The organism is Kribbella sp. NPDC050281 (genome assembly GCF_040655855.1).
Lineage (GTDB): Bacteria > Actinomycetota > Actinomycetes > Propionibacteriales > Kribbellaceae > Kribbella.
In genome coordinates this window covers 1-111,482 of record NZ_JBFAKS010000023.1, presented here as the reverse complement: position 1 = coordinate 111,482, position 111,482 = coordinate 1, and the positions used below count along the sequence as shown (strand labels likewise).

The window sequence follows — 111,482 nt, the reverse complement described above, 5'->3', positions numbered from 1 at the left end:
CCCGATGAAGCCGAGCAGCAGCCCGTCCTCACCCTTGAGCAGCCGCTGGCATCGCACACCACCAGTGCCGCGACCCTTGCCTGGGTACTCGCTGAACGGCGTCACCTTCACCGCGCCGACCTCGGTCCCCGGCAGCGCCGACGACGAGCCCGCGATGGTGACGACCTGCGCGTCGCGACCAGCGTTCACAGCACCGAAGAAGACCACCTTTGCGCCGGCGGCCAAGCGGACGCCCGCCATGCCACCCGCCGTCCGTCCCTGCGGCCGAACCGCGGACGCCGGGAAGTGCAGCAACTGCGCGTCCGACGTGATGAAGCACAGCTCCTCGTCGCCGGTGGTCAGCTCGACCGCGCCGATCACCTCGTCGCCCTCCTTGAGGCCGACGATCTCCCACGAGTCGCGGTTGCTCAGGTGGTCCGGGACGACCCGCTTGACCACGCCACCCGTCGTACCCAGGGCGACGCCGATCGAGTCCGGGTCCATCGTCGTGAGGGCGAGCGCCTTCTCGCCGGGCTCGAGCGACACGAACTCGGCCACCGGCGCGCCACCCTGCAGGTTCGGCGCGTTCGCGGTCGTCGGTACGGCGGGCAGGTCGAGCGACTCGAGCCGGATCAACCGGCCCGCGCTGGTGATCAGGCCGTACTGACCGCGCGCCGTACTCTTCACCGCGGACACGATCGCGTCGTGCTTCGCCCTGGTGTCGCCGGTCCCGAACGGCTCCACGCCGTTCGTCCGGGCGAGCAGGCCGGTCGAGCTCATCAGGACCCAGCACGGGTCGTCGCGGACCTCGAGCGGCACGGCCGCGGTCTTGGTCGCACCCGACGACTCCAGCAGCACAGTCCGCCGCGGCGTGCCGTACGTCTTCGCGACCTCGGCCAACTCGTCGGAGACCGTCTTCTTCAGCAGCGCCTGGTCCTCGAGGATCGCGGTCAGCCGCTCGATCTCGCGCTCCAGTTCGCCCTTCTCGGTCTCGAGCTCGATCTTGGAGAACTTCGTCAGCCGGCGCAGCGGCATGTCCAGGATGTAGTTGGTCTGTACCTCGGTGAGGTCGTAGATCTCCATCAGCCGGGTCCGGGCGGCGGCCGCGTCGTCGCTGGTCCGGATGATCTGGATGACCTCGTCGATGTCCAGGATCGCGATCAGCAGGCCGTCGACGATGTGCAGCCGGTCCTGCGCCTTCTTGCGGCGGAACTCGCTGCGCCGCCGCGTCACGTCGTACCGGTGGTCGAGGTAGACCTCGAGCAGGGTCTTCAGACCGAGGGTGCGCGGCTGGCCGTCGACCAGGCAGACGTTGTTGACGTGGAACGCGTCCTCGAGCGGGGTCAGCTTGTAGAGCTGCTCCAGCAGCGCCTCGGGCACGAAGCCGTTCTTGACCTCGATCACCAGCTGGGTGCCGTGGGTGCGGTCGGTCAGGTCCTTGACGTCGGCGATGCCCTGCAGCTTCTTGGACTGGACCAGGGTCTTGATCTTCTCGATCACCTTCTCCGGGCCGACGGAGTACGGCAGCTCGGTGACGACGATGCCCTTGCGCCGCGGGGTGACGTTCTCGACCCGGGCGGTGGCGCGCATCTTGAAGCTGCCGCGACCGGTCGCGTACGCGTCCTTGATGCCCTCCAGGCCGACGATCTTGCCGCCGGTCGGCAGGTCCGGGCCGGGGATGAACCGCATCAGGTCGTCGAGGTCGGCGGCCGGGGTCTTGATCAGGTGCCGCAGGGCCTGGATCACCTCGACCAGGTTGTGCGGGGCCATGTTGGTCGCCATCCCGACCGCGATGCCGGAGGCGCCGTTGACCACCAGGTTCGGGAAGGCGGCCGGCAGCACCGACGGCTCTTCCTCCTGGCCGTCGTAGTTCGGCTTGAAGTCGACGACGTCCTCGTCCAGGCCGGTCGTCATCGCCATCGCCGGCGGCGCCATCCGGCACTCGGTGTACCGCATCGCGGCGGGGCCGTCGTCGAGGGACCCGAAGTTCCCGTGGCCGTCGATCAGCGGGACCCGCATCGACCACGGCTGCGCGGTCCGGACCAGCGCGTCGTAGATCGCACCGTCGCCGTGCGGGTGGTACTTACCCATGACCTCACCGACGACGCGGGCCGACTTCACGTGTCCGCGGTCGGGGCGGATGTTGTTCTCCGCCATTGAGAACAGGATCCGCCGCTGGACCGGTTTCAGTCCGTCCCGTGCGTCCGGCAGCGCCCGGGCGTAGATCACCGAGTAGGCGTACTCCAGGTAGCTCGCGCGCATCTCGTCGGAGACATCGACGTCGAGGATGCGCTCCTCGAAGTCCTCGGGCTCGGCGGTGGTGCTGGAACGGCGTGCCATGCGGGTTTTACTGCTCCTCGATCGAACCGGTACGGCGCCGCGACGGTCCGGCGCCGTGCCCATTGTCGCTGGTGAACGGACTTTTGCCCGGCCACGACCCACCGTTGCGTCGGTCGATCCGCCCGATACCGGTCTATTCCACCGCAGCGGACGGCTGCGACCGGCGCAGGATGTACGTCGTCGGGGCCAGAGCGGACCCTACCGCCAGCGTCAGACAAAGTCCGGCGATACCCAGCAGCACACCCCACGGCACCGTCACCGGTACGTCGGTCATCCCCGACGTCATGGCGTGCCGGGTCAGTATCCCGACGGTGACCGTGATCGCCGTACCGAGGCTGAGCGCGACCACGCCGACCAGCGAGGACTCCCACAGGACCATCCGGCGGATCTGCGCCGGCGTGGCACCCAGCAGCCGCGAGGTGATGAACTCGTGTCGCCGCTGCAGACTGCCCATCAGGAGCGTGTTGGCGATCGCGATGGCGCTGTACAGCGCGGCTGGGCCGAGCAGCAGGATCAGCCCGAACTGGTTGCCCTTCCGCACTCCTTCGGCCTGCTCCGCTTCCCATTCGGCCGCCGGTACGGCGTGGTCGATCGTGCCGAGCAGATCGACACCGGGAGCGGGCAGAACGAAGCTCCGGTCGGGTACGGCGGACGGAGCGTGCTTGCGGGCGAGGTCGAGCGGGATCAGGAAGGACGGGCTGACTCCGAAGGCGTCCGGGACGATCGCGACGACCCGGAGCCTGGCGGCGGTCTTGTCCAGGAACGTCACCGGCACCTCGTCGCCGACGTCGTAGTGCTCGAGACCGGAGGTTTGCTTGCTGACGGCAACAGTGTTCCCGGTGAGCTTGTCCAGATCACCGGACAGCGGGGTGAGATTCCGGGTCTGCGTCGCGATCGCCGGGTCGATCCCCTCGGCGTCCTCCAGTTCGGCAGAGTCCTGGTCGATCCGGACGAATTGAAGCGGCAACCCGGCGTCCACCGTGCCCACACTGGCGTCGAGCTCGGCGGCACCGGTCACCACGATCGGTGCGCGAACGGAATCGCGGATCGTCGCCTCGGCGCTGTCGGCGGCGAAGCTGAGGCTGAGCACCATCGACCCGGCGACCGCTGAGATGGCGAGGATCGGCGCGGCCAGCGATGCGCTGCGCCTCGGTGAGGCGACGACGTTGCTGCGGGCCAGACTCCCGGACACCCGGGTCCAGGCGGTCAGCGGCAGCGCCCACAGGCGGCTGATCCACGGGACTACCAGGGGTGCGAGCAGCGTCAGCGCGATGACCAGGAGCATCGGCGTGAACATCGCCAGCGGCATCACGCCCTCGCCAGTCGACGGCCGGATCAGCGTCAGCAGCGTGATCGACCCGGCCATGAAGAGCAGCCCGAGGACGATCCGGACCGGCCCGATCCGCGGAGGCTCCAGTGCGGCCTCCCGCAGTGCGTCGATCGGCCCGACCCGTCCAGCCCGCCGGGCCGCGGACCGGGCGCCGAGCATCGCGACGAGCAGCCCGGCACCGACCGCGATCGCCAGCGGCACCCACGGCGAGGCCGGCTCCAGTTTCACGGGCGCCAGCTCGGTGTACGACGCTTTGCGCAGCAGCAGGGGAGTCGCCACCTGCGCCAGCACCGCACCGCTCAGCGCGGCCACCAGCGCGACCGCGAACGCTTCGCCGAGGATCATCCGCCGTACCTGCCTCGGTGTCGCGCCGATGAGCCGGAGCAGACCGATCTCGCGGCGCCTGGACGCCACCGCGAAGGCGAAGGTGCTGGCGATGACGAAGATCGTGATGAACCCGCTGATCGCCCCGACCATGCTGAGGACGACCTGCAGCCCGGACGTGTCCGCTGCCGAGGTCGGCACCCGGACCTGCGTCGGTGGGGTGTCGTGGCCGCCCAGCGTCGTCACGGTGATGCTGTCGGCGAGCGGGCCGTGGTAGGCGATCGTGGCGGCCGTCGCGGTGGCTGCGAGTCCGAGGAGGAAGACCCCGACGGCCAAGGCCACGAACGAACCGGCGTACAGGGAGCGGTGACGGCTGACCGTCTGTCGGCTGAGGTAGAACATCAGCGTTCCAGGTCACTCATGGCGGCGGCGATCTGGCCCGGCGTACCGCGGTCGAGGTGACCCGCGATCAGCCCGTCGGACAGGAACAGCACCCGTTCGGCGTACGCCGCGGCCACCGGATCGTGAGTGACGATCACCACCGTCTGCCCGGCCCGGTCGGTTGCCTCGCGCAACAGCCCGAGGATCTGCCGGCTCGTCCCGCTGTCCAGCGCACCGGTCGGCTCATCGGCGAAGAACACCGATGGCCGGGTGATCAGCGCCCGCGCGATCGCGACCCGCTGCTGCTGCCCACCGGACAACTCGGCGGGCCGGCGCTTGGCCTTCCCCTCCAACCCGACCTGCTCGAGCACCCGATGGACGTCGCCCCGGCGCGGGCGGCGACCGGTCAACCGCAGTGGCAGTGCCACGTTGTCGTACACGGTCAGCGAAGGGAGCAGGTTGTACGCCTGGAAGACGAACCCCATCTCCTCCCGCCGCAGCTTGGTGAGCGCGACCTCGTTGAGCCCGTTCAGCTTGGTTCCGCCCAAGACGACGGTCCCGCTGGTGGGCTGGTCGAGTCCCGCGGCGCATTGCAGCAGCGTCGACTTGCCAGAGCCCGACGGACCCATCACGGCCGTGAACGAACCGCGGGCGAAGTGATGCGTCACGCCTCGCAGCGCATCGACCGCCCCGGCTTTGGACCAATAGGTCTTCGTGATTCCGTCCAGCAGCAAGGCTGGCGCTTCATTGGGTACGACGCTCGGGTACGTCGGCGCGGTAGCGGTCATGGATCCAGCGAACCGCCGGTACGGCGTTTCCACCCTGGCCTGTGGAGGAGACCTGTAGTAGCGCGCACGCTACCGTCCGGCGGGCCGCCCCGGACCTAGGGTTGGCAGGGTGGACAGATCCGTGACGACCAGGCCGATGACGCCGTGGGCAGCCCTCGCGTCACCGCGCTACGTGGTGTCGTCCTGGCCGTGGCGCAGCTACGCCTATCTGTTCACCTCGGTGCCGGTCGGTGTACTGACCTTCGCCATCCTCATCGTCGCGGCCGCGGCCAGCATCGCCCTGAGCCCGATCCTGATCGGGGTCCTGCTGCTGACCGCGTTCCCGCTGATCGGCGTCGCGATCGGCCGGGTCGAGCGGTGGCGTGCCGGCCTGGTGCTGGTCGGCGGCATCAAGACTCCGCACGCGGACATGCCCGCGTCGCTGTCGGCGCGGGAGAAGCTGAAGTTCCGCCGTCGCGAGCAGGCGTCGCTGCGGTCCGTCGGGTACGGGTTCGTCCTCGGCGTCTTCGTCTGGCCGCTCAGTGCCGCCGTGGCTGGGCTGAGTGCGGCCACCCTGCTCACCACGCTGGCCGCGCCGATCATCGCCGGCATCGACGAGATGGGGATGGGGCCGTGGATCCTGGACTCGACCCGGGAAGGGCTCATCTTCCTGGTCGCGTTCGGGCCGCCGTTCTTCGTCGTCAGCTCCTACCTGGTCGGTGTGGTCGCCGGAGCAGAAGCGTCGCTGGCGAGGGCGATGCTCGGCCCGCGGCACGACGAACTGCAGCGGAACCTGGCCGAGTTGCGGCGGTCGCGGCTGGATCTGGTGGACGCGTTCGAGACCGAGCGGGCCCGGATCGAGCGGCATCTGCACGACGGCGTACAGCAGCGGCTCGTCGGGCTCACGATGACGCTCGGACTGGCGGAGCTGGATATGCCCGAGGGGGAGGGCCGGCGGCTGGTGGTGAAGGCGCATGCCGAGGCGGAGGCGGCGCTGGCCGATCTGCGCGAGGCGGTCCGCGGGATCCACCCGCGGGTGCTGGTCGACCACGGGCTGGAGGCCGCCGTACGGGAGGTGGCGGACCGCAGTCCGCTGCCGGTGACCGTGCAGATGGCGTTGCCGTCGCGGTTGCCGTCGCCGATCGAGGCGGCGGCGTACTTCGTGGTCAGTGAGGCGCTCGCGAACGTCGCGAAGCACGCGCGGGCCACCCACTGCGAGGTGGCCGGTTGGGTCGATCGGCAGCAGTTGGTCATCACGATCACCGACGACGGGATCGGCGGCGCGCGGGCCGGTACCGGGACCGGACTGACCGGGTTGGTGACCCGATTGGACGCGTTGGGAGGCACACTCGTCATCGACAGCCCACTCGGTGGGCCGACACGACTGAGGATGGAGTGCCCGTGCCGACTCGGCGACTGAGCATCGTGCTGGCCGAAGACTCGCTGCTGTTGCGGGAGGGGCTGGCGAGCATCCTGGATCGCGCCGGGCACGAGGTACGGGACACCGTCGGAGACGCGGAGACACTGCTGGCCGTCGTCCGCAAGGACCCTCCGGATGTGGTGATCACCGATGTCCGGATGCCGCCGGGGCACAGCGACGAGGGGCTACGGGCGGCTGCTGCGATCCGGGCCGAGCTGCCGTCGATCGGGATCCTCGTGCTGTCGCAGTACGTCGCGGATGCGTACCTGTCATCGTTGCTGGAGACAACGACCGGCGGGATCGGGTACCTGCTGAAGGACCGGGTCGGGCATGTCGCGGAGTTCCTCGAGTCGCTCGACCGGGTCGCCGACGGCGGGATGGTGGTCGACCCTGAGGTGGTGCGTCAGCTGCTGGCCCGGCGCCGCAACGACGGGCCGCTGTCGGCGCTCACGCCGCGGGAGCTGGAGGTGCTCGCGCTGATGGCCGAGGGCCGGGTGAACGCGTCGATCGCGGAGCAGTTGGTCGTCAGCGAGGCCGCCGTACGCAAGCACGTCGGCAACATCTTCGCGAAGCTCCAGCTCGACGAAGGACTGGACCGGCGCGTCTCCGCCGTCCTCACCTATCTGCGGGGTTGAAGCTCGCGAGAGGATCTAGGTATGGACAGTGATATCCGGAAGATCCTGGCGGACTGCCAGACCTGGGCCGTGGTGGGGTTGTCGAACAACACGAGCCGGGCGGCGTACGGCGTGGCGCGGTTCCTGCAGGGGCACGGCAAGCGGATCGTGCCGGTCCACCCCGCGGCCGAGACCGTGCACGGCGAGCAGGGGTACGCGACGCTGGCGGACATCCCGTTCCCGGTGGACTGCGTGGATGTGTTCGTCCGGTCCGAGCTGGCCGGCGACATCGCGGACCAGGCGGTGGGAATCAACGCCAAGGCGGTGTGGTTCCAACTCGATGTAGTGGACGATGACGCCTACGCCCGGACGACGGCCGCGGGACTCACGATGGTGATGAACCACTGCCCGGCCATCGAGTGGGGGCGCCTCGGTCCGTCCTGACCAACCCAAGGGGCCTGATGTTCACGATCGACACTTCCACCGACTTCGGCAAGCGGATCACGCGGCAGCTGGGCGAAGAAATCGTGGTGTGGCTGACCACGGTCGGCAAGTCCGGTACGCCGGCGCCGAATCCGGTCTGGTTCCTCTGGCACAACGGCGAGGTGCTGATCAGCAGCCAGCGGGACAAGGCCAAGCTGCACAACATCGCCACTCACCCGCAGGTGACCCTGAACTTCAACGCCACCCACAGCGGGGGAGACGTCGGCGTCATCTCCGGTACGGCGGTGATCGACGAGCAGCCGATCTCCGGCGACGCCCTGGCCGCCTACAACGCGAAATACGCCGACGACATCGCCGGCCTGGGGATGACCACCGACGGCTTCCACCAGGACTACTCGGTCCTGATCCGCATCACCCCGGAGAAACTCCGCGGTTTCTGAGTTGCCGATGCCCTCCCGGCCGGAGCCAGGAGGGCATCGCAGTGCTCAGTTCAGGTAGCCCTCGACGGTGTCGGCGGAGCGGGGCTGGGCGCTGTCCGGGTTCTCGCCGAACTCGCGCTTGGCGCGGCGCTGCCGGAGCAGGTCCCAGCACTGGTCGAGCTCGACCTCGAGGGACCGCAGGCGGGCGTGCTCGTCGGCGTCGTTGATCTTCCCACCGGCGTGCTTGGTGCGGAGGTCGTGCTCTTCGGCGACCAGCTCGTCGATCCGGCTGAAGAGGCTCTTGTCATCGGTCATGAGGAAACCGTACGCCCGTCCGGAAGCCGGGCGCGGGCGAGGAGTTCGGTGATGACCAGGATCGCGATCGACTCGGACGCGATCAGGCCGAGCAGGACCACGAGCTGCAACGCGGCGGCCTCGGTGGGCGACGCGCCGCCGAGCACCATCCCGACGAACGCCCCGGGCAGGGACACCAGCCCCACGGTCCGGGTCTGGTCGAGGGCGGGCAGCAGCGCGTCGCCCGCGACCGGGCCGACCACCAGCTTGAACGCGTCCGGCGGGAGCAGCCCGATCGACAGCCCGGCCTCGAACTCGCCGAACCGGGTCCCGTACTCGCTCAGCATCCGCCGTCCGGCCAGCGTGGTGGCGGTCATCGTGCCGCCGATGATGATGCCGCCCATCGGCAGGATCGTCGCCGGGTTGCGCGGTACGACGCCCGGCCCGATCAGCAGCAGGAGCACGACGAACGCACCGAGACCGATCGCGGTCCCGCAGTACATCCACTGCTGTGGGATGACAGCGGTCTGATGGAGACGCCGCGTGCTGGTGAAGGTCGCGACCACGAACATCACCAGCACGAAGGCGATCGCCCCGAGTGTGTGCTGCAGGGCGACCCCGACGACCGCGCCGACGGCGGCCAGCTGCACGACGGCGCGCAGGGCCGCGGTGACGATCCCCTTGTCGTGCCGCGTTCCGGCGTACCGGGACGCGGCCACGCCGATGACGATCAGCAGCGGCAGGACGACAACCGCGGCGAGGCCGAGGCCGGTGTCGAGGGACATCCGCCCATTTCAGCACGCACCGCCTCGTCCGGGGTGCGCTGACTCACCCCTGCTTGAAGTCGGCCTCGTCGTACGTGTGCTCGCCGCCGGAGCCGCTCTCCACCTTCGACGCCTCGTCCGCGCGCAGCTCGACCCGCCGGATCTTGCCCGAGATCGTCTTCGGCAGCTCGGCGAACTCGATCCGCCGGATCCGCTTGTACGGCGCCAGGTGCTCGCGGCAGAACCGCAGGATCTCGCCGGCCAGCTCCCGCGACGGCTGGTGCCCGGCGGCCAGTACGACGTACGCCTTGGGCACCGCGAGCCGGACCGGGTCCGGCGACGGTACGACGGCCGCCTCGGCCACGGCCGGATGCTCGATCAGCACGGACTCCAGCTCGAACGGCGAGATCCGGTAGTCACTGGCCTTGAACACGTCGTCGGAGCGCCCGACGTACGTGATGTAGCCGTCCTCGTCCCGGCTCGCGACGTCGCCGGTGTGGTAGTAACCGCCGCGCATCACCTCGTCGGTCAGCTCCCGGGCGTCGCGGTAGCCGCGCATCAGCGGGACCGGCGCCGGTGCCAGTTCGATCGAGATCTCGCCGTCGTCGCCGATCTCGTCGGTAGTCGGGTCGATCAGCGCGATGCTGTAGCCGGGCAGCGGGCGGCCCATCGAACCGAGCTTGACCGGCTGGCCGGGCGGGTTGCCGATCTGGGCGGTCGTCTCGGTCTGGCCGTACCCGTCCCGGATGGTGATGTCCCAGGCGGTGCGGACCTGCTCGATCACCTCGGGGTTGAGCGGCTCGCCCGCCGAGATGCACTCGCGGATCTGCACCTTCACCGCGGACAGGTCGGCCTGGATCAGCATCCGCCACACTGTCGGCGGCGCGCAGAAGGTGGTCACGCCGTACGTCTGCAGGACCCGCAGCATCTTCTCGGCGTCGAAGCGGGTGTAGTTGTACAGGAACACGGTCGCGCCGGCGTTCCAGGGCGCGAAGACGTTGCTCCAGGAGTGCTTCGCCCAGCCGGGGGAGGAGACGTTGAGGTGGACGTCGCCGGGCTGGAGACCGATCCAGTACATCGTCGACAGGTGACCGACCGGGTAGCTGACCTGCGTGTGCTCGACCAGCTTCGGCTGGCTCGTCGTACCCGAGGTGAAGTAGAGCAGCAGCGAGTCGTCGGCCGCGGTGTCGACTTCGGGGACCGGTCCGTCGTACGTCGCCGCGTCGTCGTACTGCAGCCAGCCCTCGACCGGTGCGCCGACGGCGACGCGGATGCAGTCGTCGGCGATACCGGCGTACCGGCCGGCCTCCGCGCTGCTGGTGACGACTGCACGAACACTGCCGCGGGTGATCCGGTCCGCCAGGTCGGCGTCGGTGAGCAGCGTGGTGGCGGGGATCATCACCGCACCGGCCCGGATGCAGCCGAGCATGGTCTCCCAGAGCGGGACGGTGTTGCCGAGCACGATCAGCACCCGATCGCCTGGCCTCAGACCGGCCTCAGTGAGCCAGCCGGCGACCTTGCGCGACTGCTCGGCCATCTCGGCGTACGTCCGCGAGTTGACCTCACCGTCCTCCTCGACGATGGTCAGCGCGGCCACCTCGGGCTGCTCGACCGCCAGCGCGTCGAACCAGTCCCGGGCCCAGTTGAACCGCTCGAACCGCGGCCAACTGAAGTCCCGGTACGCCGTCTCGTAGTCCTCCCGATGCGCCACCAGGAAGTCCCGGGCCGCCCGGAACTCCCGCGTCACGTCCGCCGTGCTCTGCTCACCGCTGTCCGCTGGGCTCATGACCGCACTATTGCCCAACCACTACCGCTCGGTAAACCGTGCCACTCCGACGGACGGAGGGTGTGCCGCGGCACCGTCTCGTGGGTAGACCCACGAGGTCGTGGGTTGGCTACCCGCCTGCCGCTGGCCAACCCACGATCTGATGGGTCAGCCCACCACACTCGTGCGGTCTGATCGCGCCGTTTGGTGGGTCAGCCCACTAGACGGGGTCTGATCGCGGTGGGGGTCACGCCGAGGCCAAGGGGCGTCAGCCGAGCGCCAGCACTGCGCCCGTGACTACCAGTGGGGTGAGGATGAGGCCGCGCCACAGGAACGACCACCAGGTGATGTCGACGCGGGCGGCGTCGCAGCGGGCTCGCCACAGCAGAGTGGCCAGGGATCCCCAGAGGGTCAGCAGGCAGCCGCAGTTGACGCCGATGAGCAGCGCCATCATCCGGTGGGCGTCGCTCGACGCGACCGGCTCCATCGCCAGGTACGCCGGGAGGTTGTCGACCAGGTTCGCCCCGACGGCCGCGGTCGCGCTCAACCGGAGCTCGGACGTGGTCCCGGCGACCCGGTTCAGCAGGTCCTCCAGGCCGTGGTCGGTGAGGAATCCGACGACGGTGAACAACACCACCACGGTGATCACAAGCTTCGCCGGGATCAGCGACCACCTGAGCGTCGACCGCCGCCGTACCGCGAACAGCACGACGAGCACCACCGCTCCGGTACTCGCAGGCACCGCGACCTCGATCCCGGACACGAACGCCGGTCCGAGCAGCACGCACACTCCGGCCGCACCCCAGAACAGCACCTTGTCGTCCACCTGAGGAGTCGGCGGTACGACGTACGTCCGGCCGAGGTCCCGGTGGAACAGGACCGCGAGCACGGTGACCGTGATCACGATCGCCGCGATCGCCGGCCGCCAGCTCACCGAGAGGTACTCGACGTCGAGCTTGCGGAACTGATGGAGCGCGAGCAGGTTGGTCAGGTTCGACACCGGGAGTAACAACGAGGCGGTCCCGGCCAGCCAGACGGTGGTGAACGCGAACACCTTCGGCGGGACGTCCAGCTGCCGGGCCATCGCGAGCACGACCGGGGTCAGCAGGACCGCGCACGTGTCGAGGGACAGCACGATCGTCAGCCCGGTGGCGAGCACGACCACAAGCAGCCACAACCGCCAGACCTTGCCCCGGGCCAGGTGGGCCGCCTCCCGGGCGGCGACGTCGAACACCTTGGCTTCGTCGGCCAGCTCGGCGATCACGGTCACCGCGATCAGGAACACCAGCACAGGCGCGATTCGCGCGATCAAAATGCACGACCTCCCGCCGGGCTGGTTGAGTAGGCTGGGCCGGGTGACCCCGCCGGAGCAGGACCTCCACCACCCGGCCGGATACCCGGACGGCTACGAGGCGGACGTCGTACTCCGGGACGGCGCTACCGCGCATCTTCGGCCGATCACTCCGGGTGACGCCGACCTGCTGGTGGCGTTCTACGCGCGCGTCTCCGAACAATCGAAGTATTACCGCTTCTTCGCCCCGTACCCCCAGCTGTCGGACCGGGATGTGGCGCGATTCACGCAGGTCGACTACCACGACCGGCTGGCGCTGATCGTCACTGTCGGTAGCGAGATGATCGGCGTCGGGCGGTACGAGCGGACCGGTCGGCAGACCGCGGAGGTCGCGTTCCTGATCGAGGACGCCCACCAGGGCCGCGGCCTCGGGCAGTTGTTCCTCGAGCACCTGGCCCAGGCGGCCCGGGAGAACGGCATCCACCGGTTCGTCGCCGAGGTGCTGCCGGACAACCGGAAGATGATCACCGTCTTCGCCGAGGCCGGCTACAAGGTGGCCCGGGAGTTCGAGGACGGCGTGATCGTGGTCGAGTTCGACATCGCGCCGACCGACACCTCGTTCGGCGTGATGCAGGCCCGGGAACAGCGCTCGGAGGCCTTGTCGATCGCGCGGCTGCTGACGCCCAACGCGGTCGCGGTGATCGGAGCGAGCCGGCGCGAGGGCACGATCGGGAACGCGCTGCTGCGCAATCTGCGCGACGGCGGATTCCCCGGCCGCCTGTACGCCGTCAACACCGACACGAAGGCCACCGAGATCGAGGGCGTTCCGGCGTACCCGACGATCCGGGACGTGGACGACACGGTCGACCTCGCGGTGGTCGCCGTACGCGCCGAGTTGGTGGCGGACGTCGTCCTGGACTGTGCCGCGAAGGGTGTGCGCGGGCTGGTCGTGGTGTCGAGCGGGTTCGCCGAGATCGGTGCCGAAGGCCGGAAGCTTCAGCGGTACCTGGTCGGTCTGGCCCGGTCCTACGGGATGCGGGTGATCGGGCCGAACGCGCTCGGTCTGATCAACACCGCGCCCGGGGTGTCGCTGAACGCGACGTTGTCACCGTTGATGCCGAGCAAGGGCCGGGTCGCGTTCTTCTGCCAGTCGGGTGCGCTGGGCGTGCCGATCCTGGCCGACATGGTCGGCCGTGGCCTGGGGCTGTCGACCTTCGTCTCGGCCGGCAACCGGGCCGATGTGTCGGGCAACGACCTGATGCAGTTCTGGTACTCCGACGAGGCGACCGAGGTCGTGCTGCTGTACCTGGAGTCGCTGGGCAACCCGCGCAAGTTCAGCCGGGTCGCGCGCCGGCTCGCCCGCCGCAAGCCGGTGATCGCGCTGAAGTCCGGTCGCGCCACCCAAGGAGTGCCGCTGGGCCAGATGGTCCGGCGCAGTCAGTTGCCTGCCGCCACTATCGAATCACTGTTCCGGCAGAGCGGGCTGATCGGCGTCGACACCACCGGCGAGCTGTTCGACGTCGCCCAGCTGCTGGCCCACCAGCCGTTGCCGAAGGGCCGCCGGGTTGCGATCGTCAGCAATTCCGACGCCCTGACTCTGCTCGCGCTCGACACGATGGCGGGCTGTGGCCTGGACGTGGCGGGAGAGCCGTACAACCTCAGCGCGGACGCGACGGCCGAGGACTTCGGACTGGCGCTGTCGGAGGTGTTCGAGGACGAGCGGGTGGACTCGATCGTGGTGATCTACACCCCGCCGGTGCAGTCGAACGGCGCCGCGGTCGCCCAGGTTCTCGCGGCTGCCGCGGCCGGGTCGGACAAGCCCGTCGTCTCCACGTTCCTCGCCTCGCGCAGCGTGCCCGAGGAACTCCGCGTCCCGGACGACCACGGCGGTGCGGCCCGCGGTTCGATCCCGTCGTTCCTCAATCCGCAGTACGCCGTGGGTGCCCTGGCGAAGGCGACGCAGTACGGCGAATGGCGGCGGCGGTCGGACAGTCGGATCCCGGACCTGGCGGACGTTGACACTCCTGGGGCCGAGGACTTCGTCGCCGAGTTCCTGCAGCGGCATCCGAGTGGCGCCGACCTCGACGATGCGGACCGGCAGCGCCTGCTCAGTTTCTACGGGATCAACGTGCTGCCCGCGTTCCCGGTGCTGAGCGCGGACGAGGCCGTGGCGCGCGCGGCGGATCTCGGGTTCGAGGTGATCCTCAAAGCGACCGCGGAGCAGTGGCGGATGCGGCCGGATCTGGCCGACATCTGGCGGCACATCCACGACGAGGACGACATGCGCGCGGCCTGGGCGGAGATGACGCAGATGTTCGGGGTCGCCGCCGATCCGGCCCGGGCCCAGTTCGTCGTACAGAAGATGGCGCCGCCCGGCGTACCCGTGGTCATCTCCGCGCTCGAGGACGTGTCGTTCGGACCGGTCGTGACATTCGGCCTGTCCGGGGTCGCGACCGACCTGCTCGGCGACCGTTCGTACCGGATGCCGCCGCTGACGACACGGGACGCCGCGGAGATGGTCCGCGAGGTTCGCGCGGCGCCGCTGCTGTACGGCTACCGCGGCTCCGACCCGGTCGACATCGCCGCGATCGAGAGCCTCCTGCACCGGGTGTCCCGGCTGACCCTCGACCTGGAGGAGGTCGTGCGCCTGGACCTGCGGTCGGTCCTGGCCGCCGCCGAGGGCGCCACGGTCCTGGACACCACGATCCGCATCGCCCCGAACGAGAAGCCCCGCCAGGACGCCCCGGCCCGCCGCCTGACCTGATCAGGTCCGCGTGTAGATGCTGTCGGTGCGGCTGAGGAGGCGCGCGTCGACCAGTTCGCGTCGAAGCGCCGCGTGGTCCGGGTGCCAGCGGTTCAGGATCTCGTTGACCTCGGACTCCGGGTAGCTGCGGCCGGGTTCGAAGCTCGTCACCAGATGCTCCAGCACGATCCGGAACTTCTCCGGGAACGTCGGGAAGTGGGTCAGCCGGCCGTCGCGGATGAAGGACCTCAGTACGGCGTCCCGCTCCGGATCGGGATCGAGCGGCACCCACTCCGGACGGCTCTCGCGGACCGCGTCCTTGAACGCCGACTCGTCCGCCTGCAGACGATCACCGTCGGCTGTCACCAGACCACCCTTGAACAACCGCTGCAGGGCTTTGACGACGACAGGCTGGGCCAGTCCGGTGCTCCCGGCAACCTCATCCGCGGTGGTGGCGCCGAGGACGACGGCGGAGTACGTCCGCAGCCTCGACGGTTCGGCCAGGAGTCCACAGAGCTGGTCGGCGTTCATGCCTTCCACGCTAATGTCGGCCGCAACCCGATTTCGCCGCCGTGTCGACCGGCACCGTGACAGGATCTGGGTCATGCAGCCTGGTCCGCACAATGCGATCACCGATGTCCCTGGAGTTCTCGTCGGCCAGGTCGAACGGGTCGACCCGCCGTACCTCACCGGTACGACAGTCGTCCATGTGCCCGGTACGGCGGTCGCCGGTGTCGACGTCCGTGGTGGCGCACCCGGCACCCGCGAGACTGACCTGCTCGACCCGGTGAACTCGAACGCCGGGGTGAACGCGATCGTCCTGACCGGCGGCAGCGCCTACGGTCTCGACACGGCCGGCAGCGTGATGCGCTGGCTGGAGGAACGCGGCGAGGGAGTGCGGGTCGGGCTGGGCGACAACGAGGTGGTCCCGATCGTCCCGACCGCGGTGATCTTCGATCTCGGTCGCGGTGGCGAGTTCCGGGCCCGGCCCGAACCGTCCTGGGGTGCCGATGCGATCGCCGCCGCCACCGACGGACCGGTTGCCCTGGGCAACCATGGCGCCGGCGCGGGCGCACGAGCCAGGTCGTTGAAGGGCGGCGTCGGCTCGGCCAGCGTCCGGCTCGACGACGGCTCGACGGTCGGTGCACTGGTGATCGTGAACGCGGCCGGCTCGACGGTCGACGGCGACGGCAACCTGTATGGCGCTCGCTACGGCATCGGCGACGAGTTCACCCACCTGCGGACGCCGACCGAGGCACCACCGCCGGCCGCGCCCGGACGCAACCTGATCCCCGGTCCGCCGATGAACACGGTGATCGCTGTCGTGGCGACCGACGTACCGCTCGACAAGGCGGCGGCGAAGCGGATGGCGATGGTGGCACACGACGGACTGGCTCGGGCGCTCGATCCGATCCATACGCTGGTCGACGGCGACAGCATCTTCGCCCTGTCGACCCGCCTATCTGACGACGACCGGCCGCGGTTGAGCGTCACCGATCCAACCGCACTCGGGCAGCTGGAGACGGTCTTCGCGGCCGGGGCCCGCACGCTGTCTCGTGCGATCGTGCACGCGATGCTCAACGCCCAGACCGTCGAGACCTCGGCCGGCGCCATCCCCAGCTACCGCGACGCCTACCCGTCAGCCTTCCGGACCGAGTGACGTACGACCCCAGTACTACGCCGGGCTGACGAAGGACGCCTGAAGGCGACGGCAAGACCGGTCCGCGGGCCGACGAACTGCGCCGCCGTCCGCGACAGGCTCTCGGGTATGAGCTTCCAGAGTCCCCAACCCACGCAGCCGCAGATCGTCCTCAGCGGCCATGGCCTGGTCAAGTACTACGGAGAGGTCGTCGGACTGGCCGGCGTGGACGTCGCCGTACGGTCCGGCGAAGCCCTCGCCGTCATGGGCCCCAGCGGCAACGGCAAGACCACACTGCTGCACGTGCTGGCCGGCATCCTCACACCCGACCAGGGCGAGGTGTGGCTGGGCGGCGAACGGGTCGACCAGCTGAACGACGCCGCACGGACCGTGCTCCGCCGCCGTCGGCTCGGGTTCGTCTTCCAGGACAACCAGTTGCTGGCCGAGCTGCCCGCCGACGAGAACGTGGCGCTGCCCTTGATGGTGGACGGCATGAGCCGGCGCGACGCCGTCGGCCGAGCGCGGATGATGCTCGCCCAGGTCGGTCTGGCCGCGGAGGCAGGCCGCCGTCCGGGTGAACTCTCCGGCGGTCAGGCGCAGCGGGTCGCCATCGCGCGGGCGCTGGTCGGCGAGCCGCAGGCGGTGTTCGCCGACGAGCCCACCGGCGCGCTGGACGCGACGACCGGTGCGCAAGTCATCGACCTGCTGGTCGGCGCGGCCACCTATCGCGGTGCCGCGGTGGTCGTCGTCACGCACGACAACGCCGTCGCCGCCCGCTGCCACCGCGTCCTGCGGATCGTCGACGGCCGGGTGAGCGAGTCGCTGGGGGCGAACCGATGAACCCGATGACCGATCTCGGCCTGCGGTTCGTCCGCCGACCAGGTCCCGGCGGACGGGCAGCCAACCTCGCGGCGCTCGGCGCGACCGCCATCGTCGCGCTGCTGGTCACCTTCCTGATCGCCGGCTCGCTCGGCCTGGCCCACCGCTCCGACCGGATCGGCTGGCGGAGCGCGGACCACGCGGACCGGGCGACCGCGATCGGCGCCATCGACCAGACCGACCGCGAGCGGGTCGATGGCCACCCGATGATCCATCTCGACCTCGCCACGCTGCACCAGAACGAACTCCCGCCGCCTCCAGGCCTCGACCACACGCCCAAACCGGGCGAGGTCTTCGTCTCACCCGAGGTCGCCAAGCACTGGTCCAGCCTCAGCAAGCAGTACGGCGTCGCGCAGCCGACCGGAGTGATCAGCGACAAGGGGCTGTCCTCGCCGGAGGAGTTCATCGTCATCCGTGGCGTCGACTCGATCAGTCCGGACGAGCACCCGCAGTACGTGAGCAGCTGGAACGACGACGTGATGGACAGCCGGATGGTCGGACTACTGATCGCCGTGGCGTTCGGCATCGTTCTGGTGCTGTTCCCGATCCTCAGCCTGGTCGGCCAGGCGGCCGGCGTCGCAGCCAAGCGCCGAGAGCACCGGCTGGCCGCACTGCGCCTGGCCGGAGCCACCAGGACCCAGGTGCTCTGGCTGAGCGCTGTCGAGCAGGCTGTGCTCGGTCTGGCCGGTGCTGTCGTCGGTCTGCTCGGCTACACCGTGCTGACTCCGCTCATCGCGCGCATTCCGCTGGGCGGCGGGCGCTGGTTCGTGCACGACATCACCGCGAGCTGGTGGAACGTGCTGATCGTGCTGGCCGCCGTACCTGTCCTGTCGGTCATCAGCGCGCTGATCGGTCTCGGCCGGGTCAGCATCACGCCGCTGGGCGTCGTACGGGGTCAGACGCGTAAGGCGACCAGTACGCTGCGGCTGGGGCTGCTGGCCATCGGTCCGATCATCCTGGCTGCCTACGGCATGCGGGCGGCCGTCGTACCGCTGCTGATCGGGATCGGGTTCGCCGCGCTCGCCGTACGAGTGATGGGGCCGTGGGCGGTGCAGTTGATCGGCAAGACGTTGGCGAACCTCGCCAACGGCCCGGTGGCGCTACTGGCCGGCCGACGGCTCGTGGACGACCCGAAGGGAGCGTTCCGCCCGGTGGCTGCGCTCGTGCTGAGCGGCTTCGTCACCGGCTTCATCTCAGTGTTCATGCCGTCCGGGGACGACGACCCGTCCTTTCAGGACATGCGGATCGGCGTGGCGCTCCTGCTGGCGCTGGTGTTCCTGACTGTGGCCGCCTCGACGGCGGCTGGTGCGGTCGGTACGGCGCTCGACCAAGCGACCCCGGCACGCGCGCTGCGCCGGTCCGGAGTGCCGCTGCGAGTCATCGAGCGGTCATCGCGGTTGGCAGCCCTCATACCGGTGATCGGAGTCGGGCTGCCGGTGGTCGGCTTCGGTGCACTGTGCGGACTGGCGCTCAGCGGCGGCAAGGTCATCACCGAGGGCAGCTCAGGCCTCTTCCTGCTGATCGGGCAGGTCGTGGTCGGGCTCGTCCTGGTAGCGGTCGCCGGAACCGCCGGGGCACCGGTCCTGCGGAAGGCAAGTGCGAACTGATCGCGGTTGTCCACAAGGGGCGATCGGGCCGCGGCGTGTCCGTGCAAGGATGAGGGCATGCGTGACCTGAATGTTCCGGAGCTCGCGGATGTCTCGGCGGACCTGCGCGAGGCGATCGACCGCTGTGGCTACTACCCGGACGTGGTGACGGACTCGCTCGCGGTGGCGATCGCGGGCGAGCCGATCCGTGCGTTCGTGCTGCAGCACGAACCGACGTTCGATCGGGACGAGGTCCGGCGGCACATCACGATCCTGGCGCTGACCCCGTCCCGGCTGATCGTCGGGCACACCGACGAGCATGCCGCCGACGAGCTGATCCGGGCGCCGTACGCGTCGACGTCGACCGAGGCCATCCCGCTGCCGCGGGTGAACGCGGTGGTCGTGAACCGGGTGGTTCCCAATCCGGCCGGCTACGCCTCGGGCAAGGGCGACCCGGCCTCTGGCGGCGGCGAGGTGGTGCTGACCATCGGGTGGGGCATGGTGAACCGGATCGACCTCGAGCCGGCCGTCTGCGCCGACCCGAACTGCGAGGCCGACCACGGCTATACCGGCTCCGTTGCCGCCGACGACATCTCGCTGCGGATCAGTGCCGCCGCGGACGGCCCGGCGGGCATTCAGCAAGTGCTCGACTTCGCCCAAGCGCTGTCGTTCGCCACCAGTCGGTAGCGCCGTGATCGCGCCCGTGACCCCGCAATACGGCGGTGGTTCGCTTGCCGACGTACTGCCCTCGGTGGCGGGTGCGCTGTCGGTCCCCAACGAGCACAACCTCCTCGGCCTGCCGCCTGCCTCGCGGTACGCCGTACTGCTGCTCGACGGACTGGGGTGGAATCTGCTGCGACGGAACGCGGACGCGGCGCCGTACCTGTCGTCGTTGCTGCCGACCGGGCGCAGTCTGACGGCTGGTGTGCCGTCGACGACTGCGGTGAGCCTGACCAGCCTCGGGACCGGGCTGCCACCGGGTGCACACGGGATCGTCGGCTATACGTCGATCGTGCCCGAGTCCGGTGCCTTGCTGAACGCGCTCTCGTGGGATGCGCCGGTGGACCCGCGGCGGTGGCAGCCGCACGGGACGGTCTTCGACCGGATCGCGGCCGCCGGAGTTGCCACGCGCAACGTGAGCAAGGCGCGCTTCGACACGTCCGGGCTGACGGCGGCAGCGTTCCGGGGGAGTGCGCACCGGGGCGCGGACACCGTCGAGGACCGGCTGGACGCGACCCGGTTCGCCAGCCGGGAAGGCAGCTCGTCACTGGTCTATGTGTACGACTCGCAGCTGGACTACACGGGTCACAACCAGGGCTCGGAGTCGTGGCAGTGGCGCAAGGAGCTGGGAGCCGCGGACCTGTTCGCCCAGCGGGTCCGGTCCGCCTTGCCGCGGGACGCCGTTCTCGTCGTCGTCGCCGATCACGGCATGATGGACGTCGCGCCAGAGGACCGCGTCGACCTGGATGCCGAGCCCGCGCTCACCGACGGCCTGCGCCTGATCGGTGGCGAGTCGCGCTTCCGTCATCTCTACTGCTTCGACGGCGCCGAGGCCGACGTACTGGCGGCGTACCGGGAGCGGCTGGGGGACGACGCGATCGTGCTCAGCCGTGCGGAGGCGGTCGCGCGTGGGTGGTTCGGCAGCGTGGAAGACCGCGTGTCACCGCGCCTGGGTGACGTGATCGTCGCCGCCCTGGGTCAGATCTCGCTGGTCGCGAGCCGGCGCTATCCGCACGAGGCCGGGCTGATCGGCCTGCACGGCTCGCTGACCGAGGACGAGATGGCGATCCCGCTGCTCGTCGACGCCGGCTAGAAGCTCCAGACGTCCCAGAAGAAGCTGGTCTGCGCGGTCTTCGCCTCGCCGTCGCGGGCGACCACAGTCACCTTGTAGCGCCCGGCTCCGGGCGTCAGGACGCCGGTGATCCAGCCGCGCTCGGGGTCGATGCTCAGGCCCGGCGGCAGACCGTGGGCGGTGTAGCTGATGTCGCCGGTGCCGCCCGTACCCTTCATCAGCAGTGGAACGGCCGGCACACCGCCGAACCCGATCTGCTCCGACGGTTCGGTGATCGCGATCGCGCCCTGCGGCTGCGCGGCGGCCTCCCCGACGGCCTCGGCCGCGTCGACCATGCCCTCGCCGTAGTAGGAGTTGTTCGCCTGGGTGCCGATGCACTCACCGGACGAGCCCGCCGGGCAGGCCAGGTCGTTCGCCTGCTCGGCCAGCTTCCCTCGCACCTGCGCGGCCGTGAGCTTGGGATCGACACTGCGCAGCAGTGCGGCGACACCGGCGACGTGTGGCGATGCCATCGACGTACCACTGATCTGCTGGTAGCCGCCGCCCGGGATGGTGGAGTACACGTTCTCGCCGGGGGCGGCGAGGTTGATCTTGTTCTCACCGAAGTTGGAGAACCGGGACTTGGTGCCGGTGGCGTCGACGGAGGCTACCGTCACCATGTTCGGCAGCTCGCCCGGAAGGTTCAGGCAGTCGGTCGTCACCTGGCGCGGGGCCGGCTCGGAGTCGTTCGGGCTCGCGTCGTCACCGGACTTGTCGGCCAGGTTGTAGTCCTCGTTGCCGGCCGCGCTGACGTTCACCACGCCTTTGGTGTCCGAGTACGCGACAGCCCGTCGTACGCCCTCGGCGATCGCGTCCTGGTCCGGGTCGTTCGGGCACAGGAACAGCCAGGGGTCGGTGTAGTAGCTGTTGTTCGTCACCGAAACGCCCTTGTCGGCGGCGAACATGAACGCGCAGACGGTGGCCTCGGGGAAGAACAGTTGACTGCCGGCCTCGGCGACCCGGATCGACGACACCTTCACACCCGGCGCGACGCCGATCATGCCGATGCCGTTCTTCGCGGCGGCGATCGTGCCGGCGACGTGGGTGCCGTGTTCTCCGACCGGGCGCCAGGCACCGGGCCGGGTGTCGACCTTGCCGTAGGCGCAGGAAGCAGACTTGGTGGCGTCGAAGTTCGCCTTGAGGTCCGGGTGCTGGTCGTCCACACCGGTGTCGAGCACGCCGACCGTGACGGTCTTCGCGCCGAGGGTCTTGGTCCAGGCGCGGTCCGCGCCGATCTGCATCATGTCGGCGCGGTCGGTCTCCGGCGCGTTGGTCGGTACCTCGGTCACGGCCGGCGGGATCGCCGGGTTGTTGACATCGCCCGGCAGGTCCGAGGTGCGGGTCGCCCCGGCTTTCTGTACGCCGCTGACGCTGCGCATCTTGCCGATGAACTCCGGGGAGGTCGAGTGCGCCACGATCACGCCGATGGCGTCGTACGTCGCATAGACCGTGCCGCCGTTCGAGGTGATCGCGCCGGTGACCTTGGCGGTCTGCCGCGGCTCGGTGATCACGAAGTACGCGCGCAGCCCTGCCTCGGCCCGCATCGGCGTCGCGGCGGCCGGCAATCCGGCGGTGACGGCCGTCAGACACGCCGTGAGGAAGAGGATCAGAGCTTTGCGCACGATCCATTCAAACCGGCCGGAGGCACAGAACCCAAGCCGAGGCCCGGAATTGTTCCCCGAACCGACACACCCCGGCGTGCGAGCCGGACCGTTGACTTGGCAGGATGAGCGCCCGTGGCTGAGCTGACCTACTTCACGGGGACCATGGACTGCGGAAAGTCCACGCTGGCGCTACAGATGGATCACAACCACAAGGCGCGCGGACGGATCGGCCGGATCTTCACCAGCCACGACCGGGCCGGCGAGTCGGTGCTCTCGTCCCGGCTCGGGCTGTCGGCCGACGCGATCGAGGTGCGGCCCGAGTTCGACTTCTGGGACTACGTCGTCAGCGAACTGACGCACGGCGGCCGGATCGACTACGCCGTGTGCGACGAGGCGCAGTTCTACAGCTCGCTGCAGATCGAGCAGCTGGCCCGGCTGGTCGACGAACTGCAGATCGACGTGTTCTGCTTCGGCATCCTGACCGACTTCCGGGCGTCGCTGTTCCCCGGATCGGCGCGGTTGGTCGAGCTCGCCGACCGGCTGGAGGTGCTGCAGGTCGAGGCGCTGTGCTGGTGCGGTGAACGCGCCACCCACAACGCCCGTACGATCGGTGGGGAGATGGTGACGGAAGGCGAGCAGCTGGTGGTGGGCGACATCGTGTCCCACGACCACGAGGTCTCGTACGAAGTGCTCTGCCGCCGGCACCACCGGCGCCGGCTCACCCAGGCGCGCGCCCGCGCCACCCTGTCACCCGAAGTCCTGCCGTTCGGAGGAGCCGCGTCATGAGTCCCTTGATCACCGTCGACGAGTTGCGCGCCCTGGCTGAGCGGCCCGTGCTGATCGACTCCACGTGGAATCTCGCCGGCCCGCCCGGCAAGGAGGCGTACGACGCCGGCCACCTCCCCGGCGCGTACTTCGTCGACCTGGACACCGAGCTGGCCGGCCCACCCGGTCCCGGGCGCCACCCGTTGCCCGCAGCAACGACCGTGACGGCGACCTTCCGGCGTACCGGGATCTCCGCGGACACTCCCGTCGTGGTGTACGACGCGTCGAACTCGACGGCTGCCGCGCGGGCCTGGTGGATCTTCCGGTACTTCGGTGTCCGCGACGTCCGTGTGCTTGACGGGGGACTGGCTGCCTGGCAGGCGGCTGGGGGAGAGGTCACGACCGACGTCCCTGCCGACAGTGTCAGCACCTTCACCGCCACGCCCGGCCACATCCCGATGCTCGACGCCGACGGCGCCGCCGCGGTCGCCGCCTCGGGTGTGCTCCTGGACGCCCGTGCTCCCGAACGCTTCGCGGGTGAGGTGGAGCCGATGGACCCGGTCGCCGGGCACATCCCCGGCGCGGTCAACGCCCCCACCACCGCCAACGTCGACTCCACCGGTCACTTCCTCCCGACCGCTGACCTCCAGGCCCGCTTCACCGACCTCGGCGTCGGCAACACCTCCGAGGTGGCCGTCTACTGCGGCTCCGGCGTCACCGCGGCCCACGAAGCACTGGCCCTCGGGGTAGCCGGCATCCCTTCCACGGTGTACATCGGCTCCTGGTCCGAATGGATCACCGATCCCACCCGCCCCACAGCCAAGGGCAACGACTGATCTCAGGCCCCGGCAGAGTGTTCTGACCCACGGGAACTGCCGGTGTCGCCGTCATGGTGGCGGCGCCACACGGGGGTTGCGATGCCCTCCAGTACTGACATCACCGTGCGCTCGGCGACCTCGCGCGTGCTGGGCTGGTGGGAGCGGTGATCGCCCACTCGGGTAGGACGTCCTCGGCGTTCCTGCTCCTGTTCGCCCTGGACCGCCGTCCTCGGTCTCGCCGGTACGGCCCTGAGCCACCGGACCAACCATCCGTCACGCGACCGGGAGCCGCGGACAGGACGTGGAGCCGCGGACAAGTCGTGGGGACCTCGGACACGTCGTGACTTGTTCGAGGTCCCCGGATGGTGTCCGAGCCGCGGTGTGGCGGACGTGGATCGGCGAGCGAACCCTTGACTTCGTGGGGCGCGTTCGGGACAGTGAGGCAGAAATCGATTTCCCACACCGCCCCGAATTGCCCTGGGAGTAGTCGATGCGGCTCAAGCGATCCACTTTCCTGCGTGCGGCCCTCGGCGCCGGCGCCCTCGCCACAGTCCCTGGTACGGCGGCTTTCGCAAGCAGTCAGGCGGTGACCACGAACAAGGTGGCCGACCTGAGCGGGCCCGGGCTGACGGACCGGTTCCGGATGGCGGCGACGGACCTCGGGATCCCGGCGCGTACGCCGGACGGGCGGTTGCTGTTCATGTTCGGAGACACGTTCGAGCAGCCGATGGTCGGTGGCGGGTGGTGGCGATCGCCGGTCGCCCTCTGGTCCACGACGACGAACCTGCCCGGGGGAGTGCAGTGGTCCGGCGCAGTCGGCGGAGCAGCAGCCCAGCAGCTGTGGGATTACCCGCACGACAACCCGACGTTCTCGACCGTGCTCCCGTCGGACGTGATCACGATCGGCGGGTCCATGTACCTGCACGCGATGGTGAACAAGGGCCTAGGCAACGTGGTGTGGACCGAGATCTGGCGCAGCGACGACTCCGGTGCGAGCTGGTACCACACCGGCGCGAAGTTCGACCCGAACATCGACGGCGGGCTCTTCCAGTGCCTGACGTGGGGTGAGGGCAACGACGGCTATGTGTACGTGTACTCGACCGGCTTCCAGCGGAACAAGCCGATCATCCTCAAGCGGGTCCGAAGCGACCAGATCGCGAACCCGGCGGCGTACGAGCCGTGGGGCTTCCGCGACGGCGTATGGGCCTGGGGCAGCCCGGCCACGCCGATCCTGACCGGCAGCTTCGGCGAGCTCTGCCTGCGTCCGCTGGGCGGCAAGTGGGTGCTGACCTGGTTCAACGCCGGCGACTACCGGATCGACGGCATCATCATGGACACCCCGACCTCGAACCTGTTCACGGCGTACCGCCAGACCCTGATCTACGGCGGCGCCTGGGGCCAGGAGGACGACAACCACGTCGCTCAGTTGTACGGCGGCTACGTCATCCCGGGCTCCACTCTCAGCGACCTGCACCTCTCGGTCAGCCAGTGGAAGACCGACGCCGGCTGGCCCTACCGAGTCATGCAGTTCCGCGTCCGAGGCTTTGGCTAGACGTCAAGCACCATCGTGTCCGAGGTGCCGTTGACTGCGACCTTCCGGAACCCGAGCGACCGGTAGAGGCTGGCCGCCGGGTTGCCCGGATCAACACTCAAGGCCAGCCGCTGGTACGACGCTTTGCCGGCCAGGGCGATGAGCTCCGTGAGCAATGCGCGGGCGATACCCTGGCGGCGAAAGGCCGGCGCGACACCGAGAGTGAGTTCGGGGATGTCGTCGGCGATGTAGCCGTACCCGGGACGATCCGCCGTCAACTGGCGCGCCCAGGTCGCGCCGGCCAGGGCGCCGTCGACCTCGGCCACGACGCCGAAGTCGGTGGCCCGCGGCCAGCCGGCGACGTACTGCCAGGCACTGTCCTCGGCCCGGAGCTTGTCCAGCGTGAACCAGGGCTCCCCGTCCCAGTTGTATGCCTCCAGCAACATCTCGGTCAGGAACGTGAAGTCGTCGGCCGTCGCCGGTCGGAGGATCATGCCGCCATCCTCGCCGACCGGCGAACCGGCCGCGACGCTATTTCGGCCCGGCCACCCCGACGAGGTTGCCCTCCGGATCGGTGAACTGCCCGACCACGAGCTTCCCCGGTACGCCGTCAGGCCCGAACACCCGGCGGCCACCCAGTTCCTCGGCCCGGTCGAGCGCCGCCCCGACATCGTCCACACCGACGTAGAACAGCGACTTCGGCTGGAGACCAGGCCCGCCTCCGATCCCGCCGTTCAGCCCGGGCGCGCCCGTCGTACTGCCGTCCACGAAGCCGTAGTTGCCAGGCTCGGAAACCTGCCCGGACACGGTGTCGCCGACCTCGTACTCCCAGCCGAACAACTCGCCGTAGTACTCCCGGAGCCGGACCGGATCGGTCCCGATGATCTCGAAGTGCACGACCGCATCAGTCATGGGTCCTCCTCGTCGAATCTGTATCACTGGGAACGTCGGAAGCCCGCTGCTACGTTCGACATTATGGAGATCGACGCGGGGGGAATCCGGATCTACTACGAGACACAGGGGACCGGTGAGCCGGTGATCCTGATCCACGGTGGTGCGACGACCGGGGAGAGCTGGAAGGCTCAGGCGCCGGCGCTTGCTGAGCGGTATCAGCTGTTCATCCCCGACCGCCGCGGGCACGGCCGGAGCCCGGATGTCGAGGGACCGGCGACAATGGACGGCTACGCCGAGGACATGATCGCGTTCATGGCGGCGCTCGGACTCGAGTCGGCGTACGTGATCGGCTGGAGCGACGGCGGCAAGGTCGCCGTACGCATGGCGTTGAGCCGTCCGGAGCTGGTCCGGAAACTGGTCATGATCGGCACCGAGCTCACCAGGGCCGGCGGAACGCCCGCCAACGACCGCCTGATGACGACACCCGAGGGCCTCGAGTCACTCGCGTCGTTCGCCCGCGAGGACTACGAGCGGGTGTCGCCCGACGGGCCCGAACACTTCGACGTCGTCTTCGCCAAGTGGACCGAGATGTGGAGCTCGATCCCCGACATCCAGCCCGCCGGCGTCCAGCACCTGCCGATGCCGGTCCTGCTCATGCAAGGCGACGACGACTGCGTACGGATCGAGCACAACGTCGCCGTCGCGAGGGCGATCCCGGACGCGCAACTCGCCGTCATTCCGGGTGCCTCCCACGCTCTGCCGCTGGAGAAGCCCGCCCTGGTGAACGGCCTCCTGCTCGACTTCCCCGGCGACACGCCGTCGCCGAAGTACATGCCGATGGGCGATCTGGGCGGCTGATCGAAACCGTTGCAGGAATCGGTAGCTTGCAGGCATTGAATTAGTAACACGCTTGGTTTAACTTACTCGGGACCTGGCCGGTGTGCGGCTCAGAGCACATCGGCGGCATGCGGAAACCCGAGGAGTTCCGATGACGAGAGTGAGCAGGTGGAGCGCCGGCCTGGGCGTGGCGGGGCTGGTGCTCGCGGTGGCGGGCTGCGCCGACGGTACGACGCCGTCCTCCGGCCCGGCGGCCGGTGCGATCGACGAGAACGCGCCGGTCACCATCACGATCGGGGACCGTCCGACCCCCGACAAGCCGAACGACATCAAGGCGTTCGAGAAGAAGATCAAGGACTTCACCACCGCCCACCCGAACATCACGGTGAAGTCGACCGAGACGAAGTGGGACGCGCAGACCTTCCAGGCGCAGGTCGCGGGCGGCTCGCTGCCGACGGTGATGAACATCAGCTTCACCGAGCCGGCCAACATGATCCCGAACAAGCAGCTCCCGGACATCACCGACGAGCTCAAACTGGTCGACCTGACCAAGGACCTGAACCCGAACGTGCTGAAGATCGTCCAGGACGACAAGGGCCGGATCTACGGTGTCCCGATCGACGTCTTCTCGGTCGGTCTGGCCTACAACCGGGCGCTGTTCACGCAGGCCGGCCTGGACCCGGACAAGCCGCCGACGTCCTGGGACGAGGTCCGCCAGTACGCCAAGCAGATCACCGAGAAGACCGGCAAGGCCGGCTACGCCCAGCTGACCAAGGACAACACCGGCGGCTGGATGCTGACCACGATGACCTACAGCATGGGCGGCACGGTCGAGAGCCAGGACGGCAAGAAGTCCACCTTCAACGACGCGCCGACCAAGAAGGCGCTGCAGTTGCTGAAGGACATGCGCTGGACCGACAACTCGATGGGCAGCAACTTCCTCTACAACCAGGAGGAGATCCGGCAGGACTTCGCGGCCGGGAAGATCGGCATGGTCCTGCAGGCGCCGGACGCCTATGACATGGCGGTGAAGAACTTCGGCATGAAGCCGGCCGACTACGGTCACGCCGCCCTCCCGCAGGATGGCGGCCCGCACGGCACACTGACCGGCGGCTCGCTGAAGATGATCAACCCGAAGGCGTCCAAGAACGAGATCGTCGCGGCGCTGAAGTGGATCAAGTTCGACCAGTTCGACAAGTACACGACCGAGTCGGTCGCGGTCGCGGACGCCAAGACCACGATCGCCGACAAGGGTTTCGTCGGCCGCCCGGGGATCTCGCCGCTGAGCCAGGAGACCTACGACCAGTTCAACAAGTGGCGTGAGCCGTACGTGAACGTCCCGGTGAACCAGTTCCAGGGCTACATCGACTCGACCAAGTCGCTGAAGCTGCTGCCGGAGCCGTCCAACAAGGGCCAGGAGGTCTACGCCCTGCTCGACCCGGTGGTCCAGCAGGTGCTGACGAAGAAGGACGCGGACATCGACAAACTGCTGACTGACGCCGCTTCGAAGATCGACGCGCGCCTGGCCCGGTAGTCACATGCTCCGTCAACGTACGCCGAAGTCCGACCGGAGCAGTGCCAGGTCGTTGGCCACCTGGTACCGCTCCGGCGGACTGAGCAGCGTCATCTTCGCCGTGCCCCTGGTGCTGACGTTCCTGTACTTCTCCTGGGGCCCGATCGTCCGCGGCCTGGTGCTGAGCTTCCAGAAGAACAACCTGGTCACCGCGCCGGAGTGGGTCGGGATGGCCAACTTCAGCTATGTGCTGACCGACCCGCAGCTCCCGCAGGCGGCGCTCAACACGCTGTACTTCTGCCTGCTGGCGCTGATCTTCGGCTTCCCGGTCCCGTTGTTCCTGGCCGTCTTCATCAGCGAACTGCGCAAGACCGGCTGGCTCTACAACGTGATCTCCTACCTGCCGGCGGTGGTTCCGCCGGTGGCGGCGATCCTGTTGTGGAAGTTCTTCTACGACCCCAGCGGCGCGGGCGTCTTCAACTCCATCCTCGGCTGGTTCGGTCTCGGGCCGTTCGCCTGGCTGAACTCGCAGAGCCTGGCGATGCCGGCGATCGTGCTCGAGGCCACCTGGGCCGGGGCCGGCGCCACGTCGATCATCTATCTGGCCGCACTGACCGGCGTACGGACCGAACTGTACGAGGCGGCCGAGCTGGACGGGGCCGGGATCTGGAAGCGGGTCTGGCACGTCACGCTGCCGCAGATCCGCGGAATCATCCTGATCATGATGCTGCTGCAGCTGATCGGGACGTTCCAGGTGTTCACCGAGCCGTTCCTGTTCACCGGCGGTGGCCCGAACAACGCGACCACCACGATCCTGCTGCTCATCTACCGGTACGCCTTCATCAACGGCGACTTCGGTGCCGCGACCGCGCTCAGCGTGCTGCTGGCCGGGGTGCTGTGCGTGCTGTCGGTCGTCTACCACCTCCTGACCCGTCGCTGGAGTACCACATGAGCCACGAACGCGGCATCATCTCGACCGCGGACCGGAAGCGGTCGGTGGTCCAGTACGGCCTTCCCACGATCCAGGTGCTGCTGTTCATCGGCGTCGTGATCGCCGGGATCGGCCCGCTGCTGTGGCTGCTCAAGTCCGGCCTGTCCACCAGCCAGGACATCCTGCGCGGCCCGATGCAGCTGTGGCCGTCCGGGATCCAGTGGCAGAACATCCCGAACGCCTGGAACCGGGTCCAGATCGGCTCGTACCTGGGCAACACCGCGATCATCGCGATCGGCTCGATGATCTCCACCCTCTTCGTCTGTACGACGGGTGCCTTCGTGCTCAGCGTGCTCCGGCCGAAGTGGGGACCGGTCATCACCGGTGCGGTGCTGGCCACGCTGTTCCTGCCCGGCGTCATCTCGCTGGTCCCGCTGTACATGACGATCCTCAAGATGCCCCTGCTCGGGGTGAACCTGCAGAACACCTTCTGGGCGGTCTGGCTGCCGCAGGCGGCCGGGGCCTTCAACATCCTGGTGATGAAGCGGTACTTCGACGCGATCCCGCGCGAGCTGATCGAGGCGGCCCGGATCGACGGGGCGAGCAACCTGCGGCTGTTCACCTCGCTGGTGCTGCCGTTGTCGAAACCGATCGTCGGGGTGGTCGCCCTGCTGACCGTGATCGGCTCCTGGAAGGATTACCTGTGGCCGCTGCTCGTGCTGCCGGATCCGCGCCTGCAACCGATCTCGGTGGCGCTGCCCCGGGTGGCCGAGACCACGGAGATCTCACTGCAGATGAGCGCGCTCTTCCTGGCGGTGCTGATCCCGGTGGTGCTGTTCTTGGTGTTCCAGAAGCAGTTCCTGAGAGGTGTGGGGATGTCGGGAGGGATCAAGGAGTGAATGCACTCAATGGCCGGCGGGTGGCGGTCACGGGGGCCACCGGCCGCATCGGGTTGGTCACGGTCGAGCACCTGACGGCGCTCGGCGCGGTGGTGACCACCTTGTCGAACGGCGAACATCCGGAGCTGAAGGCCGATCGGGTCCTGGTAGGTGACACCCGTTCCGAGACCGATGTGGCCCAGGCGCTGGAGGACGCAGAGCTGGTCGTGCACCTCGCGGCGCTGGCTCACCCGTCGGCAGGTACGCCGTACGACGTGTACAGCGTCAACGTGGTGTCGACGTTCAACGTGCTCGCCCAGGCGGGGGCCCGGGGCATCAAGCGGGCGGTGGTCGCAAGCAGCATCAACGCGACCGGGCTGCCGTTCAACCCGCACGACATCAAGCCGGCGTACTTCCCGTGGGACGAGAAGATGGCGACCGACGTCGCCGATCCCTACTCGCTGTCGAAGCAGAACGACGAGAACACCGCGCGGATGGCGTGGCGGCGGTGGGGGATCGACGTGGTCGCGTTCCGGTTCCCGCATGTGAACTCGGGCGAACTGCTGCAGCGGCAGGCCGATCGGGCCCGCGAGGACCCGGCCGGCGGATTCCGGGAGGCCTGGAGCTACCTGGACACCCGCGACGCGGCGTACTCGATCGAGCTGGGGCTGACGGCTCCACTGTCCGGTGCGCACACGTTCTTCGTCGCCGCCGGCACCACGAACGCGCCGTACGAGACCGAAGCCCTGCTGGACGCCTTCGCGTCGGATGTGCCGCGGCTGCGGCGGTTCATCGGGCGTGAGGTGCCGATCGACCTGACTGCTGCGCGGACCGTGCTCGGCTTCCAGGCCCAGCACGAACTCGACCTACCGACACTTGCATTGGAGCTCTGAATGCCCTCGACCTTCGACCAGCCCTGGCCCGTACGCGACGACGTCCGGATCAGCGCGGTCCAGGCGATCGTCACCGCACCGCAAGGCATCCCGCTGGTGGTGGTCAAGATCGACACCACCGAGCCCGGCCTGTACGGCCTCGGCTGCGCGACGTTCACCCAGCGGTGGAAGGCGGTGCAGACGTTCGTCGACGAGCACCTGGCCCGGCTGCTGGTCGGCCGTTACCCGGGTGACATCGGCGACCTGACCCGGCTGGCCGGGTTCAGTGGCTACTGGCGCGGCGGTCCGGTGACGAACAACGCGATCTCCGGCATCGACCAGGCCCTGTGGGACATCGCCGGCAAGCGCGCCGGGATGCCGGTCTACGAACTGCTCGGCGGCAAGGTGCGGGCGGCAGCCGACACCTATATCCACGCCAGTGGCCACACCATCGACGAGACGCTCGAGCACGCGCACAAGCTGGTCGCTCAGGGCTGGCGGCACATCCGGCTGCAGATGTCGACGCCGGGTGGCGGCGGGTACGGCGCTCCGCGGGTGCCGACGCTGTACCCGGACGCGCCGTACCACAACGGCTGGTCGGCGCGGGACTACCTGCGCGCGACTCCGGAGCTGTTCGCCGAGGCGAGGCAGGCGCTGCCGGACAACATCGAACTGCTGCACGACGTCCACTCCCGGCTGACGCCCAAGGAGGCCGTGCTGCTGGCGAGGTCGCTCGAGCCGTACGGTCTGTTCTTCCTCGAGGACGTGCTGCCGCCCGAGCACTGGGATCGGCTGCCGGAGGTCCGCGCCGCCTCTCCGGTGCCGCTGGCGGTCGGTGAGCTGACGACGTCGATGGGTGACGCGGTCCGGCTGGTCCGCGACCTGGGCGTGGACTTCATCCGCTCGCACGTCTCCGACATCGGCGGACTGACCCCGGCCCGGAAGCTTGCTGACCTGGCCGAGCTGTGTGGTGTCCGTACGGCGTGGCACGGCCCGGGCGACACCTCGCCGATCGGCGCCGCCGCGAACGTCGCCCTCGACGTCAGCTCTGTTGCCTTCGGCATCCAAGAGGGTCACCTGTACAACGAGGCGACGCACGAGGTGTTCCCCGGCACGCTGCGGATCGAGGACGGCTGGCTGCGGCCGAACGAGGCGCCCGGCTGGGGGATCGACATCGATCTGGAGGCGGCGGCACGTTATCCCGCGCAACTGTCCGGACACGACGAGTGGGCGGCCGGCGTACGGCGCCCCGACGGTGCGCTGGAAGCACCGTGACAGCTGCTCACGCGCAGTACGATCGCGGCTAATCGGGACAGACGGGGAGGTGGGCGATGAGCACGGACGACCAATCAGGCCAGAAAGCGGTGCTGACGGAGTTGCGGCGCGCCGGCGCGAACCAGTACGACCTGGGCTCCTTCAACGAGGCCGTGATCATCGAGACGATCCGGCTGGCCGGCACCATCAGCCGGACCGAGATCTCCCGCCGGACCGGCCTGACCCAGCAGTCGGTGTCGCGGATCCTGCGCATCCTGCTGCACCAGGGACTGCTGGTGGAGGAGGCGCAGGAGCGCGCCGAACGGCTCGGCAAGCCGCGGACGCCGGTCCGGATGCGCTCGAACGCGGCCCACGCGGTCGGCATCCACATCGATCCTGAGCTGCTCACGGTCGCGGTGGTCGACCTCGACGGCACGATCGTGCGGCGCGAGACTGTCGACCTCGCCGACGATCTCGACGCCGGCCGGCTGGTCGATCTGACCGCGGCGACCGTGACCGCGGCGCTGAGCATCAGCCAGGTCGACCTCGACTCGATGCTCGGCGTGGGCGTCGCCGTACCCGGGCCGATCGACGCGGACGGCTCCCTGCTCGCGCTGCCGCTGCAGCCGGCCTGGCGCGGGCTGAAGATCCGCCAGTTGCTGCAGGAGAAGCTCAACCACCCGGTCCTGGTCGAGAAGGACGGTACGGCGGCCGCCATCGGTGAACGCTGGATCGGCCGCTCGGCCAGGGCCCGCGACTTCGCCTACCTCTATCTCGGTACCGGCGTCGGCAGCGGCCTGATCCTGAACGGCTCGATCTATCGCGGCGGTACGGCGAACGCTGGGGAGTTCGGCCAGATCGCGGCGCTGCGGATGGGGGAGTGGGACGCGGAGAACGGGCCGCGGATGGTGCCCGAGTGCAACCCGACCGCCTCACTGCCGGTGATCGCGGCGGAGTACGGGTACGTCGAGACCGACCCGAGCGCGACCGACGAGGCCAAGCGGTACAAGGCGGTGTGCAAGGCGGCGGCCGACGGTGACGAGGCGGCACGGAAGGCAGTCACCCAGGTCGCGCGGGTGGTCGGTCAGGGCGCGGTCGGGCTGGTCGACCTGCTCGACATCGACCTGATCGTGCTCGGCGGGCCGGCGTTCGGCAAGGAGATCTCGGAGATCTTCCTGGCCGAGATCGGCCGCGCGGTGAACGCGCATCCGGTCGCGCGGGAGACCCGTCCCGTCGAGGTGGAGGAGTCGATGCTGCAGACCGACGCGGCCGCGGTCGGCGCCGCGTCGACGATCTTCCACGACGCGTTCACCCCTCGGGTCAGCGGATCCAGTCAGGCACGTAGGCTGCCGAAGTGATTTCACCCCGCCAACTCACCCCGGAAGTCGAACTCCGGATCGCCTCCCTGGACGACGCTCCCGCCCTCGCCGACGCCTACACCCGCAGCTGGGACCACCTCAGCCCCTGGGAGCCCAAGCGTCCGGCCAACTGGCTCACCCCTGCAGGTCAGCTGGAACGGCTCACGATGACGCTCGAGCGCTACAAGAACGGCGTGGTCGTGCCGTGGCTGCTGTTCGAGGACGACCGAGTTGTCGGAAGTTTCACCTTGCAGGATGTGGTGCCCGGCCCGTTCCGCAGCGCGAGCATCGGATATTGGCTCGCCCTCGAGGCGGTCGGTCGTGGGCTCGCCACGCGGGCAGTCAACCTGGTCGCGGAGATCGCCGACACCGAGCTGAAGATGCACCGGATCGCGGCCAGCACGATGACGCGCAATGTCGCGTCCCAACGGGTCCTCGAGCGCACCGGCTTCGTCCAGATCGGCGTCGCCCCGACGTACCTGCACATCAATGGCGCCTGGCAGGACTCCAACCTCTACCAGCGCATCCTCAACGACCGCGAACCCGGCGCGTGATCACTGGCAGGTTGTGTCACCGCTGACGCGTTGATTTCGCGCCGGCGGTGAAACAACCCGCTATCGACGGCCGGTCAGTTGGGTGGGAGGCGGATGCCTCGGGAGACCTCGACGTCGTCGTAGCGGCCTTCGAGGACGTCGAGGAACTTGACCGGCCGTTGCAGGGTCGACGCGATGTAGACCGCACGGACCGTGGCGAGTGCCTCGATCCCGTCCCGGACACTGAGCCCGGGCTGTCCGCCCTCCGCGATCGCCGTCAGGATGTCCTCGTACTGCGCCTCGTGACCGCCGGGCGGACCGGCGTCCACGGGCGCCTCGTCCTTGACGCCGTCGACGTTCAGGCGCCGCAGCAGGTCGTCCTCCACCTCGGCACCGCCCTCGGTGCCGTGCACCGACACCCGTGTGCGGCCACCGGGGAAGGCCGCGGTCGTCGCGTGCAGGGTACCGACGGCACCGGACTCGAAGGTCAGCGTCGCGACCAAGGTGTCCTCGACCTCGATCGCGTGGTGCGTCGACCGCACCGCCTGCGCCTGGATCTGCACCGGCCGGCCCATGAACCACAGCATCAGGTCGACCGTGTGCACACCCTGGTTCATCAGCGCGCCGCCACCGTCCTGGGCCCACGTCCCACGCCAGTCCGCTGAGGCGTAGTACTCGTCGCTGCGCCACCAGGCAACCGTCGCGACGCACGACGTGAGCTGACCGAACCGGCCGGAGTCGATCGCCTCCTTGACCACCAGGCTGCCCGCATCGAAGCGGTGCTGGCTGATCACGGACACGACCACACCCTGGCTCGCCGCCCGGGCGGCCGCCGCGCCGAAGCGGCGGGCCCGGGCCGGGTCGACGTCGAGCGGCTTCTCGACCACGACATGCTTCTTGTCGTTCAGCGCCTGCTCGGCCAGGTCGGCGTGCGTACCGCTCGGTGTGCAGATCGCGACCAGCGAGACCTCCGATCCGCTGAGCGCCGCGGGCAGGTCGTCGTACACCTTGGGCTCCGGCTGGCCCGCCTCCTTCAGCCGGGCCGCCAGCGCCTCACGGGCACCCTCGTCGACGTCGACGAGGGCGGTCACGGTCGCGTCGGGCCGTGCCGCGATGGTGTCCGCGTGGGTGCGGCCGATGATGCCGCAGCCCACGATCGCGACCTGATGTTGTGCGTCAGCCATCTCGCTCCTACTTGGCCTGGAAATTCGCGGTCAGTACCTGGTCGGTGGCGACGGTGAAGGTGTACGACGCGTCGGTCGAGACCACCACGCCGTCGACGGTCCAGTTCTGGAAAACGCTATCCGATGTCGGCGCCGCCGTCACTGTGACCTGCGCGCCGACCTCGTAGGTGCCCGGTTCGGACTCGTTTCCGGCGATTGTCGCGGTGCCCGGACCGCTGGTCTGGACCTTGATGCTGCGCTGGACGACGTTGATCACCATCACGTTGCGTAGCGTGGCCGGACCGGACAGGGTCGCGCCGTTGTAGCGGGCCAGGTTGGTGGCCTCGACGTCGCCGCTCACCACCTTGACGGTGTGACCGTCGGTGCCGAGGTTGTCGGTGCCCAGGTTGAACGCGTCCACCTGGCCGCTGTTCACCACGAGCCCGTCGTGGAAGCCGTACGCGAACACGTTCAGCAGCGTCAGGCCGCGGGCACCGTCGACGGTGACGATCTTGGCGGTCTTGCGCATGTACTTGTCGATGACGAGTTCGAAGATGCTGCCCTCGTTCATCCAGTACGGCTGCTGGTAGCCGACCCGGGTGACCGCGTTCCCGTTCGACAGCACGCCCTCGATCCGGCCGTTGTCGCCCGGGCCGATCGCGATCGCGTGGTCGAAGAACGCCCCGGCGACCTTGCGGACGACGACGTCGTCACCACTGAGGTCGATCCCGTTCCAGGCGTTCGGGAAGCCGGCGTTGATCACGTAGTTCCCGCCGGCGTGACCGCGGATCGCGTACGGGTAGGGCACGACGCCTTCGGCCCTGCCGGGGTTGTTGTCGGGGTAGAAGACCCGCAGCCCGCGCACACCCGCGCGGTTCTGCAACGTGATCAGCGCAGTCTCGGTGTCCTTCTCGAAGGCCTGCAGAACGGTCCCGCCGCTGGCGCCGCCCTGATCCCGGTTCGGTACCGCGGACGCTCCGCGCAACTCGACCTTCGCGGGGACCTGGAGGTGTGTGCTGATCCGGTACCACCCGGCGGGCAGGTAGACGATGCCGCCGCCGTCCCGCCCAGCCTTGTCGAGCACCTTCTGTACGGCGCTTGTCGCGTCGGCGGCCGGCAGATACCCGACCCCGTGCGGGGCGTCGACGACGTACAGGGACTGCCTCGGTTTTGGCAGTGGTTCCTGCGAGTACGTCGGCGCCGTGCCGGACATCCTGTGCACGATGCCGTCGACCGCGCCGGTGAGCGTGGTCCCGGTGACCTTCACGTAGCCGCGCGAGTTGTTCTGGATCGCGTGGTCACTGCCCTCGATCCTGCCTGCCGCGAGCGTCATACCCCAGCGGTCGTCCATCACGTCGACCAGCACGCCGATGTCGGTACGGCGTACGTCCGGCTGGAGGAAGCTGCCGGTGAACTGGGCCCGTTGACCGGCGACCACGTGGATGCCGACGTGGTAGTCGGTGATCGAGATCCGGTGGAACTGGTCCCACTCGAGGTCGCCGAGGACGAGACCGGTGCCGTGGGCCCTCGTCCAGGCGTCGAGTGCGGTCCGCGCCGGCGGGTGGTAGGCGGCCGGCGCGTCCGCCCAGAAGGAGTTGCTGAACGCAACGTTCTCCCAGGTGCCGACGTCGGCGCCGTTGTACGCGCGGGCTCCCTCGAAGAGTGCGGTGCCGCGGATGTTGCGGATCGTGCTGGACTCGTGCACCTGGCCGGAGCTCGGTGCGTTGCCGTGGTCGTTCGGCATCGTGCTGATGCCGATACCGCGGTACGAGTTGAGCATGGTGACGTCGGCGACGGTCGCCATCATGTAGTTCTCGTTGCCGATCCAGGCGCCGCCGGGGATCTCGAAGGTGTAGTTGTACGGGACCGGGTCGGTGGCGTTCTGGTTCGGGTAGTACGTGGTGACGCCGAGGACGCCGGCGCTGCCGCCGATCCGGAACAGGCTCGGCCCGTCGTTGCCGGAGGCAAGATCCGCGACGATCACAGTCCCGGTCCCGAGCTTCTCGCCATGGTCACCGCGGAGGGTGCAGAACGCGTGCACCTCGATGGTGTCCGTGACCTTGTACCTGCCGGCCGGCAGCCAGACGGTCCCGCCGCCCGCGTCCTGGCACGCGTAGATGGCCTGCTGGATCGCCTTGGTCGAATCGCTTCGGCCGGAGCGGTCGGCGCCGTACTGGGTGGCGTCGAAGTCGGCGATCACGCCGTCCTCGGTCGGGTTGGTCGTCTGCACGAGCCGCGGCTTCGCGGCGACGACCGGGCTCAGCCGGAGCTGGAGCTCCTTGACGGTGAACGAGTCTGCGCCGGTCATCGCGACCCGGACGTACCGGGCCGTGGTGGTCGCGAAGCGGGTCCGGCTGATCTGGTTGCCACCGGGTGACCCGATGCGTCCGACGGCAGTGAACGTCCGGCCGTCCGTCGACACCTGGACGGTGTAGTCGGGGGAGTACGCCTCCGCCCATTCGACCCGTACGTCGTTCACCGATCGCGGCTTGCCCAGGTCGAGTTGGAGCCACGAGTCGCCCTGGCCGCTGGTCCAGGCGGTGTCGTGGTTGCCGTCGTTGACGTTCGTGACACCGGTGCCTCCGCTGGCGGACGCCGTACCGCTGGCTGCGAAGTTGGTGTCGACAGCGGACGCCGTGAAGGCGTCGAGCTTCACCTGCAGCGTCTGCAAGGCCGCCTTCACCTGTACGTCGGTCACCCCTGGAGTGGCTGCGATCGCGCGGGCGTCGTCGATCGCCGCTCGCAAAATGGCGCGGCTGCCGGCTGGGAACTGACCGTCGCGGGTGCCTTCGCGGGAAGCCTTCTCGACCCTGGCGGCCTCGTCGATCAGGTCGAGCAGGCCCTCGGTGACATCGAGAGTCGTCGCGACTTTGGCGACGCGGACGGCGGCGACCTTGAGGTCGACCGAGCCGTCGCCGTTGTGGATGCGGAAGTCGCCGCCGTTCGAGCGGTTCGTCATCACGGCGTCGGGGAGCGCGAACGTGTGCGTCTTCCAGGTGTTGGTGCCGCCGTACTGGACCACCTCGGAGTTCTTGAACTTCTCCGGGATCGTCTCGCCGGGGGAGTCGTAGTGCAGGCCGAACTGCCCGCTGCCCGCGTCGAAGTAGTCGACGCTGATCAGCACCAGGCTCTGGTTGTCGTACAGGTAGGTGTCGGCGACGTTCATGTAGAAGAAGTTCGTGCCCGGCGACGGCGCGGAGTGGTCGGTCTGCCAGTACGGGCGGCCGTCCTGCACGCCGGTGATCAGGTTCTCGGGCCGGTCGCCGGCGCGAGGGCTGATGCCGGACTGGATCGGCGACGCCCCGAGCTGGACCGAGGCTCCCGCCGTACTGATCCGGAGGCTCGAGATGGTGATGTCGGCGCTGCCGAACAGGCGGACGTCGGCGTCGCCGAGGCGGTCGGTGAAGCCGATGCCGGTGAGCTCGAACGTGCCGGTCCGCCACTGACCCGTGTTGGTCAGTTGGACGTCGGTCGCGTCGGCCTGCGGGTTCGTGGCGGCGTCGTACTGGAGCTCGAGGGTGCCGGATCCGCTGTCGAGATAGGTCACCGTCACCAGGACGTCGTCGGTGCCGATCTCGTCGACATAGTCACGGTCGACGTCGAACTCCAGGTAGCCGGTGCCGGCAGCCTGGTTGGTCTGCCAGTACGTGCGGCCCTGCTCGGTGCCGGTACGCAACCCGGCGGGGTCGTCGCCGGCGGCGGGCTTCACGCCGAGCGTGGTCGGGGTCGGTCCGAGGTCGGCGCCCACGCCGCTCGGATACATGGTGGCGGCCTGAGCCGCCGGTACGGCGATGACGCTGGCGAGCAGCACGGCGGGAAGAACCCGCGCGAGCAGGCGTCTGGACATGCTGAAACCTCCAGGTGGCGGGCCGGAAGTACACGCGAGAGCAGCTGCGCGGATAAGTTAAACCAAGCGTGTTACTTATTCAAGGGCCCAGCATCCAGCTCCGGAAAGGGGCCTCCGGTAGCGTTGCGCGAGTGGGGACGGATCAGCGTGGAGGCGCGGCGCGCAGCCGCCGGCAGACCGAACTCCGTGAGTACCTGCGCAGTCGCCGGGAGCGGTTGACCCCGTCACAGGTCGGACTGCCCGCGGCCGGGAACCGCCGTACGCCGGGCCTGCGCCGCGAGGAGGTCGCCGTCCTCGCCGGGGTCGGGGTGTCCTGGTACACCTGGCTGGAGCAGGGTCGCGACATCAAGGTCTCCGAAGAAGTCCTCGACTCGGTGGCTCGGGTGCTGCTGCTGGACTATGCCGAACGCGCCCATCTCTACCGCCTGGCCGGGCTGAACCCCCCACAGCGGGACGCAGCGCCAACGGTGCCCGCCTCGCCCGAGATGCAGCGGCTGCTCGACGCCTGGTCACCACGCCCCGCCTACATCCGCGACCGGCACTGGAACTTCACCGCAGTGAACGACGTCGCCCGCCGAGTCTTCGGGTACGGCGAGACCGACCACAACTGCCTGGTCTCGTACTTCACCAACGCGCGCTTCCGCGGACTGCACGAGCACTGGGACGAGGCGGCGCCGGACGTAGCCGCCGGCTTCCGGGCCGACGCGGCTCGCTATCCCGACGACCCGGAGTTCGACCGGATCGCGACCGACCTCGCGGCGGTCAGCCCGGAGTTCGCCGAACTGTGGGCGCGGCACGACGCGGCTGAGCATCTCAACGCTGTGAAGGCCGTGGCACATCCCGAGGCGGGGCTGCTCGTGTTCGACGCGACGATGTTCCCGGTGCTCGAACACCCGGGTCATCACCTGATCCTGCACAACCCGCGTCCGGGCACCGACACCGAGGAGCGGCTCGAGCGCCTGATGGCGTCGCAGCCTGGTGGTGACACACCCACCATGAACTGACACTGCCTGTTCGTCCGCCCGGCTCGCAGGATCGTTGCCATGAGCGAGAACACGCAGATGACCGCAGTCACCATCCCCTCCTTCGGCCCAGCCGACGTACTGCGCCTCGACACCGTCCCGATCCCTGTCCCGGCGGCCGGACAGGTGGCGATCGACGTCGCCTACGCGGGTGCCAACTTCGCGGAGGTCCTCTACCGGCAGGGCGTCGTGGACGTCCCGCTGCCGTTCGTGCCCGGCATCGAGGTGTCGGGCCGGATCCGGGCTCTCGGCCCCGGTGTCGAGGGCCTCTCGGTCGGGCAGCCGGTCGCGGCGCTGACGATTGTCGACAGCGGCGGGTACGCCGAGGTCGTCACCACCGCCGCCGAGCTCGTCGTACCGCTGGACGACTATGGACTCGCCCTGGAGCTGGCGGCCGCGTTGCCGTCGAACAGTACGACGGCGTTCCTGGTGCTTGACCGGGTGGCGCGGATCGAGCCGGGCGAGAGCGTGCTGGTGCACGCCGCCGCTGGTGGTGTGGGCAGCCAGCTCGGTCAGGCGGCCCGTCTGCTCGGTGCCGGCCGGATCGTCGGGACCGTCGGTCGGCCGGAGAAGATCGCGGCCGCCAAGGCGTTCGGCTACGACGAGGTGATCCTGCGCGATGACGTGGTCGATGCGGGGGAGTTCGACGTCGTCGTCGACATGGTCGGCGGTGCGAGTCGGCGGACGAGTCTGGATCGGTTGGCGCCCATGGGGCGCCTGGTCGTGATGGGCAATGCCTCCGGCGCCGAGGACGTCGGCATCTCGGCCAACGAGCTGTGGTTCACGAACAAGACGGTGTCCGGGTTCAACCTCGCCGCGTTCGCCGCCGCAAACCCCGCCGCGGCAGGCGCGGGGTTGCGCCGGGCCGTCGAAGCGGCCGCCCGCGGTCAGCTCGAGGTCCGGACCGAGACCCTCTCCCTGCAAGAGGCCGCCGACGCGCATCGGCGGATCGAGTCCGGCGTCACCACTGGCAAGCTTCTGCTCCGGGTCACCGCCTGACAGCCGGTAGGAAGAGGGCAGGTACCGCGGCGACAGCGGTGAAGGCGATGGCCCACCAGAAGCTGGTCGCATAGGCGGTCGACGCCGGGTGCCCGATGAGGTTGCTCTGCAGGACCACGGCCAACGTCGCGGCACCGAAGGCACCACCCAACTGCTGCATGATCCGGGTCGTGCTGCTTCCGTCCGGGATCTGCTGCGGCTCCAGATCGCGGAAGGCGCCGACCATCACCGACAAGCTGACGGCGCTCAGTCCGGCACCGCGCACGACGAGCGCGACCGCCAGCACCCAGTACGCCGTACCCGCGAAGGCGAACGGGATCGTCCCGGCGACAGTGAGGAGAATGCCCGCGAACACCACCGGTCGAGGGCCGAACCGGTCGGTGAGGCCGCCGGCCGTGCGGGCGAGGAGACTGCCGATGCCCTGCGGCACGAGCAGGAGTCCGGCCGCGACCACGCTCTCGCCGCGGGCCTGTTGGTAGAACAGCGGCAGCAGGAGCATCGCGCCGTACAGGGCGAAACCGGTCAGGAAGAGCAGGGTGGTCGACGCGGCGAATGATCGCGTTCGGAACAGGCCGAGGTCGATGAGCGGCCCATCGGTACGCCGGAGCGCGAAGGCGATCAGGAGGACGATGCCGAGGCCGATCGGCAGCAGGACATCGGCGTGGCCGAAGCCGCCATGGGTGCCGACCTGGGTGAGGCCGTAGATGATGCCTGCGAGCGCGGGGGAGACGAGCAGGAGCCCGGTCACGTCGAGCGCGGCCGCCGTCGGTTGCGGGTCCGGCTTGAGTACGCGGACGGCGAGGGTGATCGCGGCGAGGCAGATCGGGACGTTGACGTAGAAGATCCAGCGCCAGTCGAGGTGGGCGATCATCAGGCCGCCGATCACCGGGCCGAGGATCGGTCCGATCAGTGCGGGCAGGGTGACGACGGCCATCAGGCGGCCCATCCGCTCGCGGCCCGCCGCTCGGAACAGCAGGGTCTGCAGGATCGGGAGCATCAGCCCGCCGCCGAGGCCCTGGATCACCCGGAACGCGATCAGCGACTCGATGTTCCACGCGACTCCGCACAGCATCGAGCCGGCCAGGAACAGAGCCAGCGCGACGACCCACATCCGCTTGGCGCCGAACCGGTTGGCCGACCATCCGGTGATCGGAATCGCGATCGCCAGCGCCAGCAGGTACGCCGTACTGACCCATTGGCCGGTAGACACGCCCGTGTGCAGTTCGGCGCCGAGGGTGTGGATCGCGACGTTGACGATCGTGCTGTCGAGCAGTGGGGCGAGCGCGCCGAGCACGAGGACGCCGGCGAGTTTCAGGACCGCGCGATCCAGGCGGTCGGGAGTGGTTGTGGTGGTCATCTGAGAATCCCCTTAGAGACGGTTCGTCTCTTACGAGTTTCAGAGTAGACTCGGGTCGTTAGGAGACGCAAGGTCTCTTGTTGGGAGGCGAGCAATGGAGCAGACGCAGCGCCGGCGGGGTGCCGAACTCGAGGCTGTGCTGCTCGATGCTGCGTGGGACGAGCTGCTGGAGTCCGGCTACGCAGGGTTGACGATGGAGAGGGTCGCGGCGCGGGCCCACACCGGCAAGCAGGTGCTGTACCGGCGATGGAGGAACCGGGCCGAGTTGGTGATCGCCGCGATGCGGTATCGCGCCGGCTCGATCGTCGAGGACATCCCCGACACCGGGAGTCTGCGCGACGATGTGCTCGCCGTCCTGCAGCGGATGGCCGACCGCTTCGCCTCACTCGGGCCTGACATTGTCCATGGGCTGCTCGCCGAGGCGCCGGATCTGGATCCGGAGGTCTCCAGCCGGATGACCGGCGTGATGGCGACCATCGTGCGGCGGGCCGCGGCGCGCGGCGAGATCCCGACCGCGGACGTTCCGGACCGGGTGCTCACCGCGCCCACCAATCTGCTGCGCCACGAGATGCTCTTCACCAGCGAGCCGGTCGCCGCGTCGACGCTGACCTCGCTCGTCGACGACGTCTTCCTGCCGCTCGTGCGAGCTACCTGAAGGCCCCGACGTTGCGGGTGGCCCAGTCCGCGAAGGTCCGTGCGGGCCTGCCGAGCACCTTCTCGACGTCCGGGCTGACCTCCTGCTCCTCCGCCGACGGCGACCCCAGGACGTCCAGTGTCGCGTCGACCACCGGCCTGGGCATGAAGCGCACCATCCGGTCCCGGGCCTCGGTGCGGGTCAGCTCGACGAACCGCACCGGCTCGTTCAGCGCCAGCGCGATCTCGTGAGCCTGCTGCCGCGGCGAGATCGGAGCCGGCCCGGTGAGCGTGTAGGTGTTGCTCGCGTGGGCGGGGTCCGTGAGCGTCACCGCGGCAACCTCGGCGATATCGGCCGGATCGATCGCGGGCAGCGCGACCTCGGCGAACGGCGCCTCCAGCACTCGCTGAGCCCGGACCGCCGGCGCCCACTGCAGCGCGTTGGAGTCGAAGTTGCCGGGCCGCAGGATCACCCAGTCGAGACCTGACCGGGTCAGCGCATCCTCGTGGTCTGACGGGTGCCGCTTGGTGCCGACGCCCTGCGAGGACAGCAGCACGACCCGCTCGACCCCGGCAGCCCGGACCACATTCATGACGTCGTTCAGGTTCCCGCCGGCCAGGAACTCGGCGCCGGTCAGGAGGAAGACCGCCTCGGCTCCGTCCAGGGCGGGCTCGAGGGTCTCGGGTCGGGACAGGTCGGCCCGGTGGTGTCGAACCCCCTCCGGCACCTCGGCGGCCCGCCGGGACACCGCCGTCACCTCCTCGCCCGCGGCGGTCAGCGCCTGGACGAGTGGACGGCCGACGTTGCCGGTGGCTCCGGTGATCACGATCATGTTCGCTCCTCGTTCGTTGACTGACGAGGACGCTACTTGCCGTGGAATAGTAGGTACCTAGAGGAAAGTATTGGCCGGGAGGCGATTTGTGAGCGAGCGCACAGAGGTGGAGCCGGTGCAGGCGTGTCCGATCGCGCCGGTGGTCGATCTGGTCTTCAGCCGGTGGACGACGCCGATCCTGTGGACGCTGAACGAGTACGGGCGTCAGCGGTTCGTCGAGCTCGAGCGGCGGATCGGGGTGATCACGCCGAAGGTCCTCACCCAGCGGCTCCGTCAGCTCGAACGCGACGGGCTGGTGCAGCGCACGTACTACCCGGAGGTGCCGCCACGGGTCGAGTACGAGATCACCGACCTCGGCCGCAGCCTCGCCCCACTCTTCCACTCCCTCGCCGAATGGTCCCCGAACCTCGCGAAGGTCGAGGAGGCCCGCACTCACTACGACACCCACGAGCCCGCCCACCGCCGCCCCTGACCCGCACCGCGCCGCCTCCTGACCCAGCGGCAAGGTGATGGCCAGGACAATGTGCGGGTCATCGACCGGCGGTGTGCAGAGCGACAGGTAGTGCACCTGCGATACACCGTACATAGGAAGCACGCGCGCTCAACCGCACTACCTGTCGGCCCGACACCTCCTGTCCATCTGCACGCCGCCACCTCGGCCGAAACCGACCACCCATCAGACAGAAGGCCTGATATCCACTCGGATGGTGGTGAAGGGTCAGGCGACGCCGACGAGTTCTCGGGTGGGGGTGTCGGCTTGGTCGAGGAGGGTGAAGAAGTGGGTGGCGGCGACGGGTAGACGGAGGAGGCCGGCTTCGTGGTTCTGCCAGCCGAAGTGGAGTTCGCCGTCGAGGGTGTGCTCGTCGAGCGGTACGGCGTACCTGCTGAGGGTGACGCGGGCCGGGCCGGACTGCGGGTGGTGGTCACCGCAACCGCACTCGGCGGCGATCGTGATCGCGGTGAGCGCGTCGGGGGAGAAGCGGCGCAGGCGGAGCGTCGTACCGCGTGCGGTGAACTGGGCGAGCGTTGCGTCAGGCAACTGAACGAGCAGCTCGACCGGTACGGCGTGGGAGCCGGGCAGCAGCCGGAGGCCACGGGACGCGAGCAGGTCGGCGAGAGCCGGGAGATTCATGGGGAAAGATCCTGTGAGTGCTGGTGTCGGCGGGCGGGCCACGGAAAGGGGCAGGGCCTCGTGCGCCGGAGACGGCGCGCGTCAGCGACAACAGCAACAACACAGCAGGAACATGCCGAAGATCATGGCAGAGCCCGAAGACCCTGCCAAACACGGTCCGCCATCTGGGACGACAGTCCGTGATGGGTCAGGCAACGCGGGATCAGTCGGCTTTCTTGCCGAACATGATCTCGTCCCAGCTCGGGACGCTCGCGCGCTTGGCGTTGCGGCGGGCCGGCTTCTTCTTCGGCTCCGCCGGAGCTTCTTCCTTCGCCGCAGGCACGGCGTCGGCGTCGGCGTCGGAAGCGACCGCGGGCGCGGCAGGCGGCTCGGTAGTGGCCGGCTGCTTGGGCGCGGGTGCCTCGACCGGAGCCGGCGTCGACTCGGCAGGTGCCGGAGTGGTCGGCGCAGAGCGGTGATCGGCCGGAGCGGGACGCTCCACCGGAGTAGTGCGACCAGCCGGGCGCTCGGCAGGGCGGGACTCGGGTGCCTGGCGCACAGGAGCTGCGGGAGTGCGATCCGGAGTGGCGCGGCGCTCGGTGAACGGGTTCTCGCGCGCGGCAGCACGCTCCTCGGGCGGAGCCATCGAGGCAGCCTCGGCCGGCAGCTGAGTGGGACGCTCGACGGCACGAACGGCCGGACGCAGCGTCGGCGGCTGCTCGACCGGTACGTCGATCAGCGTCGGCTCCTCGTCCGGGTCCGGCACCGAGTGCACCCGGCGCGGACCACGCTCGGCGTCGCGCGTGGTGTGGCCGTCATGGCCGGCCTCTCGGGAAACCGGCTGGTTTCGCCGTGGCAGGCTGACGGTGTCCTCGAAGCCGGCCTCGTAGCTGTCGGCCCCATGGTCGGGCGCGATGGACAGGTCGATGTCGGCCACCGCGCTCAGCCGGCGCTCGCCCGGCTGGTGCGCGGGCTGGACCGGCGGCGGCAGCACCTGCGCCTGCTCACCCACCAGCCACCGGGCCTCGTCGTCGTCGGGGACCGCGTACCGACCAGGAGCGTCGTACGCGAACATAGCGATCTTCTCTTCCTTCTGCTCCTCCGCGTCCTCGGCCGCGACGAAGTAGGAGACCCGGACCGCCCAGCGGCCGTCGTCACGCCGCCAGGCATCCCACTCGGCCGATGTCGGGTCGACCTGACGGGTGCGGAGCCGCTCGGTGACCCAGGCATCGAGGTTGCGGGTCGGGGCGTCGGCACCGCCACGACGGCGGACAGAGGCGCGCTGCGCGAGGCTCGCGATGTGGTCCCGCTCGGCCAGGACCGGACCGGCGAACGCCATCACGCGTTCCATCGGCATCTGGGCGACGGCCGCGACCGCCTCGGGACTTTCGCCGGCGCGGATACGAGCCTGGATGTCTCGTGGGCGCAGCGCGCTCTCCATTTGAATCTCCAGCTGGCCGAGTCGGGCACGGTCGCCGCGCAGGGCCGCACGCAACCGGTCGTCGACCGGAACGGCGAACTCCTCACCCGTCTCTGCCAGCGCCAGGATGAGTTGCCTGCCATCCTGGCTCAGACCGACGAGCCTCGCCTCGCGCATTGCCTTTGTTCTCCTGTGCGGTTCTCGACAGTCTCTCCCGTGACGTGCTGCCTGACCAAGACCGGCGCGCCGTGCCGCCCGGTCATTGTGGAGGTTCTGTCACGAAATCACATCTTGCCTGCTCACAAGGGTCCTTGTGATCACACCAGTCACAGTAGTCACAACACGGTGTGACCGCGACTCAGGACTCAGTCACCGAACGCCGAACGGACCGCCAGAGCACGCTTGATGTCGTCGGTGTCGTCGCCGACTGCACGCTGGATTCCGGCCGCGACCGAATCGTCGGCAGCCAGTTCACCGGCCAGCCGGACCACACGCTCGTCGATCGCGTACCGCGGGAACGACGTGTGCGCGCTGGTCCCGATGACCCAGCCGGAACGGAACTTGGCGGTGCCCCCGATCTCGGCGAAGAACCGGTCGACGTACGGCGCGGTGAGCTCGGCCTGCGCCGGGTGCCAGAAGCCCGTGCCGGCGGCGTACAGCTCGTAGTTCGCGACGTCGGCGTCGGCCATGATGATCGCCCAGGCCCGCTCCTTGGCCTCCGGCGTCGGCAGCGCGGCCCGGCACTCGGTGGCGTGCACGACACCCTCGGAGGTGTTGTCGCGGGCGAGCTCGGCGTCGATGTCGGCATCGCCGATCGCGCCGAGGCGAGCCAGCTGCAGTGTCACCATCCAGCGCAGCTCGGCGTCGACCGGGAGTCCTTCGGGTACGTCGCTGCCGCTCAGCCAGCCCTGCAGCAGGTCCACGTCGTCGGTCAGCTTGACCAGGCCGCGGGCCACGGCGAGCTGCAGGCTGCTGCCCGCCGGCGCCGACCGGAGCCGCTCGGCCAGTACGTCGGCCAGCCGGCCGCGGTACGGCTCGTAGGGCAGGTAGATGCCGAGCAGCCGGCTCTGCGCCCATCCGACAATCGACGAGACCGCGATGTCGCTGGTCTCGCCGGGCAGCATGCTGAGCAGCACCTCGAAGCCGAGCTTCGGGTCGAGCTCGGCGTCCGCGACCGCGTCCCGGATGCTGTTCAATACGACGGCCCGGGTCACCCCACTCTCGATCTTCGGCAGCACCGTCGCGAGGTTCGCCAGGCTGTCGGCGTCGAGCCGGATCTTCGCCCAGGTGTCGTCTCCCGCGTCCGGGATCACCACCGCGACCGACGAGTCGAGCGGCACGTCGACCTCGTCCGCGTCCAGCAGTACGTCGACCGTGGTCGCGCGGCCGTCGGCGTCGTACCCACCGACGGTCAGCTTGTGCGGTCGTGTCGCCGGGTGTGCGACCGGCGACACGCGGCGCAGCTTGATGCCGGTCTCGGTGCGGACGGCGCTGATCGTGTCGACGCCCGGGGTGCGGAGCCAGTTCTGCGCCCAGGTGTCGAGGTTGACGGCACCGGCCTCGGTCCACTTCGCGAGCAGGTCGGCGAACGTCGCGTTGGCGAACTCGTGCGCGACGATGTGCGCCTTGACGCCGGCCAGGAAGATGTCGTCACCGAGGTAGGCGGCGAGCTGCTTCAGCACTGCCGCGCCCTTGGCGTAGGAGATGCCGTCGAAGTCGTCGAGGGAGGCCTGCGCGTCCTTGACCGCGTCGGCCGCGACCGGGTGCGTCGACGAACGCTGGTCGGCCTGCAGACCCCACCACTTCCGGATGAAGGCGAAGTCGATCCAGTTGTCCTGGTAGTCGGTCGCGGCGGTCGACACCCGGTGCGCCATGTACTCGGCGAACGACTCGTTCAGCCACAGGTCGTTCCACCACTGCATCGTGACGGTGTCGCCGAACCACTGGTGCGCCATCTCGTGCACGATCGTCCGGGCCCGTTGGCCGCGCTCGGCGTCGGTCGCCGCGGACCGGAACACCATCGAGTCGCGGAACGTCACGCAACCCGGGTTCTCCATCGCGCCTGCGTTGAACTCCGGCACGAACGCCTGGTGGTACTCGCCGAACGGGTACCGGTAGCCGAACATCCGGTGGTACTCGTCGAAGGCCTGCTTGGTGACCCGGAAGATGTCCTCGGCCTCGCGGTCCAGCGCTTCCTTCAGGGACTGCCGCGACACCACGCTCAGCGCGATCCCGTCGTGGGAATCGGTCAGCTGGTGGTATGGCCCGGCCACGACGGTGACGAAGTACGTCGACAGCGGCAGCGTCTCGGTCAGCTCCCAGCGACCGGGGGAGACCTGGGTCGCGGCTCCGTTGCCGAGCACCAGCCACTCCGGCGGCGCGGTCACCTTCAGCCGGTACGGCGCCTTGAGATCGGGCTGGTCGAAGCACGCGAAGATGCGCGGCGCGGCGTCCAGGAACGACATCGCGTAGGTGTAGACGAGACCGTCGGCTGCGTCGACCGCGCGGTGCAGTCCCTCACCGTCGTGGGAGTACGCCATCGAGGCGCCGACCACGAGCACGTTGTCCGGCTGGAGGCCGGTGAGCTCGAGCCGTCCGTCGTTCAGCCCGGCGACGTCGACCGGTGCGCCGTTCAGCGTCACCGACAACAGCTCGTCGGGTTGCACGTCCAACCAAGTCGTCTGATCCGACGCGTTGAACCTGATGGTGGTGGTGGATCCGAACGTGCGCTCGCCCTGGGTGAGGTCGAGATCGACGTCGTACGACTGGACGGAGAGTGCGGCGGCCCGAGTGCGGGCGCCGTCCACGGTGAGACTCGGCATGAGGGCCACTGTATGCCGTGATTAGGCTGAGCACATGAGTGAGATGGAGTACCGGCAACTGGGTGACTCAGGGCTGACTGTGAGCGTGGTCGGACTCGGCTGCAACAACTTCGGGCGGCGGCTCGATGCGACCCGTACGGACGTGGTGGTGAACGCCGCGGTGGACGCGGGCATCACCTTGTTCGACACCGCGGACGTCTACCAGGGCGAGCACGGGTTCAGTGAAGAGCTGCTCGGCAAAGCCCTCGGTGGCCGGCGTGACGAGGTGGTGATCGCGACCAAGTTCGGCGGCGACATGCACGGGGTGAACGGGCCGGACTGGGGTGCCCGCGCCTCCCGCCGGTACATCCGCAAGGCGGTCGAATCGAGTCTGCAGCGGCTGGGCACCGACTGGATCGACCTCTACCAGCTGCACCTGCCGGACCAGGTCACGCCGATCGAGGAGACCCTTGCGGCGCTGTCCGAGCTCGTTGCCGAGGGCAAGGTTCGGTACATCGGCAGTTCCCAGTTCGCCGGCTGGCAGGTGGTGGACGCCGACTGGGCCGCCCGGACCGCCGGCCTCGAGCACTTCATCAGCGCCCAGAACCGCTACTCGCTGCTCGAGCGCGACGTCGAGGACGAACTGGTGCCCGCGTGCGAGCACCTCGGCATCGGCGTACTGCCGTTCTTCCCGCTCTCCTCCGGCCTGCTCACCGGCAAGTACAAGCGCGGCGCGGAGGCACCTGCCGGGACGCGGCTGGCGACCCAGCCGGACCGTCTGGCCGGCGCCGACTTCGACAAGATCGAGGCGCTGGAGACGTTCGCGGCCGAGCGCGACCTGACCATGATCGACGTCGCGATCGGCGGCCTCGCGGCCCAGCCCGCGGTCGCTTCGGTGATCGCCGGCGCCACCACACCGGAGCAGATCGCGCAGAACGTCGCGGCCGGGATGTGGGACCCCACCGCCGCCGACCTGGCCGCCCTGGACGAGCTCACCTGATGCTGATTCTGCTGCCGCCGTCCGAGGGCAAAACCGGACGGTCTCGCGGTCGCGCCGTCGACTTCTCGACGCTCTCGTTCCCGGAGCTGAACCCCGTTCGCGAGCAGGTCCTGGAGACGCTGGCGAAGGTGTCTGCGTCGTCCGACGCGTACGACGTTCTGGACGTCGGCGCCTCGCTGCAAGGTGAGGTCGACCGCAACACCCGGTGGCGCACCGAGCCCGCGGTGCCGGTGTCCGAGCTGTACTCCGGCGTCCTGTACGACGCGCTCGGCTACGCCAGCATGTCCGCGGGCACCAAGCGCCGCGCGGGCAGCCGCCTGCTCGTGGTGTCCGCGGCGTGGGGCGCGTTGCGGCCGGCCGACCGCGTACCGCCGTACCGGCTCTCGATGGGTACGACGCTGCCCGGTCATGGACCGCTGGCGTCGGTCTGGCGTGATCCGCTGGCGGCCGCGCTGTCGGAGAGCAGAGGTGTGATCGTCGACTGCCGCTCCTCGACGTACGTCGCCGCGTGGCGCCCGAGCGGTGACCAGGCGGCCAAGTGGGTCTCGGTCAACGTCGTCCGTGAACGCGACGGTGTTCGGACGGTCGTGTCGCACATGGCCAAGCACACCCGCGGCCTGGTCGCGCGGCACCTGCTCGAGTCCGGAAAGGACCCCGGGACCCCGAAATCCCTGCACAAACTGGTTAGCGAACGCTGGAACGCCGAACTCGACCGCACCGGCCCTGGCTGGACACTCACCGTCGTCGAGCACGACTGACCGGACCGTTCACACGTCCTTCACCGGTGAGTGGTTTCTTACCGCCTGTGATCGGGGAAGGCTGAGGGCAGTACGTCAGGGGGAATCCGCCCCACCCTCGGAGGCCTGACCAATGCGACGTTCGATCACCGCTGCACTGACAGCAGTCGCCGCGACCGCGGCGTTCACCCTGAGCGCCGGACCGGCGCTCGCCTACCCACCGGACCCGCCGTCGGCCGGTACGGCGGCCACCCAGCTGGCGAGCCTCACCGTGAAGACGGAGGGCTCGACGAGCGGGTACAGCCGGGACCTGTTCCCGCACTGGATCACCCAGTCCGGTAGCTGCGACACCCGTGAACAAGTGCTCAAGCGCGACGGCACCGGCGTCACCGTCGACAGCAGCTGCCAGCCGACCACCGGTCGCTGGTACAGCGTGTACGACGCCACCTACGTGAACGACTCCTCGGGCGTCGACATCGACCACATCGTCCCGCTCGCCGAAGCCTGGAAGTCCGGTGCGAACGGCTGGACCACGGCGCGCCGCCAGCAGTTCGCGAACGACCTGAGCATCGCGCAGCTGATCGCGGTGTCGGCGTCGAGCAACCGGTCCAAGGGCGACAAGGACCCGTCCGAGTGGAAGCCGACCAACGCCTCGGTGCACTGCATCTACGCCCGCGAGTGGATCTGGGTGAAGTACACCTACGGCCTGTCGCTGCAGTCGGCCGAGAAGACCGCGCTGCAGCAGATGCTGGCGGCCTGCTGACTCAGTCCTCGAGGAGATGGCGACGCTGGGCGTGGATGCCGGCCTGGAACCGGGTCCGCGCACCCAGCGTCTCCATCAGCTCGGCGACCCGGCGGCCGACCGTGCGACTGCTCAGCCCGAGCTGCCTGGCGATGGCGTCGTCCTTGAGGCCCGCGCCGAGCAGCGTCATCAACCGCGCGTCGAGCGGGTCGGTCTTGACCACGGGCACTACCGGAACTGCCTGGTCCCACAACAGCGTGAACATCTCGACCAGTGCATCGAGCAATGCGCACGGATGGACGACGAGAGCGCTGTCGACCAGTTGGTCAACGTCCAGCGGCATCAACGCGGCCCGGCGGTCGAACACAGCGAGCTTCATCGGCAGCTGCGGATGGATCCGCGATGTCTCACCGGCGTCCGCCGCGCTGTAGGCCTGGTCGACACCGCCGGGACGGTCGAGTGAGTCGGGGGAGTAGATGCCCCGGACAACCACACCGTCGCTGAGCAGCCTGTGCACCCGCGGCTCCGACTCCCCGGTCTTCGACGCGTACGGCGGCCGGTCGAGCACCAGCAACTCTTCGAGGGTCCCGTTGAGCAACTGCGCGAATCGTGCCGCGATCGCCTCCTGACCGACGATGACCTCGACCAGGTTCTCCGGCCGGTGCTGCTCCTGCGCTCGCAGCTCCGTCAGCAACACCCTTGCCTCGGCGCGAACCCGGTCCAGCTCGGCGCGACGTACGGCGACCAGGGCGTCGACGGCCACGTCGGGACGGGTCGGCAGCAGCCGCATCGGATGGTCCGACGTGGTGGTCAGCAGTCCGAGGGTCTCCAGCCGCTCGACAGTCGCGGCGACCTCGCGCTCGTCGCGGTCGAGGAGCTTGGCCAGCTCTGCGATCCCGCACCCGGACGCGGTCAGCAGGGCGCGGTACGCCTCCTCGTCAGGCGGATCGACCCCCACCGTCTCCAGCATCCGTCCCTCCCATCGCCCGGATCCCGGACAGGCTATCCCGTCTCCTGGATGCAGGTGGAATCGTTTTCCCGTTAATGGCGACTTCGCGCCATGTCCGGCATACGTCAGGCGATCCGCAGGTGCGAATCCACCCCGAGTGGGGTACGACTGTGTCTGCCGGGCGCGCGCGGATCGGACAGGGGACGTCCGGTCAAGCCTCAACGCGCGCGCCCGCCTGACCTCGCCCCTTCACCCGCAGATAGATCCGCCAGACCACGCGCTGCACGAGCAGGGTGACGACACCGGCCACCGTCATGCCGGCCAGATTGATACCGAGCTGCGCTGCTGCGCCGCCGATGTGGCTCGGCACCCACAGCGCGAGCGACAGGGCCAGATCGCCGGCCGCCGGCACCGTGGTGACCGAAATGAAGACGCCGACCAGCGCGTTCGACCGTCCGGCGGTCTGTGAGAGCACCCCAGCACAGCCGGCCAGAACAGCGACGACCGCCGACCACTTGTCCGGCCGCCAGATGAACCCGGTGAGTGGACGGTCCGCAGTGACGGACCCGGCGTCGATCCACCCGACGGCACGGGCCAGCAGGGCAGCCGCTGTCGCCAGTGCGATGGCCACCACGAATCCGAGCACCAGCAGACGCAGGGACCGCCAGGTCAGGGCCCGGTTGCGCATGGCCAGCCCGACGGCGAGGGCGGCCACGACACCGAACTCGGGGCCGACGACCATCGCGCCGACGACCAGGATGGACGAATCGGTGACCACGGCAACCGACGCGATCATGGTCGCCAGGGTGAGGAAGGCGTAATAGACCCAGGAGCCGCTGGCCTCGTTGTAGGCCTGGTCGACGACCGCGTCCCAGATGACCGCGTCGTCCGGCGCACCGGGGGCGGCCTTCTCGGTCTCGCGAGCGTTCCGCGACGGCGCGGCGTCGACGTCGGCGACCGCCACCGAACCCTCGTCGTACAGGCCCTCAGCCTTGAGGTAGGCGAGGATGTCCGAGGTCGCCTCCCGGGTCACGTCGCACTCGAGCACGTCGCCGGCCGGTCGCTGCGCGGCGCCGGGCAGCCGGACCACGCTCGTCACCCGTGGATCGTCGACGAGCGCGTCCAGGACGCGGCCGGTGCGATCCGGTGGGACGATGAGACGAAGGTGCATCACGGGCCTATGCTCCCAGGCCGCCGGTCACCTTCCGGCCACGGCCTTGGTCGCAGGCTGTGGCGAATGCACCCCGGAATGTGGTCGACTGACGCACCGAATTCCAGGGAGGACGACGATGAGCGAAAGCCCCAGCGCCGCCGCACCTCAGACCGGCGAGCGTCCTGAACTCAAACGGGTCATGGGACCCGGCCTACTACTCTTGTTCGTGGTCGGGGACATTCTCGGTACCGGCGTGTACGCGCTGACCGGGAAGGTGGCCGGCGAGGTCGGCGGGGCGGTCTGGCTGCCGTTCCTGTGTGCGTTCGTGGTCGCGCTGCTGACCGCGACCAGCTATCTGGAACTCGTCACGAAGTACCCGAAGGCCGGCGGCGCCGCCGTCTACACGCACAAGGCGTTCGGGATCCACTTGCTCACCTTCCTGCTCACGTTCGCGGTGATGTGTTCCGGTCTCACCTCGGCGTCGAGCGCGTCGAAGGCGTTCGCCGCGAACTTCTTCTCGGCCGCCGACATCGATCCGGACCGCGGGTCGCTGCTGATGATCACCGCGCTCGCGTTCATGACGCTGATCGCGCTGGTCAACCTGCGCGGCGTCGGCGAGAGCGTGAAGGCGAACGTCGTACTGACCTGCGTCGAACTGAGCGGTCTGCTGATCGTGATCGGCATCGGCGCGTGGGCGCTGGCCGGCGGCGACGGCGACACCTCGCGGCTGACCGAGTTCAACGTCCCATCCGGCGAGTCGCCGTTCGGCGCGGTCACCGCGGCGACCGCGCTCGCGTTCTTCGCGATGGTGGGCTTCGAGGACTCGGTGAACATGGCCGAGGAGACGAAGGACCCGGTCCGGATCTTCCCGAAGGTGATGCTGACCGGCCTGTGCATCACCGGCGTCATCTACGTGCTGGTCGCGATCTCCGCGGTCGCCCTGGTCTCACCGGAAGACCTGAACGAGGGCGCCACGCCGCTGCTGAAGGTCGTCCAGGCCGGTGCGCCGGGCTTCCCGCTCGAGGTGTTCGCCTGGATAACCATGTTCGCGGTGGCGAACTCGGCGTTGATCAACATGCTGATGGCGAGCCGCCTGCTGTACGGCATGTCGCACGAGCAGGTCCTGCCGGGTCCGCTCGGCCGGGTGCTGCGGCGGCGCCGGACGCCGTGGATCGCGATCCTGTTCACGACGCTGCTCGCGTTCGTCCTGATCGGGTACGCCGACCTGGCCGCGCTCGGTGGGACGACGGCGCTCCTGCTGCTGTGCGTGTTCGCGATCGTGAACGTGGCCGTCCTGGTGCTGCGCCGGGACCGGGTCGAGCACAAGCACTTCCACGCCCCGACCGCGCTCCCGCTGCTCGGTGTGATCCTGTGCGTGTACCTGGCCAGCCCGCTGTCAGGGCGCGCCTCGGCGGACTACAAGATCGCCGGGTGGCTGATGCTGATCGGCGTCGCGTTGTGGGCGATCACCTGGCTGTTGAACAAGTACGTGTTCAAGCGGCACGCCGAGTTCGATCCGAGCCATATCGACCCGAGTGGTCCGGTGAACTGACCGGCAGGAAAGCTGCGACCACCACCGTCGCCAGGGCCGCGAGCCCGGTGGCCACCGCGATCCAGCCGAGTGCCGGGTAGCCGGCGCCGGCGCCGATCGCGAGGCCACCGAGCCACGGCCCGGCGGTGATGCCGACGTTGAACGCGGAGAAGTTGGTCGCGGTCGCCAGGGTCGGGGCGTCGCCGGCCAGGCTGAAGACGCGGGCGTTGAGCGCCGGGTTGGTCGCGAAGCCGAAGGCGCCGAGCAGGACGACCACGGCGAGGGTGACGACGGGATTCGTCGCGGTGAGGGCGAGGACCGCGGACAGGATGCCCAGACCGGTGATGCCCACGAAGAGGGTGTGGAACGGCAGGGCGTCCGCGGTCCGCCCGCCGAGCGTGATGCCGATGAACGAGCCGAGACCATAGAGGGCGAGGACTCCCGGTACGGCGCTCGGCGTCAGCCCGGTGGTGTTGATCAGCAGGGGAGCGAGGTAGCTGAAGACCACCAGGATGGTGGCAGTGACCAGTGCGGTCGTGCCGAAGGCCAGCCAGAGTCTGGCGTGGCGGAGCGCACGAAGCTCCTCGCGCAGCCGCGGCGCGCTCTCCGGGTCCGGCCTGCCATCGGGAATGGTCGCGAACACACCGGCCATCGCGAGGACACACAAACCGGCGACCGTCCAGAACGCCGATCGCCAGCCGAGGTGCTGCCCGAGCACCGTGCCGATCGGGAGACCGACGATGGTGGCGATGGTCAGGCCGCCGGTGACGACGCTCATCGCGCGAGCCCGCCGGTCGATCGGCACCAGCGCGACCACCGTGACGGCCGCGACCGACCAGAAACCGGCGTACACGAAGGCGCCCACGACGCGGGTGGCCAGGAGGATCGCGTAGTTCGGGGTCAACGCCCCAGCGACATGGGTGGCGGCGAAGATTCCGAGGAACACCAGCAACGCCGTACGCCGGGACCACTTGAGCGTGACCACCGCCAGGATCGGTGCACCGAGCAGCATGCCGACCGCGAACGCGGAGATCAGCAGGCCCGCGGCCGGGATGGAGATCCGCAGATCGCCCGACAATTCGGGCAGCAGACCGGCGAGCATCAACTCCGACGTTCCCTGCGCGAAGATGCTCAAGCCCAGCACATAGACGGCAACCGGCATCGCGTTCCCCCACCTCACCTCGATAGCCACCGGGAGTATCGCAGAGATCACTGTGTGCTGTCGCCGCGCCTGTCAAGGACTGAGACTTGGCCGGATACGGCATCGTTGTTGCATGAGCTCCCAGATACCTGCGAAGCGGACCGGCGGGGCGGTCGACGCTGCCCGGATCGGGAGTGGGCTGAAGCTGCTCGGTGTGCTGGTCGGGCTGATGTGGCTCAGCGAGATCATCGACGCGGCGACGAACGGCGCGCTGGATCAGTACGGGATCATCGCGCGTGATCCGCAGGGTTTGGTCGGCATCATCACCGCGCCGTTCCTGCACCTCGGCTTCGGCCATCTGATCTCCAACACGCTGCCGCTGGTGACACTCGGCCTGTTGATCGCCGTCGGCGGTGCGGCCCGGCTGTTCGCGGTGACCGCCATCGTGACCGTGATCGGCGGCTTCGGCACCTGGCTGATCTCACCGCCGAACACGGTCACCATCGGCGCCAGCGGTCTGGTCTTCGGGTACGCCGCCTACCTGATCATGCGCGGACTGTTCAACCGCCGGATCAGCCAGGTGCTGGTCGGCGTAGTGGTCGTCCTGGTCTGGGGGAGCGCGCTGCTCGGCGGGCTGCTTCCGCAGGACGGGATCTCCTGGCAGGGCCACCTGTTCGGCGCGATCGCCGGTGTCCTGGCCGCCTGGATCCTGGCCGACGACCGGCCGAAGCGCGGGCCGGCCAGACCGGTCAGGTGAGCGTCGCGGGGTCCGTGTTGGCTCCGCAGACCACCAGGACCACCCGCTCGCCGGCGGCCGGGCGATAGGCGCCCGACTTCAGCGCGGCGTACGTGACGGCGGCGCCGTGTTCGACGGCCAGGTGGTACTCGTGCCAGAGCTCGTTGCGAGCAGCAACGATGGCTTCCTCGTCAACGAGCAGCGACCGTACGTCGTGCTCCCGAGCGGCCGCGAATGCGAGATCACCGAGCCGCCGGGCACCGAGCGAGTCCGCCGCCACGCCGCCGACCGGCCCGTCGACCGGCTCGCCGGCCCCCAGCGCGCGGTGCAGGGTCGCCGACAACTCCGGCTCCACACCGATCACCTGCGCGTTGTCGCCGATCGCCGTCGCGATCCCCGCGATCAGTCCGCCACCACCGACCGCGACCAGGACGGTGTTGAAGGATCCGGCCTGCTCGAGCAGTTCCAGCCCGATGGTGCCCTGACCTGCCACGACTTCGGGCTGGTCGTAGGCGTGCAGCAGCAGCGCGTCTCCCTCGTCCCGCGCTTCCACCGCCGCCTGATACGCCTCGGCGTACTCGTTCCCGACCTGGACCACCTCGGCGTCGAGCGTGCGCAGCTTGGCGACCTTCGGGGCGGGCGCGTTGACCGGAACGAAGATTCGCGCCGGTACGCCGAGTTCGCGGGCGGCGTAGGCCGCGGCCAGACCCGCGTTGCCGCCGGACGCCGCGACGATGCCCTGTCCGGTCAGCTCGCCGCGTTCCTTCGCGACCAGGAGCCGGTTGAAGGCGCCGCGCGGTTTGAACGAGCCGGTGTGCTGCAGCAGCTCCAGCTTGAAGACCAGGCCCGGCGCCACCTCGATCACCGGAGTCCGTCGTACCCGTCCGGCGATCCGCTCCGCCGCCGCCCGCACCTCATCGACCCTTACCGTCATGCCTCAACCCTGCCACGATGAGAGAAGCCGACGGCTGGGAGGCCGCGGTGGTGGGGTGGGCAAAGGCAGATTGGAGCCTTCTGACATGGGCGCGTACGAGGAGAGCTACCGGCGGAGTCTCGCTGATCCGGAAGGGTTCTGGCTGGAGGCCGCGGAGGCGATCTCCTGGACCCGGCCGCCGACGCGGGCACTGGACGACTCGGGCGCACCGCTGTACCGGTGGTACCCCGACGCCGAGCTCAACACGTCGTACAACGCACTCGACCGGCACATCGAGGCGGGGAACGGCGACCGGGTCGCGCTGATCTACGACTCCCCGGTCACCGGCACGGGTCGCTCGTACACGTCCGGCGAACTGCGGGACGAGGTTGCGCGGTTCGCCGGGGCGCTCGCATCGCTCGGTGTGGGTACGGGCGACCGCGTCATCGTCTACATGCCGATGGTGCCCGAGGCCGCCGTCGCGATGCTCGCGTGTGCTCGGCTCGGCGCGATCCACTCGGTGGTGTTCGGTGGGTTCGCACCCCGCGAGCTCGCCGCGCGGATCGACGACGCGACGCCGAAGGTGATCGTGGCCGCGTCCTGCGGCATCGAGCCCACGCGCGTGGTCGAGTACAAGCCGATCATCGACGAGGCTCTCCAACTCAGCCGCCACCAGCCGGAGCGCACCATAGTGCTGCAGCGGGAGACCGCACTCGCCGAGCTGGGCGAGCGTGATCTCGACTGGGCCGAGCTGACCGCCGCGGCGAAGCCGGCCGATCCGGTCCCGGTCGCCGCGACCGATCCGCTCTACATCCTCTACACGTCGGGTACGACGGGGAAGCCGAAGGGCGTGGTCCGCGACAACGGGGGCCACGCGGTCGCGCTGTCGTGGTCGATGCGGGCGATCTACGACATCGGTCCGGGTGACGTGTGGTGGACCGCCTCCGATGTCGGCTGGGTCGTCGGGCACTCGTACATCGTCTACGCGCCGCTGCTGGTCGGCGCGACCACGGTGCTCTACGAGGGCAAGCCGGTCGGTACGCCGGACGCCGGTGCGTTCTGGCGCGTCATCTCAGAGCACGGCGCGAAGGCCTTGTTCACCGCACCGACCGCGATCCGGGCGATCAAGAAGGTCGATCCTGAGGCCAAGCTGGCGTCGACGTACGACCTGAGCGCCTTCGGGACTCTGTTCCTGGCCGGCGAGCGGCTCGATCCCGAGACGTATCACTGGGCGCACGAGCATCTCGGCGTACCGGTGGTGGATCACTGGTGGCAGACGGAGACCGGCTGGCCGATCGCTGCGAACCCGCGCGGACTCGAGGCGCTGCCGACCAAGCCGGGTTCGGCCACGGTCCCGGTGCCAGGCTGGGACGTGCAGATCCTGGACGCCGTGGGGACGCCGCAGCCGGCGGGAAAGGAGGGAGCGATCGCGATCAAGCTCCCGCTGCCGCCGGGTGCGCTGCCGACGTTGTGGGGCGACGACCAGCGCTACATCGACAACTACCTCAGCCGGTACGACGGCTACTACCTGACCGGCGACTCCGGGTACCTCGACGAGGACGGCTACATCTTCGTGATGGGCCGCACCGACGACGTCATCAACGTCGCCGGTCACCGCCTGTCGACCGGTTCGATGGAGGCAGTTCTCGCGGCTCATCCGGCGGTCGCCGAGTGTGCTGTGATCGGCGTACATGACGCGTTGAAGGGCCAGGTCCCGCGCGGTCTCGTCGTACTCAAGGCCGGGGCCGACATCCCGGAGGATGTCCTGCGGGACGAGTTGGTGGCAGCGGTACGGCGGGAGATCGGGCCGGTGGCCGCGTTCCGGGACGTCTCGGTGGTCGACGGCCTGCCGAAGACGCGGTCGGGGAAGATCCTGCGCAAGACGATGCGCGGAATCGCCGACGGGCGGGACGAAGCGGTGCCGTCGACGATCGAGGACGCGAGCGTGCTCGACGCGCTCCGCCCGATCCTGCGCAGTCAGTGAGCCAGGAAGTCCAGTACCAGCGGGCCGGCGACAGCCCGGAACTCGTGGAAGTACGCGTGTCGAGCGCCCTGGATGAGTTCTGCGCGGGCTTTGGGGATCCGGTCTGCGAGGAGCTGCGCGTTGGCGACCGGGCTGAAGATGTCGTCGGTCCCGTGCAGGATCAACGTCGGCGCACTGATACTCGGCAGCCCGTCCCACGCGTCATGCCTGTTGCTCGCGACCAGATGCCGCCCCTTGGCGTACGCGGGCATGTCAGGGTCACCGAGCACCGGGTGCGGCCCGGGGTTCACGGCCAGCCACGCCGGTGTGTACATCAGCTCGAGCAGCACGCTGTCGGTACGTTGCGGGTCGGCCAGAGCGCGGCGGATCTCCTGACTCCGTTCGTAGCCGTGCTTGGCACCGGGTGACGTGCACCCGAGCACCAGCCGGTTGACGCGATCCGGATGGTTGATCGCGATCCACTGCGCGACTCGGCCACCCATCGACGTGCCGTACACCTGCGCGGCCGGCAACCCGAGGTCGTCGAGCACCGCGACCACGTCCTCGGCGAACCCGGGTGTGCTGTAGACCTCGTCCGGCTTGTCGCTGTCCCCGGTGCCGCGCCAATCCAGCGTGATCGTCCGGTACGTCGCCTCGAAGTCGGCCCGGACCGGGTCCCACCAGGTGTGGTTGTTGGCCTGGCCGGCCAGCAGGACGAGTGGTTGCCCTTCGCCACGGACCTGGTACGCGATCCGGTTCCCGTCGGCGGCTGTTGCGTGCGGCACAGGAGCAGTCTGCCTGATGCGGCGGCGAGTTAGGCTCGGGGCATGCGAGTGGTGATTGCGGGTGGACACGGACAGATCGCGCTGCGGCTGACCAGGCTGCTGGCCGATGACGGTCACGAGGTGGTCGGGCTGGTCCGCAACCCCGATCACGAGGCCGACCTCACCGCGGCCGGCGGGCAGGCCGCCGTACTGGATCTCGAGCAGGCTGACACCGCGGCCGTCGCAGGGGTGCTGTCCGGCGCCGACGTGGCGATCTTCGCCGCCGGTGCGGGGCCGGGCAGCGGGAACGCTCGCAAGGACACGGTCGACCGTGGTGCGGCCGCGCTGTTCGCCGACGCGTCCGAGCAGGCCGGCGTACGGCGGCACATCCAGGTCGGCTCGATGGGCGCCGACCAGGCGCCCTCGCTGACCGACGACGAGACCTTCACCGTTTATCTGCGGGCCAAGTGGGCTGCCGAGGAAGACCTGCGGTCCAGGGACCTCGACTGGACGGTCCTGCGGCCGGGCGGTCTGACCAACGACCCCGGCACCGGTCAGGTGCTGCTGGCCGACAAGACGGGCAACGGCAGGATCAGCCGCGACGACGTGGCGCTGGTGCTGGCGGGGCTGTGCGACACCCCGGCCTCGATCGGCCGGACCCTCGAACTCGTCGCCGGAGACACCCCGGTGGCCGAGGCTTTGACGACTCTCTGACGTTGCCACGAGCAACAGATTGTGACGGCTATGAGCGACACACTCCGGCAGGTGCAGTTCGAACGCCTGGCGAACAGCAGCTACGAGGTCCGCAACGCGCGCGGCGGCAGCATCCGGGTCGGATCCGGCGGTGCGGACACCGACTTCACCCCGGTCGAGCTGCTGCTGGCCGCGATCGGCACCTGCTCGGCGATCGACGTCGACATCGTGGTCAGCCGGCGGGCCGAGCCGACCGAGTTCCGTGCCGAGGTGCGCGGCGACAAGGTCCGCGACGCCGAGGAGGGCAACCGGATGGAGAACCTCGCCGTCGAGTTCACCATCCGCTTCCCCGAGGGGGAGGACGGCGACAAGGCCCGGGAGGCCCTGCCACGCGCGGTGAAGATGTCGCACGACCGCCTCTGCACAGTCAGCCGCACGGTCGAACTCGGCACAGCCGTCACGACGACGGTCGACGAAACGGCCTAGACGCCGCCTAGCTTGTCAGGAACTCGCCGACCGGGCGGAGGCGGGTGGTGAGCAGCTTCTGTGTCTTCCGGCTGTCGAGGCGAACGTCCGACGGATGGCCCGGCACGAATGGCAACGTGTCCGGGTCGAGGCCATCACGAGCCGCGATCAACCGGCCGAGTTCCAGTCGGCTGACGGCATCCGGGCCGGCCACGTGAGCCGTGCCGGTGTGATCTGATTCCAGCAACTCGAGCAGCGCGGTGGCCAGGTCGCTGACGTGCACCGGGCACCGGATGTTGCCGGCGAACAGTGCCCCCGGTTGTCCACTCGCCAACGCGTGCACGAGCCGTTCGCTGGCCGACGTACCGTCGCTCCCGACGATGATCGACGTACGCGCGATCACCGCCGACGGATCGACCGCGCGGATCGTCGTCTCGGCGGCCGCCTTCGCCGCGCCGTACGGCGTCACCGGGCACGGCGCCGCATCCTCGTCGTACGGCTGATCGGCTCCGCCGAACACCACATCCGTCGACACGAACACGAGCCGGGCACCTCTTGCGGCAACGGCCAGATTGGCGGCTCCGTCAGCAGTGGTCTCCCAGTCGGACTGCCGGAACGCCGCGTGAATGATGCCATCGGGGCGGACCCGGCGCAGCACATCCGCGACCTCGCCGCGGTCCCGGACATCCATCCGAACCCCGCCCGCGAGCGTAGCTGTGTGGTACGTCGGAACGACGTCATCCCGAGCCAGCCGCACGACCTCACGCCCCAGGAAGCCGGCGGCCCCAGTGACGAGAAGCCTCACGCCGACAGCCTACGACGCTCCAATCGCCAGCCGGCAGTCCTCGTACTGCGCTTCACCTCCGCGACCGTGCGGATCTTGCGCGGTGTCATCCACGCCTGCGACGGCTTGTGCAACATCCAGCCGCCGCCGATCGTGATCCCCGCGTGCTCCACGAGACCATTCTGGTTGCGCCAGACGAAGACGGTCCCCGGTACGTCGTCCCGTCCGCGCGGGACAGTGTTGCCGGCGAGCCATTCCTCGAAGGGCTCGCGCACCATCCAGACCTGGTCCGCTCCGGCGACGCCGGCCGCTGCCATAACGGTCCCGAAGCAGTTGGGCCCGCTGCCCGCGGCGAATGTCCCGGCGAGCTCCCGCACGCGGGGGAGGGTGGATGGCCATTCGCGGACTTCGGCGTGCCGACTCGGCCCGATGTCCTCGCTGACGACGTGTGGGAGCACGTGCTCGGCCCGGTCCTCGAGGAACGACTTCCACCAGACGAACCGGTGACCGTCAGCTTGCCGGCGGACCTCCGGACCGAGCATCGCGTGCCACCGGCGGACGGTCGGCACAGCGCCACGGTTGTGACGGACCTGCGCGCGGATCAGTGCGGCCCGAGTCGGCTTCGGCAGCGCGCCGTACGTCGCTTCGTCCAGCCAGGCCACGTGCGTCGCGGAGCTGTCCAGCCTGTAGACGCGATAGGTGTCGCGTTGCTCCCGCGTCGGCTCACGGTCGTCCGTCACGAGGTCCCAGTCCTTCGCCTGCTGCCTGGTGACGTAGAACGGCTGCACCTCGGGCGCGAGCCAGTCGACCCAGTGCGCGAGCAGGGCAGGGGAGACCTCGATGCCGAGGACCGTCAGAGTCACCCGGCCAACGCTCTCAACTCCCGTCGCGGAGCGCTACCGGGTTTCGCCCGGGCCGGCCAGCGGACCGCGGTACGGCTGGGTCTGCGTATAGACGAGGTTGGTCGTCGTGCTGCCGAACTCGGTGAGCTCGTTGACGAGTTCCTCCAGATGCGGCATGGACGCCGCGGCGACCTTGAGCGTGTAGCAGTCGTCGCCGGTGGTGCGCAGGCATTCCAGGATCTCGTGCCGTTCCTTGAGCAACTGGCGGAGCGGCTCGTGCTTGTTGCCCGGATACTTCAGCCGGACGACGGCGAGTACGGCGTACCCGACCTTGGTCAGGTCGACGTCGGCCCGGTAGCCGCTGATGACGCCGGTCGACTCGAGCCGGCGGACCCGCTCGGTCGCTGCGGACGCACTGAGGTTCACCCGGCGGCCGAGCTCGGTCAGCGACATCCGCGCGTCGTCCTGCAGCGCGACCAGGATGGCCCAGTCGGTCGGATCGAGAGTCTCGGTCATACCGCGATATTACCGGTGATTCCCCGGTCGATGCCGCCGTACGCCGGGAGGAATCCCTTCAAAACAGCGCGTTCACCCCGATAGCCTGAATGGCGTGGAACTTGGTGTGAACGTCCTCAACTTCGGCCCCGGCGCGACCCCGGCCCGGCTGCGCGGCTGGGCCCGGACCGTGGAAGGCCTGGGCTACGACCTGCTGATGGTGTCCGACCATGTCGCGATCACGCCGGATGTCGCCGAGAAGTATCCGGCGCCGTTCTACGAGCCCTTCACGACGTTGAGCTGGCTCGCCGGGATCACCGACGGGATCCGCCTCGGTACGACCGTGCTGATCGCGCCGTACCGGCATCCGTTGCTGGTGGCAAGGATGGCCGCGAACCTGCAGCAGCTCAGCGGCGGCCGCCTCGTCCTCGGCGTCGGAGTCGGCTGGGCGCGGCAGGAGTTCGAGGCACTCGGCGCCGACTTCACGCGGCGGGGGCGGCAGACCGACGAGTTGCTCGGTGAGCTGCGCCGGGTCTGGGCCGACGACAAGGACTACGGCGAGGGCCACATCCCGCTGTGGATCGGTGGCGGCAGTACGGCGGGACTCCGGCGGGCTGTCCGGTTCGGCGACGCGTGGCATCCGCTGCGCCATCGGGTCGACTGGATGAGTTCGGCCCTGGACAGGCTGCGGTCGATCGCCGCCGCTGAGGACCGGCCGGTGCCGGAGTTCGCGCCGCGGATCCTGCTGCGACTGACCCCGGAGCCGCTGCCCGATGACGAGAGAGTTGCGGGAGAAGGCTCTCTCGAGCAGGTTCTCACCGATATCGACGCCCTCCGTGATCTCGGCGCGCGGAGCGTCGTCCTGGATCCATTCGCGGGGGATCCTGCCGAGACCGAACGGCCCGAAGTGGCCTGGCAAGCGCTGGCGACGATCGCCGCGCACCGACGATGGGAGAACTCGTGACCCCCGAAGCTGAAGGCTTCCTCCGCCGCGCGATCGAACTGGCCGCGGCCGCACGTGAAGCCGGCAATCCGCCGTTCGGCTCGCTGCTGGTCGGCCCCGACGGGACCGTGCTGGCCGAGGAGCAGAACACCACCATCACCGACAGCGACATCAGCTTCCACCCGGAGCTCAAGCTGGCGGTGTGGGCGGCGCGGAACCTGGACGCCGAGACAGCCTCGGGAACGACCATGTACACCAGCTGTGAACCGTGTGGGATGTGCTCCGGCGCGCTCGCCCGGTCCGGCCTCAGCCTGGTCGTGTACGCGCTCTCGGGCGAACAGCTGGGCGGACTCAAGCCGACCGGCGGCTTCCCCGCCGTCCCGCAGGAAGGTCCTGCCCTGTACGACGAGGCGCGCGTACCGGTCGACGGCTACTACCAGTAGGGGCCGGCCGCACCGGCCGGCCCCTAGCCGATCAGAGCGGCGCGAGACAGAGCGTGTACTTCGTGGAGCTCTTCTCCACCGTGTACGACGCCTCGACACCCTCGAACTGGTCGCACTGGGAGTCGTCGGTGCTGTCGTCGAGCTTGCCGACGATCTTGTAGGCCGCCTCGGACGACGTGCAGTCGACCACCTTCACGTCCGGGTCGTCGGCCGTGCCGTTGTTCACCACGCATTGACCGACCGCGGCCTCCGAGGTGGTGGTCGTGGTCAGGTTGCTGATCACGATCGCCGCGATCACCAGGATCGGGAGCAGCAGACCGAGGATGGCCGGGCGCCGGAACAGCGGCTTGCCCGGATCCATCGGCCGGCCCGGCGCACCCGGCGCCGGCTCGGGCAGACTCTTGAACTTCTGCATCGGGCCGATGTTCATCAGCATGGTGATCGGGTTGACGATCGACGACCCGATACCCCACCAGCCCTGCCACAGGCTCTTCGCCGTCATGTCCCGCACGGTCGCGATCCCGCAGGTCCGGCAGAACGGTCCCTGCAGCTTCAGGAACCGCATGAGGATGATCAGGCCCTGGTGCCCACGCACGGTCGCGTCGACCGCCGGGAAGGAACCACAGAACCGGCATTGCAGACCCATCTGCGCACCGGGGTACGCCGGCAGCGGCTGCTGCCCGAACTGGTCCTGCTGACCATGCTGAGCCTGGTGGCCGAACTGGTCCTGCTGGCCCGGCGGGGGGAACTGACCCTGCTGGGGGAAGGACTGCCCCGGCTGACCTGGCTGGCCCGGCTGCGTCGGAGCCTGGTGGAACGGCTGCTGCTGGTAGGCCTGGACCGGCTGCTGGGACTGCGGCTGGCCCGGGTACTGCCCAGACTGTTGGCCCGGCTGCTCGGGCTGGGTGTATTGGGGGAACTGCTCCGGCGGAGGTCCGTAACCGCCCGGCTGACCGGGGTACGGATTCTGCGGCGGTTGCGGTGGTGATGTGGTCACGGACGCATCCTGAGAATCGAGAGGGACACCAAACCACGGCACCCTACTCACCCCACCGGGCCATCCGGACCATCGGTGTGGCAGCCTGCCGCCATGCTCACCATCGGCTCGCTGGAACCTACCGACCGTGACGGCTGGCAGCGACTGTTTGCCGGATACAACGAGTTCTACGGCCGCACGATGCCGCCGGAGTTCTTCGACCAGGCCTGGACGCGGTTCCAGCGGGCCGAAGAAGTCCACGCGCTCGGCGCGCGGCTCGACGGGCAACTGGTCGGCATCGCGCACTTCCTGACCCACGCGAGTACGACGGCGCCGGACTCCTGCTACCTGCAGGATCTGTTCACCGCTCCGGAGGCGCGGGGGAAGGGTGCGGCTCGGGCGTTGATTGCTGCCGTCACCGATTGGGCGAAGGAGCGCGGGTGCGGCCGGGTCTACTGGTCGACCCACGAGAGCAACGCGACGGCCCGCCGGCTCTACGACCAGGTCGCCGAGAACCGCGGCTTCATCCTCTATCAGATCCCGCTGTAGCGGTCGGCGAGTTCCTGGCCGAGTCGCGCCAGTTCGGCCTGCACCGACGGTGGGTCGACGACCTCGATCGACCCACCCCAGCCGGCCAGGTGCTGCGCGATCATCAGGGGTGTCGGCGCGGTGATCTTCAGCCGCGCGCGGTCGCCCTCCATCCCGTCGACCTCGCAGTTGCGCCCGAGCCGGTCCTGCATCACCCAGACGAACCGCTCGTCCATCAGTACGGTCGCCGTCAGACCGGACCGTCGTTCCTCCATCCGGTCGACGATCTCTTCCCACGCAGCGGACAGATCGAAGTCGGCCGGCCGCTCGAATCTCGCAGCGGTCACCTCCGCCGACAGCACCCGATCGACTCGGAACGTCCGCTGCCCCTTCTCGGTCCAGGCGATCAAGTACCAGACGTCGTCCTTGTCCACGAGCCCGAGTGGATCGACTACCCGTTCCGACGCATCGCGCCCGCGTCCGGCGTACTCGAGCCGCACCTTCACCCGCCGTACGACGGCATCCTGCAAGCGACGTACCAACTCGGGCCGTTCCTTCACGTGCTCACCCCAGCGCGCCGGGTCGATCACCACCGCCTCGGCCGCTGCCTGCGCGTGCTCCCGGAAGGTGTCCGGCAGCGCCCGCACCAGCTTCCGCAGCGCCGCCTTCGCATCGGGGGCGATCGACGCGGCCGGCCCGACCAGCAGGAACAGTGCCTGTGCTTCCGTCGCGGTCAGCCCGCTGAGGTCGGTGCGGGCGCCGCCGATGAGCTGCCAGCCACCATTGCGTCCAGGCTGTGGGTAGACCGGGATGCCTGCGGTGGACAGTGCCTCGAGGTCGCGGCGCGCGGTCGCGACCGAGATCTCGAGTTCGCCGGCCACCTCGGCCGCGGTCACCCGGCCCCGGGCCTGCATCAGCAGCAACACAGCCACCAGTCGATCCGCGCGCACCCTTCATGGTCGCAGAGAAAGCGCTCATCGAGTGAGCACTTACTGTGGCAGCGGTTGACCCTCTCCGACCAGGCCGTCGATCGACTCGCGGATCAGATCGGCGTGACCGGTGTGCCGCGCGTACTCCTCGATCATGTCCGCCACCATCCGGCGCAGGTTCTGCCCGTCGTCTGTCTTGCCGACCTTGCCCATCCCGCCCTCGGCCAGTGCCTCGGCCACCGACGCGTGTGCGCGCTCCACAGCGCCCTCCCACAACGCCTGCAGTGCCTCGGGGGAGTCGTCGGCCGCGGTCCGCCACTCCCAGTCGGGGTCAGCGTCCCAGTCGACCGCATTCCATGGCGCGCCCGGATCCCGTCCGAACAGGCGGTTCGAGAACATGTCGTCCTCGACCAGTGCCAGATGCTTGACCAAGCCGCCCAGAGTCATCGTGGACGGTGCGAGTCGCGTGTTCATGCCGGCCGCGTCGAGCCCGAAGCACTTCCAGGCGAAGGTACGGCGATTGCGATCGAGTACGCCGAGCAGCGTCTGGATCTCGTCGCCGGCGGCGGGCAGTTCCGTCATGGTGTTCAGGTCCATGCGCGGCACGCTACCCTCGGTTCCGGACGGACTACTTCCGGAATGGTGACGCATGGCGTACGACGTGAGTCCGACGGCCCGGACCCTGATGGTGCTGGAGCTGATCCAGAACAGCCCGGGCATCACGGCCGACCAACTGGGGGACAAGCTCGGTGTCTCCGAGCGCGCCGCCCGCCGCTACGTCGGGATCCTGCGCGAAGCCGACATCCCGATCGAGTCGGTCCGCGGCCCGTACGGCGGTTACCGGGTCGGCCGCGGCCTGCGACTCGCGCCGCTGATGTTCAGTCAGACCGAGGCACTCGGGCTCGTGATGGCGGTGCTCGAAGGTCCGCGCGGCGCCGATGATCCGGTGGAGGTCGCGCTCGGAAAGATCATTCGTGTTCTCCCGGAGGCCATCGCCCGCTCGACCGACGCCGTACGCCGGGTCAGTGCCCGCGGACCGGATCCCGGCGCTCGCACTCCGGACCCGGCGATCACGGCTCAGCTGGTATCGGACAGCGCGGACTGCCGGCGGGTCGTCCTCCGGTACGAGCGCTGCCCGGGCGAGGAATGGTCGATGGAGGTTGATCCTTGGGCGGTGGTCGTCCGCCGAGGCCGCTGGTATCTGCTCTGCTGGTCGCTCGCCAAGAACGCTCGGCGCATCCTCCGCGTCGACAAGATTCGCGGCATCGAGACCCGGACCGAAACGTTCACCCCACCGGCGGACCTCGATGCGCTGGCGCTGGTCGAGGAGCATCTGGCGATGGGCTGGAAGTACAAGATCGAGGTCGTCATCGACGCACCGCTGGAGCAGGCCAGGTGCTGGATCGCCCGCAGTATGGGCCGCCTGGAGGCCATCGATGCCACCCACACCAGGCTCACCGCGAGCACGGACGAGCCCGACTGGTACGCCTCCCAGCTGACCGCGATCACAACGCCGTACCGCGTGATCGGATGCCCGGAACTGGTCGAGGCGACCGAGGAGCTCGCCCGCCGGCTGTTGCGGGCGAGCGGGGCGACGGAAACTGTCGGTGGGCAGGTCTAGCGTCATCGATCTGGTCGAACAGAAGGAGGGACGTCCATGTCCACGTTGTCCGACAGGCCGAACACGGCCCTGGTAGTGATCGACGTCCAGAACGGCGTCGTCGAAGGAACTCACGAGCGCGATCAGACCGTCGCGAACATCAGCAGCCTGGTCGGCAAGGCGCGCGCGGGCGGTGTGCCGGTCGTCTGGGTGCAGCACTCGAGCAAACACCTGGTGAAGGACAGCGACGAGTGGCAACTCGTTCCCGAGCTCGACCGCGACGAGTCCGAGCCTCTGGTCCACAAGACCTTCGCCGATTCCTTCGAGGACACTGACCTCGAGGACGTCCTGGCCAAGGGCGGGATCGGCCGGCTGTTCGTCAGCGGCGCGCAGACCGACGAGTGCATCCGCTCGACGATCCACGGCGCCTTCGTCCGCGGGTACGACGTCACCCTCGTCGCCGACGCCCACACCACCGAGGACCTCTCCGAGTGGGGCGCTCCGCCGCCGGACAAGGTCATCGCGCACACGAACCTCTACTGGGAGAACCACACGGCGCCGGGCCGCACCGCCGGCGTCCAGCCCACCAAGGAGGTCGACTTCAGCTGAGCTCCGGGAGCCCGTGCTCGGTGGCCCAGCCCACCGCTGCGGCGGCCGCCTGCTCCTGCTCGACCAGCGTCCCGTCCAGGTCGAACAACACTCCCTTCAGCGTCACGGAGTGGCTGCCTCGGTGAGGGCGGTGAGGAGGGCTGCGATCGCCGGTGGGTCCGGTGGTTCGCCGTACGTAGCGGCGTAAACGTGCCGCCGCGATCCAGGCAGCTCGTTCGCGATCACCCCGTCGGCGTGGTGAGTGCGAAGAGCGAGCCCGGGCATGGTGGTGACGCCGAGGCCGGCCGCAACGAGCGCCTGCATCACCACCATGTCGTCCGAGGTGTAGCCGATCTGCGGCTCGTAGCCTTCCTCCGCGCACAACGACACAAGATGACTCCGGCAACGATCACAGCCCGCGATCCACGTCGCGTCACGCAGCCCGGACAACTCGACCTCCCGGCCCGACGACAGCACGTACAGCGGGTCGTCGAGCAAGTGATGCAGCCGGATCCCGCTCGGTTCCGGCGCGGTCTCGTCGTACCGGAAGATGATCGCGACGTCGATCGTCCCGATACGGAGCAGCTCGAGCGCCTCGGGTGGGTGCGTGTCGATCAGGCTGATCCGCAGGCCCGGATGCTGCGCGGAGAGCGCTGCCACCGCTCCCGGGACCAACGCCCCGATCGCCGACGAGAAACCGGCCAGGCGGACTCTGCCCGCAGTCAGTCCGACGTGGGCCGCGAGCTCGGCGTCGACCGCGTCGATCCGCCCGATGATCTCCGCGGCCCGGGCCGCCAGCATGCGTCCCGCCTCGGTGAGCCGGATCCCGCGCCCCACCCGCTGCAGCAACTGCGCGCCGGTCTCCGCCTCCAGCCGGGACAGATGATGCGTGACGGACGGTTGCGAGTAGTGCAACTCGCGCGCCGCCGCGGTGACGGAGCCGTGGCGCGCGACGGCGTCGATCACGCGCAGCCTGGTGACATCGAGCATGTATCAATTCCATCTATGGATGACCTAAAGACTTGGCATTAGACGTTATGGGTTGGCGGGGGCACGCTCAATACATGACTACGACAACGCTTCCGACCAGCCAACTCACCGACCTCGTGGCGGGCGTCCGCACCGCCATCTCCCAGCACGCCGACTGGAACGACACGGCCCAGCTCGTGGCCGAGCAACTCCGCCGGAACCTGCCCACTCCCGACGTACTGACGCCCGAGCAGCGGCTCGGGTCGCCCGACCGCTACATCAGCCACACCCTGCACGTCGAACCGGACGGCTCGTTCTCGATCATCGCCCTGGTCTGGCGACCCGGCCAGGTGACGCGGATCCATGACCACGTCACCTGGTGTGCGTTCGGCGTCATCCAGGGCGTCGAGCACGAGGACCTGTTCGACGCCGACCTCCGGATCGTCGGCCAGAGCGACAACCACGTCGGCGACGTGAGTGGCTTCGCTCCGCCCGGTGACATTCACCGGGTGCACAACACGACGGACAGCACCGCGATCTCGGTCCACATCTACGGCACCGACGTGACCGCGATCGGCGGCAGCGCCCGCCGGTACTACGACTGAGGCAGAGCGTCCAACGCCTCGAGCTGGGCGGGGGAGAGGCTGATCGAGCCGGCCGCCAGGTTCTCCTCCAGGTGGTGCGCGTTCCCCGTGCCGGGGATCGCCAGGACGTTGTCGCCACGACTCAACGTCCACGCGAGCCGGATCTGCGCCGGCGTCGCACCGTGTTCCACGGCGATCTCGCGAATCACGTCGGTCTGCTTCACACCGCCGGTCTCGCGGGAGTCGGCCGTCAGTGTGAAGAACGGGACGAACGCGATCCCTTGGTCGCCACAGGCCTCCAGGATCGCGTCATTGACCCGGCCGAAGTCGACGCTGTACCTGTTCTGTACGGCGACGACCGGCGCGATCTCCTGAGCTTGCGCGAGGTGCTCCAGCCGCACGTTCGACAGGCCGAGGTGCCGGATGAGTCCCTTGGCCCTCAACTCGGCCAGCACACCGAAGTGCTCGGCGACCGAGTCGAGACCGGCCTGCCGCAGGTAGACGAGATCGAGCGAGTCCCGGCCGAGTGCACGCAGATTGCCTTCGACCAGTGCAGGCAGGGCATCCGGCCGCGCCAGCCCGGTGATCGTCGGCCCGACCTTCGTCGCGATCACAAGGTTGTCGTCGTACGGCGCGAACGCGCGGAAGATCGCGTCGTTCGCCCAGTTGAGCGGCTCGAACTCGCGGCTGTTCCCCTCCTGCCCGTAGGTCGGGTAGAAGTCGGCTGTGTCGAGGTGGTTGACGCCCAGCTCGACCGCCCGGCGCAGCAGCGCGATCGCCTTCTCCCGCACGTCCGCCCCCCGGCCGTCGCTTCCCGCGAGCCGCTTCGTGCCGAACCCGATGCGGCGGACCACGCGGTCGCCGAGCCGCCAGAATTCCGTGGACTTGATTTCCGGAATTTGTGATGATAGATTTGTTGGTAGAGTGTAATTCTGTTGTGTTTTCTGCATTTGGTCAGGATAAGACCTCCGGCGCAATTCGTCCAGGGTTTTCGATGAATTTCTGTGCGCTGCGATAGGCTTCGGCGGGTGATTCCGCAACTCAGTGAGCGCCAGCGTGAGCTCCTCCAGGAGTGGATGCCGGCTGCCGAGGTCGTGACCGATCACAGTTGGGGTCTGGTCGGGACCGCCGTCCTCGAGCTCCACCTCGACGGCGAGCGCTACATCGCCAAGGCCGGCGATGCGAGTGACGGTCACATCGCCCGGGAGATCCGCGCCCATCGCGAGTGGCTGGCGCCGTGGACCGCGCGGGGGAGGGCACCGCGACTCGTCAACGCCGACGAGGAGGCCAAGCTTCTCCTCACACAGTTCCTGCCGGGGGTGCTGGTGCAAGGCACCGAGCAGGAATGGGACCCGGACGTCTACCGCCAGGCTGGTGAACTGCTCGCGGCGTTCCACGCCCAGGTCGCCGTACCGGACGGAACCCACGAGGCGCGGGAGAACCAGCGATCCCTTGCCTATCTGGACAAGAAGCACACCATTGCGCCAGAGTTGACCGAGCGCTTGCGTTCAGAGATTGAATCCTGGCCGACCCCCGTGGCCTTGCTGGTTCCGACCCATGGCGACTGGCAGCCCCGCAATTGGCTGATCGACAGGGGCACCGTCGGCATCATCGATTTCGGCCGAGCCGATCTCAGGCCCGCGGTCACAGACTTCGCCCGGTTGGCAGTCCAGCAGTTCACCACCGACCCCGCTCTGGAGCCCGCCTTCTTCGCCGGCTACGGCTCGGACCCGCGCGACCCCGCCACCTGGCACCGCATCCAACTCCGCGAGGCCATCAACACCACGGTCTGGGCTCACCAGGTAGGCGACAAGCCCTTCGAAGCACAAGGCCACCGCATGCTCGCCGCCGCCCTACGCGAGTAATTCGGTCAGCCGAACCTGCACGTCGGCGGGATGCATTCCTAGTTCTCCGAGCTGATCCGGCGACGTCCAGCGCAATTCGAAACTATTGCGCTCGGAGTGCTCCACCGCTTCCTCCCCGGACAATTCAGCAACGCCTTCCACGTTCTCCATCAGGAAGTAATAGGCGGGTCGTCCGTTGTGCGTCCCGGTCCACAGCAGCCGGTCGATCGTCGCCGTCAGCGTCGTCTCTTCCCACAGCTCCCGCAGCGCGGCCTCATCCGGTGATTCACCCGTCTCGACATGCCCTCCAGGCAGTACGGCGTACTCATGTCCCTCGCACTTCGGACCGGACGCGCCGAACGCCTCGCACATCACGCACTCGTCGGCCCGCTCGTGGCGCAGGTACCGCTTGATCACCAGCACCTTGCCTGCATCCATCACGACTGCGGCCGCTCTAGGAATCGCCATGCCCAGGACCCTTCCACCTGCCCCGGACAGTTTTCGCGCGGACTACGCCGCGGGCCACACACAGAACTCGTTGCCGTCGGGGTCGGCCAGCACTACCCAGGCGGCGTCACCCTGGCCGATGTCGATGCGCTTCGCCCCGAGGGAGACGAGACGGTCGACCTCGGCTTGCAGGTCGCCACCGTCGGCAGGGGCGAGGTCGAAATGCAGCCGGTTCTTGCCCGTCTTCGGATCCAGCGGCGGCCCGCCCCAGGTGATCTTCGGACCGCCGTGGGGGGAGCGAATCGCGGTCTCCTGGTCCTGGTCCCAGACCAACGGCCATCCGAGCGCTTCGCTCCAGAAGTACCCGACCTGCTGCGATCCGTCGCTCGAGAGCGCTCCGATGAATCCACAGTCGGCAAGGAAGTTGTTGCCCGGCTCAATGACGCAGAACTCGTTGCCTTCGGGATCGGCGAGTACGACGTGCTCTTCCTCGGGAAGCTGACCGATGTCGATGTGCCGGCCACCGAGCTCGAGCGCCCTGGCCACGGTCTCCTGCTGCTGCTCGAGGGACTGGCTGGTCAGATCGAAGTGAGTCTGGTTCGGCCCGGTCTTCCGCTCCTGGCTCGGAACGAACCGCAGCCGGAACCCGGTGTCATCACTCGGCAGCAGCGCCACCCCGCCGCGAGCGTCGTCGACCATCTCCCAGCCGAGAACACCGGCCCAGAAACGCGCGACACCGGCCGGATCGTTCGCATCGAAAGACAACGCGAGAAGTTGAGAAGTCATCCTGATCGCATCTCCGATCCACACCCGCCACGAGACTGCAACGCTAGGCCGCCCGACCACCACCCGCAACGCGATTAACTCCGCCTCGGATCCACGCGCCGAGGCTGGGTACGGGGTCGGGTGTGACACTGTGGCTCGCGTGATTGACGACTTTGCCAAGGAGTACCTGCACGACGACCTGCGCTGGGTCCGCGAATCCTTGCTGTACAAGGTGGAGGGGCTGTCCGAGTACGACGTACGGCGGCCGCTCACGAGGACCGGGACCAACCTGCTGGGTCTGGTCAAGCACCTGACGTTGTCGGAGGCGCGGTACTTCGGCGAAATCTTCGGCCGCCCGTTTCCCGAGCGGTTGCCCCAGTTCGACGACCCTGGCTACGCGAACCACGACCACATGTGGGTCACCGAGAAGGAATCACACGCCGACATCATCGAGGGGTACAAGCGCGCCTGGCGCCACGCCGACGCCACGATCGAGGCGCTGCCGATCGACGCACCCGGCTTCGTCCCGTGGTGGCCGCGGCCGAAGGTGAAGCTGTTCAACGTGATGGTCCACGTCCTCACCGAGACCAACCGCCACGCCGGCCACGCCGACATCCTGCGCGAGCAACTGGACGGCGCGGTCGGCGCACGGCCGACCGCGACTGCGGACGACACCGACTGGGACGCACACCGGTCGAGAGTCGAGAAGGCAGCCCGGGAAGCCACTACCTGACAACTACCCCAGCTGGTCGCGGCGGCGGGTCAGGTGCGCGGTCTCGGCGGTGTTACCCGCCAGCTCGATGGCTCGGTCGTACGCCGCGCGCGCCTCCTCGCTGCGACACAGCCGGCGCAGCAGATCGGCGCGGGTCGCGTGGTACGCGTGGTAGCCGGCCAACTTGTCGTCGAGACGGTCGACAGCCGCCAGCGACACCTCCGGGCCGTCCAGCTCGGCGACCGCGATGGCCCGGTTCAGGGCGACGATCGCCGAGGGATCGATGCGGATGAGCTGGTCGTACAGGGCGACGACCTGCGACCAGTCCGTGTCGCGGATGTCCCGGGCAGAGGTGTGTACGGCGTTGATCGCGGCGAGGATCTGGTAGCGACCCGGAGCCAGCCCGGCGGCGAGGCGCTCGCGCACCAGCCGATGGCCTTCGGCGATGAGTGCTGCGTCCCAGGCTCCACGGTCCTGCTCGTCGAGAGGCACGAGCTCACCAGTGGCCGACACTCGGGCGGTACGCCGGGCCTCGGTGAGGAGCATCAACGCGAGCAGCCCGGCCACCTCACCGTCCGCCGGCATCAGAGCACGGATCAACCGGGTAAGCCGGATCGCCTCAGCGGTGAGCTCATGACGTACGGGATCGGTGTCGGGGCCGGTTGCGAGGTAGCCCTCGTTGAAAACGAGGAAGAGCACGGAGAGTACGCCGGAAACGCGCGTCGGGAGATCCTCCGCGGACGGCACCCGGTAGGGGATCCGAGCCGCCTTGATCTTGGCCTTCGCCCGGGTGATCCGCTGACCCATGGCCGATTCCTGCACCAGGAAGGCACGGGCGATCTCGGGCATGGTCAGACCGCCGACCATCCGCAGCGTCAGCGCCACCCGGGTCTCCAGCGAGAGCGCAGGGTGACAGCAGGTGAAGATCAGCCGGAGCCGGTCGTCGTCGATCGCGCCGAGAGGCTCTGGCGGGTCGTCGTCGTACACGATCTGAGCCTCCTTGTGCTTGTCGTCGCGCTTGCTCTCGCGCCGGATCCGGTCGATGGCCTTGCGGTTGGCGGTCGTGGTCAGCCAGGCGCCGGGGTTCGGGGGTACGCCGTCAGCCGGCCACCGCTCGACGGCGATCGCGAACGCCTCGGCGGCCGCCTCCTCGGCGATGTCCAGGTCGCCGAAGCGCCTGGTCAGGGCGGCGACCACTCGCGCCCACTCCTCGTGGTGGACCTGGATGATCGCCTGCTGGGCGTCGACCGCGCTCACCGGAACGGCCGCACCTCGACGTCGGTCTTGTCATCGATCACAGAAACCAGATACTGCATGTCGGAATCTCCTGCGGTCCGGGTGGCGCGCCCCTGGTGGGCACCCGCTCACCTCTGCAACGACAACTCTGCCCTGATCCGATACTGCCTCACGGCATTTCTTCAACGACATTCTGGGGCCGCTCACCGGGAGCCGGCCGCGTCGAGCGTTGTGGAGATGGGCTCGAGGTCCGCGATGAGCTGGTCGAGCTCGCTCGGCTCCAGGCCGTCGTACGCCGGTGCCGCGAGTTCGTCGGTGAGTGACTCGATCTGCTCCTTGGTCTTCCGGCCGACGTCACTGAGCCAGCCGGAGTCGTCGACGAGGCCGCGGGAACGCATTCCGTCCACGACCGCGGCCAGCTGGGCTGCTGGGAGATGGTGGACCCGGCCGAACTTCTCCGCGGGCATGTCCTCGGAGAGCGCGTGAAGCACGTGGGCCTCCGTCCCGCCGATACCTGCGGCGACCAGAGCCGCGATGTGGCCGTCGCCCCGGTGCTCGCGGAGCAGGGTGGCAGCATGCCAGAGCCTGGCCACGGGCTCCTGGGGTACGGGGAGTGCTCGGAGTCCGGCGTGCAGGATCCGTCCCTCCGTCGGAGGGCTCGACGCCGCCTTCGTGGCGAGGTCGGCGGCACGCGCGAGGCCGGGGGAGTCGGCGAGGTCGCCGAGAATCCGCCTCAGCGCGGCCGCGCTGCCCTGCTCACGAGCGGCGAGGGCTGCCTCGGGAGTGGCGGTGTCCCAGACGCGGGGGATGTGCCGGGCAACCTCGCCGTCGGCGAAGTTGTAGAAGATCGCATGGACCACCTCGGCCGGGACACGACCCAGTGGTGCGGCCCGTCCGGCGAAGTAGCCGTCCCAGTAGTTGCGGTGACCGAGCGCCATGAGCGCCTCGGTCGGCTCCTCGGACATGTAGGTGACCATGTGGATCGGCTCCACGAGCCGGTGCAGGTGGCGGGCGGTGGACTCCATGATTGTTGCTCCTCGGTGTGGACAGCTGCTCACCTCTGCTACGAACACCAGCGTCCCGATCCGACACGCGTCGCGCCGATTCCTTCTTCTCGTACGACGAACGAGTCAACAGAGCGCGGTGTCGGCGCAGTACTCCGCTCGTCCGCCGACGACTGGCTCGGGGAGGCCGTAGCCTCGTGTCTCATGACAGAGCCAACCCAGGTGGTCCACATTCGCGACGCGGTGCCCGGGGACGGCGATACGCTGGCGGAACTGCATGCCCGGTCGCGGGCTGTGTACTACCGTGCTGGCGGCCATGAGGTGGCTGCGCTGCCTGACGAGGGGTACCGGGAGACATGGCGCAAGATGGTGGACGATTCCCGGATCGCCGTCCTGGTAGCTGCCTTGGGCGATGACATCGTCGGTGTGGTCACAGTGGATGCCAGCGGGGTGTTTCCGACCAGAGCGCCTCACGAGACGCGTGTCCGGCTCGTCGGTATCTTCGTAGAGCCTGGCCAGTGGTCCATCGGCGTCGGCAGCGCTCTGATGACACGCTTCGTCTCCATCGCACGCCGTACTGACGCCGTCGGCGAGGTCGATGTGTGGGAGCGAAACTCTCGTGCCATCCGATTCTACGAGCGACACGGCTGGATCCGGGACGGAACCTCGCGTCCGGGCCCGGCCGGAGCCCCTTACCTCGGCTTCGTGCACCTGCCCTGACCCCCGGCGGGAAGGGGTCAGCCGGCCAAGTGCGACCAACGCGGGGAGAGTTCGGACCAGGGGCCGACCGCAGCGACCTCGCCGTCGACCAGGACGACTACCCGGTCTGCCTGGGCCAGGGCAGCCCGTTTCGAGGTCGCGCCGATGACCGTCGCGCGGCGCTCCCGCAGTGACTTCCACAGTTCGATCTCGGTGCTGGCGTCCAGGGCGCTGGAGACGTCGTCGGCCAACAGCAGTTCCGCATCTGTCGCCAGGGCGCGGGCGAGCGCGAGGCGTTGGACCTGGCCGCCGGACAGTCGTACGCCACGGTGGCCGACCAGCGCATCCTTGCCGCCGGCGTCCGTGACGTCGGCGCCCAGGCGGGCACCCGCGACCGGACCCTCGAACGCGCGGGCATGCCCGAGCCGGACGTTGTCGGCGAAGGTGCCAGACAGCACCCGGGGAACCTGGGCAACATGCGCGACCTGGCCCGGACGCAGGAACAGTTGCGGATCGTCGACGAGTTCGCCGTTCCAGCGGATCTGGCCGCGATGATCGACCAGTCCGGCCAGGGTGGAGAGCAGGCTGGACTTGCCGGAACCGACCTGGCCGACCAACAGCACCAACTGCCCGGCCTCGACGGTCAGGTTGACGCCGGAGACGCCGATCGTGCCGTCGTCGTGGATCGCGCTGAGGTCGACCAGGTCCAACCGACGCAGCCGGGTCCGAGGCACCGGCTCGGGTCCGGGCGCGATGCCGGCGACCAGGTCGACACCGGGCGGCAGGTCCATCAGGTCGGTGCCGCCGGCCAAGCGGCTGGTCTCGGCCTGCCAGGCCCGGGTACCCGGCGCGTCGGTGACGACCGAACTGGCGACTCGTCCGAAGTAGTCGAAGCCGTTGACGGCATTGGCGACCAGCAGTGCGGTGGCCAGGCTCCAGATGTTTCCCATGTACGCCGCCCAGGCCGACACCACGCCGACCTGCACCATCACGACGGGGATGCCGTCCAGGCAGGCTTGCACCCGGTGTTCCCGCACCGCGGCGTCCACCCGGCCACCGTCCACATGCTGCAGATGGGTGTGCACCTGCGGCGTCGCGGCTGCCAACTTGATCGTCCGGGCCGCGTCCAGTGCGGACACCAGTGCGCGACCGAACCGGGCTCGGGCTGCCGATGCCGCGGACGCCGATCGACCGGCGACGGGGCGGCCGACGGTCGAGGCCAGCGCCGATGAGACCATCACGGCCAGCAGCACGGCGCCTGCCAGCCAGGTGCCACCGAGTACGGCGGTGACGACGGCGATCACCATGGCGTTGATGAAGTCGACCCAGCGATCGCCGTAGTGGACGATCCGGCCGGCATCCATGGAGCGGGCGACCACCTCGCCCGGCGGCGTACGGGGCAGTCGGCGCTGTCCGGTCTGACCGACGAGCACCGACATCCGCGTCCGCAGCATCACCTCGGCCCACCGGCGCGGATAGCGCCCGAGACCTGCGGCCAACAGCAGCGGGGCAGCGAGCACGGTCGCCAAAAGGGCCACGGCGAACCACCACGGTGCCCGCCCGTGTTGCAGGGCCTCGACGACATGGCCCCACACCAGACCGGTGACCGCTCCTTGCGCACCGGTCAGGGCCGCGAACAGGAACAGCACGGCGCCGATCACGCTCCATTCCGGACGGACCAGCAGCGCATGCGCGACGCCGCGGGCAAGACTCGGTCCGGTGCCGACGTCGGCATGTTCGGGCGGTGCGCCGATCCGGCGCCGACCACCTACCGCCTCGGCCGGGGCATTGATCGCACGATCCGGCTCGTGGTGGTGATCATGACCGTCGTCGGCGGGTCCGCCGGCCAGCAACAGTTCCCGGAACGGTCCGGGGGAGACGGCCAGTTCGGCACGAGCTCCGTGCTGGACGACCCGGCCATGATCGAGCACTGCGACCAGCGGTGCTCGGGCGATCGTCGAGAGCCGGTGGGCGATCAGAACGCCGGTACGACCGGAGAGCAGCCGGTCCGATGCGGCGATCACCAGCCGCTCGGTGAGCGGATCCATCCGCGCGGTCGCCTCGTCCAGGATCACCACCCTGACGTCGCGGACCAGCAGTCGGGCGAACGCGACCAGCTGTTCCTCGCCCGCGGACAACGACGTGCCACCCGGGCCGAGCAGCGTGTCCAGTCCGTCCGGCAGGCCCGCCACCCAGTCGCCCAGCCCGAGTTCCACCACGGCCGCCTCGATGACCGACCTCGGCAGGTCGTCGTTGAACAGGGCGATGTTCTCGGCCAGGCTGCCGGCCAGGATCTCCGTCCTCTGGGTGACCACACCGACCGCCGCGCGCAGCTTGTGCAGATCAAGATCGCCGACATCGCGACCGGCCAGGAACACGCTGCCCGGCGGCGGCTCGACCGCTCGCGAGATCAGTGACGCCAGTGTCGACTTGCCGGAGCCGGTGCGTCCGACCAAGGCGATGGTCTGACCGTCCAGTACCCGCAGATTGATGTCGCGGAGGGCGAAGGTGCCTTCGGCGTAAGAGAAGTCTAGGTCGCGGATCTCCAGGTCCACCGGGCCGTCCAACGGCAGCTCGAACCCGCCCTCCGGTTCGCGTTCGGCGGCCAGCATCTGCCGCAGCCGGGTGATGGCGCCGAGCCCGGCCTGGAGATCGGGCAGGCTGTTGGCGACCATCGCGATCTGTCCGACGAAGGTCGAGGTGACCAGGAACAGGGTCACCAACCGGGCCACGGTCAGGTGGTTGTCGACGGCCAGGGCGATCCCGGCGACGCCGATCGCTGCCAGCAGGCCATGCAACAGCACACCGGCCCGACGGGCGATCCGGCTGTCCACGGTGATCCTCGAGTTGACCTTCTGGTGCACCACGGCCGAGAGCCGGGCAACCCGGACCAGGACGTGCGCCTGGCCCAGACTCGTCCGGAGATCGTCGCGGCCGGCGATGCCTTCCTCGAGTGCGGCGGTATGTTCGGTCCAGGCCATCTCCTCGATGACCTTCCGGCTGGCGATCTCGGCCAGGAGCTTGCGGATGGCGAACCAGGTGATCACGGCAAGCACCGGGAAGAGCACAACGGCCGGCCACCAGGTCACCCCGGCGACGATCCACATCGGGATCGTCCCGCAGAGGATTCCCGCCAGCATCCACAGCTGGGAACGCAGCAGGGTGCCGACCTCGTGGGAGTCGTCGTCGACCCGGTCCAGGATCTCGCCGACGGCTTGTTCGTTCAGGACGGCCAGGGGCTGTCGGATGGCGGCCTGGAGCACGTCGTCGCGGAGCCGGCCCTCGACCCTGTCGGAGACGCCGACCCAAATGATCTTGCCGAAGCTGTTGATCACGGCCCCGCCGACGACACAGAGCATCAGCAATCCGACCAGCTGCCAGCTGGGCTGTGCCGCCAGGAGTCCGGCCACGACACTGCCTAGCGTGGAACCCAGGGATGCGACCGCGGCTGCCGCGAGCGCCAGCGCGGAGCCCGGCCCGCGAAGGCGTCGCCAATCGATCCGCCGGGCCGGATCGGCGGGCGGCGATGGGGCAGTCGTGCGGGCATCCGGCAGCCGCGCGAGGAGGTCGGTCATCAATCCGAAACCCTAGGTCGCGGCGCGGACAGAGTCAGCCGGTTTTCCCAGTCGCTGCGGCGCTCGCCGACGGCGGTCGTCATGGTGGTTTCGCGCAGGATTCAACCGCCAGAGAACCTCGATCGTGCGGGTGTGGCGAGCCCCGCCGGACAGGCTGGGGTAGCGGCGATCAGGCAAGTACTGGACACGCTGCGTATCAAGTTCGGACGCATTGATAGTTCCGAAGCGCCGAACACGGCGAATGACCGAGCGGATCCCCTCGCGCCATCCGCGGTACGCGTGGACGGGTTGTCCTTGCGAAAACCATTGGTGCCCGGCTTGCGCCGCTGATGGACTGACGTCCCACCGTGAGTATGCCGCGTGACGGAGGTAATGGTTGTGACGGATTATGACGTGCTTGCCGAGGTGTACGAATGGCTCATCTCAGATGCAAAGTTGCCTCCAGCCGAGTTCGCTGCGTCGTTCGATGACGTCCTCAGTCTCCTGCCGTCGAACGCTCACGTCCTCGACTGTTCGTGCGGAACCGGACAGTTGGCGGTTGGCCTCGCCGGTCGTGGCATGCAGGTTGTCGCAACTGACGCCAGCGAAGCGATGGTTCGTCGGACTGCAGAGTTGTCTGAGGAGTTCGGGGCATCCGTCCGGGCCGTGCGGGCGAACTGGGAAGAGTTGCCCGACCATTTCGAGGACGACACGTTCGACATGGTGTTCTGCGTTGGCAACTCGCTTCACCATGCCGCGGGCGCGACAGGCAGGGGTGCTGCTCTGGAGTCGATGTCACGCCTTCTGCGCCCTGGCGGGCGCTTGGTACTCACATCCCGCACTTGGGAACTCGTGAGGGCCAGAGGTTCCCGGCTCGACATCAGTGACCGACTCGTCCGCCGGAACGGGCGCAATGCCGTCGTGGTCTACCGCTGGGAGATTGCGCCGCATTGGGAGGAGGAGCACCACATCGAGATTGCGATCGCGCAAGTTGATGCGACTGGGTCGGTTCTTGTCCGCTCAGAACTGCTGTCCTGCTGGCCCTACCGGCACGAGGAACTCGAAGTCGAGCTGCACCGGGTCGGACTCCGGACGGAAGTGAGCACCTTCGATCTTGAGGCCGAGAACTACATGGTGGTCGCGAGCAAGGTATAGACACCGGGCTCTCAGCCCCTGGCCGGACCGCGCGGTTGCTCGCAGGACGCTTGCTCCGTCGACGCTTGCTCCGTCTCATCGGTGCGGGTTCAGGCGGTCAACGCAACGCCTTGGACGAAGGAGTTCTGCTGCGTGCATTACGGCGAGCGGACACGGCGGCCCGCGTAGCGCGCCCAGGGTTCTGCGGCCTTCTCAGCATGGAGGAACGCGACTTGGTGGCTGTACCCGAGGTGCGGCTTCCGCAGCGTTTCCGCAGGTCAACAGCGGCTTCGTCGTTGCCCGCGGGGTAGTGGATCAGCCGTAGCCGCCGTGATTCATCTGATGCAATACGCAGCCTATTAGTTGACATAATGTCGCTTATCGGCGCTCAACTTCTGCCCGTTGAACCTCGGTGTGATCCGTGCATCGTGTTATCTGTCCTTCGGAGTACTCACCTACATGACCCGAGGATGTTTGCCTTGAGTAACACGCCGGATCTCGGTCCCGTGCCGGAGCGCATCGACGTCGAGGCAGCGCAGGTACGCCGTCTCGTTGAAGAGCAGTTCCCGCAGTGGGCCGGTCTTCCCGTGCACCCCGTGGCCAACGGCGGCTGGGATAACCGGACGTTCCATCTCGGTACCGACATGGTGGTGCGTATCCCCAGCGCGTCCGAGTACGCCCAGGCGGTCGAGAAGGAGCACCGGTGGCTTCCGGCTCTCGCTCCCCAACTCCCGCTGCCGATCCCCGTCCCACTGGCGAAGGGCAAGCCGAGCGCGGAGTACCCGCATTCGTGGTCGATCTACCAGTGGCTCGACGGCGTGACTGCCACCGCGGACCGCATCGCCGATCCTGTTCGGTTCGCCCTTGACCTGGCCGGCTTCCTGGACGCTTTGCAGAGCATCGACGCCACTGACGGTCCCCAGCCGGGGATTCACAACTGGTTCCGGGGCGGCACACTGCGCACCTATGACAAGAACACCCAGAGCGCGCTCGGGGAAATGGACGGCCACATCGATGTCGAGTTGGCCCGAGAGATCTGGGCAAACGCGCTCGACGCACGCTGGGACGGTGCGGACCGCTGGTTCCACGGAGACGTCGCAGAGGGAAATCTTCTGCTGGACAACGGGCAGTTGGCAGCCGTCATCGACTTCGGGACATGCGGCGTCGGCGACCCGGCCTGCGATCTCGCGATCGCCTGGACGTTGCTGACCCCCGATGGCCGCGAGGCGTTCCGGGATCGGCTGTCGGTGGACGCGGTGACCTGGGCGCGTGGGCGCGGCTGGGCCCTGTGGAAAGCGATCGCCACCTACTGGCATACCTACGAAGATCCCGAGGATGCGGCGGTGTGTGCGAGCGCGAAGCGCGTCCTCGACGAGATCTTCTCTGAGTACTCGAGCAGCCGAACCCGTGTGTCGACTCCGACCGTGCGTCCGTCCGCTTGAAACCGGGAAGGCCGCTCCTCCCCCGCAGATCATCGTGCTCGCTGATCACCTGCGTTCGGCGACAACGAAGAGGCGGTCGGCAGTCCGCCGGCCCACTCCTGGATGCAACTCGATGTTGATGAACCCGCTTGCGGTGAGGTGATCCGAGAGTTCTTCCCGCTCCCAGGGGCGCATCTCGAACAAGTACTCGTGCGAGACCGACTGCCCGTCTAGGCCCGTCAGTTCGTACCTCTCCTCGACAACGATGCGTCGGTGCGTCCAGCTCGGCCGACTCGTGAAGACCAGTCTCGTTCCGTCGGCAAGCGATACTGTGCTCTGTCGCACCCGACCGTCTGACCTCGGTGCCGAGGCAGTGGCCTCTCGGACGTCCAGGAGCAGCAGACCGCCTCGATCGCACAGCGCTGCGAAGGCACCGAAGACAGCCATGCGCTCGTCGTCGAGCACCAGGTCGTTCAACACTCCACGGCACATGACAGCGTCGAAGACCGCGTCGATTCCAGGAGAGCAAATGTCGGTCTGCCAGAAGTCGGCACCCGGGCATCTGCGCCGTGCGATCTCCAGCAGCTTCGCAGAGGCGTCCAGCAGGGCGACGCGGTGACCGTACGACGCGAGTGCCTGGGCGTGGCGCCCCGTGCCGCACCCGGCGTCCAACACGCGAGCGGAGTCGTAGCCCGCGTCGCGGAGCCGGCGGTCAACCGCCTCGACCCACGGCTCCACCGGATCGGTGATGAGGGCGTCGTAGGCGTCAGCGTGACGGTCATAGAACGGGCGCTCGCCGCTGACCTGAGACGACTTCGAACTCACCACCGCAGGATCTCACCTTCGCAGCTCTTCGCCAGCATGTCAGCACGGCTTCCCGCTGGATGACCGTTCTCGAAAAGTCAAAGCCCCTGCTCCCCCACGCGGTCGACGAAGTTATTGCCTCAGGCAACGTAGAGCTGCGTTCTGGCGCCTGGTTCGAAGCCGATGGACTGGTAGAGCGCCCGTGCCTGCGGGTATCCGTCGTCACCGCGCGGACAGACCATCGCGTCGGTGGCACCTGCCTCGCGCAAGGCGTGGAGCGCGGCAAGATTGACCGCCTGCCCCAACCCTCGACGCCTGTACTCCGGAGCGCAGCCGACCGGCTCCACGAGACCGATGCCGTGCACCTCGTCGTACCAGATCAGCGCAGTGGCCACGAAGTCGCCGTTCGGGGCTTCGACGACCCAGTCGAGCTCGGGTCGGTAGGGCCAAGTGGTCATCACCGCGGCGAAATCCTCGTCGGTCACCTTCGACGGACCCCAGTCGGACCAGGCGGTGCGATGCCCCGCTCCGCGCTTCTCCACCTCGTCGGGTCGCACGTGCCGGAGCGTCAACCCGTCCGGCACGACCGGACTACGGAGGTCGCTCAGCGAAATGCGGTGATGAGTGAAGAACGGGGCTTCTTCGTCCGGGTGGAAGCCGGCAGCCTCCAACGCGGCGACGAGGTGCGTCTCATTCTCGAGGATGCTGCAGGCTCCCGAGGGGGCGAGCGACCGGAACCAGGCGATGACCTCGGCAGCTACCTCCGGCCGGACCGGATCGACCACCAGCGAGAGGTGATCGGGGAGCTCCGCCCATCCCCACGCGACCACCTGGCCGTTGTCCTCCCAGAGCGCAGTACGCCATGTCCCCCCGTGCCGGTGGAAGTTCACGCTACGCTCCCAGGCGACGTCGCCGATGTGGAGCCGCGACCGCGGACTCCACGTCCGCTGGACCAGGTCCTGCATCAACCGGAGGTCGTCAGGGCCCTCGTAATCTCGTCGCCGCACTGCAACCTCCGATGGCTGGATCAGACCGCCCAGCATCACCTGAGCGCGGCCACTCCCTCAACCGATTTAGCTCCGAGTCCCTCCCGACTCACCTACTCCCCTGCCGGCCAAGGACCTGGTCCGGCAACAGCCCTCACAACTTCCAGATAGCGACGAACCGCAGCAGAAGCCGTCTCGTGTCCTTCAACCCGCGAGAGTACGACGGACAGCCCGGCGCCGACTCCGACGTCGGAGGGCGCATTCAGCATCGACGCCATCGCAGCGGCCTTCGCCAGGTCGCCTCGAGCGATGTGCTTCGCCGCCAAAGGCAGCATGGCGAGGGCGAACACGTCCGGGTCCGGTGCGGGCCCCGGCACACCTCGACCCACCAGGTCGAGCGTCTCCGACAGATCGAGGCTCCCAGCAGTTCCGGCACCGGCCAGCAGTCGAGATTCTCGGGGTATCGGCGCACCCGACGGCCACTGATACCAGTCAACCCACAGCGGGAGGTGGCCAACGTCGTACATGGCTCCGACGTACCCACCGCCCGCCGGTCCGTTGTCCGGCAGCTCGAGGGTCAGCAGGGTTTCGTCGAGCATGCACTCTCCGCCGACAACGATGACGTCCACATCACTCCACTCATCGCCCCTTCCGGACCCGAGTGAACCAACCAGCCAAACGCCCTCGGCCTGCAGCGCCGACACAGTCTCCGCCAACCATCGCGTCCGCCCAGCAGCCAGCTCCGCCACCATGCTCCGTGCCTCATCCCGCGTCACGGGACGGACGCTATCCGGCCCGCGGCCGGAGATACGACTAGGTTTCAGCCCTGCCTGAGCTCTCGGCGGGTAGCTATCGCGTCCTGCTCAGCGCCAGTCGTTCGACCGATGCGGAGGGGGTGGGCCGGCTCCTAGCCTCGCTGGCATGGGAAAGGTCATCATCCACAATCAAGTCACCGTCAACGGCGCCTTCGAGGCGCCCACGCCCGAGGAATGGCTGGAGCTCGACGCCGACAGCGGCGACGCCGGCCTCGAGCAGCTGATCCTGGCCGACGCGCTACTCCTCGGCCGCAAGACCTACGAGGGACTGGCCGCCGTCTGGCCACACCTCGGCGAGGACCCGGCGATGGGCCACTACGCAGAGCGGGTCAACGGCATGCCGAAGTACGTCGCCTCGCGAACACTCACCGGACCGCTGGAGTGGAACGCCACCCTCATCGAGGGCGAGGTCGCCCAGGCCGTCCCCGCCCTCAAGAAGAAGCACACAGGCAACCTGATCGTCTCCGGCTGCGGGGAACTGGCGGACACCCTCGCTCAGCAGGGTCTGGTCGACGAGTTCTGGTTCTGGGTGAATCCGCATCTCTGGCCGGCCGGGCCGCGGATCCTCGACGGAGTCGGCCCGATCCGCCTGCAGTTGGTCACGACCACGACCTACCGATCCGGAGTTGTCTGGCTGCGCTACCGGCCTGCTGAGGTCTGAGGGGAACGTTGATCACGTACGCTCTCGTATCGGCCGACGGCCCGGGGCCCGGCTGCACCAGACAGTTATCCACGGAGCGCTTGGAGGGGCAGCGATGGACGCGTCGGCGTACTTGAGGTCGGTTGTCGAGCAGACGGCTACGTTCGCCGAATGGGTGGACGGCCGGGATGCGGCGATTCCGGTGCCGACGTGTCCGAAGTGGACGCTGGCCGATCTGGTCGATCATGTCGGTGCGACGCATCGGATGGTGGCCATGCTGGTGGGTGAGCAGTTGGCCGAGCCGAGTAGGGCGTTCGCGGCTTATGTTCCGGCGCCGGCCGATTCCGCGCAGTGGGGTGCGTGGATGGTCGAGGGTGCGGCCGCGGCGCGGCGGGCGGTGGCGGCGGTGGGTGTGGACGCGCCGGTGTGGGATCCGTCCGGTGCCGCGGCGGGGGTGGCGTTTTGGTCGCGGCGGTTGTTCGGGGAGGCGTGTGTGCATCGTGCGGATGCGGCGGCGGCGCTCGGCCGGCGGTATGAGTTGGTGCCGGAGTCTGCGGTGGCGGCGTTGGAGGATTGGTTGGACACGATGACGTCGCGTGGCTACTGGGAGAACAGGCCGGATTTCGCCACTGCAATGCGCGGCGATGGCCAGAGCCTGCACTTCCATGCCACCGACGCGCCCGGGGAGTGGTTGGCCCGCCGGGAGGCGGACCGGGTGGTGTTGGAACACACCCATACCGAGGCCGACGTCACGCTGCGTGGCCCGGCCGCGGACCTGCTGCTCGTGCTCAGCAGGCGCCGCCGGCTGGACGCGGCACCCAGCCTGGAACTGCACGGCGACAGGGCACTGCTTGATCGCTGGATCGACCACATGGACTGGGTCAGCGACTGACCGACGGCGTCACAGCGCTGACGTCGAAGCCGGTCAGGTCAGGTGTCGCGGCGGGCTTGGAGCATGACGAGGGGACCGTACTGGCCGTCGGCCGGGATCCGCAGATCCGCCACTACGTGTAGCGCGGCGTCCTCGAGAAGGACGGTCAGCTGCTCGGGTCGCCATTGGTACGTCGTCCACGTCACCGCGACACCGCCGTACGCCTCGGTCCGAACGGCGTCGTCATCGCCTCCGTGCGTCGCGATCATGAAGTGCCCGCCGGGCACGAGTGCGTCATGGAAGGCGACGAGGACGTTCGGCAGGATCTCGCGTGGCAGATTGAACAGCGACCACCAGCCGAGAATGCCCCCGAACGAGCTCGGCTCGAGGTCGAGTTCGGTGGACGAGGCAACGGCGAAGCTGCACTCGGGGTGAAGGCGCTTCGCGTGCTCGATCATCCGGGGCGACAGGTCGACACCCGAGACCTCGATCCCCCGCTCCTGCAGGTACGCAGTGACCGTCCCCGGACCGCAGCCGACATCGAGCACCGGGCCAAGACCGCGGACCGAGCCGGCGAACGCGTCGACGGCTGCCTGCAGCCACGGCTGGGTCCGAATATCCCCCATCCCCGTGGTTTCGAGCAGGTCGACATAGTTGTCGGCCACTCGGTCGTACGACGCGCGCACGACCTCGAGATCCGCCGGCTGAACACTCGATGAAAGGGTCACCAGCCCGACCCTATCGACCACCTCTCCCCCGCTCCGGCACCGCCGCGCTCAGCAGTCGAAGACCGACCAGCAGATGTCGTTTCGTTGGTGCTGGTCGTCGAGGACGAGGGCGCGGATCGCCTTCGGGAGTTGGGCGCGCTGCCACTCGCACTCGGCCCGGCGTACCGCCTCGGCCTCTTCCATTGGCGCGGCAGCAACTGCGGCCTTGATGGCGTACGCGGCCGCACCCAGGTCGTGCTCGGCGACGTGAGCGACCGCTCCAGCTTGGCCGGCTGCGTATGCGGCGTGCCGTGCTGCTCCACTCAGGTCTCTGGCCGCGCCCATCGCGTGGCCGCCCGCTGCGCGAGCCTCCATCATCTTGACCTCGCCACGCACCCAGGCACGGGCGTGCTCGATCGCCTGACGCGGCCGGGGATCATCCGGCCGAACCGACTCGAACAAGGGCAGCACATGCTCCGCGCACGTGGCCGCCCAGAGAGCCAGCAGGTGGTGATCCGAATCGGTGAGCATCCCACCGCGCCGGATCGTCACGAGGCGCGGGTCTCGGACCTTCGGGAGGATCATGGTCGGCACGCACCTCCGTACGGTGGCCAGGCAAGATTCTTGTGTTGAGGTGTCGGTTTCCGGGATCGCTGTTCGTCTTACTGCGACGATTCGGTAGGACGAGTCCGGTCATCGGAGGAGCCAGGCAATGAAGTACATCATGTTGATCTACCAAGGTGGCGCGCTCGAGCAGCAGGCCGCGCTGTCCGAGGACGAGCAGAAGCAGGTCTACGCCGACTACCAAGGGATCAATGAGACGCCGGGCGTCACGCCCGGACTGCCGATGGGTCGACCCGAGAACGCGACGACCGTGCGGGTCGAGGCCGGCAAGACCCTGACCACCGACGGGCCGTTCGTCGGGATGAAGGAGTCGGTCGGAAGCTGGTTCATCCTGGAGGCCGACAACCTGGACGCGGCGATCGAGGTGGCCGCCCGTGTCCCGGCGGCACGCTACGGTGGCGCGGTGGAGATCCGCCCTTCGGAGGTGTATTGGTAGCCACGCTGGAGCAGGTCTTCCGCGAGGAGTGGGGTCGCGTGCTGGCGACTCTGATCGGCATCGTCGGCGACTTCGACCTTGCCGAGGAGGCGGCGGCCGAGGCGTTCGCCATCGCCGCCGCCCGCTGGCCACGCGACGGCATCCCCAGCAACCCGCGCGCCTGGCTGATGACGACGTCTCGCAACCGAGCCACCGATCGCATCCGCCGCGACCAGGCCCTTGCCGCGAAGCTCGGTCTGCTCGTCACGCCCGATCCTGGTGAGGTGCCGATGGACACCACGACGTTCCCCGACGAGCGGCTGGAGCTCTTCTTCACCTGCTGTCACCCGGCGCTCGCGATCGAGGCGCAGGTGGCGCTCACCCTGCGCACGCTCGGTGGGTTGACCACCGACGAGATCGCTCGCGCCTTCCTGGTGCCGGAGCGCACGATGGCGCAGCGGCTGGTGCGGGCCAAACGCAAGATCAAAGCGGCGCGGATCCCGTTTCGCGTGCCTCCACTTCATCTGCTGCCCGAGCGGCTGGACGCCGTACTGGCTGTCGTGTACCTGATCTTCAACGAGGGGTACGGCGGCCGCGACGACCTCGCGCCCGAGGCGATCTGGCTGGGCCGGGCGCTCACCGAAGTACTTCCGGACGAGCCCGAAGTCCACGGATTGCTGGCGATGATGCTCCTGAACGACTCCCGCCGGGAGGCGCGATTCAGCGGCGGCGAGTTGGTGCTGCTCGCCGATCAGGACCGATCCCGCTGGAACACCGCGCAGATCGCGGCAGGACGCGCCGAGCTCGACACCGCGATCGCTCTCGGCGGCCACGGGTCGTACGTACTCCAGGCCGCCATCGGCTCATTGCATGCCGAAACGCCGAACGACTGGGCACAACTAGCGGCGCTGTACGGCGAGCTGTACCACCTGACCGGCTCCCCTGTCGTCGAGCTGAACCGCGCCATCGCGATCGCCGAAACCGAAGGCGCCGAGGCCGGCCTGCGCATCGTCGACTGTCTCGGTCTGCACGACTTCCGCTACCTGCACTCGACCAGGGCCGAACTGCTACGCCGCCTCGGCCGGATCGACGAGGCGCGCGACACCTACCGACGCGCCAGAGAACTCACCGAAGACGGCCCCGAACGCCGCTTCCTGGAACGCCGTCTCTCCGAACTGGCAGCCACCACGATGCCCCACGGGACGGGCTCCTCGTCGGGCTCGGACACGTGATCGATCCGCAGTCCGGCAGCGATGAAGGCGTTGAGGAAATCGGCGAGTGACAGGTGTCGCATGCCACCCACCTTGGTCCTGATGCCGTCGGTCCCCCACCATGGAGCCGACAGATGCCGTCGAGCCTCGCGGTAGATGGTGTGCACGAGTCGGCTGCCGTCCGGACACGCCTCCACATGCGGGCCGTTGAAGCACGGATGTACGCCGTAGAAGAGGAATCGGCCTCCGGGCATCAGGACGCGCGCAACCTCGGACAGCATCTTGTCGAAGTGTTCGACATCGGTCGAGGTCCAGGAACTGACGGCCATCGGTACGACGGACGACCTGATCGGAAGCCGTTCGACATCGCCCTGGACCAAGCGATTCGACCGCCGGCGGGCCAGTCGCAGCTGATCGGTGGAGAGCTCAACACCGACAGGCGTCCAGCCGGACTCCGTGATCACGGCCAGATCCCGACCTGTCCCGGAGCCGATATCGAGGCAGAGACCTTGACCAGTCGGCAGGTTGGCTCGCAGTACGTCGTGCCGATGCGGAGCCGTGTCCAGTTGCGCGTCGTACCAGTCGGCCACACCGTCGTACCGGGCCGTCGCCATCAGGCCAACGGCGGAAAGGTCTTGGTGCCTGGCATGTTGTCGGCGAACGCCTGGAGCTCCGGTGAGATGTCGCCGTGCAACTGCATCGCCGTCAACTCGCCGAGCTCGAAGGCCCGCTTCAGAAGGTCGTCGCAGTGCTCGTTGTGTGCGAACGCTGCGGCGCTGTCGACGTACTCCTCGATCACAACGAAGCTGTCCGGGTCGGCGTCCTGATACCAGTCGTACCTGAGCGTCCCAGGCTCGTCCCGAGTCGCCGCAGCCAACGCCTTGGCGGCCTGAACGAACTCGTCCCGCCGCCCTTCACGAGCAGTGAACTCAACGCGCGACGTGAGCGTCATGGTCGATCCTTTCCGTCAGAACCAGGTCGTCGTACAAAGCATCGAGCAGATCCGGCAGGCGCCGAGCTTGCGTGTCCGCGTCGGCCATCCCGTTCCAGTAGACGGCAACCACCACGTGCTCGGACGGGTCCGCGAAGCCGAGACTCCAGGTTCGCCCGCCGTGGCCGAAGCTGCGACCTGACGCACGAGTCCCGTAGCCGTGGGCCGGGTTGGACGAACCGAGCATGAACCCCAGTCCGCGGTCAACCGTCTCCTGCAGGTACTCATCCCACCCGTCGCGCACCTGGCGGGCCGTCATCGCCTCGAGCGTTCGCGCAGACAGCAGGCGCTCGTCGAGAAGGGCCTCGTAGAAGTGGCCGAGTTGGGCGATCGGGCCGTGTCCTCCGCCGGTCGGGCGGCCCCAGGTGACCCAGGCTTCTGTGCCGGACGGACCAAAACCCGGGATGACGGCAATCCGCTCTCGGTGAACCTGGTACGCATCGGCTGACATTCCGATCCAGCAGTCGTGCATGCCGGCCGGCTGAAAGATCTCGCTGCGGATGAACTCCGAGAACGGCCGGCCGCTGATTCTCGACACCACCTCAGCGACGATCCACAGCGCGACCGAGTTGTAGGCATTGCGCGTGCCCGGGATCCAGCCGTCCGCCAACGGCGCCGCGCAGATGTCGGCGACCATTTCCTCCGGCGGCGCGATGCCGGTGATGGTTCTGGTCAGACCTGCTGTGTGGGTCAGCAGGTGCCGGATCGTGACGGTCTCCTTGCCGGCCGCGGCGAACTCGGGGATATGGAGACAGACCGGATCATCCAGGTCGAGCAAGCCCCGCTGCCACAGGAGTCCGATCGCAACCGATGGGATCGGTTTGGTAGCGGAGGCCCACTCGACGATGGTCGAGGTCGTCATCGGTACGCCGGGGCGCGCTTCGCCGACGGCCAGGTCGACACGCGTCTGCCCGTGCACGGAGGCGTACACCTGGGCTCCGGTGTGCCAGCCCCTATCTATGCCGTGCTGTACCTGGGCGAGGGTCCGCACCGGGGTGTCAGACATGCACGTCGAAGCCGAGGTCGACGTCGGAGGCTGCTTGGCCGCCGCGGATGCCCCAGTTCTCGGCTCCGCTTTCCCTGAGGGTGATCAGGACGTGGTCTTGAGGGATGCCGAATGGGGCGAGGCGGTTGACGATCTCGGCGTACAGGTTGCGCTTGGCTTGGACCGAGCGGCCGGCGAAGCAGTCGATCGTGACCAGGGTGAAGAATTCGGGTTGGGTCCGGTTCGGTGAGCAGGCGAATCGGTGCGGCTCGTGCGCGATCAGACGGACGTTCTTGTCCTCCGGAGGGATGCGGAATGCCGCCACCAGCGCGCCGTGGACCGCGTCCATGATGGCGACCTCCTCGGCCTCGGAGTACCGGCGGCGAACCTCGACGAGCGCGGTGGGCATGACGCGAATCCTTTCATCCAGCAAGAGTCAGCGTTGGTACGCCGGGGTGACCTCGATGCCATGGTTGGCGAGGCGGGTGATGAGGGTGGCGTGTCCCTGGGTGAAGTCCCACAGCTCGGCGGGGAAGCCGACGGATCGCGCAGACGCCACGTTGTCGGGGTTGTCGTCGATGAACAGGATGGTGGACGGGTCGGCATCGATCCGGCGCGCGGCCTCGGTGAAGAAGGCGGGGTCGGGCTTGGCGGCGCCGAGGTCGTAGGAGTAGCAGCTGACGTCGAAGATGTCGTCGTACCCGAGCGTCGTACGCATGTGTCCGCCGCGATACTTCTCCTGATTCGTGCCCAGGTGTACGCCATACCCGTGGCGCCGGAGTTGCTCCACGATCGCGAAAGACTCTTCGATGCGGTCGATGCGGTGCCACACATCCTGGTAGACGACGTCGACTGGTGTCTCGACGCCGTACTCCGCGAGTGTTGCCGCCAGCAACGGCATGTAGTCCCCCCGGCCCGCCAGCATCGGCAACTCGTCCTTCCAGGTCCGATGCAGGAACTCTCGCGTCCGCTCACCGAGGTATGGCTCCATCGCGGCGTACCACCCGCCGGGGAGGTCCTGCAGTACGCCGTCCGCGTCGAACAGCACATGCCGGATCGGCGATGCGGCGACCCCACGCTTGGATCCCGCGCTGGTCGGCGCCAGCACCAGGCCTTCCGGCAGCGGCGTCGGTTCACCGCGCTCGGCCGGGATGACGCCGATCTGGTACGCGTCCTCGTAGATCACCTCGCCGGGGCGGTCGGAGTACACGACATCGAACGGGACGTCGTGGGCGGCGAGGACCGCACACAACCGGTCCACTCGCGTCTGCATCTCTGTGGGCAGCGGGGTCTTGAACCACGTCACCGCGCCGGCGGTATTCCCGTCGGCATAGAAGCCGGGCTCGGGAAGGTACTCGAGAAACCAGTCGTCGATGTCGAGATAAAGCGCCACCTGCTCAGCCGTCAACCGCCCAGCCCGCCGCAGGTGATCCACCGCCACGAACAGACCCACCTCCACGCCGAGCCGCCCCCGATACCGAGCCTGCACGCGCAGATACGTTCCCGTCATCGCCACATCATCATCGAACCAGCCCACAAACCACGACCAAATATCAGCCCCCGGCCCCAGCGCCGCCGGGCCGGGGGCCGCTGCTCAGGCTACGTAGTCGGCCAGGTGTTTGCCGGTGAGGGTTGTTGGGTTGGCGATCAGGGTGGACGGGGTGCCTTCGAAGACGATTTGGCCGCCGTCGTGGCCGGCACCCGGGCCGAGGTCGATGATCCAGTCGGCATGGGCCATCACGGCCTGGTGGTGCTCGATCACGATGACCGACTTGCCCGAGTCGACGAGGCGGTCGAGCAGGCCGAGCAGTTGCTCGACGTCGGCGAGGTGGAGGCCGGTGGTCGGCTCGTCGAGGACGTAGATGCCGCCCTTGTCGCCCATGTGCGTCGCCAGCTTGAGCCGCTGCCGCTCACCGCCGGACAGCGTCGTCAACGGCTGACCGATGGTCAGGTACCCGAGTCCGACGTCCGCGAGCCGATCCAGGATCCTGTGCGCGGCCGGCGTACTGGCCTGTCCGGAGCCGAAGAACTCGACCGCTTCGGACACCGGCATCGCGAGCACCTCGGTGATGTCCTTGCCGCCGAACTTGTACTCCAGCACGGACGCTTGGAACCGCTTGCCCTCGCACTCCTCACAGGGCGACTCGACCGTCGCCATCACGCCGAGCTCCGTGTAGATGACGCCGGCCCCGTTACAGGCTGGGCACGCACCCTCGGAGTTCGCACTGAAGAGCGCCGGCTTCACCCCGTTGGCCTTCGCGAACGCCTTCCGGATCGGGTCGAGCAGACCCGTGTACGTCGCCGGGTTGCTCCGGCGCGACCCGCGGATCGCGCCCTGGTCGACACTGATGACGCCCTCCAGGTCAGCCACCGACCCGTTGATGAGCGAACTCTTGCCCGAGCCGGCCACACCGGTCAGAACCGTGAGGACGCCGAGCGGGATGTCCACATCGACGTTCTGCAGATTGTGAAGGTCGGCACCGCGGATCTCCAGCGCGCCCGACGGCTCCCGCACCGACTCCTTCACCGAAGCCCGGTCGTCGAAATGACGCCCGGTCAGCGTCTTGCTGGTCCGCAGTTTGTCGACGGACCCCTGGAACACCACCTCGCCCCCGCCGGATCCGGCGCCCGGGCCGAGGTCGACGACGTGGTCGCCGATCACGATCGTCTCAGGCTTGTGCTCCACGACCAGGACCGTGTTGCCCTTGTCCCGCAGTTGCAGGAGCAACTCGTTCATCCGCTGGATATCGTGCGGGTGCAGGCCGATGGTCGGCTCGTCGAAGACGTACGTCACATCGGTCAGCGACGAGCCCAGGTGACGGATCATCTTGGTGCGCTGCGCCTCGCCACCCGACAGCGTCCCGGCCGGCCGCTCGAGCGAGAGGTAGCCGAGCCCGATGTCCACGAACGAGTCGAGCGTCTCCCCCAGCGCGTCCAGCAGCGGACCGACCGACGGCTCCTTGAGCTCACGCACCCAGGCGGCAAGATCGCTGATCTGCATCGAGCACAGGTCGGCGATGTTCTTGCCGTTGACCTTGGACGCCCGCGCCTCCGGGTTGAGCCGGGTGCCGTCGCAGTCCGGGCAGGTGGTGAACGTGACCGCCCGCTCCACGAACGCGCGGACGTGCGGCTGCATCGCGTCCACGTCCTTGGACAGGAACGACCTCTGGATCGCAGGGATCAGCCCGCTGTAGGTGAGGTTGATGCCCTCGACCTTGATCTTGGTCGGCTCCCGGTAGAGCAGGTCGTGCAGTTCCTTCTTGGTGTACTTCTTGATCGGCTTGTCCGGGTTGAAGTAGCCGGAGCCGCGGAAGATGCGGCCGTACCAGCCCTCCATGCTGTATCCGGGGATAGTCAGCGCACCCTCGTTCAGCGACTTGCTGTCGTCGTACAGCGCGGTGAGGTCGAAGTCGGTGACCGAGCCCATGCCCTCACAACGCGGGCACATGCCGCCGGCGTACACGGCTTTACGTACGACGGTCTTCTCGCCCGCGCCCTTCTCGGCGACCATCGCCCCGGTCGCGATCCGCTTCGGGACGTTGAAGGAGTACGCCTGCGGGCCGCCGACGTGTGGCTTCCCGAGCCGGCTGTACAGGATCCGCAGCATCGCGTTCGCGTCGGTCGCCGTACCGACCGTGGAGCGCGGGTTCGACCCCATCCGCTCCTGGTCGACGATGATCGCCGTCGTCAGGCCGTCCAGTACGTCGACGTCCGGGCGCGCCAGCGTCGGCATGAAGCCCTGGACGAACGCGCTGTACGTCTCGTTGATCAGCCGCTGCGACTCCGCGGCGATGGTGCCGAACACCAGCGAGCTCTTGCCGGACCCGGACACGCCGGTGAACACGGTCAGCCGCCGCTTCGGGATCTCGACGCTGATGTCCTTCAGGTTGTTCACCCGCGCGCCGGTGACGCGGATCAGGTCGTGGCTGTCGGCGGCGTTCTCGGTGCGCGACCGCGTGGCCTTGCTCATGGTGTCTCCATCTGTCGGGCGGAGCCGCGGTGGCGGCTTCCGTCTGGCACGGTCGTCGGGGTCAGGAAACCTGGTTGATCCGGATGTGGTTGCCGGCCGGGTCGCGGAACGCACAGTCGCGGATGCCGTACGGCTGGTCGGTCGGCTCCTGGATCACCTCGGCCTCGGTGGCCTGCAGCCGGTCGAACAGGCCGTCGATGTCCTTGGTGGCCAGCACGATGGTGGCGTAGGTGCCCTTGGCCATCATCTCGGCGATCGTACGGCGCTCGTCCTCGGTGATCCCGGGGTCGGCGGCCGGCGGGGACAGGACGATCGACGTACCGGGCTGGTCGGGAGGCCCGACGGTGATCCAGCGCATGCCGCCGTACCCGACGTCGGTGCGCACCTCGAAGCCGAGGATGTCGCGGTAGAAGGCCAGGGAGGCGTCCGGGTCGTTGTGCGGAAGGAACGTCGCATGAATGTTGAGGTCCATGCGAGTCACGCTACGTGCTGATCGCCGGCCGGTGCTTCTCGATTCCTGATCGGTCTGGTGACCTGCTTGGCCACGCACGACGGGATGCCCAGGGTCGAGTCCCCCGCGCGCTCCCGGTAGACGCTCGGCGGCATCCCGACCAGCTCGGTGAACCGGGTGCTGAACGTGCCCAGCGACTGGCAGCCGACCTCGAAGCACACGTCGGTGACGCTCAGGTCGCCGCGGCGCAGCAACGTCATCGCCCGCTCGATCCGCCGCGTCATCAGGTATCCGTACGGCGACTCTCCGTAAGCACGCTTGAACTCGCGGCTGAGGTGACCGGACGACATGTGCGCACCTCGAGCCAGTGCGTCGACGTCCAGCGGTTGCGCGTACTCCCGATCGATCCGGTCCTTGACCCGCCTCAGGCGTGCCAGATCCTGCAGCCGCTGCGCCTCGTCCGCCTTACCCGTCACCCCAAAAATCCTGCCACGCCCCACCGACGTTTACCTAACCCCCAACCACTTGACGTCGTCCGTGGGCTAGACATGCCTCCATGCAGCTCAGGACTGTCGAGTGGGGTGAGGGTCGGCGGGTTGCTGTGTTGTTGCACGGGATGTTGGGGGCTGCTGAGCAGTTCTGGCGGGTTGGGGCGGCGCTCGCGGAGCGCGGGTATCGGGCGGTTGCGGTGGACCTGCCGGGGCATGGCGGGTCCCCCGCGGCGCCGGATGCGGACCTGGGGCTGTTTGCTGCGTCGGTGGTGGAGACGGTGGGTTGTGAGCCTGAGTTGGCGATCGGTCACTCGTTGGGTGGGGTCGTGTTGGCGGAGGCGTTGCCTGTGCTGCGCCCGGCCAGGGCTGTGTACGTCGACATTCCGCTAGCTGATGACGAGGCTCGGCGCACGGCGGATGAGCTAACGTCAGGGTTTCTGACCGCGCGGGCTGGGCGGACGGTTGAGGCGCTCCGGATCAGCAAGCCGGCGTGGTCGGAGAAGGATCGTGAGGTGGAAGCCTCGGCGGCCGAGCGGTTCGATGTCGCGACAGCGGTCGCGCTCGAGTTGGCACACCGCGCGTCGCAGCCGCCTACCGCCGAGATCCCGTCGCTGGTCGTGCGTGCCGAGCCGAGTAGGTACGTGTCGAAGGCGAGAGCAGTTGAGTTGGCGGCGCTGGGCTTCGAGGTCCGGTCGGTGCCGGGCGCGGGACATTCCATCTGGTACGGCCATTTCTCGGAATTCATGGCCGCTCTCGAGGGATGGATCTGATCGGCTACCTGGCTTGCCAGGTCTGCTGGCAGGCGTGGATTTCGGCCTGGAGCTTCCTGTCTTGCGGGTTGGCGGCTTCGGCGACCGTGTGCAAGGTATGGCGGAGGACGGCCGTGTCAGGGTGGTCCGGGCCGTGCAACTCGTAGCCGGCGCCTAGCGCGTTGTCGACGTACCACAGGGCTTGTTTGACCTTGCCGATGCGGAGGTGGGCGCGGGCGGCCGACGCGTGCAGCCGGATCTGGTGCGTCGCCCCTCGAACATCCTGATCGGTCGGGATCTCCGCGGTCGGATCCGCCGCGACGGCCAGCAGGCCGGCGAGTCGCTTGGGACTGGTCCAAGAGTCAGCCGCTCGGCCGGCAGCGTCAGCCGCCCACCGGCTCACCGGGTGTTCCGGCCCGAGGCGGAGCGCGGCCCCGGCTGCAACGTGTTCGAACAGAGCCAACGCAGCATGTCGATGGTGAGTGGCCAGCAGCGCCTGGGCGACCCGCAGGCGCAGATGGATCACCGCTGGATCGTCAGCCGCCGAGGACGCCTCGTGCGATGCGCGCGCCTCCTCGAGGAGTCGGAGGGCGTCTCGTGGCTCGCCCGACAACCACAGCTCATCGGCCTGCTGGTACGCCTCGTCGTCCAGCACGTCCGCTGGTACGTCGGGAACGGCCTGCAACGCAGCGGTCAGCGCACCGATCCGCCGGCCCGCGAGCCGCTTGCGGCCGTAGTACTGCCCACCACCGGACGAGATCACCCGGTACCGCCCGAGCGGGATCAAAGGGATCCCGACGATGAACCACAGCACGCGACCGTCGGATCCGCACTCCTGGCAGCGGCTGCCCCACCCGAGCAGAGACGTCCCGATCATCGAGGCAGTGAACGTCGACGGCGCGGTGGTGAACTCGGTCATCGCGGTGCAGCGGCCGCAGAACGGATCGGCGGGCTCGACGTACTCGGCCTCGCGGACAGGTCGCATCGGCCGATCATGTCATCAGGTGCGGTGCTTCGCGGTGACGTGCTGCAGGGGGATCCCTCAATTGTCCCGCGTCCGGACTAGCCCGGCAGTTCGACCTTCAGGTACGGCGACAACGTGTCGAGGAACTCACGGGCGTCGAACATTTCCCCAGCCGATGCCAAGCCCGACGTCCGCGTCTCCCCGGCCAGGATCCGCCGTACTGCGCCGACCGCGAGCGGAGCCGTGATCGCGTAGATGTCCTGCCCACTCGCCGTGGCTCGCAGTTCCTCGTTGCCGGTCCGGATCACGGTGTCGACGACGAAGGTCTGATCGGATCGTCCGAGCGCGTCCACCGGCGTTGGCGGCGGCGTGTCCTCTCCCAGCAGGTCCTGAGCCGCCTCGACAGTCATGGAGGTGCGGACCTCGGGCACGTCCAGGTGGCTCGGGACTGTCACAACGTCCGTCATGGTGAACTCCGCGATCACGCGACGCCGGCCGAGTGGCTCCGGGAAGTCCCAGTCCTGCACGACAGGCTTGTCGTCGTGATACTGCAGCGCGCCTCTGGTGAACCGCAGCCGCCGGCCACCACGACGATCATGGGAGACCTGACCGGCCGCGCGGGTGCCTGGCGTGGGATGCCAACTGCTCAGGCCGTAAGCGACGTGGACCTCGTCGGCGGCGGTCCTCTCCCCCAGCGCCGCGGTCACCAGAAGATCACCCAAGCCTCCGTAGAACGCCATCGCCGGTACGACCAGGCTCCGGGCTCCCCTGTGGTTGGCGAAGGTCGCCACGTTGGCCTCGATCTCGGCGGCCACATCGACGTACGGAATCCCTGCCCGGACCGCCGCCTCGATCAGCGGACCGCCCGTGAAGGCGAACGGGCCGGCGCAGTTGACGACCACGTCCGCGCCGGCGAGCGCGCGGTCCAACGAACGCGCGTCGTCGACCGCGGCCGGGCGTACTTCGATGTCTCCCCACTTGGCCGCCAGCGTCTCCAGCGCACTGCCGTCACGGCCCGACGCGACCGTCGCGACCCCACCGCGCAGCAGTTCCTCGACCACGAACCGACCTGTGTGCCCGGTCGCTCCGTAGACCACGACTGCACCCATCGTTCCTCCGATCAGACTGTCTCTGGCATCGAGTCTCGCCGTCCGGCAGGCGGAATCGTGAGAGTCCGGAACGACACCATGCGTACACTTTCGGACATGCACACTGTCGCCCTCGCGACCGCCGGGGAGCTGCTGCACTTCGAGTTCGGGGTCGCGTACGAGATCTTCGGCAACCCACCGCCGGGTGAGCCGTGGTACGACGTCCTGCTCTGCGGACCCGAGTCGATCCAGGTCGGTCCGTTCACGGTCACACCGGACCACGGGCTGGACCGGCTGGTCGACGCGGACACCGTGATCGTGCCGGCATGCGCGGATGTCGACGTACCGCCGCCGACGGAGCTAGTGGATGCGGTCCGGGCAGCGTACGAGGCGGGTGCTCGGGTTGCGTCGTTGTGCACGGGTGCGTTCGTACTGGGTGCGGCCGGGCTGCTGGATGGTCGGCGGGCAACGACGCACTGGGGGCATGCGAAGGAGCTGAGCGCGCGGTTTCCGCTGGCGGATGTTGACCCGGATGTTCTCTACACCGACAACGGCAGCGTGCTGACGGCCGCGGGCAAGGCCGCCGCGGTGGATCTCTGTCTGCATCTGGTGCACCTCGACCACGGTGCGGCCGTTGCGAACGCCGTCGCCCGGCGGCTCGTCGTACCGCCGCATCGGGACGGCGGGCAAGCACAGTTCGTCGCGACGCCCGTGCCTGTGTCGGGTGACCACATGCTGTCCCAGCTCCTCGGTTGGGCGCAGGAGCGGCTCGATCAGCCGCTGACCGTCACCGACCTCGCGCGCCGCGCGAACACCAGCCCACGCCATCTCACCCGGCTCTTCCGATCGACAACCGGTCAGACTCCGCTCCAGTGGCTCCTGACCCAGCGCGTACGCCGCGCCCAGGAGCTTCTCGAGTCGACCGACCAGAGCGTCCACTCAGTCGCCATCGCCACCGGCATGGGCACAGCCACCACCCTCCGCCGCCAGTTCAAGCGCGTCGTCGGCGTTCCACCCGACACCTACCGCCGCTCCTTCCGGACCCCGGTCTCAGCCTGACCCGACCCGGGGACGGAAGGGTTGCCTCGGGCATCGGGGTGTTGTCGAATGGGGGCTCGCCGAGGAGCGGGGTGGTGGGATGTCGACGTATCCGCGACGAATGCATACGGCCCTGGACACGACGGATGGTCGCGGGCTGGCTGAGTTCTACCGAGAGCTGCTGGGTCTGCGTTACCGGCCGGGTGACGAGCCGCCGGCTGACGGTACGGCGGATGACGACAGCTGGCTCGTGCTCGTCGATGACGAGGGCAACCGTCAGCTCGCGATCCAGAAGGTCGACGCGTTGCCACGGTCGACCTGGCCGTCGGCCGACGTACCGATGCAGTCGCACATCGACTACGCCGTACCGACGGTGGACGACCTCCATCGGCACCGGCGCCGGGCCGAGGAGCTCGGAGCCGAGCTGCTGTACGACCGGACCGGGGAAGGGTCCGAGCCTCTTTATGTCCTGGCCGACCCGGCCGGACATCCTTTCTGTCTCCTCGTGGGGGTGCTGTGAGCAAGCAGACTGGGTACGCCGCGGTCAACGGGCTGCAGATGTACTACGAGATCCACGGGTCCGGTGGCACACCGCTGCTGTTGTTGCACGGCGGGCTGTTCAACATCGATCTCCAGTTCGGCGCGTTGCTGCCGGCGCTGGCTGAGAAGCGGCAGGTCATCGCGACCGACTTCCAGGGGCACGGATACACCAACGACATCGACCGGCCGCTCGGCACGGTCGACCTCGCCTCCGACGTGGTCGGGCTGCTGCGGCATCTCGACGTACCGACGGTGGATCTGTTCGGGTTCAGCGTCGGTGGTGCGGTGGCGCTGTATCTGACGATCAAGCACCCGGAGCTGGTCCGGAAGGCCGTGATCTCATCGGTGTCGTTCAGCCGCGACGGCGAACGTGGCGCGAACGACGAAGCCATCAGCGAGATGAAGGTCGAGATGATCGCCGGTACGCCGATGGAGGCGGAGTACCTGGCGAAGTCGCCGCACCCGGATCTCGAGCACCTGCAGGCATTGCTGACCAAACTCGGCGGCTACGACCGGGGCGTCGACGGCTGGTCCGACGACGAGATCCGCGGCATCGCCGCGCCGACGCTCTTCACCGTCGGCGACTGCGACGCGGTCAAACTCGAGCACGCGGTCCGCTTCCTCCAACTCCGCGGCGGCGACGTCAACGGCGACTTCACAGGCGTCCCCACCAACCAACTGGCCGTCTTTCCCGGCACCACCCACTTCTTCGGCCTCTCCCGAACCAACCTCGTCCAAGACACCGTCACCACCTTCCTCGACGCCGAATGATCCCGCTGCAGGGCTAGTTCGGGAGGAGAGGGCGCATGAAGGTGCGTTCGTAGCGGAGGACGCAGCCGCTGTCGTCGCGGATCTTGTCGGCGGCGACGAAGTCGGGATGTACGCCGAACAGTTGGCGGTACTGCTCGTACGCCGCCAGGCTCGGGAAGCTGAACAGGGCCAGCGCCTTGTCGCTCGCACCTTCCGACGGGAGAAAGTAGCCGTGATGAGTCCCACCGTGCTCATTCACCAACTCGATCCATCGCTGTGCGAACCGCTCGAACTCGGCGACCTTCGCCGCATCGATGGTGTAGTCGACAACACACGTGATCATTCCGAGCCTCTCCGCTTGACCGCCCTGGCCAGGACCAAGTTCACCACCCGCCGCGCCGACCACCCTCCAGCGGGCCCGGCGGACGCCGAGGTCAAGCACCCGCACGCGCTCATGGAGCTCCTCTACTAGGCTGCCCACCATGTTTCGTGAGGCGGACGCTGGGGACTTCGACGCCGTGATGCAGCTGTATCGGCAGCTACATCCCCGGGACTCGCTGGGTGGCCGAGAAGCGGATGTGTTCACCCAGATCCTGCGGACACCAGGATTGCGGTTGTTCGTGCTGGAGGTCGATCGGGTCGTCGTGGCAACGACGTACTTCAATCTGATCCCGAATCTGACCCGCGGCGCGGCGCCGTACGCCGTGATCGAGAACGTGGTGGTCGACGCAGACAGGCGCGGGACCGGGCTGGGGAAAGAGATCATGGCGCGCACACTGCAGGCGGCGTGGGATGCGGGTTGTTACAAGGTCATGCTCATGACCGGCTCGCGGACCCCGGCGACGCACCAGTTCTACAAGGCGTGCGGGTTCGACCCCGGTGAGAAGACGGCCTACGTCTCCCGCCCCACCCGCTGAAGCTCCTCAAGCGACCTGTCAGGCGTGTTTCAGGGCCCAGTCCAGTACGTCGTCCGCGATCTTCTCCCAGCCGTCCTGGGCCATCAGGAGGTGCGCGTAGCCGTCGTACTCGCGGGTCTCGGTGATCGTCTTCGACTTGTAGTGCTTGGCGTTCGAGCGCTGCACCTCGGGCGGCATGATGTGGTCCTCGGACGCCGAGACGAACAGCAGCGGCGCCCGCGCGTCGTTGTGGTAGTCGACCCAGGTGTCCTGGTGACCGGGCTGGAAGTTCGCCAGCACGCTCCCCCACAGGATCCCGCCGTTGGCCGGGATCGCGTACCGCTCGTAGAGCCGCCGCGCCTCGTCCTCGGCGAAGGTGTTGGTGAAGGCGTAGTTCCACTGTTCGAAGTTCATCGGGATCGACTTGTGCCGGTTCGCCGGGCTCTTCAGCACCGGGAACGTCGATTTGACCTGCGAGAGCGGCACGACGCGCACGCCCTCGGTCGGTGCGGAGCACATCGCGACGCCGGCGGCGCCGAACCCGTGGTCGAGCAGGACCTGCGTGAACGCGCCACCGGCCGAGTGGCCGATGATGATCGGCGGCGTGTCCAGCTCGCGGATCACCGACTCCAGGTGGTCGATGATGGCCGGCACAGTCAGTTTCAGGATCGTCGTCGGGTCGGCGTTCAGCGCCTCGACCTCGACCTCGAAGCCCGGATACCCGGGCGCCAGCACCCGGAACCCACGAGCCTCGTAGTGCGTGATCCAGTGCTCCCAGCTGCGCGGTGTGACCCAGAACCCGTGGACCAGAACGATGGTGTCGGCCATGATCGCGTACCCCCTCCGTCGTCGGGACTGCCCGCCTGCAACCTAGCTGCGGGTACGCCGGGCTCCGTAGGATGACCGTGCACGGATCTGGGCTGTGTGTGCACAGCTTCGCCCACCAGGTTCAGGGGTGGAGGGGGAAGGCGATGGCCGTGCTGCTGGATACCGCCGCGCTCCCGAGACAGGATCGGGCGGAGGCGTTCTACGCCGCGATGATGTCGGCGAGCGTGCCGTCACGCGTCGAGCACGAGGACGCGTCCGGCAACGTCCACGCACGGATGGACTTCTGGCTGCTCGGTGCGCCGGACCTGTTTCGCAACGAGGGCTCCGGCATCCGGCTCGTCCGGACGCCGAAGCACGTCCGCATCGGCGGTCCGGAACGGCTCGCACTCGCGGTCCAGGTGATCGGCGAGGGACTGTTCAGCCAGGCCGGCCACGATCAGCGCGTCCGCGCCGGCGAACTCATGCTGGTTGATCTGACCGCGCCGTACGAGTTCGGATGGAGCGGTCACAGCGCGTCTCAAGCCTTCCAGATCGACTACCGCGACCTCGGGTTGAGTGTCGAGGAAGTCCGCGCGGCCGCGCACCGGCTGCCCGCCAGTCCGCTGTACGAGCTCGTGCTCCATCACCTCACGGTCCTGCCCGGGATCCTTGCGTCGATCAAGGGAACCACGTCGGCCGAGATGGTTGGTGCGGCGACGACCCAGCTCGTCCGGGCGCTGTTGACCTCCGTCGCGGACCACGATCCGCCGGCGCCGGCCGACGTACTGTTCACCCGGATCCTCTGGTACATGCGACGGCATCTCTCCGACCCGGAGTTCACCGCGGCCCGCATCGCGGCAGAGCACAACATCTCGGTCCGCTACCTCTACAAGCTGTTCGCGGACCATCAGCTGAGCCTCCAGCAGTGGCTGATCGCCGAGCGCCTCGCGCATGCCACCCGGCAACTCACCGACCCCGCGAGCCGGCATCGCCCGATCGCGAGCATCGCGGCCGCGTGGGGTTTCCTCGACGCCGGTCACTTCACCCGCCGCTTCCGCGCCGCCCACGGCATGACCCCGCAGGAGTGGCGGCGGCTGCACTAGCCGGTCAGGCGGAACACCGGCCACGCGATCTCGGTGCGCCACGACGCCGGATCCGGGTCGTCCCGTGGACCCACCACGTACGTCTCCTGAACGGGTCCGTCGACCGCGAGGGTGTGGTCGACAACCCACGCCCCGAGGCGGCCGTAGGTGACGTCGATGTCGTCGTGGGGACCGTGGTGGACGGTGGCCGCGAGCTCCACCGCGGGCAGTTCGACCGAACGCACTCGCCCGTACGACGGCGGATCGGCGACCGGGACGTAGACGAGTACGGCGCCACGGCCTGCCGAGAACAGCTCGTTGGCGTAGTGACCACCCGGGGGTCCGAGCTGACCGCGGACGGCGGCGGTGAGCTCGGCCATCGCTCCGTCGTACCAAGGCAGTACGTCGTCCAGGTCGACGACATCGGTGATCGCGGCAACCATTCGCGCCGGCTGGGTCCGAAGCTCGACCTCGAGATCGCCGGACTCCGGCCGGAGCAGCCGCTGCAGCGAGGTGACCGCCGCTCGGGTCCGGTCGAGCGAAGTCCGCAGACGGTCGAGATGCGCCGCGATCAACTCGGCGCGAGCGTGGGGATCGTCGGTCGCCAGGATCTTGCCGACCTCGGCCAGCGGTACGTCGAGCTCCCGCAACCGATGGATGACCTGGGCCGACGGGATCTGCTCGGTCGTGTAGTAGCGGTAGCCGCTGGAGGCATCGATCGACGCGGGTTCGAGCAGACCACTCTCGTGGTACCGCCGCAGCGTGCGCACACTCAAGTGCGTCACCTGCGCGAACTCACCGATCGTCAGCCCCGGATGCACGCCGCCACTGTGCACCCTCCCCCGGCGAGAGAGTCAATTCCTTGACCCTCGCCCGCCGGGAGCACTCACAGTCGACGGCATGAACCTTCCAGCCACGATCACGAACTACCTGGCCGCTCACACTGCCCGCGACCTCGAGGCGGCGACGCAGTGGTACGCCGCGGACGCGGTGGTCACCGACGACGGCACGACGTACCACGGTCGCGACGAGATCCGCGCCTGGCTCGGCCGGGCGGCGAGCGAGTACACCTACACCAGCGAGCTTGTCGCCGCTCGCCAAGTGGACGCCACGACGTACGTCGCGACCCATCACCTCGAGGGCAACTTCCCGGGCGGCAGCGTCGACCTCGACTTCACCTTCAGCCTCGACGAGGACTTGATCACCCGACTGGTCATCGCTGCGGAGTGAGCAGGATTGTGCAAGTGTCGGCGAGGAATTGTCTACCGACTCGCCCGTTCCGGACCGTCTACTGGAGAGGTACCTGTTCATGACGTCCTAGGAGATTGACACGATCATGCACATCGCTGTGATCACTGGCGGGAGTTCCGGCATCGGGCAGGGCGCGGCTTTCGAGCTCGCCCAGCGCGGGGTCGGGGTGATCCTGACCTACCGCGGCAACCGGTCCGGCGCCGTGGAGACGGTCGAACGGATCGAGAAGGACGGCGGTACGGCGGTCGCCCTGCCGCTCGATGTCGGCAGCGGTGACGCCTTCGCCGGCTTCAGGACCGCGGTCGAGGACGCGCTGCGTGAGCGGTGGGACCGAACCTCGTTCGACTACCTGGTCAACAACGCCGGCGTCGGGCAGATGCCGGTCCCGTTCGAGGAGACGACCGAAGAACTGTTCGACCAGATGCTCCAGGTCCATCTCAAGGGTCCGTACTTCCTCACGCAGACACTGCTGCCGCTGATCGCGGACGGTGGGTCGATCGTCTACACGACCAGCACCTCTGCGCTGCCGAGCGCCCGGCCGGAGCCGGGCTACTCGGTCTACGCGAGCATGAAGGGCGCGCAGGTCGTCCTCACGCGCTACCTCGCTAAGGAACTCAGCGCACGCCGCATCCGGGTCAACGCCGTCGCTCCGGGGGTGACCCGGACCCGGCTCGGCGACGACGCGTTCTCCCGCTTCCCCGACCTGATCCCACCGATCGCCGACCGCACTGCCCTCGGCCGCATCGGCGAGCCCGACGATCTCGCCAAGGTGATCGCCTTCCTGCTCTCCCCCGAGAGCGCCTGGATCACCGCCCAAACCATCGAAGCCTCCGGCGGCTACGACCTCTGACCCGTCCCAGCCACTCCCCGACGGCGGCGCAGGCTGACCTGTCAGCGGCTTTCCGTCGTACAGATGCAGACCTTGTTGCCGTCTGGGTCGGCCAGGACGGTGAACGCCGGTGCCTCGGCGTCGTGGGTGATGGTGCCGCCGGCAGCCAGCGCTGCCTCGATGCGGGTGCGAGCGACCTCGGGCGGTAGCCACAGGTCGAGGTGGAAGCGTTGGCGGGGAGTCTCGTGTGGATCGGTGCGCTGGAACCACAGGTTCGGGACCCGGTCGGTCGGATCACCGACGTCGACACCGTGCATCGCGTCCGTGCTGCCGGTGAGCACCGCCGCCCAGAACGGACCGATCTTCTCGGGATCCGCGGTGTCGATCGCGATCTCCAGCTGCACCACTCCGGCAGGATCAGCCTGCACCTCGTGCGACCCGGCAATCGCACTGATCCGGCGCGCGAGCTCGACATCTCGCTGAGTCACCGACGGAAACACGTACTCGACACCGTCCGGATCGCGGTACACCGCATCGGGACTCGCGAGTGCCACATCCACGAAGGTCGCACCGACCCGAACGTCCGGCTGGGTCCCAGCCGCTGCGCAGGTCTCGCCGATCGCGGTCAGGAACTTGAGCCCGTCGGCGAACGACGTGACCAGGAACCGTGCGTGCAGCCGTTGAGCCAGCTTCCGCCAATCCGCCAGCCCGGCATCCTGGATCGCCTGCACCGTCAACATGTCCATCGCCAACCCCCTCGGTCACGGTTCATCGAACGCTAAGCCATCACCCGGACAGTTTTCGATCACGCCCTCTCCAGTACGGCGAGGTCGCGTTCGGCGTACTGGCGGTGCTCCCACTCCTCGCCGAGGATGCAGCTGAGGCATTCGTCGACCAGGTAGCTGTCGGACGCCGGGTAGCCGGGTTCGGGCACCGGCGTCGTCCGCTCGGCCAGCCGCTCGTCGGTGAGTTCGGCGATGATCGCGCGTACCCTGCCCATCCGGTCAGCGCGCAGGGCGAGGACTTCGTCGAGCGACGGCCGGACGGTCCGGTCGCGCGGGACGGGCGGCGTATCGTGCATCTCGTCGTGGGGCAGGTCGAGCGGGTCCCACGGGGACGGCTCGCCGAGGACGGTCCGCAGTACCCACGCGTCCGTCGCGAAGACGAGGTGACGCAGCGTCTCGATGAAGGACCATTCACCGTCCACCGACTCGTGCAGCAGCTCCGGCGGCAGCGCCCGGGCCCGGGCGATCGTCTCGGGCCAGAGCCGCTCGAGCAGTTCCCACGCCTCGCGATACCCGTCGGCATCGGCCGGGCGCATCTTCTCCCGACCAGGCTGACGACGGTTGAGCTCGGCATCGATCAGCGGTACGACGTCGACACCCCAGACCCGCAGGCCGCGGATGTCACCATCGAGTGACACGTCGACCAGCCGCGCGCCGCGGATCGTCGCGCCGCTGAGGTTCACATTGTCGAACCGCGCCCCGGCCAGGTCGACGTCGTGAAACACCGCGGCCCGCAGCGACAGCTCCTCGAACCGCGCCCCGGCCAGGTTCTCCTGCTTGAACTCGGTCACGGGCCCAGCTTCGCGCGCCCACCCCGCGCCGTCCAGGGCAGAATGGCCAGGGATCAGCGGCGCCTTCCGAACGAACGGAGCAGCATGTATCGACGGCTTGTCGTGAAGTTGTCCGGCCAGGCGATTGCCGGGGGTGACGCGTTCGGGTTCAGCAGCGAGAGGCTCACGCACCTGGCCAACGAGGTGATCGCGTTGCGCGCCACCGGCGTTCAGGTCGCGGTGGTTGTGGGCGGGGGCAACGTCTTCCGTGGCAACCGGGCCGAGGACTGGGGCATCGACCGGGTCGAGGCCGACAACATCGGCATGCTCGGCACCGTCATCAACGCCGTCCTGCTGCGCGGCCGGCTGGCCGCGCTCGGTGCCGACGACGCGCGCCTGATGACCGCGATCCCGATCAACAACATGGCTGAGCCGTACATCCGGCTGCGCGCCCTGCGACACCTGGAGAAGGGCGCGATCGTCCTCCTTGCCTCCGGCAACGGGCAGCCGTTCACCACCACCGACTACCCCGCCGTCCAGCGCGCCGTCGAACTCGGCGCCGACGCCCTGCTGGTCGCCAAGAACGGCACTGACGGCGTGTACGACGCCGACCCGAACAAGTTCCCGGACGCGCGCCGATTCGACCACCTCAGCTACCAGGAGGTCATCGACCGCGGCCTCGGCGTGATGGACCAGTCCGCCTTCATTCTGGCCCGCGACCACCGTCTCCCGCTCCACGTCTTCGACATCGACCGCGCCGGAGCCGCCTCCTCCATCAGCACCGGCACCCCCGTCGGCACCCTGATCAACTAGCTGTACCCGGTCATGAGGTTGGTTGCAGTCTGGTGATGGGTGGTCGGCCGCCGAGTGCGGTGTGTGGGCGTTGAGTGTTGTAGTGGTTGAG

The 111,482-nt window shown here is 68.6% G+C and carries 114 protein-coding genes and 1 pseudogene (1 of these 115 running past the window's edge); 58 read left to right on the top strand and 57 right to left on the bottom strand.

The window, feature by feature from the left end:
- From AB0I34_RS24675 to AB0I34_RS24665, 3 genes are all read right to left on the bottom strand, one after another.
- Positions 1-2,319 carry the 5' portion of a DNA topoisomerase IV subunit A gene (locus AB0I34_RS24675; RefSeq protein ID WP_360448902.1) on the bottom strand. It extends 144 nt beyond the left edge of the window, so only the first 2,319 of its 2,463 coding nucleotides appear in the window; it begins with the start codon at positions 2,317-2,319; its stop codon lies off the left edge, out of view.
- A gap of 133 nt (positions 2,320-2,452) precedes the next feature.
- Complete coding sequence (locus AB0I34_RS24670) at positions 2,453-4,375, bottom strand: FtsX-like permease family protein (protein WP_360448899.1); 1,923 nt, start codon at positions 4,373-4,375, stop codon at positions 2,453-2,455.
- Entirely contained in the window at positions 4,375-5,142 is a 768-nt protein-coding gene (locus AB0I34_RS24665; protein WP_360448897.1) for an ABC transporter ATP-binding protein, read from the bottom strand. Before AB0I34_RS24665 ends, AB0I34_RS24670 begins: the two co-directional genes overlap by 1 nt.
- Before the next feature lie 109 nt (positions 5,143-5,251).
- On the opposite strand from AB0I34_RS24665, the gene AB0I34_RS24660 reads away from it, so the two are divergent.
- The 4 genes from AB0I34_RS24660 to AB0I34_RS24645 are packed head-to-tail and all read left to right on the top strand — an operon-like array spanning position 5,252 to position 8,039.
- On the top strand, positions 5,252-6,541 hold the full coding sequence (locus tag AB0I34_RS24660) for a sensor domain-containing protein (RefSeq protein WP_360448895.1): 1,290 nt from the start codon (positions 5,252-5,254) through the stop codon (positions 6,539-6,541).
- A complete protein-coding gene (locus AB0I34_RS24655) occupies positions 6,523-7,176 on the top strand; it encodes a response regulator transcription factor (protein ID WP_360448893.1) in 654 nt (217 codons plus the stop codon). Before AB0I34_RS24660 ends, AB0I34_RS24655 begins: the two co-directional genes overlap by 19 nt.
- 21 nt (positions 7,177-7,197) lie before the next feature.
- Positions 7,198-7,599, top strand: coding sequence for a CoA-binding protein (locus AB0I34_RS24650; protein WP_360448890.1), 402 nt, complete (start codon positions 7,198-7,200; stop codon positions 7,597-7,599).
- A 17-nt stretch (positions 7,600-7,616) separates the two neighbouring features.
- On the top strand, positions 7,617-8,039 hold the full coding sequence (locus AB0I34_RS24645) for a TIGR03667 family PPOX class F420-dependent oxidoreductase (RefSeq protein WP_360448887.1): 423 nt from the start codon (positions 7,617-7,619) through the stop codon (positions 8,037-8,039).
- A 45-nt stretch (positions 8,040-8,084) separates the two neighbouring features.
- On the opposite strand, the gene AB0I34_RS24640 is transcribed toward AB0I34_RS24645, so the two are convergent.
- The 4 genes from AB0I34_RS24640 to AB0I34_RS24625 all read right to left on the bottom strand — a co-directional run bounded on the left by AB0I34_RS24640 (position 8,085) and on the right by AB0I34_RS24625 (position 12,153).
- Positions 8,085-8,333, bottom strand: a complete 249-nt coding sequence (locus AB0I34_RS24640; protein ID WP_360448885.1) for a DUF2630 family protein — start codon at positions 8,331-8,333, stop codon at positions 8,085-8,087.
- Entirely contained in the window at positions 8,330-9,097 is a 768-nt protein-coding gene (locus AB0I34_RS24635) for an ABC transporter permease (protein WP_360448882.1), read from the bottom strand. Before AB0I34_RS24635 ends, AB0I34_RS24640 begins: the two co-directional genes overlap by 4 nt.
- A 43-nt stretch (positions 9,098-9,140) precedes the next feature.
- Positions 9,141-10,862 (bottom strand): AMP-binding protein, encoded by a 1,722-nt coding sequence (locus tag AB0I34_RS24630; RefSeq protein ID WP_360448879.1) that lies wholly within the window; start codon positions 10,860-10,862, stop codon positions 9,141-9,143.
- A 247-nt stretch (positions 10,863-11,109) separates the two neighbouring features.
- Positions 11,110-12,153 carry an SLC13 family permease gene (locus AB0I34_RS24625; RefSeq protein WP_360448876.1) on the bottom strand — a complete coding sequence of 348 codons (1,044 nt, stop codon included), beginning with the start codon at positions 12,151-12,153 and terminating at the stop codon, positions 11,110-11,112.
- Between the two features lie 43 nt (positions 12,154-12,196).
- Between AB0I34_RS24625 and AB0I34_RS24620 the strand changes: the two genes are divergently transcribed.
- Positions 12,197-14,896: a GNAT family N-acetyltransferase gene (locus AB0I34_RS24620; protein WP_360448873.1), complete on the top strand. Its 2,700-nt coding sequence runs from the start codon at positions 12,197-12,199 to the stop codon at positions 14,894-14,896.
- Here AB0I34_RS24620 and AB0I34_RS24615 read toward each other — a convergent pair whose 3' ends face one another.
- Positions 14,897-15,406 (bottom strand): DUF2087 domain-containing protein, encoded by a 510-nt coding sequence (locus tag AB0I34_RS24615; protein ID WP_360448871.1) that lies wholly within the window; start codon positions 15,404-15,406, stop codon positions 14,897-14,899.
- Positions 15,407-15,479: 73 nt separating this feature from the next.
- Here AB0I34_RS24615 and AB0I34_RS24610 point away from each other — a divergent pair, with 73 nt between their 5' ends.
- From AB0I34_RS24610 to AB0I34_RS24590, 5 genes are all read left to right on the top strand, one after another.
- The gene (locus tag AB0I34_RS24610) at positions 15,480-16,535 is read left to right on the top strand and encodes a P1 family peptidase (protein ID WP_360448868.1); all 1,056 of its coding nucleotides are present in this window, start codon (positions 15,480-15,482) and stop codon (positions 16,533-16,535) included.
- Positions 16,536-16,643: 108 nt separating this feature from the next.
- Positions 16,644-17,354, top strand: coding sequence for an ABC transporter ATP-binding protein (locus tag AB0I34_RS24605; protein WP_360448866.1), 711 nt, complete (start codon positions 16,644-16,646; stop codon positions 17,352-17,354).
- The gene (locus tag AB0I34_RS24600) at positions 17,351-19,000 is read left to right on the top strand and encodes an FtsX-like permease family protein (protein WP_360448863.1); all 1,650 of its coding nucleotides are present in this window, start codon (positions 17,351-17,353) and stop codon (positions 18,998-19,000) included. The genes AB0I34_RS24605 and AB0I34_RS24600 overlap by 4 nt, the downstream gene beginning before the upstream one ends.
- A gap of 57 nt (positions 19,001-19,057) precedes the next feature.
- Positions 19,058-19,666, top strand: coding sequence for a DUF5998 family protein (locus AB0I34_RS24595; protein ID WP_360448860.1), 609 nt, complete (start codon positions 19,058-19,060; stop codon positions 19,664-19,666).
- Between the two features lie 16 nt (positions 19,667-19,682).
- Positions 19,683-20,792: a nucleotide pyrophosphatase/phosphodiesterase family protein gene (locus AB0I34_RS24590; RefSeq protein ID WP_360448858.1), complete on the top strand. Its 1,110-nt coding sequence runs from the start codon at positions 19,683-19,685 to the stop codon at positions 20,790-20,792.
- Here AB0I34_RS24590 and AB0I34_RS24585 read toward each other — a convergent pair.
- Positions 20,789-22,432, bottom strand: coding sequence for a S8 family serine peptidase (locus AB0I34_RS24585; protein ID WP_360448856.1), 1,644 nt, complete (start codon positions 22,430-22,432; stop codon positions 20,789-20,791). The genes AB0I34_RS24590 and AB0I34_RS24585 overlap by 4 nt on opposite strands.
- 114 nt (positions 22,433-22,546) lie before the next feature.
- Here AB0I34_RS24585 and AB0I34_RS24580 point away from each other — a divergent pair, with 114 nt between their 5' ends.
- From AB0I34_RS24580 to AB0I34_RS24570, 3 genes are all read left to right on the top strand, one after another.
- Positions 22,547-23,200 carry a thymidine kinase gene (locus tag AB0I34_RS24580; protein ID WP_360448853.1) on the top strand — a complete coding sequence of 218 codons (654 nt, stop codon included), beginning with the start codon at positions 22,547-22,549 and terminating at the stop codon, positions 23,198-23,200.
- Positions 23,197-24,015: a sulfurtransferase gene (locus AB0I34_RS24575; RefSeq protein ID WP_360448850.1), complete on the top strand. Its 819-nt coding sequence runs from the start codon at positions 23,197-23,199 to the stop codon at positions 24,013-24,015. The genes AB0I34_RS24580 and AB0I34_RS24575 overlap by 4 nt, the downstream gene beginning before the upstream one ends.
- A 472-nt stretch (positions 24,016-24,487) precedes the next feature.
- A complete protein-coding gene (locus AB0I34_RS24570) occupies positions 24,488-25,549 on the top strand; it encodes a DUF4185 domain-containing protein (RefSeq protein ID WP_360448847.1) in 1,062 nt (353 codons plus the stop codon).
- Here the strand turns inward: AB0I34_RS24570 and AB0I34_RS24565 are convergent.
- Both AB0I34_RS24565 and AB0I34_RS24560 read right to left on the bottom strand, forming a co-directional pair.
- Positions 25,546-26,022 carry a GNAT family N-acetyltransferase gene (locus AB0I34_RS24565; RefSeq protein WP_360448845.1) on the bottom strand — a complete coding sequence of 159 codons (477 nt, stop codon included), beginning with the start codon at positions 26,020-26,022 and terminating at the stop codon, positions 25,546-25,548. The genes AB0I34_RS24570 and AB0I34_RS24565 overlap by 4 nt on opposite strands.
- 37 nt (positions 26,023-26,059) lie before the next feature.
- The gene (locus AB0I34_RS24560) at positions 26,060-26,440 is read right to left on the bottom strand and encodes a VOC family protein (RefSeq protein WP_360448843.1); all 381 of its coding nucleotides are present in this window, start codon (positions 26,438-26,440) and stop codon (positions 26,060-26,062) included.
- Between the two features lie 63 nt (positions 26,441-26,503).
- Between AB0I34_RS24560 and AB0I34_RS24555 the strand changes: the two genes are divergently transcribed.
- The 8 genes from AB0I34_RS24555 to AB0I34_RS24520 all read left to right on the top strand — a co-directional run bounded on the left by AB0I34_RS24555 (position 26,504) and on the right by AB0I34_RS24520 (position 34,619).
- Positions 26,504-27,280: an alpha/beta hydrolase gene (locus tag AB0I34_RS24555; protein ID WP_360448841.1), complete on the top strand. Its 777-nt coding sequence runs from the start codon at positions 26,504-26,506 to the stop codon at positions 27,278-27,280.
- A 130-nt stretch (positions 27,281-27,410) separates the two neighbouring features.
- Positions 27,411-28,793: an extracellular solute-binding protein gene (locus tag AB0I34_RS24550; RefSeq protein WP_360448839.1), complete on the top strand. Its 1,383-nt coding sequence runs from the start codon at positions 27,411-27,413 to the stop codon at positions 28,791-28,793.
- 4 nt (positions 28,794-28,797) lie between these two features.
- On the top strand, positions 28,798-29,724 hold the full coding sequence (locus tag AB0I34_RS24545) for a sugar ABC transporter permease (RefSeq protein ID WP_360448836.1): 927 nt from the start codon (positions 28,798-28,800) through the stop codon (positions 29,722-29,724).
- Positions 29,721-30,602: a carbohydrate ABC transporter permease gene (locus AB0I34_RS24540; protein ID WP_360448833.1), complete on the top strand. Its 882-nt coding sequence runs from the start codon at positions 29,721-29,723 to the stop codon at positions 30,600-30,602. The genes AB0I34_RS24545 and AB0I34_RS24540 overlap by 4 nt, the downstream gene beginning before the upstream one ends.
- Positions 30,599-31,474 (top strand): NAD(P)-dependent oxidoreductase, encoded by an 876-nt coding sequence (locus AB0I34_RS24535; protein WP_360448830.1) that lies wholly within the window; start codon positions 30,599-30,601, stop codon positions 31,472-31,474. Before AB0I34_RS24540 ends, AB0I34_RS24535 begins: the two co-directional genes overlap by 4 nt.
- The gene (locus tag AB0I34_RS24530; RefSeq protein ID WP_360448828.1) at positions 31,475-32,728 is read left to right on the top strand and encodes an enolase C-terminal domain-like protein; all 1,254 of its coding nucleotides are present in this window, start codon (positions 31,475-31,477) and stop codon (positions 32,726-32,728) included.
- A 56-nt stretch (positions 32,729-32,784) separates the two neighbouring features.
- Positions 32,785-34,065, top strand: a complete 1,281-nt coding sequence (locus AB0I34_RS24525; RefSeq protein ID WP_360448825.1) for an ROK family transcriptional regulator — start codon at positions 32,785-32,787, stop codon at positions 34,063-34,065.
- On the top strand, positions 34,062-34,619 hold the full coding sequence (locus AB0I34_RS24520) for a GNAT family protein (RefSeq protein ID WP_360448822.1): 558 nt from the start codon (positions 34,062-34,064) through the stop codon (positions 34,617-34,619). Before AB0I34_RS24525 ends, AB0I34_RS24520 begins: the two co-directional genes overlap by 4 nt.
- A 74-nt stretch (positions 34,620-34,693) precedes the next feature.
- Here the strand turns inward: AB0I34_RS24520 and AB0I34_RS24515 are convergent, their stop codons facing one another.
- Positions 34,694-35,782, bottom strand: coding sequence for a Gfo/Idh/MocA family oxidoreductase (locus tag AB0I34_RS24515; RefSeq protein ID WP_360448819.1), 1,089 nt, complete (start codon positions 35,780-35,782; stop codon positions 34,694-34,696).
- 7 nt (positions 35,783-35,789) lie between these two features.
- Entirely contained in the window at positions 35,790-39,608 is a 3,819-nt protein-coding gene (locus AB0I34_RS24510; protein WP_360448816.1) for a discoidin domain-containing protein, read from the bottom strand.
- A gap of 131 nt (positions 39,609-39,739) precedes the next feature.
- On the opposite strand from AB0I34_RS24510, the gene AB0I34_RS24505 reads away from it, so the two are divergent.
- Entirely contained in the window at positions 39,740-40,612 is an 873-nt protein-coding gene (locus tag AB0I34_RS24505) for a helix-turn-helix transcriptional regulator (protein WP_360448813.1), read from the top strand.
- Between the two features lie 39 nt (positions 40,613-40,651).
- Complete coding sequence (locus tag AB0I34_RS24500) at positions 40,652-41,629, top strand: zinc-binding dehydrogenase (protein WP_360448810.1); 978 nt, start codon at positions 40,652-40,654, stop codon at positions 41,627-41,629.
- Here AB0I34_RS24500 and AB0I34_RS24495 read toward each other — a convergent pair.
- Positions 41,619-42,986 (bottom strand): MDR family MFS transporter, encoded by a 1,368-nt coding sequence (locus tag AB0I34_RS24495; protein ID WP_360448808.1) that lies wholly within the window; start codon positions 42,984-42,986, stop codon positions 41,619-41,621. The genes AB0I34_RS24500 and AB0I34_RS24495 overlap by 11 nt on opposite strands.
- A gap of 94 nt (positions 42,987-43,080) precedes the next feature.
- On the opposite strand from AB0I34_RS24495, the gene AB0I34_RS24490 reads away from it, so the two are divergent.
- On the top strand, positions 43,081-43,641 hold the full coding sequence (locus tag AB0I34_RS24490; RefSeq protein WP_360448805.1) for a TetR/AcrR family transcriptional regulator: 561 nt from the start codon (positions 43,081-43,083) through the stop codon (positions 43,639-43,641).
- Here AB0I34_RS24490 and AB0I34_RS24485 read toward each other — a convergent pair.
- Positions 43,634-44,452 (bottom strand): NAD(P)H-binding protein, encoded by an 819-nt coding sequence (locus tag AB0I34_RS24485; RefSeq protein WP_360448802.1) that lies wholly within the window; start codon positions 44,450-44,452, stop codon positions 43,634-43,636. The two genes, AB0I34_RS24490 and AB0I34_RS24485, sit on opposite strands and share 8 nt — an antisense overlap.
- 88 nt (positions 44,453-44,540) lie before the next feature.
- Here AB0I34_RS24485 and AB0I34_RS24480 point away from each other — a divergent pair, with 88 nt between their 5' ends.
- Complete coding sequence (locus AB0I34_RS24480) at positions 44,541-44,924, top strand: helix-turn-helix domain-containing protein (RefSeq protein WP_360448800.1); 384 nt, start codon at positions 44,541-44,543, stop codon at positions 44,922-44,924.
- A gap of 246 nt (positions 44,925-45,170) precedes the next feature.
- Here AB0I34_RS24480 and AB0I34_RS24475 read toward each other — a convergent pair whose 3' ends face one another.
- The 3 genes from AB0I34_RS24475 to pepN form a co-directional block, all read right to left on the bottom strand.
- Positions 45,171-45,584: a hypothetical protein gene (locus tag AB0I34_RS24475; protein ID WP_360448797.1), complete on the bottom strand. Its 414-nt coding sequence runs from the start codon at positions 45,582-45,584 to the stop codon at positions 45,171-45,173.
- 202 nt (positions 45,585-45,786) lie between these two features.
- The gene (gene sepH / locus AB0I34_RS24470; RefSeq protein ID WP_360448794.1) at positions 45,787-47,160 is read right to left on the bottom strand and encodes a septation protein SepH; all 1,374 of its coding nucleotides are present in this window, start codon (positions 47,158-47,160) and stop codon (positions 45,787-45,789) included.
- A gap of 188 nt (positions 47,161-47,348) precedes the next feature.
- Positions 47,349-49,805 carry an aminopeptidase N gene (pepN, locus tag AB0I34_RS24465; protein WP_360448791.1) on the bottom strand — a complete coding sequence of 819 codons (2,457 nt, stop codon included), beginning with the start codon at positions 49,803-49,805 and terminating at the stop codon, positions 47,349-47,351.
- A gap of 34 nt (positions 49,806-49,839) precedes the next feature.
- Between pepN and AB0I34_RS24460 the strand changes: the two genes are divergently transcribed.
- The 3 genes from AB0I34_RS24460 (at position 49,840) to AB0I34_RS24450 (ending at position 52,284) form a co-directional block, all read left to right on the top strand.
- The gene (locus AB0I34_RS24460) at positions 49,840-50,784 is read left to right on the top strand and encodes an aldo/keto reductase (protein WP_360448789.1); all 945 of its coding nucleotides are present in this window, start codon (positions 49,840-49,842) and stop codon (positions 50,782-50,784) included.
- Positions 50,784-51,542 (top strand): peroxide stress protein YaaA, encoded by a 759-nt coding sequence (locus tag AB0I34_RS24455; RefSeq protein WP_360448787.1) that lies wholly within the window; start codon positions 50,784-50,786, stop codon positions 51,540-51,542. Before AB0I34_RS24460 ends, AB0I34_RS24455 begins: the two co-directional genes overlap by 1 nt.
- 112 nt (positions 51,543-51,654) lie before the next feature.
- The gene (locus AB0I34_RS24450; protein ID WP_360448784.1) at positions 51,655-52,284 is read left to right on the top strand and encodes an HNH endonuclease family protein; all 630 of its coding nucleotides are present in this window, start codon (positions 51,655-51,657) and stop codon (positions 52,282-52,284) included.
- A 1-nt stretch (position 52,285) separates the two neighbouring features.
- Here the strand turns inward: AB0I34_RS24450 and AB0I34_RS24445 are convergent, their stop codons facing one another.
- Both AB0I34_RS24445 and AB0I34_RS24440 read right to left on the bottom strand, forming a co-directional pair.
- Positions 52,286-53,233 carry a helix-turn-helix transcriptional regulator gene (locus tag AB0I34_RS24445; protein ID WP_360448782.1) on the bottom strand — a complete coding sequence of 316 codons (948 nt, stop codon included), beginning with the start codon at positions 53,231-53,233 and terminating at the stop codon, positions 52,286-52,288.
- Between the two features lie 190 nt (positions 53,234-53,423).
- On the bottom strand, positions 53,424-54,383 hold the full coding sequence (locus AB0I34_RS24440) for a DUF389 domain-containing protein (protein WP_360448985.1): 960 nt from the start codon (positions 54,381-54,383) through the stop codon (positions 53,424-53,426).
- A gap of 118 nt (positions 54,384-54,501) precedes the next feature.
- Here AB0I34_RS24440 and AB0I34_RS24435 point away from each other — a divergent pair, with 118 nt between their 5' ends.
- A complete protein-coding gene (locus AB0I34_RS24435; RefSeq protein WP_360448779.1) occupies positions 54,502-55,917 on the top strand; it encodes an APC family permease in 1,416 nt (471 codons plus the stop codon).
- Here the strand turns inward: AB0I34_RS24435 and AB0I34_RS24430 are convergent.
- Positions 55,859-57,088, bottom strand: coding sequence for a Cmx/CmrA family chloramphenicol efflux MFS transporter (locus AB0I34_RS24430; protein ID WP_360448777.1), 1,230 nt, complete (start codon positions 57,086-57,088; stop codon positions 55,859-55,861). The genes AB0I34_RS24435 and AB0I34_RS24430 overlap by 59 nt on opposite strands.
- A gap of 82 nt (positions 57,089-57,170) precedes the next feature.
- On the opposite strand from AB0I34_RS24430, the gene AB0I34_RS24425 reads away from it, so the two are divergent.
- Positions 57,171-57,794: a rhomboid family intramembrane serine protease gene (locus tag AB0I34_RS24425; RefSeq protein ID WP_360448775.1), complete on the top strand. Its 624-nt coding sequence runs from the start codon at positions 57,171-57,173 to the stop codon at positions 57,792-57,794.
- Here AB0I34_RS24425 and AB0I34_RS24420 read toward each other — a convergent pair.
- Entirely contained in the window at positions 57,787-58,707 is a 921-nt protein-coding gene (locus AB0I34_RS24420; RefSeq protein ID WP_360448772.1) for a threonine/serine dehydratase, read from the bottom strand. The genes AB0I34_RS24425 and AB0I34_RS24420 overlap by 8 nt on opposite strands.
- Before the next feature lie 85 nt (positions 58,708-58,792).
- Between AB0I34_RS24420 and AB0I34_RS24415 the strand changes: the two genes are divergently transcribed.
- Complete coding sequence (locus AB0I34_RS24415) at positions 58,793-60,670, top strand: propionyl-CoA synthetase (RefSeq protein ID WP_360448769.1); 1,878 nt, start codon at positions 58,793-58,795, stop codon at positions 60,668-60,670.
- Here the strand turns inward: AB0I34_RS24415 and AB0I34_RS24410 are convergent.
- Entirely contained in the window at positions 60,664-61,434 is a 771-nt protein-coding gene (locus AB0I34_RS24410) for an alpha/beta fold hydrolase (RefSeq protein ID WP_360448766.1), read from the bottom strand. The genes AB0I34_RS24415 and AB0I34_RS24410 overlap by 7 nt on opposite strands.
- 42 nt (positions 61,435-61,476) lie before the next feature.
- On the opposite strand from AB0I34_RS24410, the gene AB0I34_RS24405 reads away from it, so the two are divergent.
- Both AB0I34_RS24405 and AB0I34_RS24400 read left to right on the top strand, forming a co-directional pair.
- Positions 61,477-62,127 carry an SDR family oxidoreductase gene (locus AB0I34_RS24405; RefSeq protein WP_360448764.1) on the top strand — a complete coding sequence of 217 codons (651 nt, stop codon included), beginning with the start codon at positions 61,477-61,479 and terminating at the stop codon, positions 62,125-62,127.
- A gap of 30 nt (positions 62,128-62,157) precedes the next feature.
- Entirely contained in the window at positions 62,158-62,592 is a 435-nt protein-coding gene (locus AB0I34_RS24400) for an OsmC family protein (RefSeq protein WP_360448762.1), read from the top strand.
- 7 nt (positions 62,593-62,599) lie between these two features.
- On the opposite strand, the gene AB0I34_RS24395 is transcribed toward AB0I34_RS24400, so the two are convergent.
- The 3 genes from AB0I34_RS24395 to AB0I34_RS24385 are packed head-to-tail and all read right to left on the bottom strand — an operon-like array spanning position 62,600 to position 64,713.
- On the bottom strand, positions 62,600-63,376 hold the full coding sequence (locus AB0I34_RS24395) for a sugar nucleotide-binding protein (RefSeq protein WP_360448760.1): 777 nt from the start codon (positions 63,374-63,376) through the stop codon (positions 62,600-62,602).
- The gene (locus AB0I34_RS24390; protein ID WP_360448758.1) at positions 63,373-64,218 is read right to left on the bottom strand and encodes a hypothetical protein; all 846 of its coding nucleotides are present in this window, start codon (positions 64,216-64,218) and stop codon (positions 63,373-63,375) included. The genes AB0I34_RS24395 and AB0I34_RS24390 overlap by 4 nt, the downstream gene beginning before the upstream one ends.
- Before the next feature lie 33 nt (positions 64,219-64,251).
- Positions 64,252-64,713, bottom strand: coding sequence for an Lrp/AsnC family transcriptional regulator (locus AB0I34_RS24385; protein WP_360448755.1), 462 nt, complete (start codon positions 64,711-64,713; stop codon positions 64,252-64,254).
- A gap of 94 nt (positions 64,714-64,807) precedes the next feature.
- Between AB0I34_RS24385 and AB0I34_RS24380 the strand changes: the two genes are divergently transcribed.
- Both AB0I34_RS24380 and AB0I34_RS24375 read left to right on the top strand, forming a co-directional pair.
- The gene (locus tag AB0I34_RS24380) at positions 64,808-65,656 is read left to right on the top strand and encodes an LLM class flavin-dependent oxidoreductase (RefSeq protein WP_360448753.1); all 849 of its coding nucleotides are present in this window, start codon (positions 64,808-64,810) and stop codon (positions 65,654-65,656) included.
- Positions 65,653-66,078: a nucleoside deaminase gene (locus tag AB0I34_RS24375; RefSeq protein ID WP_360448751.1), complete on the top strand. Its 426-nt coding sequence runs from the start codon at positions 65,653-65,655 to the stop codon at positions 66,076-66,078. Before AB0I34_RS24380 ends, AB0I34_RS24375 begins: the two co-directional genes overlap by 4 nt.
- Positions 66,079-66,109: 31 nt before the next feature.
- Here the strand turns inward: AB0I34_RS24375 and AB0I34_RS24370 are convergent, their stop codons facing one another.
- Entirely contained in the window at positions 66,110-66,724 is a 615-nt protein-coding gene (locus AB0I34_RS24370; protein WP_360448749.1) for a hypothetical protein, read from the bottom strand.
- Here AB0I34_RS24370 and AB0I34_RS24365 point away from each other — a divergent pair.
- Together AB0I34_RS24365 and AB0I34_RS24360 are read left to right on the top strand one after the other, a co-directional pair.
- Positions 66,713-67,066: a hypothetical protein gene (locus tag AB0I34_RS24365; protein ID WP_360448746.1), complete on the top strand. Its 354-nt coding sequence runs from the start codon at positions 66,713-66,715 to the stop codon at positions 67,064-67,066. The two genes, AB0I34_RS24370 and AB0I34_RS24365, sit on opposite strands and share 12 nt — an antisense overlap.
- 102 nt (positions 67,067-67,168) lie before the next feature.
- Positions 67,169-67,603 (top strand): GNAT family N-acetyltransferase, encoded by a 435-nt coding sequence (locus tag AB0I34_RS24360; protein WP_360448744.1) that lies wholly within the window; start codon positions 67,169-67,171, stop codon positions 67,601-67,603.
- Here AB0I34_RS24360 and AB0I34_RS24355 read toward each other — a convergent pair.
- Both AB0I34_RS24355 and AB0I34_RS24350 read right to left on the bottom strand, forming a co-directional pair.
- On the bottom strand, positions 67,588-68,514 hold the full coding sequence (locus AB0I34_RS24355; RefSeq protein WP_360448741.1) for a WYL domain-containing protein: 927 nt from the start codon (positions 68,512-68,514) through the stop codon (positions 67,588-67,590). The two genes, AB0I34_RS24360 and AB0I34_RS24355, sit on opposite strands and share 16 nt — an antisense overlap.
- Before the next feature lie 57 nt (positions 68,515-68,571).
- Positions 68,572-69,108 (bottom strand): DinB family protein, encoded by a 537-nt coding sequence (locus AB0I34_RS24350; protein WP_360448739.1) that lies wholly within the window; start codon positions 69,106-69,108, stop codon positions 68,572-68,574.
- Positions 69,109-69,160: 52 nt separating this feature from the next.
- Here AB0I34_RS24350 and AB0I34_RS24345 point away from each other — a divergent pair, with 52 nt between their 5' ends.
- Positions 69,161-70,132 (top strand): WYL domain-containing protein, encoded by a 972-nt coding sequence (locus AB0I34_RS24345; RefSeq protein WP_360448737.1) that lies wholly within the window; start codon positions 69,161-69,163, stop codon positions 70,130-70,132.
- A 36-nt stretch (positions 70,133-70,168) separates the two neighbouring features.
- The gene (locus AB0I34_RS24340) at positions 70,169-70,720 is read left to right on the top strand and encodes an isochorismatase family protein (RefSeq protein ID WP_360448734.1); all 552 of its coding nucleotides are present in this window, start codon (positions 70,169-70,171) and stop codon (positions 70,718-70,720) included.
- 102 nt (positions 70,721-70,822) lie between these two features.
- Here AB0I34_RS24340 and AB0I34_RS24335 read toward each other — a convergent pair whose 3' ends face one another.
- Positions 70,823-71,689, bottom strand: a complete 867-nt coding sequence (locus tag AB0I34_RS24335) for a LysR family transcriptional regulator (RefSeq protein WP_360448732.1) — start codon at positions 71,687-71,689, stop codon at positions 70,823-70,825.
- A gap of 74 nt (positions 71,690-71,763) precedes the next feature.
- Between AB0I34_RS24335 and AB0I34_RS24330 the strand changes: the two genes are divergently transcribed.
- Positions 71,764-72,273 (top strand): cysteine dioxygenase family protein, encoded by a 510-nt coding sequence (locus AB0I34_RS24330; protein WP_360448730.1) that lies wholly within the window; start codon positions 71,764-71,766, stop codon positions 72,271-72,273.
- On the opposite strand, the gene AB0I34_RS24325 is transcribed toward AB0I34_RS24330, so the two are convergent.
- On the bottom strand, positions 72,264-73,106 hold the full coding sequence (locus tag AB0I34_RS24325) for an aldo/keto reductase (protein ID WP_360448728.1): 843 nt from the start codon (positions 73,104-73,106) through the stop codon (positions 72,264-72,266). The genes AB0I34_RS24330 and AB0I34_RS24325 overlap by 10 nt on opposite strands.
- 174 nt (positions 73,107-73,280) lie before the next feature.
- On the opposite strand from AB0I34_RS24325, the gene AB0I34_RS24320 reads away from it, so the two are divergent.
- A complete protein-coding gene (locus tag AB0I34_RS24320; RefSeq protein ID WP_360448725.1) occupies positions 73,281-74,117 on the top strand; it encodes an aminoglycoside phosphotransferase family protein in 837 nt (278 codons plus the stop codon).
- Here the strand turns inward: AB0I34_RS24320 and AB0I34_RS24315 are convergent.
- Entirely contained in the window at positions 74,106-74,564 is a 459-nt protein-coding gene (locus AB0I34_RS24315; protein WP_360448722.1) for an NUDIX domain-containing protein, read from the bottom strand. The two genes, AB0I34_RS24320 and AB0I34_RS24315, sit on opposite strands and share 12 nt — an antisense overlap.
- A gap of 42 nt (positions 74,565-74,606) precedes the next feature.
- Positions 74,607-75,329, bottom strand: a complete 723-nt coding sequence (locus AB0I34_RS24310; protein ID WP_360448719.1) for a VOC family protein — start codon at positions 75,327-75,329, stop codon at positions 74,607-74,609.
- 139 nt (positions 75,330-75,468) lie between these two features.
- Here AB0I34_RS24310 and AB0I34_RS24305 point away from each other — a divergent pair, with 139 nt between their 5' ends.
- Entirely contained in the window at positions 75,469-76,041 is a 573-nt protein-coding gene (locus tag AB0I34_RS24305; RefSeq protein WP_360448717.1) for a DinB family protein, read from the top strand.
- 3 nt (positions 76,042-76,044) lie between these two features.
- Here the strand turns inward: AB0I34_RS24305 and AB0I34_RS24300 are convergent, their stop codons facing one another.
- Positions 76,045-77,277: a DUF6596 domain-containing protein gene (locus tag AB0I34_RS24300; protein WP_360448715.1), complete on the bottom strand. Its 1,233-nt coding sequence runs from the start codon at positions 77,275-77,277 to the stop codon at positions 76,045-76,047.
- A 182-nt stretch (positions 77,278-77,459) separates the two neighbouring features.
- Positions 77,460-78,281, bottom strand: coding sequence for a MarR family transcriptional regulator (locus AB0I34_RS24295; RefSeq protein ID WP_360448713.1), 822 nt, complete (start codon positions 78,279-78,281; stop codon positions 77,460-77,462).
- Between the two features lie 183 nt (positions 78,282-78,464).
- On the opposite strand from AB0I34_RS24295, the gene AB0I34_RS24290 reads away from it, so the two are divergent.
- Positions 78,465-78,980, top strand: a complete 516-nt coding sequence (locus AB0I34_RS24290; RefSeq protein ID WP_360448710.1) for a GNAT family N-acetyltransferase — start codon at positions 78,465-78,467, stop codon at positions 78,978-78,980.
- Positions 78,981-78,997: 17 nt separating this feature from the next.
- Here the strand turns inward: AB0I34_RS24290 and AB0I34_RS24285 are convergent, their stop codons facing one another.
- Complete coding sequence (locus tag AB0I34_RS24285; protein ID WP_360448708.1) at positions 78,998-82,534, bottom strand: ATP-binding cassette domain-containing protein; 3,537 nt, start codon at positions 82,532-82,534, stop codon at positions 78,998-79,000.
- A gap of 378 nt (positions 82,535-82,912) precedes the next feature.
- On the opposite strand from AB0I34_RS24285, the gene AB0I34_RS24280 reads away from it, so the two are divergent.
- The gene (locus tag AB0I34_RS24280; protein WP_360448706.1) at positions 82,913-83,668 is read left to right on the top strand and encodes a class I SAM-dependent methyltransferase; all 756 of its coding nucleotides are present in this window, start codon (positions 82,913-82,915) and stop codon (positions 83,666-83,668) included.
- A gap of 458 nt (positions 83,669-84,126) precedes the next feature.
- Complete coding sequence (locus tag AB0I34_RS24275) at positions 84,127-85,089, top strand: aminoglycoside phosphotransferase family protein (protein ID WP_360448704.1); 963 nt, start codon at positions 84,127-84,129, stop codon at positions 85,087-85,089.
- A gap of 45 nt (positions 85,090-85,134) precedes the next feature.
- Here AB0I34_RS24275 and AB0I34_RS24270 read toward each other — a convergent pair whose 3' ends face one another.
- From AB0I34_RS24270 to AB0I34_RS24260, 3 genes are all read right to left on the bottom strand, one after another.
- On the bottom strand, positions 85,135-85,806 hold the full coding sequence (locus tag AB0I34_RS24270; RefSeq protein WP_360448702.1) for a class I SAM-dependent methyltransferase: 672 nt from the start codon (positions 85,804-85,806) through the stop codon (positions 85,135-85,137).
- A gap of 206 nt (positions 85,807-86,012) precedes the next feature.
- Positions 86,013-86,879 carry a GNAT family N-acetyltransferase gene (locus tag AB0I34_RS24265; RefSeq protein ID WP_360448699.1) on the bottom strand — a complete coding sequence of 289 codons (867 nt, stop codon included), beginning with the start codon at positions 86,877-86,879 and terminating at the stop codon, positions 86,013-86,015.
- A 92-nt stretch (positions 86,880-86,971) separates the two neighbouring features.
- On the bottom strand, positions 86,972-87,634 hold the full coding sequence (locus tag AB0I34_RS24260; RefSeq protein WP_360448696.1) for a nucleotidyltransferase domain-containing protein: 663 nt from the start codon (positions 87,632-87,634) through the stop codon (positions 86,972-86,974).
- A 145-nt stretch (positions 87,635-87,779) separates the two neighbouring features.
- On the opposite strand from AB0I34_RS24260, the gene AB0I34_RS24255 reads away from it, so the two are divergent.
- Both AB0I34_RS24255 and AB0I34_RS24250 read left to right on the top strand, forming a co-directional pair.
- Entirely contained in the window at positions 87,780-88,334 is a 555-nt protein-coding gene (locus tag AB0I34_RS24255) for a dihydrofolate reductase family protein (protein ID WP_360448694.1), read from the top strand.
- 94 nt (positions 88,335-88,428) lie between these two features.
- Positions 88,429-89,205, top strand: coding sequence for a maleylpyruvate isomerase family mycothiol-dependent enzyme (locus AB0I34_RS24250; RefSeq protein WP_360448691.1), 777 nt, complete (start codon positions 88,429-88,431; stop codon positions 89,203-89,205).
- Positions 89,206-89,243: 38 nt separating this feature from the next.
- Here AB0I34_RS24250 and AB0I34_RS24245 read toward each other — a convergent pair whose 3' ends face one another.
- Positions 89,244-89,912: a class I SAM-dependent methyltransferase gene (locus AB0I34_RS24245; RefSeq protein ID WP_360448688.1), complete on the bottom strand. Its 669-nt coding sequence runs from the start codon at positions 89,910-89,912 to the stop codon at positions 89,244-89,246.
- A 48-nt stretch (positions 89,913-89,960) separates the two neighbouring features.
- Entirely contained in the window at positions 89,961-90,476 is a 516-nt protein-coding gene (locus AB0I34_RS24240) for a putative immunity protein (RefSeq protein WP_360448983.1), read from the bottom strand.
- A 127-nt stretch (positions 90,477-90,603) separates the two neighbouring features.
- On the opposite strand from AB0I34_RS24240, the gene AB0I34_RS24235 reads away from it, so the two are divergent.
- Both AB0I34_RS24235 and AB0I34_RS24230 read left to right on the top strand, forming a co-directional pair.
- Positions 90,604-90,951, top strand: a complete 348-nt coding sequence (locus AB0I34_RS24235; RefSeq protein ID WP_360448685.1) for a YciI family protein — start codon at positions 90,604-90,606, stop codon at positions 90,949-90,951.
- Complete coding sequence (locus tag AB0I34_RS24230) at positions 90,945-92,162, top strand: DUF6596 domain-containing protein (RefSeq protein WP_360448683.1); 1,218 nt, start codon at positions 90,945-90,947, stop codon at positions 92,160-92,162. The genes AB0I34_RS24235 and AB0I34_RS24230 overlap by 7 nt, the downstream gene beginning before the upstream one ends.
- 221 nt (positions 92,163-92,383) lie before the next feature.
- Here AB0I34_RS24230 and AB0I34_RS24225 read toward each other — a convergent pair.
- From AB0I34_RS24225 to AB0I34_RS24190, 8 genes and pseudogenes are all read right to left on the bottom strand, one after another.
- Positions 92,384-92,755: pseudogene (locus AB0I34_RS24225) on the bottom strand (class I SAM-dependent methyltransferase); the annotation flags it as partial.
- Complete coding sequence (locus AB0I34_RS24220; RefSeq protein ID WP_360448680.1) at positions 92,755-93,093, bottom strand: putative quinol monooxygenase; 339 nt, start codon at positions 93,091-93,093, stop codon at positions 92,755-92,757. The gene AB0I34_RS24220 and the pseudogene AB0I34_RS24225, both read right to left, overlap by 1 nt.
- The gene (locus tag AB0I34_RS24215) at positions 93,071-94,138 is read right to left on the bottom strand and encodes a serine hydrolase domain-containing protein (protein WP_360448677.1); all 1,068 of its coding nucleotides are present in this window, start codon (positions 94,136-94,138) and stop codon (positions 93,071-93,073) included. Before AB0I34_RS24215 ends, AB0I34_RS24220 begins: the two co-directional genes overlap by 23 nt.
- Positions 94,131-94,526: a tautomerase family protein gene (locus AB0I34_RS24210; RefSeq protein ID WP_360448674.1), complete on the bottom strand. Its 396-nt coding sequence runs from the start codon at positions 94,524-94,526 to the stop codon at positions 94,131-94,133. The genes AB0I34_RS24215 and AB0I34_RS24210 overlap by 8 nt, the downstream gene beginning before the upstream one ends.
- Before the next feature lie 27 nt (positions 94,527-94,553).
- Complete coding sequence (locus tag AB0I34_RS24205) at positions 94,554-95,627, bottom strand: HAD-IA family hydrolase (protein ID WP_360448672.1); 1,074 nt, start codon at positions 95,625-95,627, stop codon at positions 94,554-94,556.
- A gap of 84 nt (positions 95,628-95,711) precedes the next feature.
- Positions 95,712-98,087, bottom strand: coding sequence for an excinuclease ABC subunit UvrA (locus AB0I34_RS24200; protein ID WP_360448669.1), 2,376 nt, complete (start codon positions 98,085-98,087; stop codon positions 95,712-95,714).
- Between the two features lie 61 nt (positions 98,088-98,148).
- Positions 98,149-98,559: a VOC family protein gene (locus AB0I34_RS24195; protein WP_360448667.1), complete on the bottom strand. Its 411-nt coding sequence runs from the start codon at positions 98,557-98,559 to the stop codon at positions 98,149-98,151.
- 5 nt (positions 98,560-98,564) lie between these two features.
- Entirely contained in the window at positions 98,565-99,014 is a 450-nt protein-coding gene (locus tag AB0I34_RS24190; RefSeq protein WP_360448664.1) for an AraC family transcriptional regulator, read from the bottom strand.
- Between the two features lie 80 nt (positions 99,015-99,094).
- On the opposite strand from AB0I34_RS24190, the gene AB0I34_RS24185 reads away from it, so the two are divergent.
- Entirely contained in the window at positions 99,095-99,799 is a 705-nt protein-coding gene (locus AB0I34_RS24185) for an alpha/beta fold hydrolase (protein ID WP_360448662.1), read from the top strand.
- Between the two features lie 4 nt (positions 99,800-99,803).
- Here the strand turns inward: AB0I34_RS24185 and AB0I34_RS24180 are convergent, their stop codons facing one another.
- Both AB0I34_RS24180 and AB0I34_RS24175 read right to left on the bottom strand, forming a co-directional pair.
- Positions 99,804-100,763 (bottom strand): hypothetical protein, encoded by a 960-nt coding sequence (locus tag AB0I34_RS24180; protein ID WP_360448659.1) that lies wholly within the window; start codon positions 100,761-100,763, stop codon positions 99,804-99,806.
- Positions 100,764-100,840: 77 nt separating this feature from the next.
- The gene (locus AB0I34_RS24175; RefSeq protein WP_360448656.1) at positions 100,841-101,851 is read right to left on the bottom strand and encodes a saccharopine dehydrogenase NADP-binding domain-containing protein; all 1,011 of its coding nucleotides are present in this window, start codon (positions 101,849-101,851) and stop codon (positions 100,841-100,843) included.
- A 96-nt stretch (positions 101,852-101,947) separates the two neighbouring features.
- On the opposite strand from AB0I34_RS24175, the gene AB0I34_RS24170 reads away from it, so the two are divergent.
- The 3 genes from AB0I34_RS24170 (at position 101,948) to AB0I34_RS24160 (ending at position 104,179) form a co-directional block, all read left to right on the top strand.
- A complete protein-coding gene (locus AB0I34_RS24170; protein WP_360448653.1) occupies positions 101,948-102,889 on the top strand; it encodes a helix-turn-helix domain-containing protein in 942 nt (313 codons plus the stop codon).
- Positions 102,890-102,968: 79 nt separating this feature from the next.
- Positions 102,969-103,388, top strand: coding sequence for a VOC family protein (locus AB0I34_RS24165; protein WP_360448650.1), 420 nt, complete (start codon positions 102,969-102,971; stop codon positions 103,386-103,388).
- A complete protein-coding gene (locus AB0I34_RS24160; RefSeq protein WP_360448648.1) occupies positions 103,385-104,179 on the top strand; it encodes an alpha/beta hydrolase in 795 nt (264 codons plus the stop codon). Before AB0I34_RS24165 ends, AB0I34_RS24160 begins: the two co-directional genes overlap by 4 nt.
- Positions 104,180-104,192: 13 nt before the next feature.
- Here the strand turns inward: AB0I34_RS24160 and AB0I34_RS24155 are convergent, their stop codons facing one another.
- Entirely contained in the window at positions 104,193-104,501 is a 309-nt protein-coding gene (locus AB0I34_RS24155; RefSeq protein WP_360448645.1) for an NIPSNAP family protein, read from the bottom strand.
- A 139-nt stretch (positions 104,502-104,640) separates the two neighbouring features.
- Here AB0I34_RS24155 and AB0I34_RS24150 point away from each other — a divergent pair, with 139 nt between their 5' ends.
- Positions 104,641-105,075 carry a GNAT family N-acetyltransferase gene (locus AB0I34_RS24150; RefSeq protein WP_360448642.1) on the top strand — a complete coding sequence of 145 codons (435 nt, stop codon included), beginning with the start codon at positions 104,641-104,643 and terminating at the stop codon, positions 105,073-105,075.
- Positions 105,076-105,093: 18 nt separating this feature from the next.
- On the opposite strand, the gene AB0I34_RS24145 is transcribed toward AB0I34_RS24150, so the two are convergent.
- Positions 105,094-105,882, bottom strand: a complete 789-nt coding sequence (locus AB0I34_RS24145) for an alpha/beta hydrolase (RefSeq protein ID WP_360448639.1) — start codon at positions 105,880-105,882, stop codon at positions 105,094-105,096.
- A 143-nt stretch (positions 105,883-106,025) separates the two neighbouring features.
- Here AB0I34_RS24145 and AB0I34_RS24140 point away from each other — a divergent pair, with 143 nt between their 5' ends.
- The gene (locus tag AB0I34_RS24140) at positions 106,026-106,964 is read left to right on the top strand and encodes a helix-turn-helix domain-containing protein (protein ID WP_360448637.1); all 939 of its coding nucleotides are present in this window, start codon (positions 106,026-106,028) and stop codon (positions 106,962-106,964) included.
- Here the strand turns inward: AB0I34_RS24140 and AB0I34_RS24135 are convergent.
- Positions 106,961-107,764: a MerR family transcriptional regulator gene (locus tag AB0I34_RS24135; RefSeq protein ID WP_360448635.1), complete on the bottom strand. Its 804-nt coding sequence runs from the start codon at positions 107,762-107,764 to the stop codon at positions 106,961-106,963. The genes AB0I34_RS24140 and AB0I34_RS24135 overlap by 4 nt on opposite strands.
- A gap of 79 nt (positions 107,765-107,843) precedes the next feature.
- Here AB0I34_RS24135 and AB0I34_RS24130 point away from each other — a divergent pair, with 79 nt between their 5' ends.
- On the top strand, positions 107,844-108,173 hold the full coding sequence (locus AB0I34_RS24130) for a nuclear transport factor 2 family protein (RefSeq protein WP_360448632.1): 330 nt from the start codon (positions 107,844-107,846) through the stop codon (positions 108,171-108,173).
- A gap of 106 nt (positions 108,174-108,279) precedes the next feature.
- Positions 108,280-109,044, top strand: coding sequence for an SDR family oxidoreductase (locus AB0I34_RS24125; RefSeq protein ID WP_360448629.1), 765 nt, complete (start codon positions 108,280-108,282; stop codon positions 109,042-109,044).
- A gap of 41 nt (positions 109,045-109,085) precedes the next feature.
- Here the strand turns inward: AB0I34_RS24125 and AB0I34_RS24120 are convergent, their stop codons facing one another.
- Positions 109,086-109,769, bottom strand: a complete 684-nt coding sequence (locus tag AB0I34_RS24120) for a VOC family protein (RefSeq protein ID WP_360448626.1) — start codon at positions 109,767-109,769, stop codon at positions 109,086-109,088.
- Positions 109,770-109,828: 59 nt separating this feature from the next.
- Positions 109,829-110,599, bottom strand: a complete 771-nt coding sequence (locus AB0I34_RS24115) for a DinB family protein (protein ID WP_360448623.1) — start codon at positions 110,597-110,599, stop codon at positions 109,829-109,831.
- Positions 110,600-110,683: 84 nt separating this feature from the next.
- Here AB0I34_RS24115 and pyrH point away from each other — a divergent pair, with 84 nt between their 5' ends.
- The gene (gene pyrH / locus AB0I34_RS24110; RefSeq protein WP_360448620.1) at positions 110,684-111,391 is read left to right on the top strand and encodes a UMP kinase; all 708 of its coding nucleotides are present in this window, start codon (positions 110,684-110,686) and stop codon (positions 111,389-111,391) included.
- 10 nt (positions 111,392-111,401) lie between these two features.
- Here the strand turns inward: pyrH and AB0I34_RS24105 are convergent.
- The coding region (locus AB0I34_RS24105; protein WP_360448981.1) for an integrase core domain-containing protein at positions 111,402-111,482 on the bottom strand (81 nt) is incomplete at its 5' end.

Excerpts from the sequence above, each read along its gene's own strand:
- AB0I34_RS24670 (WP_360448899.1), bottom strand. The coding sequence starts at position 4,375 with ATGTTCTACCTCAGCCGACAGACGGTCAGCCGTCACCGCTCCCTGTAC.
- AB0I34_RS24665 (WP_360448897.1), bottom strand. The coding sequence starts at position 5,142 with ATGACCGCTACCGCGCCGACGTACCCGAGCGTCGTACCCAATGAAGCG.
- AB0I34_RS24650 (WP_360448890.1), top strand. The coding sequence starts at position 7,198 with ATGGACAGTGATATCCGGAAGATCCTGGCGGACTGCCAGACCTGGGCC.
- AB0I34_RS24645 (WP_360448887.1), top strand. The coding sequence starts at position 7,617 with ATGTTCACGATCGACACTTCCACCGACTTCGGCAAGCGGATCACGCGG.
- AB0I34_RS24640 (WP_360448885.1), bottom strand. The coding sequence starts at position 8,333 with ATGACCGATGACAAGAGCCTCTTCAGCCGGATCGACGAGCTGGTCGCC.
- AB0I34_RS24635 (WP_360448882.1), bottom strand. The coding sequence starts at position 9,097 with ATGTCCCTCGACACCGGCCTCGGCCTCGCCGCGGTTGTCGTCCTGCCG.
- AB0I34_RS24630 (WP_360448879.1), bottom strand. The coding sequence starts at position 10,862 with ATGAGCCCAGCGGACAGCGGTGAGCAGAGCACGGCGGACGTGACGCGG.
- AB0I34_RS24615 (WP_360448871.1), bottom strand. The coding sequence starts at position 15,406 with ATGAACGCCGACCAGCTCTGTGGACTCCTGGCCGAACCGTCGAGGCTG.
- AB0I34_RS24610 (WP_360448868.1), top strand. The coding sequence starts at position 15,480 with ATGCAGCCTGGTCCGCACAATGCGATCACCGATGTCCCTGGAGTTCTC.
- AB0I34_RS24605 (WP_360448866.1), top strand. The coding sequence starts at position 16,644 with ATGAGCTTCCAGAGTCCCCAACCCACGCAGCCGCAGATCGTCCTCAGC.
- AB0I34_RS24600 (WP_360448863.1), top strand. The coding sequence starts at position 17,351 with ATGAACCCGATGACCGATCTCGGCCTGCGGTTCGTCCGCCGACCAGGT.
- AB0I34_RS24595 (WP_360448860.1), top strand. The coding sequence starts at position 19,058 with ATGCGTGACCTGAATGTTCCGGAGCTCGCGGATGTCTCGGCGGACCTG.
- AB0I34_RS24575 (WP_360448850.1), top strand. The coding sequence starts at position 23,197 with ATGAGTCCCTTGATCACCGTCGACGAGTTGCGCGCCCTGGCTGAGCGG.
- AB0I34_RS24570 (WP_360448847.1), top strand. The coding sequence starts at position 24,488 with ATGCGGCTCAAGCGATCCACTTTCCTGCGTGCGGCCCTCGGCGCCGGC.
- AB0I34_RS24565 (WP_360448845.1), bottom strand. The coding sequence starts at position 26,022 with ATGATCCTCCGACCGGCGACGGCCGACGACTTCACGTTCCTGACCGAG.
- AB0I34_RS24560 (WP_360448843.1), bottom strand. The coding sequence starts at position 26,440 with ATGACTGATGCGGTCGTGCACTTCGAGATCATCGGGACCGATCCGGTC.
- AB0I34_RS24555 (WP_360448841.1), top strand. The coding sequence starts at position 26,504 with ATGGAGATCGACGCGGGGGGAATCCGGATCTACTACGAGACACAGGGG.
- AB0I34_RS24550 (WP_360448839.1), top strand. The coding sequence starts at position 27,411 with ATGACGAGAGTGAGCAGGTGGAGCGCCGGCCTGGGCGTGGCGGGGCTG.
- AB0I34_RS24545 (WP_360448836.1), top strand. The coding sequence starts at position 28,798 with ATGCTCCGTCAACGTACGCCGAAGTCCGACCGGAGCAGTGCCAGGTCG.
- AB0I34_RS24540 (WP_360448833.1), top strand. The coding sequence starts at position 29,721 with ATGAGCCACGAACGCGGCATCATCTCGACCGCGGACCGGAAGCGGTCG.
- AB0I34_RS24530 (WP_360448828.1), top strand. The coding sequence starts at position 31,475 with ATGCCCTCGACCTTCGACCAGCCCTGGCCCGTACGCGACGACGTCCGG.
- AB0I34_RS24525 (WP_360448825.1), top strand. The coding sequence starts at position 32,785 with ATGAGCACGGACGACCAATCAGGCCAGAAAGCGGTGCTGACGGAGTTG.
- AB0I34_RS24515 (WP_360448819.1), bottom strand. The coding sequence starts at position 35,782 with ATGGCTGACGCACAACATCAGGTCGCGATCGTGGGCTGCGGCATCATC.
- AB0I34_RS24510 (WP_360448816.1), bottom strand. The coding sequence starts at position 39,608 with ATGTCCAGACGCCTGCTCGCGCGGGTTCTTCCCGCCGTGCTGCTCGCC.
- AB0I34_RS24500 (WP_360448810.1), top strand. The coding sequence starts at position 40,652 with ATGAGCGAGAACACGCAGATGACCGCAGTCACCATCCCCTCCTTCGGC.
- AB0I34_RS24495 (WP_360448808.1), bottom strand. The coding sequence starts at position 42,986 with ATGACCACCACAACCACTCCCGACCGCCTGGATCGCGCGGTCCTGAAA.
- AB0I34_RS24490 (WP_360448805.1), top strand. The coding sequence starts at position 43,081 with ATGGAGCAGACGCAGCGCCGGCGGGGTGCCGAACTCGAGGCTGTGCTG.
- AB0I34_RS24485 (WP_360448802.1), bottom strand. The coding sequence starts at position 44,452 with ATGATCGTGATCACCGGAGCCACCGGCAACGTCGGCCGTCCACTCGTC.
- AB0I34_RS24475 (WP_360448797.1), bottom strand. The coding sequence starts at position 45,584 with ATGAATCTCCCGGCTCTCGCCGACCTGCTCGCGTCCCGTGGCCTCCGG.
- sepH (WP_360448794.1), bottom strand. The coding sequence starts at position 47,160 with ATGCGCGAGGCGAGGCTCGTCGGTCTGAGCCAGGATGGCAGGCAACTC.
- pepN (WP_360448791.1), bottom strand. The coding sequence starts at position 49,805 with ATGCCGAGTCTCACCGTGGACGGCGCCCGCACTCGGGCCGCCGCACTC.
- AB0I34_RS24460 (WP_360448789.1), top strand. The coding sequence starts at position 49,840 with ATGAGTGAGATGGAGTACCGGCAACTGGGTGACTCAGGGCTGACTGTG.
- AB0I34_RS24455 (WP_360448787.1), top strand. The coding sequence starts at position 50,784 with ATGCTGATTCTGCTGCCGCCGTCCGAGGGCAAAACCGGACGGTCTCGC.
- AB0I34_RS24450 (WP_360448784.1), top strand. The coding sequence starts at position 51,655 with ATGCGACGTTCGATCACCGCTGCACTGACAGCAGTCGCCGCGACCGCG.
- AB0I34_RS24445 (WP_360448782.1), bottom strand. The coding sequence starts at position 53,233 with ATGCTGGAGACGGTGGGGGTCGATCCGCCTGACGAGGAGGCGTACCGC.
- AB0I34_RS24440 (WP_360448985.1), bottom strand. The coding sequence starts at position 54,383 with ATGCACCTTCGTCTCATCGTCCCACCGGATCGCACCGGCCGCGTCCTG.
- AB0I34_RS24435 (WP_360448779.1), top strand. The coding sequence starts at position 54,502 with ATGAGCGAAAGCCCCAGCGCCGCCGCACCTCAGACCGGCGAGCGTCCT.
- AB0I34_RS24425 (WP_360448775.1), top strand. The coding sequence starts at position 57,171 with ATGAGCTCCCAGATACCTGCGAAGCGGACCGGCGGGGCGGTCGACGCT.
- AB0I34_RS24420 (WP_360448772.1), bottom strand. The coding sequence starts at position 58,707 with ATGACGGTAAGGGTCGATGAGGTGCGGGCGGCGGCGGAGCGGATCGCC.
- AB0I34_RS24415 (WP_360448769.1), top strand. The coding sequence starts at position 58,793 with ATGGGCGCGTACGAGGAGAGCTACCGGCGGAGTCTCGCTGATCCGGAA.
- AB0I34_RS24405 (WP_360448764.1), top strand. The coding sequence starts at position 61,477 with ATGCGAGTGGTGATTGCGGGTGGACACGGACAGATCGCGCTGCGGCTG.
- AB0I34_RS24400 (WP_360448762.1), top strand. The coding sequence starts at position 62,158 with ATGAGCGACACACTCCGGCAGGTGCAGTTCGAACGCCTGGCGAACAGC.
- AB0I34_RS24385 (WP_360448755.1), bottom strand. The coding sequence starts at position 64,713 with ATGACCGAGACTCTCGATCCGACCGACTGGGCCATCCTGGTCGCGCTG.
- AB0I34_RS24370 (WP_360448749.1), bottom strand. The coding sequence starts at position 66,724 with ATGGGTCTGCAATGCCGGTTCTGTGGTTCCTTCCCGGCGGTCGACGCG.
- AB0I34_RS24360 (WP_360448744.1), top strand. The coding sequence starts at position 67,169 with ATGCTCACCATCGGCTCGCTGGAACCTACCGACCGTGACGGCTGGCAG.
- AB0I34_RS24350 (WP_360448739.1), bottom strand. The coding sequence starts at position 69,108 with ATGGACCTGAACACCATGACGGAACTGCCCGCCGCCGGCGACGAGATC.
- AB0I34_RS24345 (WP_360448737.1), top strand. The coding sequence starts at position 69,161 with ATGGCGTACGACGTGAGTCCGACGGCCCGGACCCTGATGGTGCTGGAG.
- AB0I34_RS24340 (WP_360448734.1), top strand. The coding sequence starts at position 70,169 with ATGTCCACGTTGTCCGACAGGCCGAACACGGCCCTGGTAGTGATCGAC.
- AB0I34_RS24335 (WP_360448732.1), bottom strand. The coding sequence starts at position 71,689 with ATGCTCGATGTCACCAGGCTGCGCGTGATCGACGCCGTCGCGCGCCAC.
- AB0I34_RS24330 (WP_360448730.1), top strand. The coding sequence starts at position 71,764 with ATGACTACGACAACGCTTCCGACCAGCCAACTCACCGACCTCGTGGCG.
- AB0I34_RS24315 (WP_360448722.1), bottom strand. The coding sequence starts at position 74,564 with ATGGCGATTCCTAGAGCGGCCGCAGTCGTGATGGATGCAGGCAAGGTG.
- AB0I34_RS24310 (WP_360448719.1), bottom strand. The coding sequence starts at position 75,329 with ATGACTTCTCAACTTCTCGCGTTGTCTTTCGATGCGAACGATCCGGCC.
- AB0I34_RS24295 (WP_360448713.1), bottom strand. The coding sequence starts at position 78,281 with ATGGAGTCCACCGCCCGCCACCTGCACCGGCTCGTGGAGCCGATCCAC.
- AB0I34_RS24290 (WP_360448710.1), top strand. The coding sequence starts at position 78,465 with ATGACAGAGCCAACCCAGGTGGTCCACATTCGCGACGCGGTGCCCGGG.
- AB0I34_RS24285 (WP_360448708.1), bottom strand. The coding sequence starts at position 82,534 with ATGACCGACCTCCTCGCGCGGCTGCCGGATGCCCGCACGACTGCCCCA.
- AB0I34_RS24255 (WP_360448694.1), top strand. The coding sequence starts at position 87,780 with ATGGGAAAGGTCATCATCCACAATCAAGTCACCGTCAACGGCGCCTTC.
- AB0I34_RS24250 (WP_360448691.1), top strand. The coding sequence starts at position 88,429 with ATGGACGCGTCGGCGTACTTGAGGTCGGTTGTCGAGCAGACGGCTACG.
- AB0I34_RS24240 (WP_360448983.1), bottom strand. The coding sequence starts at position 90,476 with ATGATCCTCCCGAAGGTCCGAGACCCGCGCCTCGTGACGATCCGGCGC.
- AB0I34_RS24235 (WP_360448685.1), top strand. The coding sequence starts at position 90,604 with ATGAAGTACATCATGTTGATCTACCAAGGTGGCGCGCTCGAGCAGCAG.
- AB0I34_RS24220 (WP_360448680.1), bottom strand. The coding sequence starts at position 93,093 with ATGACGCTCACGTCGCGCGTTGAGTTCACTGCTCGTGAAGGGCGGCGG.
- AB0I34_RS24215 (WP_360448677.1), bottom strand. The coding sequence starts at position 94,138 with ATGTCTGACACCCCGGTGCGGACCCTCGCCCAGGTACAGCACGGCATA.
- AB0I34_RS24210 (WP_360448674.1), bottom strand. The coding sequence starts at position 94,526 with ATGCCCACCGCGCTCGTCGAGGTTCGCCGCCGGTACTCCGAGGCCGAG.
- AB0I34_RS24205 (WP_360448672.1), bottom strand. The coding sequence starts at position 95,627 with ATGACGGGAACGTATCTGCGCGTGCAGGCTCGGTATCGGGGGCGGCTC.
- AB0I34_RS24200 (WP_360448669.1), bottom strand. The coding sequence starts at position 98,087 with ATGAGCAAGGCCACGCGGTCGCGCACCGAGAACGCCGCCGACAGCCAC.
- AB0I34_RS24195 (WP_360448667.1), bottom strand. The coding sequence starts at position 98,559 with ATGGACCTCAACATTCATGCGACGTTCCTTCCGCACAACGACCCGGAC.
- AB0I34_RS24185 (WP_360448662.1), top strand. The coding sequence starts at position 99,095 with ATGCAGCTCAGGACTGTCGAGTGGGGTGAGGGTCGGCGGGTTGCTGTG.
- AB0I34_RS24180 (WP_360448659.1), bottom strand. The coding sequence starts at position 100,763 with ATGCGACCTGTCCGCGAGGCCGAGTACGTCGAGCCCGCCGATCCGTTC.
- AB0I34_RS24175 (WP_360448656.1), bottom strand. The coding sequence starts at position 101,851 with ATGGGTGCAGTCGTGGTCTACGGAGCGACCGGGCACACAGGTCGGTTC.
- AB0I34_RS24170 (WP_360448653.1), top strand. The coding sequence starts at position 101,948 with ATGCACACTGTCGCCCTCGCGACCGCCGGGGAGCTGCTGCACTTCGAG.
- AB0I34_RS24165 (WP_360448650.1), top strand. The coding sequence starts at position 102,969 with ATGTCGACGTATCCGCGACGAATGCATACGGCCCTGGACACGACGGAT.
- AB0I34_RS24155 (WP_360448645.1), bottom strand. The coding sequence starts at position 104,501 with ATGATCACGTGTGTTGTCGACTACACCATCGATGCGGCGAAGGTCGCC.
- AB0I34_RS24150 (WP_360448642.1), top strand. The coding sequence starts at position 104,641 with ATGTTTCGTGAGGCGGACGCTGGGGACTTCGACGCCGTGATGCAGCTG.
- AB0I34_RS24145 (WP_360448639.1), bottom strand. The coding sequence starts at position 105,882 with ATGGCCGACACCATCGTTCTGGTCCACGGGTTCTGGGTCACACCGCGC.
- AB0I34_RS24140 (WP_360448637.1), top strand. The coding sequence starts at position 106,026 with ATGGCCGTGCTGCTGGATACCGCCGCGCTCCCGAGACAGGATCGGGCG.
- AB0I34_RS24130 (WP_360448632.1), top strand. The coding sequence starts at position 107,844 with ATGAACCTTCCAGCCACGATCACGAACTACCTGGCCGCTCACACTGCC.
- AB0I34_RS24125 (WP_360448629.1), top strand. The coding sequence starts at position 108,280 with ATGCACATCGCTGTGATCACTGGCGGGAGTTCCGGCATCGGGCAGGGC.
- AB0I34_RS24120 (WP_360448626.1), bottom strand. The coding sequence starts at position 109,769 with ATGGACATGTTGACGGTGCAGGCGATCCAGGATGCCGGGCTGGCGGAT.
- pyrH (WP_360448620.1), top strand. The coding sequence starts at position 110,684 with ATGTATCGACGGCTTGTCGTGAAGTTGTCCGGCCAGGCGATTGCCGGG.